Annotated in this window: 82 protein-coding genes and 5 tRNA genes; 43 read left to right on the top strand and 44 right to left on the bottom strand. The window is 48.5% G+C overall.

What is annotated here, in order from left to right:
- From HYW32_01115 to HYW32_01085, 7 genes are all read right to left on the bottom strand, one after another.
- The coding region (locus HYW32_01115; protein MBI2589620.1) for a hypothetical protein at nt 1-344 on the bottom strand (344 nt) is incomplete at its 3' end.
- Nucleotides 345-587: 243 nt separating this feature from the next.
- Nucleotides 588-1,139: a PH domain-containing protein gene (locus HYW32_01110; GenBank protein MBI2589619.1), complete on the bottom strand. Its 552-nt coding sequence runs from the start codon at nt 1,137-1,139 to the stop codon at nt 588-590.
- A gap of 120 nt (nt 1,140-1,259) precedes the next feature.
- Nucleotides 1,260-2,309, bottom strand: coding sequence for an undecaprenyl/decaprenyl-phosphate alpha-N-acetylglucosaminyl 1-phosphate transferase (locus HYW32_01105; GenBank protein ID MBI2589618.1), 1,050 nt, complete (start codon nt 2,307-2,309; stop codon nt 1,260-1,262).
- Nucleotides 2,310-2,427: 118 nt separating this feature from the next.
- Entirely contained in the window at nt 2,428-2,904 is a 477-nt protein-coding gene (ndk, locus tag HYW32_01100) for a nucleoside-diphosphate kinase (protein MBI2589617.1), read from the bottom strand.
- A gap of 94 nt (nt 2,905-2,998) precedes the next feature.
- Entirely contained in the window at nt 2,999-4,273 is a 1,275-nt protein-coding gene (locus HYW32_01095; protein ID MBI2589616.1) for an insulinase family protein, read from the bottom strand.
- 1 nt (nt 4,274) lies between these two features.
- Nucleotides 4,275-4,871 (bottom strand): VTT domain-containing protein, encoded by a 597-nt coding sequence (locus HYW32_01090; protein ID MBI2589615.1) that lies wholly within the window; start codon nt 4,869-4,871, stop codon nt 4,275-4,277.
- Nucleotides 4,872-4,947: 76 nt separating this feature from the next.
- The gene (locus HYW32_01085; GenBank protein ID MBI2589614.1) at nt 4,948-5,562 is read right to left on the bottom strand and encodes a phosphatase PAP2 family protein; all 615 of its coding nucleotides are present in this window, start codon (nt 5,560-5,562) and stop codon (nt 4,948-4,950) included.
- 32 nt (nt 5,563-5,594) lie between these two features.
- On the opposite strand from HYW32_01085, the gene HYW32_01080 reads away from it, so the two are divergent.
- The 13 genes from HYW32_01080 (at nt 5,595) to HYW32_01020 (ending at nt 13,243) form a co-directional block, all read left to right on the top strand.
- Entirely contained in the window at nt 5,595-6,485 is an 891-nt protein-coding gene (locus tag HYW32_01080) for a tyrosine-type recombinase/integrase (protein ID MBI2589613.1), read from the top strand.
- Nucleotides 6,486-6,522: 37 nt separating this feature from the next.
- Complete coding sequence (locus HYW32_01075; GenBank protein ID MBI2589612.1) at nt 6,523-6,942, top strand: hypothetical protein; 420 nt, start codon at nt 6,523-6,525, stop codon at nt 6,940-6,942.
- A 50-nt stretch (nt 6,943-6,992) separates the two neighbouring features.
- Entirely contained in the window at nt 6,993-7,247 is a 255-nt protein-coding gene (locus HYW32_01070) for a hypothetical protein (protein MBI2589611.1), read from the top strand.
- A 3-nt stretch (nt 7,248-7,250) separates the two neighbouring features.
- Nucleotides 7,251-7,550, top strand: a complete 300-nt coding sequence (locus tag HYW32_01065) for a hypothetical protein (protein MBI2589610.1) — start codon at nt 7,251-7,253, stop codon at nt 7,548-7,550.
- Between the two features lie 94 nt (nt 7,551-7,644).
- The gene (gene ychF, locus HYW32_01060; GenBank protein ID MBI2589609.1) at nt 7,645-8,748 is read left to right on the top strand and encodes a redox-regulated ATPase YchF; all 1,104 of its coding nucleotides are present in this window, start codon (nt 7,645-7,647) and stop codon (nt 8,746-8,748) included.
- A gap of 83 nt (nt 8,749-8,831) precedes the next feature.
- Nucleotides 8,832-9,284: a 30S ribosomal protein S6 gene (rpsF, locus tag HYW32_01055; protein ID MBI2589608.1), complete on the top strand. Its 453-nt coding sequence runs from the start codon at nt 8,832-8,834 to the stop codon at nt 9,282-9,284.
- Between the two features lie 9 nt (nt 9,285-9,293).
- Nucleotides 9,294-9,758 carry a single-stranded DNA-binding protein gene (locus HYW32_01050; protein ID MBI2589607.1) on the top strand — a complete coding sequence of 155 codons (465 nt, stop codon included), beginning with the start codon at nt 9,294-9,296 and terminating at the stop codon, nt 9,756-9,758.
- A 9-nt stretch (nt 9,759-9,767) separates the two neighbouring features.
- Complete coding sequence (locus HYW32_01045; GenBank protein ID MBI2589606.1) at nt 9,768-9,983, top strand: 30S ribosomal protein S18; 216 nt, start codon at nt 9,768-9,770, stop codon at nt 9,981-9,983.
- 37 nt (nt 9,984-10,020) lie between these two features.
- Nucleotides 10,021-10,584 (top strand): elongation factor P, encoded by a 564-nt coding sequence (gene efp / locus HYW32_01040; GenBank protein ID MBI2589605.1) that lies wholly within the window; start codon nt 10,021-10,023, stop codon nt 10,582-10,584.
- 20 nt (nt 10,585-10,604) lie between these two features.
- Nucleotides 10,605-11,126 (top strand): PRC-barrel domain-containing protein, encoded by a 522-nt coding sequence (locus tag HYW32_01035; protein MBI2589604.1) that lies wholly within the window; start codon nt 10,605-10,607, stop codon nt 11,124-11,126.
- Nucleotides 11,123-11,791 (top strand): ABC transporter ATP-binding protein, encoded by a 669-nt coding sequence (locus HYW32_01030; protein ID MBI2589603.1) that lies wholly within the window; start codon nt 11,123-11,125, stop codon nt 11,789-11,791. The genes HYW32_01035 and HYW32_01030 overlap by 4 nt, the downstream gene beginning before the upstream one ends.
- Complete coding sequence (locus tag HYW32_01025; GenBank protein ID MBI2589602.1) at nt 11,788-13,002, top strand: ABC transporter permease; 1,215 nt, start codon at nt 11,788-11,790, stop codon at nt 13,000-13,002. The genes HYW32_01030 and HYW32_01025 overlap by 4 nt, the downstream gene beginning before the upstream one ends.
- Nucleotides 12,995-13,243, top strand: coding sequence for a hypothetical protein (locus HYW32_01020; GenBank protein MBI2589601.1), 249 nt, complete (start codon nt 12,995-12,997; stop codon nt 13,241-13,243). The genes HYW32_01025 and HYW32_01020 overlap by 8 nt, the downstream gene beginning before the upstream one ends.
- A gap of 91 nt (nt 13,244-13,334) precedes the next feature.
- On the opposite strand, the gene groL is transcribed toward HYW32_01020, so the two are convergent.
- The 4 genes from groL to HYW32_01000 form a co-directional block, all read right to left on the bottom strand.
- On the bottom strand, nt 13,335-14,957 hold the full coding sequence (groL, locus tag HYW32_01015) for a chaperonin GroEL (GenBank protein ID MBI2589600.1): 1,623 nt from the start codon (nt 14,955-14,957) through the stop codon (nt 13,335-13,337).
- A gap of 9 nt (nt 14,958-14,966) precedes the next feature.
- Complete coding sequence (locus HYW32_01010; protein ID MBI2589599.1) at nt 14,967-15,263, bottom strand: co-chaperone GroES; 297 nt, start codon at nt 15,261-15,263, stop codon at nt 14,967-14,969.
- 139 nt (nt 15,264-15,402) lie between these two features.
- Nucleotides 15,403-16,587 (bottom strand): glycosyltransferase family 4 protein, encoded by a 1,185-nt coding sequence (locus HYW32_01005; protein ID MBI2589598.1) that lies wholly within the window; start codon nt 16,585-16,587, stop codon nt 15,403-15,405.
- A complete protein-coding gene (locus HYW32_01000; GenBank protein MBI2589597.1) occupies nt 16,557-17,492 on the bottom strand; it encodes a hypothetical protein in 936 nt (311 codons plus the stop codon). Before HYW32_01000 ends, HYW32_01005 begins: the two co-directional genes overlap by 31 nt.
- A 60-nt stretch (nt 17,493-17,552) precedes the next feature.
- Here HYW32_01000 and trpS point away from each other — a divergent pair, with 60 nt between their 5' ends.
- The gene (gene trpS / locus HYW32_00995; GenBank protein ID MBI2589596.1) at nt 17,553-18,545 is read left to right on the top strand and encodes a tryptophan--tRNA ligase; all 993 of its coding nucleotides are present in this window, start codon (nt 17,553-17,555) and stop codon (nt 18,543-18,545) included.
- Here trpS and HYW32_00990 read toward each other — a convergent pair.
- Nucleotides 18,532-19,881 (bottom strand): phosphomannomutase/phosphoglucomutase, encoded by a 1,350-nt coding sequence (locus tag HYW32_00990; protein MBI2589595.1) that lies wholly within the window; start codon nt 19,879-19,881, stop codon nt 18,532-18,534. The genes trpS and HYW32_00990 overlap by 14 nt on opposite strands.
- A gap of 243 nt (nt 19,882-20,124) precedes the next feature.
- On the opposite strand from HYW32_00990, the gene HYW32_00985 reads away from it, so the two are divergent.
- The gene (locus HYW32_00985; protein ID MBI2589594.1) at nt 20,125-21,801 is read left to right on the top strand and encodes a CTP synthase; all 1,677 of its coding nucleotides are present in this window, start codon (nt 20,125-20,127) and stop codon (nt 21,799-21,801) included.
- On the opposite strand, the gene HYW32_00980 is transcribed toward HYW32_00985, so the two are convergent.
- From HYW32_00980 to HYW32_00960, 5 genes are all read right to left on the bottom strand, one after another.
- Nucleotides 21,761-23,623, bottom strand: a complete 1,863-nt coding sequence (locus tag HYW32_00980; protein ID MBI2589593.1) for a VanW family protein — start codon at nt 23,621-23,623, stop codon at nt 21,761-21,763. The genes HYW32_00985 and HYW32_00980 overlap by 41 nt on opposite strands.
- On the bottom strand, nt 23,613-23,867 hold the full coding sequence (locus HYW32_00975) for a DUF3006 domain-containing protein (GenBank protein ID MBI2589592.1): 255 nt from the start codon (nt 23,865-23,867) through the stop codon (nt 23,613-23,615). Before HYW32_00975 ends, HYW32_00980 begins: the two co-directional genes overlap by 11 nt.
- Nucleotides 23,868-23,871: 4 nt before the next feature.
- Nucleotides 23,872-26,043, bottom strand: coding sequence for a sodium-translocating pyrophosphatase (locus tag HYW32_00970; GenBank protein ID MBI2589591.1), 2,172 nt, complete (start codon nt 26,041-26,043; stop codon nt 23,872-23,874).
- Between the two features lie 53 nt (nt 26,044-26,096).
- Nucleotides 26,097-27,077 carry a hypothetical protein gene (locus HYW32_00965; protein ID MBI2589590.1) on the bottom strand — a complete coding sequence of 327 codons (981 nt, stop codon included), beginning with the start codon at nt 27,075-27,077 and terminating at the stop codon, nt 26,097-26,099.
- 11 nt (nt 27,078-27,088) lie between these two features.
- Nucleotides 27,089-27,164, bottom strand: a tRNA-Ile gene (locus HYW32_00960).
- Between the two features lie 68 nt (nt 27,165-27,232).
- Here HYW32_00960 and HYW32_00955 point away from each other — a divergent pair.
- From HYW32_00955 to HYW32_00895, 13 genes are all read left to right on the top strand, one after another.
- Nucleotides 27,233-27,307: transfer RNA gene (locus tag HYW32_00955), tRNA-Glu, on the top strand.
- 92 nt (nt 27,308-27,399) lie between these two features.
- Nucleotides 27,400-27,975 (top strand): hypothetical protein, encoded by a 576-nt coding sequence (locus HYW32_00950; protein MBI2589589.1) that lies wholly within the window; start codon nt 27,400-27,402, stop codon nt 27,973-27,975.
- Between the two features lie 134 nt (nt 27,976-28,109).
- Entirely contained in the window at nt 28,110-30,605 is a 2,496-nt protein-coding gene (locus tag HYW32_00945) for a fibronectin type III domain-containing protein (protein MBI2589588.1), read from the top strand.
- Between the two features lie 34 nt (nt 30,606-30,639).
- On the top strand, nt 30,640-31,068 hold the full coding sequence (locus HYW32_00940) for a septum formation initiator family protein (protein ID MBI2589587.1): 429 nt from the start codon (nt 30,640-30,642) through the stop codon (nt 31,066-31,068).
- 44 nt (nt 31,069-31,112) lie between these two features.
- Nucleotides 31,113-31,186 (top strand) — tRNA-Met (locus tag HYW32_00935).
- Between the two features lie 18 nt (nt 31,187-31,204).
- Nucleotides 31,205-31,279 (top strand) — tRNA-Met (locus tag HYW32_00930).
- A gap of 3 nt (nt 31,280-31,282) precedes the next feature.
- Nucleotides 31,283-33,076, top strand: coding sequence for an ATP-dependent zinc metalloprotease FtsH (hflB, locus tag HYW32_00925; protein ID MBI2589586.1), 1,794 nt, complete (start codon nt 31,283-31,285; stop codon nt 33,074-33,076).
- 19 nt (nt 33,077-33,095) lie between these two features.
- Nucleotides 33,096-33,170: transfer RNA gene (locus tag HYW32_00920), tRNA-Gln, on the top strand.
- A 91-nt stretch (nt 33,171-33,261) separates the two neighbouring features.
- Complete coding sequence (locus tag HYW32_00915) at nt 33,262-34,137, top strand: right-handed parallel beta-helix repeat-containing protein (GenBank protein MBI2589585.1); 876 nt, start codon at nt 33,262-33,264, stop codon at nt 34,135-34,137.
- Nucleotides 34,138-34,143: 6 nt separating this feature from the next.
- Nucleotides 34,144-35,826 carry a PQQ-like beta-propeller repeat protein gene (locus HYW32_00910; protein ID MBI2589584.1) on the top strand — a complete coding sequence of 561 codons (1,683 nt, stop codon included), beginning with the start codon at nt 34,144-34,146 and terminating at the stop codon, nt 35,824-35,826.
- Nucleotides 35,827-36,675 carry a hypothetical protein gene (locus HYW32_00905; GenBank protein MBI2589583.1) on the top strand — a complete coding sequence of 283 codons (849 nt, stop codon included), beginning with the start codon at nt 35,827-35,829 and terminating at the stop codon, nt 36,673-36,675.
- Nucleotides 36,676-36,770: 95 nt separating this feature from the next.
- Nucleotides 36,771-37,334 carry a macro domain-containing protein gene (locus tag HYW32_00900; protein MBI2589582.1) on the top strand — a complete coding sequence of 188 codons (564 nt, stop codon included), beginning with the start codon at nt 36,771-36,773 and terminating at the stop codon, nt 37,332-37,334.
- Nucleotides 37,318-38,802, top strand: coding sequence for a DUF2779 domain-containing protein (locus HYW32_00895; protein MBI2589581.1), 1,485 nt, complete (start codon nt 37,318-37,320; stop codon nt 38,800-38,802). The genes HYW32_00900 and HYW32_00895 overlap by 17 nt, the downstream gene beginning before the upstream one ends.
- A 19-nt stretch (nt 38,803-38,821) precedes the next feature.
- Here HYW32_00895 and HYW32_00890 read toward each other — a convergent pair whose 3' ends face one another.
- Genes HYW32_00890 through HYW32_00875 form a run of 4 tightly spaced genes read right to left on the bottom strand, consistent with a single transcriptional unit; the run spans nt 38,822 to nt 45,003 of the window.
- A complete protein-coding gene (locus HYW32_00890) occupies nt 38,822-39,511 on the bottom strand; it encodes a VIT1/CCC1 transporter family protein (GenBank protein MBI2589580.1) in 690 nt (229 codons plus the stop codon).
- A gap of 17 nt (nt 39,512-39,528) precedes the next feature.
- Nucleotides 39,529-40,479, bottom strand: coding sequence for a hypothetical protein (locus HYW32_00885; GenBank protein ID MBI2589579.1), 951 nt, complete (start codon nt 40,477-40,479; stop codon nt 39,529-39,531).
- A gap of 23 nt (nt 40,480-40,502) precedes the next feature.
- A complete protein-coding gene (locus HYW32_00880) occupies nt 40,503-41,099 on the bottom strand; it encodes a sortase (protein MBI2589578.1) in 597 nt (198 codons plus the stop codon).
- Nucleotides 41,086-45,003, bottom strand: coding sequence for a hypothetical protein (locus HYW32_00875; GenBank protein MBI2589577.1), 3,918 nt, complete (start codon nt 45,001-45,003; stop codon nt 41,086-41,088). The genes HYW32_00880 and HYW32_00875 overlap by 14 nt, the downstream gene beginning before the upstream one ends.
- Before the next feature lie 580 nt (nt 45,004-45,583).
- On the opposite strand from HYW32_00875, the gene HYW32_00870 reads away from it, so the two are divergent.
- The 8 genes from HYW32_00870 to HYW32_00835 all read left to right on the top strand — a co-directional run bounded on the left by HYW32_00870 (nt 45,584) and on the right by HYW32_00835 (nt 51,419).
- Nucleotides 45,584-46,558 (top strand): class I mannose-6-phosphate isomerase, encoded by a 975-nt coding sequence (locus HYW32_00870; protein MBI2589576.1) that lies wholly within the window; start codon nt 45,584-45,586, stop codon nt 46,556-46,558.
- Nucleotides 46,559-46,661: 103 nt separating this feature from the next.
- Nucleotides 46,662-46,823 carry a hypothetical protein gene (locus HYW32_00865; GenBank protein ID MBI2589575.1) on the top strand — a complete coding sequence of 54 codons (162 nt, stop codon included), beginning with the start codon at nt 46,662-46,664 and terminating at the stop codon, nt 46,821-46,823.
- Nucleotides 46,824-46,841: 18 nt separating this feature from the next.
- A complete protein-coding gene (locus HYW32_00860; GenBank protein MBI2589574.1) occupies nt 46,842-47,525 on the top strand; it encodes a TIGR00730 family Rossman fold protein in 684 nt (227 codons plus the stop codon).
- Between the two features lie 4 nt (nt 47,526-47,529).
- Nucleotides 47,530-48,423: a hypothetical protein gene (locus HYW32_00855; GenBank protein MBI2589573.1), complete on the top strand. Its 894-nt coding sequence runs from the start codon at nt 47,530-47,532 to the stop codon at nt 48,421-48,423.
- Between the two features lie 79 nt (nt 48,424-48,502).
- On the top strand, nt 48,503-49,057 hold the full coding sequence (locus tag HYW32_00850) for a hypothetical protein (GenBank protein MBI2589572.1): 555 nt from the start codon (nt 48,503-48,505) through the stop codon (nt 49,055-49,057).
- A gap of 68 nt (nt 49,058-49,125) precedes the next feature.
- The gene (locus tag HYW32_00845) at nt 49,126-50,361 is read left to right on the top strand and encodes a cysteine desulfurase (protein MBI2589571.1); all 1,236 of its coding nucleotides are present in this window, start codon (nt 49,126-49,128) and stop codon (nt 50,359-50,361) included.
- A gap of 28 nt (nt 50,362-50,389) precedes the next feature.
- Nucleotides 50,390-50,650 (top strand): ferredoxin, encoded by a 261-nt coding sequence (locus tag HYW32_00840; GenBank protein ID MBI2589570.1) that lies wholly within the window; start codon nt 50,390-50,392, stop codon nt 50,648-50,650.
- Nucleotides 50,610-51,419, top strand: a complete 810-nt coding sequence (locus HYW32_00835; GenBank protein MBI2589569.1) for a C39 family peptidase — start codon at nt 50,610-50,612, stop codon at nt 51,417-51,419. Before HYW32_00840 ends, HYW32_00835 begins: the two co-directional genes overlap by 41 nt.
- A 1-nt stretch (nt 51,420) precedes the next feature.
- Here HYW32_00835 and HYW32_00830 read toward each other — a convergent pair whose 3' ends face one another.
- Genes HYW32_00830 through glmS form a run of 9 tightly spaced genes read right to left on the bottom strand, consistent with a single transcriptional unit; the run spans nt 51,421 to nt 60,395 of the window.
- A complete protein-coding gene (locus HYW32_00830; GenBank protein MBI2589568.1) occupies nt 51,421-52,386 on the bottom strand; it encodes a D-glycerate dehydrogenase in 966 nt (321 codons plus the stop codon).
- Entirely contained in the window at nt 52,383-53,381 is a 999-nt protein-coding gene (locus tag HYW32_00825; GenBank protein ID MBI2589567.1) for a carbohydrate kinase family protein, read from the bottom strand. The genes HYW32_00830 and HYW32_00825 overlap by 4 nt, the downstream gene beginning before the upstream one ends.
- A gap of 5 nt (nt 53,382-53,386) precedes the next feature.
- Nucleotides 53,387-54,274 carry a class II fructose-bisphosphate aldolase gene (locus HYW32_00820; protein ID MBI2589566.1) on the bottom strand — a complete coding sequence of 296 codons (888 nt, stop codon included), beginning with the start codon at nt 54,272-54,274 and terminating at the stop codon, nt 53,387-53,389.
- Nucleotides 54,274-55,263, bottom strand: a complete 990-nt coding sequence (locus HYW32_00815) for a transketolase family protein (protein ID MBI2589565.1) — start codon at nt 55,261-55,263, stop codon at nt 54,274-54,276. The genes HYW32_00820 and HYW32_00815 overlap by 1 nt, the downstream gene beginning before the upstream one ends.
- A complete protein-coding gene (locus HYW32_00810; protein MBI2589564.1) occupies nt 55,232-56,059 on the bottom strand; it encodes a transketolase in 828 nt (275 codons plus the stop codon). The genes HYW32_00815 and HYW32_00810 overlap by 32 nt, the downstream gene beginning before the upstream one ends.
- Nucleotides 56,060-56,075: 16 nt before the next feature.
- Nucleotides 56,076-56,711, bottom strand: a complete 636-nt coding sequence (locus HYW32_00805) for a hypothetical protein (protein MBI2589563.1) — start codon at nt 56,709-56,711, stop codon at nt 56,076-56,078.
- A complete protein-coding gene (locus HYW32_00800) occupies nt 56,708-57,184 on the bottom strand; it encodes an RpiB/LacA/LacB family sugar-phosphate isomerase (protein ID MBI2589562.1) in 477 nt (158 codons plus the stop codon). Before HYW32_00800 ends, HYW32_00805 begins: the two co-directional genes overlap by 4 nt.
- Nucleotides 57,185-57,219: 35 nt before the next feature.
- The gene (locus HYW32_00795; protein ID MBI2589561.1) at nt 57,220-58,569 is read right to left on the bottom strand and encodes an MBL fold metallo-hydrolase; all 1,350 of its coding nucleotides are present in this window, start codon (nt 58,567-58,569) and stop codon (nt 57,220-57,222) included.
- Between the two features lie 41 nt (nt 58,570-58,610).
- On the bottom strand, nt 58,611-60,395 hold the full coding sequence (glmS, locus tag HYW32_00790; GenBank protein ID MBI2589560.1) for a glutamine--fructose-6-phosphate transaminase (isomerizing): 1,785 nt from the start codon (nt 60,393-60,395) through the stop codon (nt 58,611-58,613).
- A gap of 53 nt (nt 60,396-60,448) precedes the next feature.
- Between glmS and HYW32_00785 the strand changes: the two genes are divergently transcribed.
- A complete protein-coding gene (locus HYW32_00785) occupies nt 60,449-61,579 on the top strand; it encodes a YibE/F family protein (GenBank protein ID MBI2589559.1) in 1,131 nt (376 codons plus the stop codon).
- 4 nt (nt 61,580-61,583) lie between these two features.
- Here HYW32_00785 and HYW32_00780 read toward each other — a convergent pair whose 3' ends face one another.
- Genes HYW32_00780 through HYW32_00770 form a run of 3 tightly spaced genes read right to left on the bottom strand, consistent with a single transcriptional unit; the run spans nt 61,584 to nt 63,971 of the window.
- Nucleotides 61,584-62,075 (bottom strand): DoxX family membrane protein, encoded by a 492-nt coding sequence (locus HYW32_00780; GenBank protein ID MBI2589558.1) that lies wholly within the window; start codon nt 62,073-62,075, stop codon nt 61,584-61,586.
- Between the two features lie 16 nt (nt 62,076-62,091).
- A complete protein-coding gene (locus HYW32_00775; GenBank protein MBI2589557.1) occupies nt 62,092-62,835 on the bottom strand; it encodes an SIMPL domain-containing protein in 744 nt (247 codons plus the stop codon).
- Nucleotides 62,832-63,971, bottom strand: a complete 1,140-nt coding sequence (locus tag HYW32_00770; GenBank protein ID MBI2589556.1) for a hypothetical protein — start codon at nt 63,969-63,971, stop codon at nt 62,832-62,834. Before HYW32_00770 ends, HYW32_00775 begins: the two co-directional genes overlap by 4 nt.
- 48 nt (nt 63,972-64,019) lie before the next feature.
- On the opposite strand from HYW32_00770, the gene HYW32_00765 reads away from it, so the two are divergent.
- The gene (locus HYW32_00765) at nt 64,020-64,457 is read left to right on the top strand and encodes a hypothetical protein (GenBank protein MBI2589555.1); all 438 of its coding nucleotides are present in this window, start codon (nt 64,020-64,022) and stop codon (nt 64,455-64,457) included.
- A gap of 481 nt (nt 64,458-64,938) precedes the next feature.
- On the opposite strand, the gene HYW32_00760 is transcribed toward HYW32_00765, so the two are convergent.
- Complete coding sequence (locus HYW32_00760) at nt 64,939-66,201, bottom strand: DEAD/DEAH box helicase (GenBank protein MBI2589554.1); 1,263 nt, start codon at nt 66,199-66,201, stop codon at nt 64,939-64,941.
- 172 nt (nt 66,202-66,373) lie between these two features.
- Nucleotides 66,374-66,619, bottom strand: a complete 246-nt coding sequence (locus HYW32_00755) for a DUF167 domain-containing protein (GenBank protein ID MBI2589553.1) — start codon at nt 66,617-66,619, stop codon at nt 66,374-66,376.
- A gap of 55 nt (nt 66,620-66,674) precedes the next feature.
- On the opposite strand from HYW32_00755, the gene HYW32_00750 reads away from it, so the two are divergent.
- On the top strand, nt 66,675-67,157 hold the full coding sequence (locus HYW32_00750) for a hypothetical protein (protein MBI2589552.1): 483 nt from the start codon (nt 66,675-66,677) through the stop codon (nt 67,155-67,157).
- Nucleotides 67,158-67,168: 11 nt separating this feature from the next.
- On the opposite strand, the gene HYW32_00745 is transcribed toward HYW32_00750, so the two are convergent.
- A complete protein-coding gene (locus tag HYW32_00745) occupies nt 67,169-70,759 on the bottom strand; it encodes a carboxypeptidase regulatory-like domain-containing protein (GenBank protein MBI2589551.1) in 3,591 nt (1,196 codons plus the stop codon).
- Between the two features lie 121 nt (nt 70,760-70,880).
- Here HYW32_00745 and HYW32_00740 point away from each other — a divergent pair, with 121 nt between their 5' ends.
- Genes HYW32_00740 through HYW32_00730 form a run of 3 tightly spaced genes read left to right on the top strand, consistent with a single transcriptional unit; the run spans nt 70,881 to nt 75,282 of the window.
- Nucleotides 70,881-71,282 (top strand): hypothetical protein, encoded by a 402-nt coding sequence (locus HYW32_00740; GenBank protein ID MBI2589550.1) that lies wholly within the window; start codon nt 70,881-70,883, stop codon nt 71,280-71,282.
- Between the two features lie 5 nt (nt 71,283-71,287).
- Nucleotides 71,288-74,662, top strand: coding sequence for a tandem-95 repeat protein (locus tag HYW32_00735; GenBank protein ID MBI2589549.1), 3,375 nt, complete (start codon nt 71,288-71,290; stop codon nt 74,660-74,662).
- A 14-nt stretch (nt 74,663-74,676) separates the two neighbouring features.
- The gene (locus HYW32_00730) at nt 74,677-75,282 is read left to right on the top strand and encodes a phosphatase PAP2 family protein (GenBank protein MBI2589548.1); all 606 of its coding nucleotides are present in this window, start codon (nt 74,677-74,679) and stop codon (nt 75,280-75,282) included.
- Nucleotides 75,283-75,440: 158 nt separating this feature from the next.
- Here the strand turns inward: HYW32_00730 and HYW32_00725 are convergent, their stop codons facing one another.
- From HYW32_00725 to HYW32_00715, 3 genes are all read right to left on the bottom strand, one after another.
- On the bottom strand, nt 75,441-75,608 hold the full coding sequence (locus tag HYW32_00725; GenBank protein ID MBI2589547.1) for a hypothetical protein: 168 nt from the start codon (nt 75,606-75,608) through the stop codon (nt 75,441-75,443).
- 431 nt (nt 75,609-76,039) lie between these two features.
- Nucleotides 76,040-77,548, bottom strand: a complete 1,509-nt coding sequence (locus HYW32_00720) for a hypothetical protein (protein MBI2589546.1) — start codon at nt 77,546-77,548, stop codon at nt 76,040-76,042.
- A complete protein-coding gene (locus tag HYW32_00715) occupies nt 77,548-77,814 on the bottom strand; it encodes a hypothetical protein (protein ID MBI2589545.1) in 267 nt (88 codons plus the stop codon). The genes HYW32_00720 and HYW32_00715 overlap by 1 nt, the downstream gene beginning before the upstream one ends.
- Nucleotides 77,815-77,909: 95 nt before the next feature.
- Between HYW32_00715 and HYW32_00710 the strand changes: the two genes are divergently transcribed.
- Nucleotides 77,910-78,749 carry an alpha/beta hydrolase gene (locus HYW32_00710; protein ID MBI2589544.1) on the top strand — a complete coding sequence of 280 codons (840 nt, stop codon included), beginning with the start codon at nt 77,910-77,912 and terminating at the stop codon, nt 78,747-78,749.
- Here the strand turns inward: HYW32_00710 and typA are convergent.
- The 5 genes from typA to HYW32_00685 form a co-directional block, all read right to left on the bottom strand.
- On the bottom strand, nt 78,738-80,582 hold the full coding sequence (gene typA, locus HYW32_00705) for a translational GTPase TypA (GenBank protein MBI2589543.1): 1,845 nt from the start codon (nt 80,580-80,582) through the stop codon (nt 78,738-78,740). The two genes, HYW32_00710 and typA, sit on opposite strands and share 12 nt — an antisense overlap.
- 207 nt (nt 80,583-80,789) lie before the next feature.
- Nucleotides 80,790-81,020, bottom strand: a complete 231-nt coding sequence (locus HYW32_00700; protein MBI2589542.1) for a nicotinamide mononucleotide transporter — start codon at nt 81,018-81,020, stop codon at nt 80,790-80,792.
- A 22-nt stretch (nt 81,021-81,042) separates the two neighbouring features.
- Entirely contained in the window at nt 81,043-81,420 is a 378-nt protein-coding gene (locus HYW32_00695; protein ID MBI2589541.1) for a hypothetical protein, read from the bottom strand.
- Between the two features lie 190 nt (nt 81,421-81,610).
- Nucleotides 81,611-82,303: a nucleotidyl transferase AbiEii/AbiGii toxin family protein gene (locus tag HYW32_00690; protein ID MBI2589540.1), complete on the bottom strand. Its 693-nt coding sequence runs from the start codon at nt 82,301-82,303 to the stop codon at nt 81,611-81,613.
- Nucleotides 82,261-82,467, bottom strand: coding sequence for a hypothetical protein (locus HYW32_00685; GenBank protein MBI2589539.1), 207 nt, complete (start codon nt 82,465-82,467; stop codon nt 82,261-82,263). The genes HYW32_00690 and HYW32_00685 overlap by 43 nt, the downstream gene beginning before the upstream one ends.
- Nucleotides 82,468-82,631: the final 164 nt, after the last annotated feature.

The following is an 82,631-nucleotide window of genomic DNA, read 5'->3' as shown; positions in this document are numbered from 1 at the left end:
TAAAGGGCTTTGGTGTTACTGTCATTGGCATAGTTTCTAACCTTCAGTCGGGATGCCGAACCGGTGACTTCTAAAAGATCAGAGCTTGAGAGGGTGTAGTCGCCGGCGGTGGCGAAGGTCCAGTTGTTGGTGGCGGCGAAGACTGTGCCAGAAGAGATGCTACTTAAAACTAATGAGAAAATCAGGGCTAGGTGCAAACCAAGAGCCGCCCAGTGAATTTGGCGATGATGCGGGTGGTGATGCCACTGGTGATAGCTTGAAAAACGCTCAAGGAGATGCTTGTGAGCCCGCCTAACAAAACCACGATCACCAGCTGTGACACAGTAACTGTGAGTACATTCCACGCTTTACCCCTCCTCTACCCCGCAATGGATAGTGATGCTCTAAGGGTGTTGTTCTTCAAGCTGATGCTTGTTCGAGCGAGGTCAGTGACCGAGCCGAGAACTACCCATCATCCATTACACATTACTCCTCACTGACCGTGAGCGAGCATAGATTTAGTATATCGCATAAGCTCCGAGAAACTGTGGATTACTTACACCTCCCATCTTACACCTACAAGGTGTTCGGTGGGAGGTGTAAGTTTGTTATCCCAATTGTCGCTTAGGTGGTTTCTTTTTGATTTGAGTTGAGGTTATTAAGGGATTGTCTTTGCGAAGTTTAGCTGCGGTGCGAAGCACGGCCTGATGAACTGCTTGCGGATCGGTCACACCCACCATATCAATTTCCGTGAACGAAGCTGTTTGGATTTCAACGTTTCCATAATTTAAGAGGGTTGGGAAAATACCTCTAACTTCAAAGGTAACATCTTGGAGATTTTCAAGCGGCACCTCGGCAACAGTCCGATGAAAGAGTTGCTTTTGATCGATATCGATCAAGCGCTGGTTGGTAAGAATGTAGATATCGTTCCACCATTCATACCATGTCAGCCAGACAAGAGCTGGAATAAATATCAACCAGATGGCGATCAGAATCGAGGTCACGAGGCTAGCGCCAAAAACCGCAAAGGCAACGACTGGAATTAGGGTGCCGGCCAACGTCAGAAATGCCTGACGTGCCATTGTCCAGGGATGACGACGCCACATAAAAAGCACCTCTTCACCATCTCGCTGACCGTCGAATAAGTACTTTCCCTCCATAAAAATTTACAACCCAAAAGCCGGAAGAGCCGTGAGTAGAACCATGGTCAAAATTGTCACAACAACAAAAATCCATAAACCCAATTTGCGTAAAGTTCTTTTCATGGATTAAGCATATTCCTAATGATTTTGTTTTGCTTTAATTACAAGTAGCATACCAAGGATTACGAGCCCTGCAACTAGCCAACCCAGAGCGACAACTTTGCCTTCCGTGCCGGTATTAAGAGCGATTAAGCCAAAGAGAGCGGCGATCGAATAAAGCATCAGTGTGGCAGTGCGCGGATGAAAACCGGCATCAAGAAAACGATGGTGGAGATGTTTGCGATCTCCTTGCATGAGCGGCTGGCCGGTAAGAAGGCGACGCAGAACCACCCAGACAGCATCAAAAATTGGAATTCCGAGCACGAGCGCCGCGGTTGCTAGTTTCGCGCCCGAGATAATGGCAAAAATGCCCACCATATAACCTAAAAACATCGAACCAGTGTCGCCAAGAAAAATCGAGGCTGGGTTCCAGTTGAAGGGTAGAAAACCCAAAGTAGCGCCAGCGAGAATGATCGCCAGAAGAGCGGTTGCGGGTTGATCGACAAACGGCTCCAGGGCAAGGAAAGCAATGGCAAGGCTCGCGATAATGGAGAGACCCGAAGTCAAGCCATCCAAGCCATCGAACCAATTCATCACATTGATCATTGCCAGAAGCCAAAGCGGGACGATAAGATATGTCCAGTTGCCAAGGAGAATATCGGGGCCACCGAATGGATGACTCACCCACCAAATTTTTACGCCAAAGAGAACTACTGTGAGAGTTGCGATCATTTGAAAGAGAAGTTTAACACGCGGCGGCAGATCGTATTTGTCATCAACCACACCCAGTGCAACGAGAATCAAAGCGCCCGCGAGCACTCCAAAAAGATTTGCATCAAGACCGAGAATGGCCATGTCGACGAAATGAAGCTGGCTTGGATTGGTTATGAGTATATAAACTACGACCGTGAAAAAACTGCCGATGATCGCCAAACCACCGAGTTTAGGTGTGGTGCGAACATGAATATGTCGCCCGCCGGGTTTGGCAATTGCGCCCCAAATAAGAGCAAGCTTCCTAACTAATGGGGTGAGGCTAAGCGAAACTAAAACGGCGGCAAAGAAGGGAATCAAAAGTTGCGAGATGTTCATCGTCAATTATTTGTCAACATTTCGGGCGTGGCGTGAGGCTGTTGATGCAGATTGAACGCGAGCTGACTTGCGTAAAGAAAATTGTTTGGGCAATTTCTTACACTTAATCATAGATGCGTTAATTTCGTTCATCTTCGGCGTAAACCATCGGCCAATCAGCGCGTTGATAGTCGTCAAAAAGTTCACGGTCGTCGAAAAAACGTTTTACTTCCTGGTTCGCAATCTCAATACTCTCTGAAGCATGAATAACATTCTGTTGATGCGACAGAGCAAAATCACCTCTAATCGTGCCGGGAAACGCATCTGTGCCTTTAGTCGGGCCTGTCATTGCCCGAACAACATTCACACCATCCTTACCTTCTAAAACCATCGCCAGCGCCGGCGCTGAAGTCATGAAGGCAATCAGCTTGGAGAAAAAGGGCTTGTCTTTGTGATGGGCGTAATGTTCCTCAAGGAGTTCGACTGGGAGTTTGAGAAACTTCATCCCAATTAGCTTCAAGCCGCGGCGCTCAAAACGATGCAAAATCTCGCCGATAATCCCCCGCTGAACACCATCGGGTTTAATGATTACGACCGTTCGTTCAGTTGTATTCATAGTGCCTTTCTGATTGGGGCTTCCTTACTCTTCCTTTTACATGTAATCGCGAGCGAAGTGTGACGATCAATGAAATAGTAAGCGGTAAATTGCTTCACGTAAAGACTCGCTCAAGGATTGGCAGGAAATCTGATTCCTCAAATGGACCAATCGCTGCCAGGTTTAGTCGACTCGAGACAAAGAGCTCTTCCGCGAGTTCTTGCACTTGCTTTGTCGTCACGGCTTCAATTTTAGCGATTAACTCTTCAGGCTGAAATTGCTGACGATAATAAAGTTCTTGTTGCGCTAGAAAAGCCGAAATTTCAGACGACGACTCAAGTTCGAGCGCGAGTTTGCCCTTAAAATGCTCCTGAGCCTTTTTAAGTTCAGCAGGCAAAATGGGCTTGCGACGCAAGAGATCGAGTTCATTCAAAATCACTTTGATCGCCTCTTGCGCATGCGAGTTGCGCACCCCGGTTGCAATGACGAGATTACCGGTGTCGTGATAAGTATCAACACTTGAGCGCACATAGTAGGCCAAGCCCCTTTTTTCACGCACCTCATTGAAAAGCCGCGAACTCATCGAGCCACCCAGAATTGTGTTTAAGATTGCCAGAATTGGCAAACGCTCATCGGTTTCTTTAATGGCCGGCAGGGCGAGCGCAAGATGAGTTTGATCGGTCTGGCGGTTTTCGACTCGCACTTGTGGTGCGCTACTTATTATACGAACGTGATCAAATTGTTTTATGCGTTTGCCCTGTTTTTGCGCAAATAAATTTTGAATTTCTTTTTGCCAGTCATAAGTGGCGGGATTACCGGCGACTGCCAAAATAAGATTATCAGGCGTGTAAAAATCTTTTTGGTAATCTACGAACGTAGTATGTGTAAAGCTGGTGACAGTTTCTTTGCTACCAGCGATATTTCGTCCCAGCGGCGTGTCGCCATACAACAAGGATTTTAGGACATCCCAGACATGACGTTGAGGTAGATCGCGATACATATTTATCTCCTCAATGATAACACCCTTTTCACGCTCAATATCCGCTTCGGCATAACAAGGGTGATAAAACATCTGGTGGAGCACATCAAGCGCAAGCAAAAAATGTTCAGCCGCCGCTTGCACATAAAAACCCGTATACTCTTCTGACGTATAGGCATTAAAGGCCGCACCGATACCGTCGAGTGTTTCAGCTAGCGCCTGTGGGCTTGGATATTTTTCCGTGCCTTTAAATAAAATATGCTCCAAAAAATGCGAGATGCCGTTTTGAGTCGGGTTTTCAAAACGCGAACCAGCGCCAACTAGAAAGAGCAGAGTCATCGCCTTCGTTTCATGTTGGGGCGCTGTTAAAATTCTTATACCATTCACGAACGTAGAACGTGTAAAATTCATGTCAGCCTTTCTTGCGACGTCTCATATATTCTACGATTGGTGGCAGAATAGAAACTAAGATAATAGTTGCGATAATTGGCAAAAGCAATTGATCCACATTCGGTATGATACTCCCTAAAAAATAGCCCAAAAACGGCACGCCAACTGCCCAGAGCGCTCCGCCAATAAGATTATACAAGATGAAAGTTTGATAACCCATCTCGCTGATCCCTGCCACGATCGGGGCAAATGTTCGAATGAAAGGTATAAATCTGGCCAGCACGATCGTCCGACCGCCGTACTTAGCATAGAACTCACGAGCGCGAATTAAATGCTCCTGCTTAAACCAGCGACTATTGGCGCGCTTAAAAAGCGCTGGGCCGATGTTTTTGCCAAAGGCGTAGCCGACGCTATCGCCAATCACTGCCGCCACAAAACTGCCGACGATCAAGAGGCTAAGATTTAAATAACCTTGCGAGGCTAAAAAACCAGCTGTAAAAAGCAAGCTATCACCGGGTAGGAAAAAACCTATCAATAAGCCCGATTCGGCAAAAACGATCCCAAAAACACCCAGGAGTCCGACTGTTTTAATGAGTTCAGTAAGTTCAAAATCAAACATTTGAGTCCTCGCGATATTCGGGATCGCCACAGTTGCGCCCTCGCGATGACATGAAGATGCACAATAACTTCATCGTTTAGAGCCCTAAATTATTTATTAAGCGTGTAACGGGTGCGGCAAAGTAATGTCTGAATTGAACCCTAAATTTCCAGAGCAAAAACGCGCTTGCGATGCCGAGGAGCGTCCCCGCTAGAATATCGCTAAACCAATGAGTGCCCGTGATAATCCTAGCAGAAGAGATCAAAAGGCTAACCAGTAAAAGCGCGTGACCGACGCGACGCCAACCAAGAAGATAGGCGTAAGCAGTGAGCGCAAATAGGAAGGCCGCATGATCAGAAGGAAAAGATTCATCGGGGCGATGAAAAAAAACTTCCTTGACGCCATTGCCAGCCGAGATGGGGCGCTCTCTAAAGTAAAATGCCTTAATAATCCGGCTCAAAATCTGCCAGGCGAGCAGTCCGGCGGCTGTGAACTCAACGAGTCGAATGCGATCTGTCAGCCAATTTTGAGAGCGGGCGCTAAAACGAAGCCAAAACCACGCGCCAAGGAGCAGAAGCGGCGTAAGGTAAATAAACCATTCAGCTATCACGCGCAAAACAAGATCGAGGGCCGACGAAATGCCAACCAAACTATTGACGTTTTTAAGTAAAGATCGGTCGAGTTGGTCGACCGCAAGTAAAAAATTCAACATATATGAGTATGGTACATGCTATAATACCCGCGATGCAACTTTCTCAAGCAATTCGACGTTTTTTAGAAGATTGCGAACTCGCACAAGGCCTAGCACCGCGAACAATTGAAAACTATGAGCACTATTTAGGCCGTTTTCTAGACTTCACACATAACATAAATGTCGGCGCACTCACCGACGAGCATGTTCGAACCTATCGGCTAAAATTAAACGAACGTGAATTGAGTCGCGCGACACAGAATTACCACCTCGTTGCCCTAAGAGCGCTCTTGGGTTGGCTGGCAAAACAAAATATCCGAACTCTTTCAAGCGAAAGAATTGACCTACCGGGCGCCGAAACGATTGAAGTAAATTTTTTGGACAGAGAGCATCTCGCCAAACTCTTAGCCGCGCCTAATCTTCGCGTCCAAAAAGGAAAGAGAGACCAAGCGATTCTGGAGACGCTCTTTTCAACCGGTTTGCGTGTGGCCGAACTCGTGCGGCTCGACCGCCAAGAAGTGGAAAATAGGGAAGAGGTGAGTGTGGTGGGGAAGGGCAGAAAACGCCGAGTCGTCTTTCTCTCTCCTGGCGCTCAAAGCGCCATTAAAACATATGTCGCCGCGCGAACAGATGATGATCCGGCGCTTTTTGTAAGGATCAAGCGGAACGGAGAAAGCGGGGGGCGACTCACTCCAAGAACTATCCAGCGTTTAATTCAAGGCTACGCGGCCCAAGCCGGTTTGGCTGAACACGTTACTCCGCATACATTGCGCCATTCTTTCGGAACAGATTTACTCCGATCCGGGGCTGATTTGAGATCAGTCCAGGCGCTACTGGGTCATTCCTCGGTGGCCACAACTCAGCGGTACACTCATCTCACCGATCAGCATCTCCACGAGGTCCACAAAGCTTTCCATGGTCGGAAAAGGATAAACAGTAAGTAAGAAACTCTTGAAAAAGTAATGTAAAAGCCTTAATGCATTGACCCGTGCGGAAGTTTGGACTACTCTGCCTGATTGCTCGGCCTATATTGAGTTGAGTAAAGAAGAGGAGGTTTTTACAATTCATACGTCCAAAGAATGCCAAGATAAAATTGAACGGCTGATGGAAACGCTCATCCGCGAGCCGGGTTCGATCCGGGAGAGCGCTTATCAAGCCGGTCGGATCGAGGGCGCGGTGATGTTACTCTTCGAGCGCGCCGAAGAACAAGAGTTACCAGCTCTGCGCCGTTGGATCGGGAAGGTGCGGAGTCCGATCGGCCGCTGTTCGCAGTGGACTTTCCGAGCGCTTTTTGAGGCGCTTGGAGAGTTCTATCAACAACATAACGAGAAAAAACCGAGACCGAAAAAGAAGGGGATGATGGAAAAATGGAGGAATCTAATAAGAGGCGTTCTGACCTAAGTCTCGCAAAGGAACGGAAGCGCGAACTCGTATTCGCCTCCTTCCACGCCATGATCAACCGGATAATAACCGGGCAAGGCGCGGGCGAGTACGAGATGAGAAATGCAATAAATGAGTTATTGCTACTTTCGGTCGACGCGCCACATGGCAGTGATCGAGAAAAGGTCATTCGAACACACATCACCGAGGCGCTCGAGGCGCTCGATCAGTCAAGCTACCGCGAGCAAAATCGCGCTCTGCTCCGCGAGCTCGATCTTCTCTACGCCTACCTCAACCAAGGCGGACTATGCGAAGGAAGGCGGTAAAAAGTGAGCGATGAAGATTTTCGCAATCTCATCGACTCCATTCACACAAAGTGTTGGGAGTTGAGCGAACCCGATATCTGCGCCCATGATAAAATCGGCGCAGTCGTCAAGGATGTGGAAGGCAAGCTCAAGGCTTTCTTTCGCATCCGGCGCGAGCTTGCAAGACTGCAACGCGCCAAATTGCTTGGGATGCTCGAGATTTCGATCGAACTTCTCAATCAAAGGCCAGGTAGGCGGGGCGAAAACATCGAAAGGCTAAAAACCTCGATGATCGCCCTGCGAGCCAACTTGCGCTCCGCCTAATCACACACCCGGCAAGAGCTCCTCAATGGAGCCGCCGGGCTTTTCTTTTACCAGACCCTTTCTATTCAGGAGAGGATGCAGTACAATTTCGCCCATGTCACTCACGATTGGGATTGTTGGACCCCCTAACGTTGGTAAATCAACGCTTTTTAACGCGCTCACGAAAAAACAGAACGCGCAAGCAAGTAATTTTCCTTTTACCACGATCAATCCAAACATCGGGATTGTGGATTTGCCCGATAATCGACTCCAAAAACTTGCCGAGCTTGTTCAGCCAACGCGAATTGTGCCAGCAACGGTGACTTTTGTGGACATTGCCGGACTCGTTGCCGGCGCTCATCAAGGCGAAGGTTTGGGCAATAAATTTCTGGCCAATATCCGCGACGTTGATGCGATTGCTCTCGTGGTGCGGGATTTTACCGATCCAGACGTTGTGCATGTGACAGGTGTCGTCGACCCGCTTGAAGACATTCACATTCTTCAAACCGAATTGGCGCTCAAAGATTTGGAGACTCTTGAACACGCTCTCGCGAATCTGGAAGGGAAGATTAAAGCTCGTGATCCTGAAGCGACTACTTTGCAATCTCTCCTCAAGCGAATCAAAACCGAAGTCGAGCAGGGCAGGGGAGTCCGTTCGATCCCTCTTTCGCAAGCAGAAAGTGCACGCCTCAAATCATTTCGACTTTTAACTGCCAAAGCTATGCTGTGTGTGCTCAATGTGTCAGAAACAAAACTTGACAAAACAGGGGAGCGAATCAAGGAATTGATTGAGGCCGAGCCGAGCTTATTTGCCAGCACACCATTGGTTCCAATCTCGGCCAAGATCGAAGCCGAACTCTCAACGCTGAACGAAAACGAACAGATTGAATATCTAGCCAGTCTCGGCTTCAAGGAACGAGGCTTGGATCGCCTAATCCGTGAGGCCTTTGCCCTGCTCGGCTTAATCACCTACTTTACGGCCGGACCGAAAGAAGTGCGAGCCTGGACAATCCAGCGAGACGCAACCGCGCCTCAAGCGGCTGGGGTGATTCATACTGATTTCGAACGCGGTTTCATCAAAGCCGAGGTGATTAGTTGTGCCGACTTTCTCACCTACCACGGCAAGGATGGCGCCCAAAGCGCCGGTAAATTGCGACAAGAGGGCCGAGACTATGTGGTTGCCGATGGCGATGTCATTGAGTTTAGATTCAATGTCTAAAAATTATTGAGCGCCAACTCTTTACCCATAGCGATTAGTTTGTTACACTCCACTCCTGAAAGAACAGAAAAAGGAAAATTAGCATGCATCAATATGAAATTACGGTTATCACTCGCGACGAGACCAATGCAGGTGTCGCGAATCTGATTCAAGAATTGAAAGGCCATATCACTGCCGAGCGCGCTCTGGGTCGCCGACAATTCACCTACCCAATGCACAAAGAAACCGCCGGTTATTACACCGCCTTACGCTTTACTCTCGAGCCTGATCAACTCGAAATCCTCGACCGTCGCCTGCGTCTTATGAATGAACTTCTCCGGTATTTAATCGTGACCGCGCCAGCAACCTCGATGATTACAGCCGACTTGAAGATCGAAGGTTTGCAGGAAGCAAAGGATTTGGAACAACCCGAGCAAGCAACTGCCAAAACTCCGACTCCAGAAAGCGAAGCCAACACGCGCGAGCGTGAACAAAAGCTCCAAGAACAACTTGATAAACTCCTCGCCAACGATCAAGACCAAATAAAAGCTCAATAAGGAGGAAGGATGGCCGATTTTAATCAAGCAATCGTTCTCGGAAACCTGACGCGCGATCCAGAACTGCGTTCAACAACATCGGGTCAGTCCGTGGCGAGTTTTAGCGTAGCGACTAATCGCCGCTGGACAAGCAAAGATGGCCAACAACAAGAAGAAGCGGAGTTTCATAATATTGTTGCCTGGGCCAAGCTTGCTGAAATTTGTAGCCAAATTTTGCACAAAGGGCGCAAAGTCTTAGTGGTCGGCCGACTCCGCACTCGCTCCTGGGAAGGACAAGACGGTGTGAAGCGTTTCACAACTGAAATCATTGCCGATCAGATCAGCGCGCTTGGCCCGAGCAGTCGCGGTAGCGAGGAAAGCGAGCCATCGGGTGGGGTTAAGCTTGAAATGCCTAAACCGAATAAAAAGGGCAGTCCTCAAACCGCACCGGTCACTGCCCCAGATGAAATCAACCTCGACGATATTCCATTTTAGAAAGGAATTATGCCTCGAATTTCCCAGCGCAGTTGCGCATTTTGCAAAAAGAAAATTGACTGGATCGATTACAAAGATGCTGGCCTTCTGCGCCGTTATTTGGGCACTTGGAGTAAACTCAAATCAGCTAAAGACACCAGCACTTGCGCTCGCCATCAGCGGCGGTTAGCGGAGGCAGTTAAACGTGCCCGCTACCTAGCAATTTTGCCCTACACAACGCGGTAAGTTGCCAATAGCGAGTCGCTGGATTAAAGGAACAATTATGCTTGGAATTACCGACCTTAAGGTAGGGACATTTTTCGAACTTGATAGGGCGCCGCATCAGGTAATCGCGGCCGAACACTCGAAAATGGGGCGAGGCGGGGCGGTCCTCCGCACTAAAGTGCGTAATTTGAAAACTGGCGCAATTTATGAACGCACCTTCCGGGGCGGTGAATCATTTGAGGAGTCCGACATCGCTCGTCGCAAAGGCCAATTTCTTTACAATAATCCAACCAGCGCGACTTTTATGGAAAGCGATACCTTTGCGCAGTATACACTCGCCGAGGAGCGAATAGGAGCAGATATTAATTATCTAGTTGATGGCTTGGAAGTGGATTTAATACTTTATAATAATCAAATTCTTGCAATCCAACTTCCGGCTAAAGTTGAACTTTCGATTAGCTACACCGAACCAGGGTTTAAGGGAGACACTCAATCAGCGGCCATGAAGCCAGCAACTCTTGAAACCGGTCTCATAATTCAAGTGCCGCTCTTTATTAAAAGCGGCGACAAGGTACGGATCAATACGGCGACCGGGCAGTATGTAGAACGCGTAAATGAGTAGTTATCTGGTAAAATACCAATATGCTTTTGCAACTTGGCATGCTCAAACAATTGCCAGTCGCGGCGCTTGATGAAGAAGCGCGAGTTGGGACAGTCCTCGATGTAGTTTTACATCCCGACACAGGTGAGTTGATTGGTTTTTGGATTCAACCAATGGGTTGGTTGAGCCGCAAGAAAGCTCTTTCAAGTCGCGATGTAGTCAGTTATGAGGCGCAAGCAATCATCATTAATAGCCACGATTCACTCCTCTCCCCAGATGAAATTCAACCTTTCAAATCCGCCACCCGGCGCCGCGAACGCTGGCTGGGTAAACGCGTGGAAAGCGAAGAGCACGAATACATCGGCCGAGTTTCAGATTTGGTAATTGAAACTGATCTTGAAATGCTAGCTAAAATTCACGTCAATCAACTTTTCGGCCCGGAACGAATTATCGCACGAGAACAAATTGTTAAGGTGACACCTAAAATTATTGTCGTGCGGGACAGCACCCGACGCGCGACAGTGGCCGAGAGCTTTTTACTCAAAGAGCAGGCAACGGCATGATTCCTCCGATTATACGTTTCACGAACGTGAGTAAAATGTATGGCAAGGGTGAAGGCGCAACGAAAGCCCTCATCCAAGCTTCTTTTTCGATTGAACCAGGAAGTTTCACTGCAATTATTGGGCCATCTGGTTCTGGCAAAAGCACGATTCTCAATATTCTTGGCCTGCTCGATCGACCAAGCGATGGCGCCTATAAATTGGATGGCAAACGAGTCGATGACCTCACTCATGATTTAAGACGAGCTCAAATGCGACGCGAGTTAATCGGGTTCGTATTCCAACAATTCCATTTACTCCCCAAGTCTACGGCGCTTGAAAACGTTATGATGCCAGGCGTATACACCCACCTCCGGGATCGCAAACCGAAAGCGCAGGCCCTACTGAAATTAGTCGGCCTTGGTCAACGTCTGCATCACCGGCCAAATCAGCTTTCGGGCGGGGAGCAACAGCGAGTGGCGATCGCCCGCGCGCTCATTAACGATCCAAAAATCATTCTGGCCGATGAGCCAACGGGCAATTTAGATTCCGTGACTGGCGGGTCAATCTTGAGTCTGCTTCGTGAACTTAATCACGACGGTAAAACTTTGATTGTAGTTACGCATGATCCCGCAATTGCCGCTCAAGCAGATACTAAAATCCAAGTTAAAGACGGAATAATCATATGATTTGGGATGCATTCAAACTGGCAATCGCATCGATCTGGCAACACAAATTGCGGACATTTCTCACGATCGTAGGAGTAATAATCGGCATCTCGTCGGTGATTACATTTCTCGCTCTAGGCGAAGGCTTGCGCCGCGACGTTAATTCAGAAATTTCGACACTTGGTTCGAATCTGATCGCAATTCTTCCCGGCGAATTTGATCCTTCAAACGGCGGAGGATTTAGCACTAATTTAATTTCCGGCGACATTCTCAAACTAGAGGATGTCGCAACGCTTGATGAACTTGCTGACGTCAAGGCAATTTCGCCCTATATGTTAGTTGGGGGAGTTCTGCGCCGTGATCAAACGACCGCGCCTCAAGCGCTCTTGCTCGGCACCAATTCCGCAATTACCACAACTATGTCGAGCCTTGAGATCGATCGCGGTCGGATATTTTCTGATGACGAAGATCGGTTAGCTAAACGCGTGATTGTGCTTGGCCCTGGCATTAAAAAAACGCTTTTTGGCGATGCTGAAGCCCTTGGCGAATCAGTGCAGATCGGTAAAGAAACTTTTGAAGTAGTCGGCATTACAAAGGTGCCCGACTCTGCGAGCGTCCTTGGAGGATCAGACTATTCCAGCATCGTTTTGATTCCTATTCACACGGCCGGTGAGATTGCCGGCGGCGTGAAAGTGATGCGGATTATTTTGACGCTTGATTCAGATGTCGATGCCAAAAACTACGTTAAAATCATTCAAACTCGTTTGGAAGAAAATCATGCGCCGGAAGACTTTACAGTGCTAACGCAAGATGATCTCATCGGCACGGTGAATACTATTCTCGATCTCCTGACTGCGGCGGTCGCGGCGATTGCAAGCATCTCGCTTGTCGTGGCGGGTGTAGGTATTATGAATATCATGCTTGTTTCAGTAGCTGAACGCACGCGAGAAATTGGTTTGCGCAAAGCCGTCGGCGCGACCACGAGCGCGATCTTGTGGCAATTTCTGATTGAATCCATAGTGCTTTCCGTTTTTGGCGCGCTTTTAGCGGTTGGTATCGCCTGGATTGGAACCCAACTTACAATTAAATACTCGGCCTTAACACCGATCATCACGCCCGATGCGATCTTGCTTGCCGTTGGCGTGGGCATTACCGTCGGACTGATCTTTGGCATTGCGCCCGCTTATCGAGCCGCGCGCCTAGACCCAATTGCCGCGTTGCGCCATGACTGATACGAAGATTGAGAAACAGTTTGAGGAGATTCAGACTACGCTTCGCAAAATGTCCAGGCGTGAAAATTCCTGGCGGCTAATTATTTGGCGAGGCATCTTATTCGGAATCGGCTCAACGCTTGGAGCCGTAATTATTCTTTACAGTCTACTGATTATTCTTCAAAAACTTGAGGTTTTGCCGGGCGTTGGAACAATCTTCCAACGCATCACACCCCTGATCGAACAGAGTCTCAAGCGTTAACGATAGGAAAATATGACTTATCCCGAGTATAAAGAGAGCAAATGGCATGAAAAAGCGCCTCATCGAGGCGCTTTTTCAGTCTTGGTAAAACTTACATGCCCATGCCGGCGTCAGGCATCGGTGGCATCTCTTTCTTCTCTTCAGGTTTTTCGGCCACAGCCACTTCAGTTGTCAGAACAAGGCCAGCAATTGACGCGGCATTTTCCAAGGCAAAACGCGTTACCTTGAGCGGATCGATAATGCCCTCTTTAATCATATCCACATACTCACCGCTCACCGCATTGTACCCCATCCCCGCTTCGCGACGCTTCACTTCTTCAATCACCACCGAGCCATCAACGCCAGCATTCTTAGCGATTTGGCGCATTGGTTCTTCGAGCGCGCGACGGAGAATTTTCTGCGCCACCTGCTCCTCGTCGTCAATAATCTTGAGTTTGTCAAGGTCGGGAATACTATCAACGTAAGCAACACCGCCGCCTGGCACTATCCCCTCTTCAACCGCCGCCTTCGTGGCATTGACCGCATCTTCGATCCGAAGCTTCTTTTCATTGAGCTCAACTTCGGTCGCCGCGCCAATTTTTACCACCCCAATCCCGCCAGCGAGCTTTGCTAAACGCTCTTCGAGTTTTTCACGATCGTAATCGGATTTTGTCTTCTCAATCTCCTTGCGAATTTGACTTACGCGATCCTTGATCGCGACTGTGTCGCCCTTGCCATCAACAATCGTCGTCTTTTCTTTATCGGCTATGATCTTGCGGGCGCGACCAAGTTGCTCGAGAGTTAGGTCTTCGAGTTTCATGCCTGTTTCTTCAGAAATGACGGTGCCGCCAGTTAGAATTGCAATATCGGCGAGCATTGCCTTGCGTCGATCGCCAAAACCGGGCGCCTTGACAGCCAAGGTTTGAAAAACGCCTCTTAATTTATTAACCACCAAAGTTGCCAACGCCTCGCCATCAACATCTTCGGCAACGATCACAAGTTGCTTGCGACCAGTTTGGCTCAAACGCTCAAGCGCCGGCAGAATTTCATTAATGGCCGAGATTTTCTTATCAGTGATTAAGATATACGGATCTTCATAAACCGCTTCCATACGACCAGCATCCGTCATCATGTACTGGCTGATATAGCCGTTATCAAATTGCATGCCCTCGACAACTTCTTTTTCAAGACCAAGAGTGTTGCTTTCCTCAACGGTAATAACGCCATCTTTGCCGACCATGTCCATCACTTCGGCAATCAGTTCACCAATCTCGCGATCGCCGGCCGAGATCGAGGCGACTTGAGCAATTTCTTCTTTGCCTGAAACAACTTTTTTGCGTTTTTTAAGCGACTCTATCACTGCCTGGACACTCTTTTCTAAACCACGACGAATCGCCATGGGATTCGCTCCAGCCGCAACGTTTTTTGTGCCTTCATTGATGATAATCTGCGCGAGAATGGTTGCTGTCGTTGTGCCGTCACCTGCGACATCATTCGTTTTTTCGGCAACTTTGCGCACGAGTTGAGCGCCCATGTTCTCAAAATGGTCCTCAAGCTCGATCTGTTTGGCGATTGTCACGCCATCATTGGCAATATCAGGCGCGCCGAAACCTTTATCGTACGCCACATTTCGACCCTTGGGTCCGAGAGTAACCTTAACCACGTCGGCGAGTTTGTTGATGCCCTGTTGGAGCTTCGCTCGAGCGTCCTGTGCGAAAAGAATTTGTTTAGACATGGGTGCTCCTTACTTTTTTGTCACGCGCGCCAAAATATCATCGGCGCCAACGATTTTGTATTCTTCGCCCTCATATTTAATTTCATCTCCTCCATATTGCGGGATTAAAACGACATCGCTTTCTTTAACGTCGAGCTCAATGCGCTTGCCGTCTTTGTCGCGTTTGCCCGGTCCGACAGCAACAACGGTGGCCTGCTGGGATTTATCTTTGGCGGTATCAGGAATAATGATTCCACTGTGCGTCGTCTCCTCGGCCGGGAGGAGTTTAAGGAGAACGCGATCTCCAAGTGGTTGGATTGCAAACATCTTTGCCTCCGCTAACTTATTGATATTTAACATTAAATTGACCCCCTCGGAGTCGTATTTTAAGGCGGGACGGGAGGTAAGGGGGAACCCTCTTCCGCCACCGCCAGATTTTTACTTTACTCCGTAGACGAGAAGTTTGTCAAGCTTGTAAAAGTTCCCGATAAAGTTCGAGATATTGAGGCAAAACTTTATCGGGATGATACTTCAAACTAACGGCGAGAGCACGTTTGCCGAGCGAAACGCGTTCTCTGTATGCCTGACGGATTACTCGGGCAAGATCATGTGGATCACCACGATCAAATAAGCGGCCGGTTGAGCCATCGATGATAAGCTCTTTAGGACCAGCGTAGTTGGGCGCAACGACTGCTCGACCGCAACTCATTGCTTCGAGAAGTGAGCGACTCGAGGCTTCAGGTGCGCGCGAGGGTAGAACGACTACGTCCGCGCGCTGATACCAACTTCCGATTTCAGCATGCGCAATAGCCTCATGAAAAGTGACTCGATCGGCAATCTTGAGTGCGTGAGTCAAATTTTGCCAGCGCGCTTGGTCGCCGCGACCAACAAACTCAAGCAAAAATTCAGGCAATTCGGCTAAGGCTTTTAAAATGAGATCGGTGCCTTTATCAAAGGCTAGGCGACCAACTACTAGAATGGTTGGCGCGGTTGTGTGCGGCAGTTTGCACGTTGGTTTGAGCGGATGTAAAAGATCGGGAACGACAACAGCGCGCGGAACTCCGACAAATGTTTTAATAAACTCCGAAACAGTGGTAATCGCTTGATACGAATCGAGAAGATTTTTGCGATAGGGCCTAACCGTTGCGCTCCAGTACCGCGCGATTCGCGCCCAGCGAGCGACACCTTTCTTTCCTTGCACCGTCAAACAGTGATGGCGTAAATTTTGAAGATTGCAACCTGGACAAATCCGGCCGTCAACCCAGAGTCGATTGATTGTGCCGCAGACTGCCGAAATGTCTTGCAGAGTAGTGACTTTTTTAGGATGACTCGCTTCCGCCACCACGGCGCGCGAGAGCACATCGAAAGAATGCACAAGCGTTGAATGACCAATTAAGCGTTGAATTTTTTGAGCGGTTCGACGCGCCCACCACGGTTCATAAATTAAACTTGGACGTGGCCGCAGAGCGGGTACGCTGATAATTCGATATGGTGGCTTGCGCGGTAAAACTGCGGCGCCCGTGAGCATGACTACGTCCCAACCTTCGCGAGTTAGAAGTTCGGCCAAAAACGCCGCATTTAACTCTGCGCCGCCAACAACATTCGGCGGGAAATGGGCGCTTACAAGGCTAATTCTTCGACTGTTTTCCATCGACGTTCAAACTGTTCCTGATACTCTGCCCGACGATCCGGGACATGAAAACGCAAAAGATGCGGCTTGACAACAACTAGACCCTGTTTGCCAATTCGAGCTTGATAGTTCTTTAGGCGATATCTCTGCTTGTAAGCCATCAAGGCGCCTAAGCGTTGACCAAGCGATGTTTGGTACCAACGTTCCCATACCGAAGGCTGACGATCCCGCGCTTCACTTGACTGAATAAGAAAATCATCACGCGGCTTGAACTGTGGAAACACTCCTCGGATCCACATATTTTTATTCATTAAACGAGCATAGGTTGAATCGCGATCGATGAGCGGCGCCAGGCGCGCAAACCAAAATTCAAAGTAGATATCTTGAGGTTTTTGGCGCCAATCCATCGCATCGAGTTGAAGCGTATCTACCATTACATCGACGGCAACCTTGCGCCGTTTGGGCGGGCGGGTATTGCGACGACGCCAAAAAGTCAAAAGCAGATTGATATGATCGCGCGCAACCGCAATTTTACCAGGCTCGGTCACCACTAAAAGGTCAATGTCTGAATTATGATGCGCATTCCAAAAAGCAAGCGAATTAATCGCCGCAATCATTTTTATAAATGGAACGGTCGTGAACTTTTTGACGAGTTGCACTGCGTCTTCATATAATTCGCGTGAAATACGCTCGCGCAGAATACCATTTTCAGCGAGTCCCGGCCGGTCGCTTAAATGCAAAAAACCGCGTCGAGACATGAGCAGACCGCGTTCAATCAACCCCTCAACTACGTCGTCAAAACGTTTGCGAGTGAGCGAGGTGCGATAGGTCAATAAATAAACAATCTCCGGCCGAAGCGGACGATCAAAAAGATCGAAAAAAATGAGTGGAACAAGAATCGCTTTCTCGGCATTCGAGAGAGGCATTGCGTGGTTGATTATAGCACTCGCTTATTGATAGGCTAGAGGCAAAAGTAAGGTGGTGTTATGAAAATTTTGTCTGGAATCCAGCCGTCGGGTTGCCTGCATCTTGGAAACTATTTGGGAGCGATCAAGCAACAGATTGAACTTCAGGCTCAAGGTGAACAAGTAACATATTTTATCGCCGACTTGCATGCGCTCACCGTCTTACAGGAACCCAAAAAACTTGCCAACCAAATTTTATCTGTCGCGGCAATGTACCTTGCGCTTGGTCTTGACCCAGCTCGCTCAACACTCTTCTTGCAAAGTTCCCGCCCAGAACACTGCGAGCTTCAGTGGATTCTATTGACACTGACAAATCTTGGCGAACTTGAGCGGATGACCCAGTTTAAGGAAAAAGGACGAGGCATCGATCGCGCGCGCGTCAATGTTGGACTTTTTGCCTACCCGACTTTGATGGCGGCCGACATTTTACTTTACCAAACTGAAGAAGTGCCCGTTGGCGAAGACCAGGTTCAACACATCGAACTCACACGCGATCTTGCCAAGCGCTTCAATAGTCGTTTCGGTGAAACGTTTACCCTGCCAAAACCGCGCCTCATCGATGAGACAAAACGAATTCTCGGTCTTGATGATCCAGCGAATAAAATGAGCAAGTCGGCAATATCTACCTATAATTACATCGCACTGACCGACACTGCCGATACCGTTCGGCAGAAAATCAGAAAAGCTGTCACCGATTCCGGCAATGAGATTGAATTTTCAGATGATAAACAGGCGCTCAAAAACCTACTCACGATTTTCGCTGGCGTTACCGACCGAACAATCGAAACGATTGTCGCTGAATACACTGGCAAAGGCTATGCCGAGTTTAAGGAGAGTCTGGCAAATGAAATCAATAAGTTTCTGGCACCGGTCCAAGCGAGATACGACAAATTAATTGCCGACGAACAGTATCTTGCGCAAATTCTTAAAGATGGCACCGAGCGAGTGCAACCAGTCGCCGCACAAACTCTTAAAACGGTCAAAGAACAAATCGGTCTAATTACGCTCGAATAATTGCGAGCAGTTCGTCACGCTTTTGCTCCATCACTTTCTTCGAATTCGCCTCAACATTGAGCCGCAGAAGTGGTTCAGTGTTTGAAGAGCGCAAATTAAAGCGCCAGTCAGGGTACTCAACTGAAACCCCGTCGATATGCTCAACTTTGCCACCAACATACTTGGTCTCGATTGATTTTAGAATCATTTGAATATCAGTGACTGTGCTGTTGATCTCCCCGGAGACAAAGTACTTGGCAAGGTAGGGATCATAAATTTCTGAAAGCTTCTTCCTGCTTGAGGCCATTAGCTCAAGAATGCGGAAAAGCGGCAACATGCCATTATCTCGATTATACGTCTCGGGAAAATAATAATGCGCGCTCATCTCGCCTGCAAAAATTGCGCCTTCAGCCTGCATGCGCTTGGCGATAATGGTCATACCAGCCCGCGAGATAATTGGCAGACCGCCATTTGCCAGAATCGCCTGGGTTGAAGCCCAAATCAGCCTTGGGTCAATAATCACTTTGCCACCCGGATGCTTCTTGAGTTGTTCAACCGCAAGTACAGCTGTCGTGAAATAGCCCTCAAGGAACCGTCCTGTCTCATCGATGAGAAAACATCTATCACCGTCTGCATCCCATGAAACACCAAGATTGGCGGCCGAGGTCTGCACAAGTTCAACGCTTGCGTGACGATTCTCCGGAATCAGCGGATTAGGGTGCCCACCGGGCAGAGGAAAAGTACCATCCGGTTCGAAATAGATTTTCTTAACTTTGATTGGGAGTTTGCCAAGCTCGATGATCCGCTCTAAAACAATTCCTTGATAGCCATGGTTGGGATTAACAGCAAGTGTGAGCGGGGTCAATTTGCCGACATCGATTAACGAAAGAAGCCAGCGACAATAATCATCGAGAATGTCTTGTTCCTTAATCATACCTTTGCGATCACTCTCGACTCGACATCCGGCTAGGGCAAGATTTTTAATCTCATCTAGACCCGATTCCTTCGAAATCGGTTCGGCGCCTTGTCGAGCCATGTTTAAACCGTTCCACTCTCGAGCGTTATGTGAGGCAGATAAAGTGACTCCGCCCTCGACGGGTAAATTAGCGACCGCCCAATAGAACATATCTGTCGAGACCAAACCCGCATCGACAACATCCACTCCAGCTTCGATAAAACTCCGAATGGCCGCTTGCTGAAGCTGGGGTCCATGTTCACGCACATCGCGACTGACAACAACTTTTTTAGGCTTTACAACTTTAATATACGCCTGAATAATTTGATAAACACCCTCTTCGTCGAGTTGATCTGGATAGATGCCGCGAATATCGTAAGCCTTGAAAATGCTTTCAGCCATATTCATATCGTCTCCTTATGGATAAGACTTCCTCACTTTTCTCTTTAAATGTCAGCGCGAGACTGACAGAAGTGAAAAAATCCTTAACTCAACAACTCCCTTAGCTTATCCTAACCACGCACTTAATTGTGCACAAGATTGCTTGTATTTTTACCTCCGTTCGATACTTTAAAAAGGGCACTTGAAAACTCCCAGAGCTTGGTGCCATTTTTTATTAGAATCAGTCACAAAGGGGAAAAGTTGATGAACTCAAGAAAATATATCTTCATTTCGGGCGGAGTAATTTCCGGCCTCGGCAAAGGGGTGACCGCCGCTTCGATCGGGCGTTTGTTGGAATCGACCGGTTTTAGCGTGACAGCGATTAAAGTCGATATGTATTTAAATCTTGATGCCGGCACCATCCGCCCTCAAGAGCATGGCGAGGTCTTTGTAACCGATGATGGATTAGAATCCGATCAGGATTTGGGCAATTACGAACGTTTCATGAACGTCAATTTGGGACGCGCGAATTACATTACAACTGGCCAAGTCTATCAGGAGGTTCTGCGCCGCGAACGCGCCTTTGAATATCAGGGTGAAGATGTGGAGGCGATTCCGCATGTGACTGATGAGATCATCCATAGGATTAAAGAGGCAGGCCGAGTCCAGCGGGCTGAAATTGTGATTATCGAGTTTGGCGGCACAGTCGGCGAATATCAAAATGCTCTATTTTTCGAAGCGTCTAGAATTATGAAGTTTAAAACCCCGGCCGATATTCTACAAGTGCATGTTGCCTACTTACCGATTCCTGTCTCGCTTGGCGAGATGAAATCAAAACCCGTTCAACAATCAGTTAAGCTCCTAAACTCAATGGGCATCCAGCCGGATATGATTGTTGGCCGAGCCGATGCGCCAATCGATAAACGACGACGGGAACGCCTCGCGCTCTTTTGCAATGTCCGCCCCGAAGATGTGATCTCGAATCCAAATGTTGACTCAATTTATGAAGTCCCCTTGATCCTTGAGGCTCAAAGAGTAGGGGAGATCATCCTGGAAAAACTCGGCCTAAAACCGAGACGGCACAACCTTAAAGACTGGCGCAAGTTAGTTGCGTCGATCCAGCGCGTCAAACGCGAAATTAAAATTGCGGTGGTTGGGAAGTATTTCGGCACGGGTGACTATACACTCTCCGATTCCTACATTTCGGTGATTGAGGCGGTTAAGCATGGTGGTTGGACCCAAGGCATTAAGCCAAATATGACTTGGATTGACGCTGAACGATATGAAACAAATCCCAAACTCGTTCAGGAATTAAATACTTACGCCGGTGTGATCGTGCCGGGCGGTTTTGGAAGTCGAGGAGTGGAAGGCATTATCACAGCGATTAAATTTGCTCGCGAGCAAAAAATTCCTTATCTCGGACTCTGCTACGGCATGCAACTCGCAACCGTTGAGTTCGCTCGCCACGTGGCTCATCTCATTGGCGCTCACACAACTGAAATTAAAAAACGACCGACTCATCCAGTGATCCACATTATACCGGAACAGGAGAAAAAACTTTTAAAGTTTGAATATGGCGGCACAATGCGCTTGGGTGCCTACCCAGCTAAACTTAAAAAAGACACCCGCGCGGAAAAAATTTACGGTAGGGGACGGGTGAGCGAGCGTCATCGACATCGATATGAACTTAACAACGAATATCGAGAAATTTTGGAATCTGCCGGCCTGGTAATTTCCGGCGCCTCACCTGACGGTCGTTTGGCTGAAATTATTGAGCTCCCGGGGGAGCGCCATCCGTTTTTCATCGGCACGCAATTTCATCCAGAATTTCAATCCCGTCCACTCTCCCCTCACCCGCTTTTTACGGCCTTTGTAACGGCGGCAAAAAAACGACAGTTAGTTAGTTTGACGGCTGATCAGTTGGCTGATCCGGCCCTTTGAGAAAACGCGCCGGCAGAGCCTTGTAACTGGAAGTAAAAGTTTGACTGTTGATCACTTCTCCATTGCGCATCACGGTATACGTGGCCGTGGTGCGAGCGCCTTCATGCGGTTTTTCAATTTGCTTGACCTCGCCAGGCGCCAAACTGCTCGAAGTTTCATAAACATCAGCTGGTGGTGGTGTCCGCGACAAAGTTTGGGGACCATCAATCTTGGCGGTGCGGCCGTCGGAAGTGCCATAGAGTTCGAAAGTCAGCTCTTTATCGGTGACATAACCTTGAACCAGAATCCAACCGGGTGTGTCATTTAAAAATTTGAGATCGGGTTTGGGCAGATAAACCGTTGCATCAAGCCCAGGTCCGACATTCCGCTCATAATAACTAACCCGGTATGAATGAGCCTTCCGCTCCGTCACCTTCAAGCCAGCGTCTAGAATCGCCCGAAAAAGGGTTGTTGAGACCTGACATAATCCACCGCCATATTCCGGGATTGTCCGATTCTCTTTGATGACGAGCTCCGGCAAATAACCCGTCGAGGCGTCGACGGCGCCCAGTGCTTTAACAGTTGAAAACTCCTCACCTGGTTTAACAAGAATGCCGCTTAAAAACTTGGTGCCATTTGCCAAATTATGCACTCGATTATTTGGTGAGCCGGAAAAATCGGTTGTGCCTTTGCCAATCAGCTCCTTAATCCCTAAATCATCAACTGTGCTCGAATTAACAATTGGCTTCGTCAGTTTAACAGGCAGGGTGAGTGTTTCCGCCTTGGCGTCAGCGCGCGTTCGAGCATTGCGATAGCGCACTTCGAGAAGTTGAATAATTTCGGCCGACGCCTTCTCCAAATCTAACGCTTTGCCATCTTTGCTTGTTTGAAAAACGCTCGCACGGCCATCTTTAATTGTCAGGCGCGCATCAACAGGGTCTTGATTAATTTCAGTGGCAATAGTTTTAAGATAGCCTTGAATTTTCTCCTGATCGAAACCGACCATCACCGTGCTGTTGGTTTCAAAAAATCCTTCAACTGTCGGCGTTTGGTTTGATTCTTTGCTGATCGCGAGCCACTCGCTTAACTGTTCCGGCGAGACTTTATAGTTTTTGCCTTCGGCGACTAAAGTCAGTGGTTGAGTCGCAACCCGCTCGATCATTGGCAAAAGCGCCTTGACTTGATCAGCCGTGACAGTTGGAGTTGAAGGCCGAAGTTCGTAAACAGCGGTTTGAAGCGGGGTCAAGGTTTTAAGACTCGCGATGATTTCAGCGCGCAGACGATCCTGATCGAAGCGCTGACCACTCATTTCCGGCACCACGTTCACCTCGCCATCAATATAAGCAATCGTGGCATTCTGTTCTGGCTCATCAAATTTAGTACTTTGGAGCTCAAGAAAATCATTGAGATTTTCCTCATTATAAGTCAAACGAAGCTCAAGAGTATTGGGTTCAATTAAACCGCCAACTTGAATAAGCAGATTTTCCCAAAGTGAACCAGTGCGCCCCAAGCCATAGGCTAGCGTTGCGCTTTCCAGCGCATCGTAATTGACCGAGAGCTCATCGAGCGCCAAAGAAAGAGCTTCATTCTCAATCGCAAATTTCAAAGACGTCTTTTGGTATTCCTGAACGGCGCGAGTAATACTTGTCTCGGCTTCGACAAGCGATTCGGCGCCCACACTGACTGGCCCGACATAGGTATTTGGAAAAATGCTATCGGCGTAAGCAATCGTATAGAAACCATAGATTCCGCCTGCAAAAACAAGAACGCCTAGTAAGGCGCTTATCCCTCCAACAATCCAGCGCCGGAGTGTGCGACGCGAAATTGAATTTTTATCGACCATTCAAAATTTCCTCAAGAACTTGACGCGCTAGGGTCTCACGATGTTGGGTAGCCTGAAGATCAGTCAGCATATCAAACACAATCACGTCGCCCTCGCGGCAACCAGTTGGCAAGAGACGTTTTGGCAAAACCAATTCTTGACCAGCAAGCGGGCCGAGAAGATCAGCGTCATCAAAGAGTAAAACTCCTTTATGGCCCTCAAATCGGTCGACGACGGCACGCAGTTGAATTGGCGCTTGAGCCATGTCCTCACTTCACTGCGGATACTTCCACAACTGGCCTAGAGCGCGCAAGACGCAAGCCAATTGCCAATAATATAATAGCAGTTAGCGCGATAGCTGGCTTGACCCAACTGGGAAGCTCAATTGCCACGACCAGAGGAATAATCAGCAAGGCAACAAGATTGACAACTTTAATAAGCGGGTTAAGCGCTGGGCCGGCGGTATCTTTGTATGGATCGCCGACGGTATCACCCGTCACCGCGGCTTTATGCGCTTCAGACCCCTTGCCACCAAAATTTCCCTCTTCGATATATTTTTTAGCGTTATCCCAAGCGCCGCCACCAGCTGTCATTGAGAGAGCTAAAAAGAGGCCGGTAATAATTGTTCCAACCAACATAGCGCCCAAAACGATTGGGCCGTTCGCGGGGCCAAAGAAGACACCGACGAGAATCGGAGCCAAAATTGGCAAGAGCGCTGGCAAGATCATCTGGCGCAAGGCGCTTTTTGTCACGATATCGACTGCTTGGGAGTAATCGGGTTTCTCGGTACCCTTCATGATACCTTTAAAGGTGCGAAACTGACGGCGGACCTCCTCCACGACCGCGCCAGCCGCTTTACCGACCGCCTCCATCGAGAGAGCGGCAAAAATAAATGGCAGAAGGCCACCGATAAAGAGCCCAACGATCACGAACGGATTAGCCAGATCAAAACTGTAAGCCGCACCCAAACCGCCCTCGCTCCCCGCTTTGGAAAGTTCAAGGACGTAACTGACAAAGAGCACCAGCGAGGCTAATCCAGCCGAAGCAATCGCATAACCCTTGGTGACGGCTTTAGTGGTGTTGCCCACCGCATCGAGAGGATCGGTGACATCGCGAACTTTTTTAGGTAGACTGCTCATTTCAGCAATGCCGCCAGCGTTGTCGGTAATTGGACCGTAGGCATCAATTGCCACGATTAAACCCGTCATTGACAGCATCGCAAACGCTGCGATTGCCACACCGGTAATATTGGCCAGGGAATAAGCGGCGAGTAAACCCGCGCAAATCACTGCAACCGGCAGAGCAGTGCTTTTCATCGAGATTGCGAGTCCTTGGATCACATTAGTGCCATGGCCAGTAGTTGAGGCTTGGGCGATCGAACGCACAGGGCCAAAGCCCGTGCCGGTATAATATTCAGTAATCCAGACCATCAGCGCGGTGATCGCGAGACCGATCAAGCTTGAGTAGTAGATATTATTGATTGGAATAATACTCGCAATCGGAGAACCATTTAAAAGCGAGGTGGTGATAAAATAGAAAGCGATGGCAGCGATGAGCGCCGAAACCGCCAGCCCTTGATACATTGCCGCCATAATGCGTGGCGACTTACCGCCGCTTGGCAAACGCACAAACCAGGTACCAATAACCGAAGAGAGAACTGCGGCGCCGCCTAACGCAAGCGGATAGACAACCAACCGAGTTGACTCACCGAGAAAATCGTCAAAAGCTTGAGCGAGGAGCATCGCGGCAATGGTTGTGACGGCATAAGTTTCAAACAAGTCAGCGGCCATTCCAGCACAATCACCAACGTTATCACCCACATTGTCAGCAATCACAGCTGGATTGCGCGGATCATCTTCTGGAATACCAGCCTCAACTTTACCAACAAGATCAGCGCCGACATCCGCGGCTTTGGTAAAAATTCCGCCGCCGAGGCGGGCAAAAACTGAAATTAACGAGCCACCAAAACCAAGCCCGATCAAGGCATTAACATCTTTGGTCAGTGCATAAAAACCGGCGACTGCCAGCAGGCCAAGACCAGCAACAAGCAAGCCCGTCACAGCGCCGCCTTGAAAAGCAATTGCAAGAGCTGACCGAAGTCCAGTTTTAGCGGCTTCAGCGACACGCACATTTGCTTGGGTTGAAATCATCATGCCAATAAAACCAGTTATGCCGGAAAAAACCGCACCAACAATGAAACCGGCGGCCGTAATCCAGTTGAGTCCGAAGCCGATTGCAAGCGCTAAAATTAAGGCAACGAGTGTGATGGTTTTATACTGACGAGCAAGATACGCCTTAGCGCCTTGACGAATCGCATACGAAATCTCAACCATTTTACCGGTACCCATGGGACGTTTTGTTATCCAACGAGATAAAAATAAGCCGTAGATGACCGATAAAATTGCGCTCCCGAGCGCAAAATAGAGTGCCGCCTGTTCCATGGAGTCTCCTTGTCTCAAACTAATGAGTTTCTGACCATACTAATTTCTTTCTGTTATTTCAAGAGAGTCAGAGGATAAGTAAGGGCGCCGCTTAAACGTTCTCGTTTGAGCCAAATCTGGGCCGCCGCCGGCTCGACTATGATCCGGGCAACGGTATGCCGATTCGTCAAACTGATTTCAGCTCCGTTTGAGGTATCTGCCATCAGGCCAAAGAGGCTCATCGGCGTCATCTGCGCGCGCACTAATTTAGAGGCCATTCGATAACGGTTACGCGAACTCTCGCCCAAATTGGCTTCATCAGCTTTAAGATGAGAAAGATGATGATTGGTGTGGACGAAAGGTAGCGTAGGGCGCGTCACTGAAACAGACTTTGAGTTGTATTCAATGTTCCAAACTTCTTGCTTGGCGTTGACGATATTGATGCTGTAACCAGCGCCGCGAGGCAAAACGTCAAGTTTCGCAAGCGCGCGTTCTGGGTCGTTCGTTTCTGAAAAAAATCGGGCGATCGCATTTCTGGGCACCCCGACTTGTAAAGCCTTTGAGGAGAGCGAATTAATCGCGATCACGAAACCATGGGAGTTAACTGTGACTGAATTACCGCCTAAAGTATTGTAATAATAAAGCTCAAAAAGTGTTAGCGCCTCAATCGTTTTTTGCACAACACAAATTTGGTCTTCCGAAATTTCGTTTTCATCTTCATTATGCGCCAAGAGGAAGCCGTCGTCTGTAATTACAGTTGTGCAGTGCTCAGTAAGCCGATCTTCTACCTCATCCTCTAGACTCAACGTGAAGAGATCGAGAAAATCAACGTGCGCACCTTTTGCGTAAGCCTGCAATTCCTCTGAATACTCTGGAAAGTATTGTGTCTGGAAGACAAGAAATTTTTGAGCGCGAACACGCTTGGCCGACCAGTTCTTGTGCCGACGAGCACGCTGAATTCCCGTCCGAGCCTGGGCAGTAAAAACCTTACCCATCTGGAAGCCCAGATCGGCATTGTCATGCGCAGTAAAGGTAAAAAAATTTTTGTGAAACATAAAAAGAATTTTGGTAGGCCCGACAGGATTCGAACCTGTGACCGGTCGGATATAAGCCGACTGCTCTAACCACTAAGCTACGGGCCTCTGCGCGGCACAAAGTATACAATATAATTGAATGCGTCGTCCATGCTTGATAAACTACTTCGGTTTAGGGCCTCATCGTCTAGTGGTTAGGACATCACCCTCTCACGGTGGGAACGGGGGTTCGACTCCCCCTGGGGTCACCACAGAGTAGTTTTTACTATTTAATACACAAACAATTGACGTCTAACAGATAGTGTGCTATACTGCCTTTAACAGTAAGGTCAGGCAAGATCGGATGAATTTTGCCATGACCTATCACAACCTACCTCTCAAAAACGTTCGCCTGCCATATCTGATTAGCCTGACAGCCGGAATAATTTTTGCTCTTATTCTTTTATTCAGTTACAACGTTACTTTTTCTCGCACAGTCGGTCAAATTCACGGTGCCACTCTACCGGTGATTTTGGAGGATGAAAAAGTAATTTTGACTAAAACAAACACCGAAAGACTCTTAACTGGCTTACCAGACTTAAAATGGAACTCTAATCTGCAAGCGGCGGCACAAGCCAAGGCGCGCGACATGTTCTCGGGACAGTATTTTGAACATATCAGCCCAGTTGGCGTCACTCCTTGGAGTTTTATCGAGGCAAGCCACTACCAGTACCAAATGGCTGGCGAGAATTTAGCGGCCGGCTTTTTGGATCAAAAACAAGTTGTGCCAGCGTGGATGGAAAGCGACACTCACCGAGCAAACATTTTGAGTGCCGATTTTCAAGATATTGGCGTCGCTGTGGTTAAAGGCACACTTGAAGGCAAGGAAACTGTTCTAGTTGTCCAAATGTTCGGCACTTCTGCTACGAACGTGAAATGAGTTTTCTAAATTTAAACTCGTAAAAAACATTTTCTGTACGAACGCAAAATGTATAATGAATTTTCCACTTGACATGCCTCCTCGACCCTGGCTACGTAAGAAGTAGCCATTTCAACTACGAACGAGGAGGAAATATGTGGAAGATTTGGGTCGCGCGTTGTTTGCTTGTGACTTTATGCGTGCAGTTTTTGCCACCGAATTTTGCTTTGGCCACGGAGCCAGGCGCTGAAAATCGGCTCGTCATCAATGAAGTTTCACCGACGCATGACTGGGTTGAAATTTTTAATCCATCAACGGCGCCAATCAATCTTTCGAGTTGGAGTATTAGCTCGTCGAGCTCTTCACTCCTGCTCGGAAATGATAATTTGAATGCTGGGAGTTATTTGGCAGTTGAGTTACCTGAATCCCTTGAGCGCAGTGAAGATTGGGTCAAGCTAAATCAAGCGGATATTACTGTTGAAACACTCGCGTGGGGTGATTCACTGGCTGCGACCATACCTGCTCCATCTTTGAGTGACTCAATCGCCCGGACCATCGATGGCACCGGTCGTTGGGTTTCGAATGTCGATGAGACCGAAGCGGCAACAAACGCAACCGCAATAATTGAGGCGCCAAACACTTTAGCGAGTTTAATTGTCGCCGCCACCGATCAGACACCTGAAAACGTAATCACTAGCGCCAATGTGAACGAGGTCACCTTGCTCGGCGCATTTGAAGGAAGCGCCAGCTTGAACGCGTCTATTGTCGACAGTTTGGGCAATCTAACCCCTCTCGCCTCGACTCGCGATGAGCAGATTGCAAGCGCCACTCTTGCAAAAATCGATGCTCAAACCCTTGTCGACGGCGCGATCACACTCCAGGGCTATACTGAACATGCCGGAATTATGAGCGCGTGGACGCAATTCAGCGCCATCAAGCAAACTATGAGCATTCTGGCTTCGAATCAGTCCGCTATTATCGCCACCGAAACAAACCCAGCCAATACAGTGAATCGCGCGAATGAAACTGCGGTTGTCATCGAGGTTCCACTGGCTGATCCAAGTTTAGTGAGAACCATTGAAGTTGCGCTCGCTGATAATGAGCGAGAAGTGACAGCCACTGGTTTGCCTGGAGCAACTTTAACGCTCGATGCGCATTTACTTGCCGATGGTCCACTTACATTAAGCGCTTGGGTTTGGGATCAATTCGGAAACCGATCCAGTCAAGCTACCCGGACAGAGGTTATCAAAGATACGGTTGTGCCGAATCCACCCCAGCAGACGCAAGCCGCGACTCACCGCGGCATGGTACTACTGACCTGGTTGCCTTCCGAATCAAGTGACGTGGCAAGTTACCGGATTTACCATCATTCAAATGGTGAAGATACACTTCTCACGACCGTTGATTCTTTGACGATGGCTTACACGACCGACATCTTTGCTAACGGTGAGCACAAATTTATTGTCCGCTCACTCGACGAGGCGCTCAATGAAGATAGCCAAGGTGACCAGATAGATGTTGAGATTAATGACAGTGCTTTGACCGAACAGACGGTAACAAGCGCAAATCGATTGGCAAACTTTCTTGTTCCTTCGCAACTGCTTCTCATCGCCGCTCCCAGTGTAACTGAAGCAATTTTGGGCGTGCACGATCACGATGCGATGAATCCAACTGGCGTTGAATTACCAATAGGCAAAATTCGCGTTGGTCGAATTGCAACTTTAAGCTCAAGTGATTCGAGCGCTTTACCACTTGAAATTCGTCTTTTCTACACTCAAGCCGATCTCACTGCCGCCGGCATTACAACCGAAACGCAACTGGAAGGCATCCGTTTCTATAATGAGACGGAAAAACGTTGGGATCTCTATGCAAGCACTGGTGTCAACGCAACCGATATTACATTAGAAGGTGTGAATTACGCGGGCTTTCTTTATGCGCGTGCCGAAACTTTGGACAACGTTACTGGTTCAGCCGATATTGCGGCGCCTGCCTTGCCAACATTTACACGTGTTGAGCAGAGCGATGGACAGGCGATGCTGAACTGGAATGCGGTGCCGGAGGCAATTGGTTACAATCTGCGTTATCGCGCTTCGAATCAAACCGAATACACCACCCTCTTTCTCTCGGGCGGCGACTTTACCCAGCTGACGCTCAAAGGCTTACTCAACGACATGACTTATGAAATTGGCCTCGCCAGCCTTGATGCGGTGAGAAACTCAAGCGCCTACACAACAGTCACTGTCACTCCTAGAAAACCTCAACCGATCGCCGACTTTGTAGTTGCAACTACAACCAGCGCGCCAACTGCCACGCCAACACCCCAACCAGCAAAACTTTCTGCCACGCCAACTCCGACGACGGCGCCAGCCGAAACTGAAGAACCTGCGCCAATCGGTGGCCAAGCTGAAGGCGAAAAACCGACTGATGACTCGGGCCAAATTAAAGGCGGCACGGATGAAAAAAAGGTTTCGGACACAACCCGAACCTGGGTGACTCTTCTTATTATTATCATCGCCGCGGCCGCCGGCTTTGGCGGCTATTATGGCTACCAATGGTGGATTTCAAAACCTGAAACAAATGCCGCCGACTCGACCCCTCCTCCTTCGGAACCCAAAAAAAACAGACGGAATGACCGCGGCGGCCGTTGGTAAACTTTAACCAGCTAAAAGCTGTATAATAGTTGGGATGGCGCGAATTCAAGCTCGTCTAGGTTTGATTGTGATCAGAACACTAGCAGTGCTTATGTTAAGTTATGTATTTATTAACCTTGGCCGAGCAATCCAAAAAAACTACTCCATCAGTGAACAGATTCGTCAACTTAAAGAGGATATTGAAACCTTGGAGTATCGGCTTGCATATTTAAAAAATCAGATTTTTTACTATCAAAGCACGGCGTATCGTGAGTTGGAAGCGCGCCGCCGATTGGGTCTAAAACGACCCGGTGAAACTGTTGTTTTAATTGCCAAAAACCGCGACAATCAATCACAAACGACTGAATTCCCGGTAGTTGCCAAAGATACACAAACAGATACAGCTAAAGGGTTTTTTGATAAAGCAAGTTCAAATGCCCAAACATGGATTAACTGGCTTCTTCACCGCCGGAGCAAATCCTGAAGCTTGCCGCTCCTCATCAACGCTGATATAATGCGCCTTGCCGATGCGGGGTAGTGTAGTAGCAACATGGAGGTCTCATAAGCCTCAGTCCCAGGTGCAAATCCTGGCCCCGCGCCCAAATTAAAAAGCTCTGCTTGGCTCTGTAGCTCAGCGGTAGAGCAACGGCATCATAAGCCGTGGGTCGGAGGTTCGAATCCTCCCGGAGCCACCAAATATGAATCCTCAACTAAATCGCTCGATTTTTACGCTCATTTTTTTAGCCCTGGCTGGTCTGGTGCTTTTTGGGTTGATTCGAAATGACAGTTCCACGCCCAAAGAATCAACGATTTCAGAAATTGCCCAACTTGTTAAAGAAAACCAAATCCGTCAAGTAACTGTCGACAATGAAGAGGTGATCGCCGAGCTGGCAGATGGAACCAAACTACGCACTTTTAAGGAAGCTGGCGTTAGCTTAACTGACTACGGCATCACGCCTGAAAAAGTTTCAATTAAAATCGAAAATCCCGCCAGCGGCGCGCTTCTGGGTTCGCTGATTTCTCTGTTTTTGCCCTTTATTTTTGTTGGGCTCTTGCTCTGGTTCATCTTGCGCCAAGCTCAAGCTGGCAGTATGCGCGCCCTTTCGTTTGGTAAATCTCAAGCGCGGTTATTTGTAGGCAAAAAGAAAATTACCTTTAAAGACGTGGCGGGAGCGCGTGAAGCCAAGCAGGAACTGATCGAGGTTGTTGACTTTCTCAAAAATCCAAAAAAGTATGCCGAGATCGGCGCCGAGATCCCTAAAGGCGTTCTGCTTGTTGGGCCTCCTGGTGTCGGTAAAACTCTTCTCGCCAAAGCCGTGGCCGGCGAGGCTAAGGTGCCATTCTTCTCGCTTTCAGCTTCTGAATTTGTGGAAATGTTTGTTGGCGTGGGGGCGTCGCGCGTGCGTGATCTATTTTCAAAAGCCAAGCGGAATGCGCCAGCCGTGATCTTCATCGATGAACTCGATGCGATTGGTCGTCAGCGCGGCACGGGGCTTGGAGGCAGTCATGATGAACGCGAACAAACTCTCAATCAAATCTTGGTGGAGATGGATGGTTTTGAAACTGATGCGCGCGTCATTGTAATCGCGGCCACTAATCGACCCGATGTTCTCGACCCAGCGCTCTTGCGACCGGGTCGCTTTGATCGACGCGTCATCATGGAGCTCCCTGACCGAGAAGAACGTAAAGAAATTCTTAAACTCCACATGAATAACAAGCCGATTGCTAAAGATATAAACTTAGAGCATATCGCCGGCGCCACCCCAGGCGCCTCGGGCGCCGACCTTAAAAATATCGTCAATGAAGCGGCTATTTTGGCGGCGCGCGATAGTCTTAAGGAAGTGAATCAGCAGACTTTTAATCACGCGATCGAGAAAGTGCTGATCGGGCCAGAGCGTAAAAGCAAACTCATGAACGAACAAGAAAAACAGGTTGCCGCCTACCATGAAGTGGGACACGCGCTTGTCGGCCATTTACTGCCCAATACCGATCCAATCCATAAAATCTCGCTCGTTTCGCGCGGATCAGCCCTTGGTTATACCTGGAGCTTGCCCGAGGAAGATCGACGACTGGTCACAAAGAGCAAGTTTGAAGATGAGATCGCTTCTCTTTTAGGCGGGCGCGAGGCTGAACGATTGATCTTTAATGAAACAACGACAGGCGCTGAAAATGATTTGAAAAAAGCGACTAAAATCGCCCGCGATATGGTACGCGTTTATGGCATGAGCGAAGCTTTGGGACCAATCCAGTTTGGCCATCGCGACGAATTAGTTTTTCTGGGTCGAGATTTCCGCGACGAACACAATTACTCTGAAACGATCGCCGCCCAACTTGATTCTGAAGTGCGCCGAATTATTCTCGAGGCCGAGCAAAAAACTCGCACCCTTCTCACCAAACATAAGGCAACGCTCAAAAAAATTGCTGAAAAACTTCTAAAGCAAGAAACTATCGAACGCGAAGAATTTGCCCGGCTCATGGCTAGTGTCGCGTAAGGTAAACTTGATTCATTCTTCCGGGGTCGTCTAGCGGCAGGACGCCACGCTCTGGACGTGGAAATCGTAGGTTCGAATCCTACCCCCGGAGCCAAGAAATTAGATACGAACTCATTTTTTGAAGATGAGAAGGTTCGCTCGCCCAGCCCCGCCATTGGCGGGGCGAATCATGCTAAACTAATTTTATGAACTGGAAAAAAATATCATATATTTTGCTGATAATTATAGTTTTTATTATTATCTTCACCACCTACAAATTTTTTTCAACAACCCAAACATCCAATGCTTCTATAAGCGGGTGGTTTATCGGCAATCAGGTTTGGAGTGATAACATTTTCGTTACCGGGGATATTGTAATTCTAGGGGACCTGACTGTTTTACCTGGAACGACGATTAAATTTTCTGTTGGGGATGATCGCCATTGGGGGGACGAAATACCGCCAGATGGTTTTAACGACAAAGACCCAACACGACTCAAAGCGTATTCAACCACTCACTCTAGTCTTTTTATTTTAAAAAAAATCATCGCCAAAGGTGAACAAGCGAAACCCATTGTCTTCACATCTGCGGAAAAAAAACCAAATTTAGCTGATTGGGAGGCGATAATCTTTCAAGGCGATGAGAGTATCGTAGACAATGTTACTGTTGAATATACTCGCAACGGAATTAACCCGACTGGAAAACAGCCAAATAGCGTTATCCAAAATACTATATCTCGACACGCTCTGTGGGGAGCGATATCGTCGGCTAACTCAAATATCAAAATAATTAAAAATTATTTATCTGACGCGGGACACGAGGGGATTGATCTTAAGTTCAACAGCGATCAAGAAGTTTCAGGCAATATGATAGATGATTGCCATACCGGCATAGCGTCTATTGCTGGATCGCAAATTATCAAAAATAACATCATCACAAATTGTGGCGATGGTGTTTATGTCGATCCTAAATCAAGTGCGCAACCAATTGATAATATTTTTACGCCCGCTCCAGAGAAGAGCCAGCGTGTCTGGAAATATGGCAACTATGAAATTCCGATTTTTGGCTATCCGGAACTTTAGCAGATAATGAAAATTAAAAAGTCACTCGCCATTCTCGGATTATTTGTCGCTCTTTTTATTCAAACAGAAACGTCTCTTGCTACTATCTCTGGTCTTGCCGATTCATCTTGGCCAGTGTTCCACGGTGATCGAAAGTTAACTGGACAATCTAAGTACGATACCTCAAAAACTAATGGCACTATCAAATGGGAATTCAAAGCCGAAGGGCAGATAGAAACATCTCCTGTTATTGACGCAAAAGGTGTGATTTATTTCGCCGATCACCGATGTTATCTCTATGCGATCAATCAAGATGGGAGTTTAAAGTGGAAATTCAAAGGCGGCGAGCCAGTGCGTTCTATCGAATGGGGTGGCGAAAGCTGTGCTCAAGGTTCTCCAACAATAGGTAATGATGGAACAATTTATTTTTTGCCGATGAGTGGCAATTTTTATGCTATAACATCTGACGGAAGTGAAAAATGGAAATATCCTGTTTTTACTTTTAAAAATGCCTGGCCAACTCCAGCCATTGGACTTGATAGAACGATCTATGTGGGTAGCGAACTCTATCCGCCAACTGAAACCGGCAGACCGCAAGAGAGACCTTCTTATTTTTATGCATTTAATCCAGATGGAAGCCTAAAGTGGAGCTGGGACCCAGGCGGCTCTTCGTGGGTCAATGGAACACCAGCTATTGCCGATGACGGTACTATCTTAGTTTCAGCGAACGATTGCGCAGATAACAATTGTGCCAATATGCTCTTCGCAATAACTACTAACAAAGAAATTAAATGGAAATTCAATCCTCCGGAAGGCGTTCAAGAGGGTTCTCCAATGATCGGGCCTGACGGGACGATATATTTTCTCGCCAAGGGCGCTAAGGATCCACGAAAAGCTTTTGCTTATGCTCTAACTTCCGATGGAGAGCAAAAATGGCGAACGCCTTTTGAAAACGGACTAAGCATTACTCCGGCACTTTCAAATGACTCTAAGCTCTTTTTCGGTGACTGGGGAGGAATTTTTTACGGATACGATACAAGCGGCAAGGAGCTTTGGCGCTCACAAACTCCAAATCAATATGAGGCTCTAAGCTCATCACCGGCACTCGGTTCCGACGGCACAATATATTTTGGAACTTTAGCAAATTACTTCTACGCCTATTCTCCAGATGGAAAAGAAAAGTGGAAAATACCTGTCTCAAGCGGAGTTGACTCATCGCCGGCAATCGGCTCTGACGGTACGATTTATTTTACATCGATCGCCGGGAGTCTTTATGCAATCGGTTCTGGCCAGGGACCAGCCGTACAAAACTCATTCGCTACACAAGGTCAGTCAACAAAAAATTCAAATTCAAATTTACTACTCACCCTAATCGCCGTCGGTACGCTTTTGGTAATTTTTGTCGCCATCATCTTAGCGATCCACAAAGCAAACAAAATGATTATTGTTGCTTTAGTGATCTGTTCAGTATTCTTGATAATACTTATTTGGTCTGTTTTTAATAAAAATAGTAAAAATGATTCTGCAAGCGCCCCCGCTTCGAGTGCTAACCCTTGTCCTCGTCGTGTCTATGGCGATGCAGGAAGTTACTATGGAATTTTCGGCATGGATCAGAGAAATATCATTCAAACTGAATTAGATCAATACCGGAAGAACTGTAAGGATACTATTTGGCCGGAAGATACTCAAAGTGGGTATCGGGGAGATTAAATGGAAGAAAATTTGCAATCAAAAAAATCACCTCACTCATGGCTTAAGTGGATTTTGCTCATAAGCGTCGCCTTGCTTGCTGTTTTTGTGGCTATAAATACCATTGATGGGAAGCAAAGTCGAGATAATCCTCAAACAAACATAACGGATGACAGTTCTGCGCAAGACAGTCAAAACGCAAGCAAATACTGGGTCCAGAGCGCGGATGGTTGGCAATCAGTCGGCACTCCGATAGCTTGCCCCGAGCCATTGGCGTTCTCTTCGATCACCGAGCTTGACGAGGCAACTTCGGTGCTCTATCCGGGCCAGATGCGCTCGGTCGGCTATGAGCCAACAGCTGGTTTTCGTTTCGATAGATCACCTAATGAAGCAATCTCCATTACGGCGCCGATGAATGGAGAAATCGTTCAGGCCGCTCGATTTCTAGTTGGCGAGGAGACACAATATGTTTTTGACGTTTTATCGCCCTGCGGAATTCTAAATCGTTTTGATCATTTGCTTGAAATTCCTTTCAAACTGCAAGCTATGATCGATAAACTCCCAGAGCCAAAAGAAAATGATTCACGCTCAACGCCTATCTCACCGCCGATTAAGATATTTCAAGGTGAAACCATCGCAACCGCGGTTGGAATGCGCAAAAATAATAACACGTTCATTTCGTGGACAGCTTACGACTTGAGGCAAAAAAATAAGATCTCTAGCAATTCAACTTGGGCGGCCGAACATCCGGGTTTGTATCACTACGTAATCTGCCCGTTTCCCTATATGCCAAGTGAAGATCAAGCGCGGATCAAAACACTGCCGGCCGCTGATTCCATGAGTGGTAGCAAAAGCGACTTTTGTGATTAAGGTCTGGCCGCACGGTAGTTTCAATGTGCAAACAGCGTCCAGTAGTCCTATCGCTCCCCCTATTTAATCCTGAAAAAACGAGCTACAATCTTACCATGACCACTCGGGTGACTTTCGTTGAAGGCAATATTGCAAAACAAGTAGTTGATGCGATCGTTAACGCGGCGAACCCACATTTGCGGCCCGGTTCAGGCGTTTCGGGCGCCATTCATCGGGCAATTGGACCAGAACTTTGGACCGAATGTCAGAAGCTTGGTCACTGCGAGACTGGCCAAGCCGTTGTGACACGGGGGCACACACTGTCAGTCCGTTTCGTGATTCATACAGTGGCTCCAGTTTATAGTCACCATGCAGGCCAAGAGGCTGAACTCCTCGCGCACTGTTACCGATCATGCTTGATTCTTGCGGCAGAGCGTCAGGTACGCAGTATCGCCTTCCCATCACTTGGCACCGGAACTTACGGTTACCCCGCCGCCGAAGCGACAACGATTGCTATTGCAACTGTAGTCGAGTGGATTAAGCAGTATCCGGATCAGTTCAGTGAAATCCGGTTTGTCGCTTTTACGCCCAAACAACTGGCCGAGTACCAATTAGCGTGGCATCAAAACGTGCCGAACGGTTCATATGAAAGCGATAACAAGAATGATGCAACTTTCTAAATCCGACTACATGATGTTTCTCAAGCACCCGGCGTGGCTGTGGCTTAAAAAACACAATCCGGAAAAATTGCCTCCTATCGACGCCAACGTTCAGGCAATTTTCGATGCCGGCCATGCGTTCGAGGCCTATGCGGAGGCGCGGTTTCCGGAGGGTGTAAAACTCGGTTTTAATGGGTTCACTGAATATCGGGCGCTCACGGCTCGCACGCAATCGACTTTAAACGATAACGCTAAAACTATCTTCCAAGGGCGCGTCGAAGCGGATGAGCTAACCTGCATCTTCGATATTCTCGATCGAACCGGCAAAAATACGTTCGATCTCTATGAAGTCAAATCGAGTACAAAAGATAAGCCGGAACACATCGATGATCTGGCATTCCAAAAGATAGTGCTCGAGCGTGCTGGACTGGCTATCGAGAAAATCTCGGTAATTGTTGTGAACAATACCTACACCCTTCATGGCAATATCGAGGCGAAAGCGATCACGCAAATTATTGAACTCACCGAAAAGGTAACTGCCAAACTCGCCGAAACAGAACAAAAAATCAAGCAGGCTCTGACAGTCATGAAATCATCTGAACGGCCAGACATTTCGCCTCGTCATGCCCAACAACAATATCTTAAAGAGTGGCTCGAGATTTTTTATACCCTGAAACTCAACACCGACGCGTATAATATCTATCAGATCAATCCACCGAACAACGACCTAATTGGTGAACTTGAGGATCAGGGTATCGAACTCATCAAGCATATTCCGGATCGTTTTGAATTCGACAATGCCAAACACCGCCGCCAAGTGGAACTGACGAGACTTGAGAAGCCAGTCATCCAGCTCGAGCAGATTCGGACATTTCTTAAGTCATTCCAATTCCCACTCTACTTCTTTGACTATGAAACAATTGGCGGCATCATCCCGCCGATGAACGAGATGCGCCCGTTTCAGCAACTCCCCATGGAGTATTCTCTTCACATCCTACGCGAACCCGATGGCGAGCTTGAGCACCGAGAATTTCTTCACTTCGATACCACGAATCCCGGTCCGCCTCTTGTGACACAGCTGCGAGAGGATTTCGGCGAAATTGGTACCATTCTCGTCTGGAATGAAAAATTCGAAAAGCAATGCAACTTAGATCTTGGTGAGATGTTTCCGGAACACCGGGCGTTTATGAAATCACTCAATACCCGAATTATCGACCTTATGCTACCGTTCTCGGCGCACTGGTATGAAGACTACCGTTTTTTTGGAAGTGCAAGTATCAAAAAAATCTTACCGGTACTTGTGCCGAAGTTGAGCTATGCGACACTCAATATCCAAGAAGGGCAAACGGCGCAACGGCTTTGGATGGAAACTGTGCTCAATGGCAAATACGCAGATCGGCGCGAACAGATTAAGAAAGACCTCCTGCACTACTGTGAACTCGACACGCTCGCGATGGTTCGGATTTACGAGCAACTTTTAGAACTATAAATAAACGAATTGAAGAGTTTTAGGCAATCGAGCCAAGGAGAGCGCCGACAGCGTAGGCAACTCCGGCGGCAAGGGCGCCAACAGCAAGCATCTCAAGCCCGGACATAAACCAATCTTGTCGGGTAACCCTGGTACGGAGCGCGCCGAGCACAAAAAGCGTCAAAGTCGTGACAAGAATGGAAGTCAAAAAAGCATTCGGTAACGCCAGAATAAAGGGCAAAAGAGGCAAAGAGCCAACTAAAATGAACGCAAGAAAGATCGCTCCAGCGTTCTTATACGGTTGACCATCTTCAGCGGGCAATCGAAATCGACCGCGAGCGAGCGCCTCGACCCAGGCTCGGCGATGGCTACTCACGATCCGTGTTAATTCAGTTAACACAGAATCCCGAAATCCTTGCGAATAATAATACTCCGAGAGCGCTTTTTTGGCCTCGCTGGGAGTCTTAAGGATAGCCTTTTCTAAATCAGCTCGCTCACTTTGCACAAAATCAAGCTCGGAACGACTCCCTAAATAATCGCCGGCCGCCATTGAAAAACCGTCAGCAAAAAGATTTGCAAAGCCGAGAATGAGAACGACCGAAATAGGCAGATCGGCGCCAGCCACGCCCGCAACGATCGCGAAAGTTGTAATTAAACCGTCATTCGCACCAAAAACCAAGTCTTTAATGTAGCGCCCCTGCTGAAAATGGAATGAATTTTGGGATTCCATACGAAGGGGAAGGCTGACTACTTGAGAGTAGCGCGATAAATGCCTTTTTCGTGTTGGCCATAGTACATCATCCAGGCGCTCCCAATCTTGGCAAGTGTCGGGTCGCCAGGTGGATTCGGTGAATACATCACTTTTTGATCGACATTTGGTCCACGATAGATGAGTTCAGGTGAGCCAAAAGTATTTGAGTAAGCGCTTTCGTAAATACCCTTGTATCCCCAAAAATAAAGCCCGAGCGAACCATCATCGCGATTGATCCATTCAGGTCCATCAGCCCAGCCCTCAAAAACGTTCGTGCGCGTATCAAGCGCAAAGCCCTTCTTCTCCCATTCAAGACCGTCGGCTGAAGTTGCGATAAGTAAAACACCTTGAGTTTTATTCGGTACTTGTGAATTATATGAGGAGTTAATTGTGCCCCGATAAACCATAAGATACGTGCCATCGGAAACGAGAATCGTGGTCGAGGCGCCGACACTTTCAAGCGCTAAACCGAGTGTATTCACTGCATCGACTCGCGTGCCCGCTTCATCAGTCCACTTGAGGCCATCGGTCGAGATTGCGCTCTTAATAACGCCGCTATTCTGAAAGTACATCCGCCAGGTGTTGTCGGGTAGTTTCATAACATCCGGAAAAGTTGACAGCGTGCGTCGCACGCCAGCTTCCGGTGTCCAAGTAATGCCATCGGCTGAAAGCGCTGAATAAACCTCGAGTTGATTGCCGGACACTTCTGGTTCAATGGCATAGTACATGCGAAATCGTCCATCGCCTAAATCCACAACATCGGCATCAGCGTATTTGCCAGCGACCGCTACTTCCTGCTCAACCCATAAATCTTCATTTTCTGAAACTTGAGAAGTAATTGAATCTTGTGTTTCAGGCTGTGCCTGGGGTAAAACGCGTAAAATCAACCAACCAGTTCCGACAATAAGTAAAATAACCACAAGGCCAATAATAATTACTCGACCCATATTGCCCTTTCAATAGTGGAATATTAACTCTTAACTCGTTCAGCCTGAACCACCCAACGTTTTTCGATTGTGCCAGGCGGCCAACAAGTCATCAAGGTTACAATTTCTTGATCAGTTTGATCAAGAATAGAAAAATCATTTGCTTCTACGACCTCGCTCCGAAACACTTTGTAGTTCAAAACTTCGTCGTTGTGTTTGACTATAAAGGTTTCATCTTTAATTAATTTATTGAGTTCTCTGAAAACTTCGTTGTAATCGCCTTTATCGCCTTTTAAGTAGGCGGAATGGCCGAAAATAAAACTGTTGCCGGCTTGCCCAGGCTTGGGTGTGCCGGCATAGTGAGCTACGCCATGTGTAAGCGCCGCCAAATAAGCCTTCTCGTCGGTGCCGGGCACATCTTCAACAATTGGAACGTCCAATTTTAGTTCTTCGATCACGAGGGAGTAACTCTCGCTCTTGGGTGGCACCTCAAGAGCGGTCTCTTCGGCAACTACCTCTTGGACTGGGGTGACGGGACGGGCGCTCTTAGCCTGAACACCCGCAACCGCGCCACCAATTACAATTAGGAGTAAGAGAAGACTTGCTACCCTGGGCAGGGCAGGGACATTAGGCCGACGCATACTGCTTGTGCGCAATACCTGCACCTACGCCTGCCAGGGCGGCAAGGAATGCTGCCACGACCATGAGTAAGCCGTTATTCGATGTCTCAACTGGCCCAGTGAGTGGCAAGGTCGTAGCGCTGGGTGTCGCTGAAACCTGCGTCGTGTTCGCCGATTCATTGCCAGTCGCATCAACTGACCGCGCTACATAATAGTATTTTGTGCCATTTGTCAGACTACTATCCTCATAACGTGTTGTGCTGGAGGCAGTTGTTGAACCAATTTTACTCCCAACTGTGCCAGACGTCGTTGAGCGGTAAATATTAATATGGTTGAAATCAGAATCGCTCGGGTTAGTCCAGGTAAGCGCAACTTTACCGCTTGTCCCAAGGTCAGCGGCGGCGACATTTGTCGGCGCTGATGGTGCAGTTGTATCGGTCGCGGCCACAATTGCGAAGTCGGTAAAGTGGTTAGTTGAAAACGTTACTTTATCGGAGGCTTTGTCAACTGCGCTCGAAATAACTGGTTCCCAAATTCCGCTATCTTCATTAAAAGAGCGAACTTCCAAATTATCTTCTTTCACGCCGGTTGGAAGTTTGTTCGCATCGTATTTAATCGACCCGGATACCTGACCGGAGAGAGAGGTAATTGCATTGCCGCTTGAGTCAGTCGCGTCGACGCTCATGCCGACAATTGGCTCCAAAGCCTTGGTTGGCACAAGCTCTTTATCGAGCGGAGTGACCGATAGAAGTGGATCACTACTCGAACTACTTGAATCGCTACTCTCATCACTACTCGAACTACTTGAACTCAAGGCGCCAGCCGGAATATTCAAAGCAATTTTCTCATCGCCACCCTTCGAGAGGCTGACCGTGCTCGGCGAACTACTACTAATTTCCTGCACAACCGGAGCGGGTAAGACGCCGGTATCCGTTTCTGTTTTGAAGACCATGCTTTCGGTTTCGTTTTTATCGATAATCACTTTTTGAATGGCGCTACCCTCAACCTTGCCATTATCTTCTGGGCTATCTTTGCCGGCCTTAATGTTGTATGTCCCGGCCGGCAGATCAATCGTCACTTTGCCATCGCTACCCGCCGTTGACGAGAAATTAATCGTACCTTCATCATTAAAAATCTGCACCTCGGCGCCGCCAAGATCGTTACTGTCTTTATTATTGACCTCAACAGTCGCCTTGGCATCAGCCTTTTGCAGACTTAGGTTAATATTTTCTTTCGTCTCACGCGCCTTAATGTCAACGGTCACATTCTGCGTGACAAATAAACCTTCCTTGCGCGCATTCACAATCATGCTGTACTTATTCGCCGCCACATCAATTTCGTAGCTACCATCATCTTCGGTTACATCAGAGAAACCAAAGTCGATTCCCTCTTCTTCTGGGCCCGGACCAGGTCCGCCTGGGCCTTCGCCGATCAGTTCAGCCAAACCAGGATCAGCGGTAATTGTAACGCCTTTAATTGCTGTTCCATTTTGATCTTTGACTGTGCCCTTAATCTTGGCATCAACTTTTGCCAAGGTAACGTGTTGAGTTAAAGTCTCACCGTCATTGCCCTCAAGTTCAACAGGGCTAATGTTAGGAATATAGCCACCCTCTTGCACCATACCTGGATCGCCAGCGGCAACACCGATCCTGAATTTCGTATCAGGCACAAACTTTGCCGTATATGTGCCATCGGCTGGGTTGTATTTGCCATCGCTGAAGCCACTCTCGCCAAAGAGACCGATCATAATGCCGAGCGAACCGTCTTTAACGACCGCGTTATTATTTGAAGCATCCCGAACTTCACCAGTGACTGTCACTGTCTTGGTTGCCGCTAAAAGATCGGCTGTGGCGCCGTTATCGCCGACCGTGACAGTTTTCGCAATTCCCATATAGTTAGAATCCGGTGGGAAAAAAGTGTTAAAAGTAAAGTCGCCTTTAGTAGTGTAGATTGTGCCGCTTCCACCGGATGTCGAGCCACCAAAACCACCGCCCTTGCCAGTAAAACCACTGCCCAATGGCCGGGCATTAACAAAGGCCCCTTCTGAAACTGCGTTATTATTTTTGTCTACCGTCCGCACCGTTACGCTTTTATCTGCCAGATCGAAGTTAAGCGTTACGGTATCGCCGGCTTTGGCGCGTTGAGGCGCTGTAACTGGGAAGAGACGAGAAGTTTCTTGATCAAAACCACCTGCGGAGCCACCACCCGGGCCTTCTTGGGCGTAAGCCGCGGCAATGTTAAACATCTGGAGCCAACCGAATTCTTCGCCATCACCTTCACCGCCCTCGCGTTTGCCAGGGCCACCTTTGCCACCCGGAATGCCCATCACCCGACCTTCAAAGCCAGCCGGGACCTTAATCTGCGCTGTTCCAGTTGAATCAGTAAAGCTCATAAATGGCGGGCCCGGTCGTTTAATTTGAAAGGTCATGACTGGCATATTGGCAATGCCCTCGTTTTTACCGCCATCAATCCGTTTGGCGTTAACGGTAATGGTTTTATCGAGCGCAACCATTTTAATTGTGCCGAGATTGTTTGCGCCTGGATCGATCTTAAACTGTGTATCTGGTGGCATAGCAACCGATGCGCCTGGATCAAAGTAATTTAACTCCCATGTGCCGGTGCCAGATTTGGCCTTAAATGAAAAATTGCCGTCTTGCTGGACCATGATTGGGATCATAGTGTGAGTGCGGAAATTCATTGCGCCCATGCCGCCCATATTAACCCCGCTACCATTCGGTTTTTCAAGTTTGCCGGTTACCGTTGCATCGGCTCGATCGACGAGAACGTCACCCATTGCAATTGTTTCAGCAACTGATGCGGCCTGGACAAAACTGACCTGGCGCGGCGCGCGTGGGAAAAAATCATTTCCCGTTTGTGATTGATTACCTGGACCGCCCGGACCGCCGAAAAAGTTCGGCATGACATTAATATAGTAGTTGCCGCCGCCAACTCGCAAGGTAAATTCACCACTTGAGTTTGTTGGGCTAGAAGCAAAGCCGCCTGGGCCATTTGAAAAAGCATTGACGTTGGCATTGGCCACCACGGCGCCAGTATCTGAATATTTCACAACGCCAGTAATGACTTTGCTTGATTTTTGGAGAGAGATATTTTGTGTCACTGTGCCGGAGGCTGGGACAGTGACTTGAATTTGCTCAAAACGCAGATATTGCGAGATCGAGGAGGCGTTACTGCTATTTGGATCCATTGCGTAACTCATTTCAAGCATGTAATTGCCAGCTGGCACACCATAAAAGCCATAAGTGCCGTTCGTGGCAGTTGTTGCTTGCCAAAACCCGTTTTCACCGTGAATTTCAAGCGGGAAATTGGCGACGGGAGCGCTGGTCGAAGCTTCAGTTACCGTTCCCTGGACATTTTGCGTACCGATCGCGATCACGCCATTACTGTCTGGCCCTTGGCGACCGTCGAGCGGAGTAAAGGAATCTTTTGTATAAGTATTAGTTCGCAACGCACCGCCACGACTTGGGTTAGTGACACCGCTAAATTTAAGCGTGATCTCACCAGCCGGAATTGCCGTTGTCCCTTTATTGTGAATCGAAATACTCATCCCGCCCTTGCCCTCGGACCAAAAATTGATTTCCTGCCCCGCAAACCCCTCTGTGCTACCACTTGCAAGTGTGCTACTTGTGAATTGCGGCGGCTCCATTCCGGGCTGGACGCTGAGCCAAATTTCAGCTCCACCGGTATTGATTGGGATCGCGGTTTCGGTCGTGAACGTATGGGTATACGTCACATTCGTGGCGGACGCTGTAGTATCTGAAAGAGTCCACGTTGGACTTGTGATATCGCCGGCTCTGGCGGTGTCGATCTCAAATAACGTCGTCACGTTATTTGGACCAACAGTGAGGACCGCAATGGCCACGACCAGTGTGATCGGCGCCAGTACACTCCAGAAACGTTTGAACATTCCCCCTCCTCTATGAAAGCTTATATTGATAAAAGTTTGCACCCATTTAGGCACAAATGTCAGTTTAACATAGCTTGAGACTTGCCACTGTGGAAAAAGTGTGTAGTATTCGTGTTCGTGGGAACGGTCCGCCGTTCTCAATTTAGATAAAAGGGAGGAAAAATCTTGATCAGAAAGAAGGTTGTGTCGAACCAGATCGAGAGGAAACAACACGAAACTCTCGATCAGGTTCGTCTTCATACCGTGGCGGAACTTTCCAAGGAGGAGATAAATGAATTTTTCTCATTTTTTTGTGGAAACTCCTCTGGGAAAGAGGTCCCCACGAACGGACCCGGCTTCGGGTGGGGCAAGCGCCGCGACGATCGTATCCGGCGCGCCCGAAAGGAGCCGCGACTGTCGCGTTGGCACACGCGGCAGTAAACTCATCCACCTCGAACCCTTTCTGCGCATGCCGAAAGGGTTCGAGGAAATAGTTCGGGAGCTGGCCAACGGCTCCAAGAACTAAAGTTTCTCACAGGACCAGGCTACAATAATTCCCCCTCGGTAGTCTGGTCCTTTTTCTTGCTATAATTATTGAAAGATGCGATCACTTTATCCCCTCACTTTTCGACTCGAGAATATGACGCAAGCCTACCTCTGGGGTGGGCAAAAACTTCGTGCTTTCGGCAAGCCTCACGCAAGCGGTCAGCCATTGGCCGAGGTTTGGGAAGTTAGCGACCGACCCGAAGATGACCGAGTCAGCATTGTTGCAAGCGGTCCACTCGCCGGAAAAAATCTTCACGAGCTTATGGAAGAGTATGGCGAAGCGCTCTTGGGCAAGGTCGCTCCGGTGAATGGCAAATTCCCATTGCTGATTAAACTCCTTGACGCCGAGGCACGGCTCTCGCTTCAAGTTCACCCGCCTGAAGAATCAACAGCGGATGGAGCCAGCGAGCCAAAAACTGAATGTTGGCTGATGCTTGATGGGACAAATTCAAATGCTCACATTCTTGCCGGTCTCAAGAAAAACGTGACTCAATCTCAATTTGAAACCGCGCTTAAACAAGGCACGCTCGAGCCTTTACTCCATCATCTGGCCGTCAAGCCAGGCGATTGTATGTTTTTACCATCCGGCCGCTTGCACGTCATCGACGCAGGCTGTCTCCTTCTAGAAGTTCAGCAAAACTCCAACACCACCTACCGCGTTTTCGATTGGAATCGCCTTGATCCACGCACACATAAACCGCGCGAGCTCCATGTCAGGCAGGCGCTCCGATCAATTGATTTTAGCGACACCGAACCCCAGCTCCAGGCACCGTTAAAAAATGAAAATCAAGAAATTCTGGTTGATTGCCCTTACTTCACGCTTGAACGCTGGCGCCTGGAGGGCGAACGTCAACATCATCCCAGGGACAGTTTTGAGATTCTTATGTCGCTAACTCAAAAAATTAAACTAAAAAGCAAGTCAGGCGTTCTAGAACTTGCCCCGCTCTCCTTTGTTCTAATCCCTGCCTCTCTCCCCAGATATTCTTTGCAAGCGCCAGCCGCCGCCTATGTTCGCATCTTTATAAGTTAGAGCATGCTATAGTTGAAGATCGTTGAAAAGAAAAGTTTCGTGCACGCGAAGTGAATAGTCTTTCAACGATTTAATGTTATTATCTAACTCTTAAAGGAGGTTTATGTTTTCACAGTGGTACGCCGTTTTGATTGGTTTACTGCTTTTTGTGATTGGGATTCTCCTCTTCGGAAATTACACTGTGGAGGGCATAATGTACGCTTGGCTCTATTTTGTAATCGGCCTCTTGGGCTTGATTATCGGTCTCGTGGAAAAACACAAATAGCGAAGGGTGCGAGGGGCGATGCAACCACTTTCGATTCCGGTTCATGAGCATAACGGTTTTGACTATGCTCACGATCCAAATTGGCGAATCTTTCGAATCATGGCCGAGTTTGTTGATGGCTTTGACTTCCTCGCCGAATTCAAAAAAAGCGCTTCGTTTTTTGGTTCGGCTCGCACTAAGCCGAACGATCCCTACTACTTTCAAGCACGCGATCTCGCTTCTCGACTAGGCGGTGCCGGTTTTGCTGTAATTACCGGCGGAGGACCTGGGATTATGGAGGCCGCCAACCAAGGCGCCAAAGCCGCGGGCATGCCATCGGCCGGTCTTAATATTGAACTTTTTACCGAACAGCGAGTGAATCCTTATGTGACGAAAGCCGTCGGTTTTGAGTACTTTTTCACCCGCAAGGTCATGCTCTCTTTCGCTTCCCAAATTTACATTTTTTTTCCTGGAGGTTTTGGCACGCTCGACGAAATGTTTGAAATGGTGACTTTGATTCAAACCAAAAAAATTGAAGATCATATCCCTGTTATTCTTTTTGGAGTTGCATATTGGCAACCACTTGTAAGCTGGATTGAAAATCAGGTGTATAAAAAATTTCAAAATATCGATGAGAAGGATTTGAAAATTATAACTGTTACAGACGATATTGACCAAATCGTAGAAACTGCCAAACGCAGTCAGCCACGTTCCAATCGGTAAATGTATGCGCACTTATGTTCAAGATTCTTGCGTTGGTTTATCTACTCCTTTAATTCATGAACGTTCATTTCTCCTTCCTGGCAATGGGCTAGCGCTGATTTTTTTCTGGGCATCTTCGTGCGGATATTCAATTAAACTGATCCCCATTTTAAATGCGCTCTGGGACACATATCACGAACGTGGATTGCATATCCTTGGCATTCATTCGCCCGAATTCAAATTTGAGAAAGCTCCTTCTTATCTTGACAGTTTGAGTCAAAATTTAAATATACATTGGCCGAACGTGAATGATCTAACCAATGATTTCAATAATCGGTACGGAAATTTATATACACCTCGAATCCTGCTTGCAATGCCAAATAAAAAAATCTTTTATGATCAGATTGGCCTGGGAGAACTTAAGGAGCTTGAGAACACATTGCGACGAGCTCTGAATATCAAAAGCGCGGCGCGATATGCTTTTAACGATCGTGAAATGTATAACCTGACCCACCCTCATTACCCGACTTCATATCCTATTCATTTTAATCACGAATGTCTAATGTATAGTAATGTGTCCCTCAACGGCGAGTGGCAGACAACGGCTGACTCAACCGTCCATGCTCGCGACAATCAAGCGGGTGAAGACTATCTCTCGCTCTCTACTCCGGCGCAAGCTATTAATTTTCTCATGGAACAGCCTCAAGGCAATAGATTAATTCTCACTTTGAACGGCAAACCGGTGCCGGAGGCATTTCACGGCCGTGATGTGACTAATCAATCTAATCAAACCAATGTCTACGTTCACAAACCAAGATTTTATGAATTGATAAGGGCTCCAAAATACTTTTCTGGGTACGAACTAAAACTTTTCCCCACAGAAAAAAATTTCAAAATCTACACCGTGGCTTTTAGCTAATTTCAGGATGAAAATTTGACTCTGCGAAATCTCTCTTGCTAATCTACGGCCAATGACTTCAAAGGGGAGAAAGGTCCGAATGCGCAACGCCCTCACTGGAGTTCTCTTTATTTGGTTGCTTGGTATCAACTCGCCGACAAATGCCGCGAACGCTGGGGCGAGCGCTCTGGCTCAAGCCGGTTTCGCAAAAGCAAGCGCGGAAACGCAGGCGACAGATACTACTACTCGCGCGGTTGCCGAAGCGCAAACCAACCCCGAATCCAACGTGCAAGTTAAAGTGAAAACTTCAACTCAAGCTGGTTCTCAAAACACAACCTTGCCAATCAATACCGCTTCGACTAAAACTCCCACGCTTCCTCCTCGATCAACACAAACGCAATCAACGACCTCTCAAGTTGAACAAAAAACCGATACCCAAGCGACGGTCACGCCTCCTGTCCCAATCATGCCAACGGTAATCGCTCAAGCGATCGCCGACGAGCCAGTTGTGCGCGAGCTTCAAGCCCAAACGAAGAGTGTTCAGCGTTCGATGAAAACGCTCGTCGTTTTGATGATTCTAAACACGCTTTTGCTGATTGTTATTCTAACTATCCAGATGCGCCTTTTGCACCCCAGTAATCATCAACGATTCTAAGGCTTGGTTCATCCTTGAGCTAGAATTTAGTCTGCTGTTATGCTAATTTTATCTGTTTTGGAATCAAGATGAATTATTCTTCGCGAGTTTATGCTGACTTTGCCGCCGCGGCGCCAATGTGGCCGCGAGTTCAGCATGCCTGGCAAGGAGCCTGCAAAAACTTTGGCAATCCGAGCAGTCTGCACCAGTTTGGTCGCGAGAGCAAAGAATTACTGAATCTAGCTCGGCAAAAGATTGCCCGCCTTCTCGAGTGTCATCCGCATGAGCTGATTTTCACTTCAGGCGCTACCGAAAGCACCAATCTGGCTCTCCTCGGCATTATTCGCGCTCAATTGCGAAAACCGCATGTCATTACACTCGCCATTGAACATCCAGCCGTTTTGGCGCCCCTTCAGCATGAAGCCAAAGCAAAACGTATCACGCTGACAATTTTACCCGTCACAACGCATGGGCAAGTTAAGCTCGCAACTTTGAAGTCTGCTCTCAAGCCGACAACGCGCCTAGTCTCGATTATGGCGGCTAACAATGAAATCGGTACACTCCAACCGATCCGCCAAGTTGCCGGCGTCCTCAAAACTTACCAGAAACAAACCGGCCAAAAAATTTGGTTGCATACCGATGCCAGCCAATTTGCCGCCTGGCATCAATTCACTGTCGATCAACTCGGCATCGATCTGCTAACTCTCTCGGGCCCTAAAATTGGCGCGGGCAGTGGCATCGGACTTCTATATCATAAACACGAAACACCGCTTGAACCGCTTTTTTACGGCGGCGGACAACAAACTGGCCTCCGAAGCGGCACCGAGAATGTGATGGGTGCGATTCGCATCCAAATTGCGCTCCAAGAAACTTGGCAACGCCTGCCAAAAATCAAAAAAAAGATTCGAATATACCGAGATAAAATAGCCGATGAACTCGTAAATTTTTTCCCAAACTCAATCCGCAACGATCAGCCCGAGGGTTTGCCGAATTTATTGAGCCTCACTTTCCCCAGCCTCGATGCGGAGCAAATTGTTTATCTGCTTGACCAAGCAGGTATCGCCGTTTCAACTGGATCAGCTTGCTCTCAAACTGATCCTAAACATGCCGGGATGAATTTGCGCACCATCGGTCGCGAGTATGATGATATTTATTCGACGATTCGAATTAGTCTAGGCTGGACAACGACTCAACGAGATACTCAAAAAATAATCCACGCGTTCAAAATCGCCTTGCAAGTCAGTCAAGCGCAGAGTGGCCTGACTCGACGCGTGACACGCACAGGTAAAATTATCGCCCGTAACTATGCATTCAGTGCGCAATGAGTCCATCCACGTGCTAAGATAACCACTTATGGCGCTTCCACCACTCATACTCCCAAACGGCAAACGCATCGCGCGAATCGAGGTTGATCGCAACCTCTGTATCGGCGCCGCAAGCTGTGTCGCGATCGCGCCTGGCACCTTTGAACTTGACGATGAAAACATTGCCATTATCCACGACCCAATCAGCGATGACGCCGAAACGATTCTCTTGGCGGCTCAATCCTGCCCGGTCGATGCAATTCGTTTGTATGATGAAACAGGCAATCAAATCTGGCCAGAAACTCCATAGTCGAATCCTCTTACTCATACTTGTAACGGCGCTTGGTTTGTGGCTTGGGCCTGGACAAAGACGTATTGCAATCAAGCAATACGAGCAAACTGCCGCGAGTATCCAATTGCCTGAAGTTACTCCGGCTAATAGCCAACCGGTAAACCAAAAGCCTGCGCCCGAATCGAACGCTCCTAATTCAGAACCAGACTCTCTTCCCGCTCAAGTCAATCTTAACGTCCCCTTTACCTCACAAGCGCCCGAGGGTGTCTGGGATACACGCCACGAAGAATACTGTGAAGAAGCCTCGACACTGATGGTTGGACGTTTTTTTCGTGGCGAAAGCATCGTCGGACCAAAAGACGCTGAAGCGGCAATGCGAGAGCTTGAAAGCTGGGAAGTAAAAAATCTTGGCTACTCTGCAAGCACAACAGCCGCGGAAACCGCCCAATTATTGGAAGCTGTTTACGCTGTCGGGGTTAAGCTCGAGAATAATGTTTCTAGTGAAGCGCTCAAGCGCGCGCTGGCAAACAATAAACTGGTCATCGTTCCGGCCGCGGGTCAAGAACTCGGCAATCCATACTTCAAGCAACCCGGGCCACGGTATCACATGCTCGTCGTTAAAGGTTACACGAACACCGGTTATTTTATTACAAATGATCCAGGCACTAAACGCGGCGCAAATTTTTTGTATAAAGAAAAAATTCTTTTAGATGCAATTGGCGATTATAATAACAACAATCCCGCAGAAGGGGCGAAAGTAGCCTTAATCGTAAGCAATAGGCCGTAATTCAGGATTCACTTTTGATCGGATTCAAAGGCGGTCGACCGGCGAGGACCTCGATGATATTGCGAGCGGCAATTTCCGCCATCGCTTGCCGAGCTTCGTTAGTTGCCGAGGCAATGTGCGGCGTTAAAACCACATTCGGCAACTTTTCTAAACCGTGATAGAGTTTGGGTTCATGCTCGAACACATCCAAACCCGCGCCAAAAATTTTACGTTCGTGCAATGAATGGTAGAGTGCTTGTTCATCAACCACCGGCCCGCGCGCCGTATTGATAAGAATTGCCGTTGGCTTCATTTTACTCAATTCACGTTCGCCGATTAAATGTTGTGTCTCATCCGTGAGCGGAACGTGAAGTGTGACTATATCGGATTTGCGCAGAAGCACATCAAGCTCATGGTATTCGGCATTTAATTTCATTTCAAGTTCATCACTCCGCCCAGAATCGTGGTAAAGAATTTGCATATTGAGACCGCGATGAGCGGCCTCGGCGACCCAAGTGCCAATTCGACCTAGGCCAATAATCCCCAAGGTTTTGCCCCAAAGTGATTGACCCAAAAAGCCCAGCGGCAACCAGTGAGTATACTGACCGGTGCGCATAAACGCGTCGCTTTCCACAACGCGCCGCGCCACTGCAAACATAAGTGCGAGTGTATGTTCGGCTACGGCTTCAGTTAGTACGCCTGGGGTGTTTGTTATAACTACGCCATGCTTATTCGCTTCACGAATGTCGATGTTATCAAAACCAACGGCGTAGTTGGCGACAATTTTCAAACTTGAACCAGCGGCCTCAAAAAATTCAGCGTCAACCTTTTCGGTGAGCAGTGTCAGCGCCGCATTAGCGCCATGAATTCGCTTTAAGAGTTCTGCGCGCGGAATAATTTTATCATGAGTATAAACCTCAACTGTGCCGATGCGCCTCAAGAGCGCCAGTCCTTCTTCTGGAATTCTGCGAGTGACAACAATTCTCATGCCTTCCTTTCAATTTCTTTCGCCACGAACTGCGGGTAACGGAGACATAACTCTTCAAGTTGCTTGCGCTTGAGAATGCCTTTTTGCGGGCCGAATTCCTGAATCACGCCCTCGGCATTAAATGTACCCCAGCGAAGCGCTTCGGGAATCGTTGCGCCTTCTAAGAGCGCGACACCAAAAGCCGAGGCGAAAGCATCGCCCGCGCCTGTTGCTTCAATCCGCGGAATTTCAGGCCGAATGCCCATAGACCAACTTGTCTCGCCATCGGTCGCGTAGGAGCCGTTCGTGCCATCAGTAACGACAGCGATCTTGGCGCCTAAACGTTTCAAGGCACGCAGTAACTCCAAAGGCTTGCCGGCGCGATGATGAGTGTAGGCTTGCGCTTCCTCTTTATTCATGATTATGCAGTTCACCAGCGCCAAGAGTGGTTGCGCGCGCTCGGCGCCCAGGCGAAGCTGATACGTGCCTGGTTGGTAAACTAAACGCGCTCCGGTGCGTTCTACATAGCGAATCACCGCCGGGAAAAGCGTCTCGGCGCCCGGCCCCATACTTGTGAAGTAGACGATGCGCGCCGACGGCAAATTTTTAGGCAAAACATAGCGCCGTGGAGCATGATAGACAAGAATTGTCCGCTCTCCATTGACGGTGATCACGGTCGAACGATTACTCTCGGCGCCAGGCACTTTTTCCATCCACGCGGTCGTAATTCCCTCACGCTGAAGGGTCTGGATTTCCTCATCGGCAATCTCATCATCGCCAAGAAGCGTCCAGAGCGCCACGGTGCCATCAAGGCGCGCCGCTGTCACCGCCACATTCGCCGCATTCCCAGCAACCATAGCGTGAAGTTCTGAAACTGGAATTTTACCAGCGTAATCGAGACACATTTTGCAATCTTCGCGGTTCAATCGACAGCGAACCGAGACTTCCTCTGGCGCGAGTGAAAGAATCGTATCGTACTGCGTGTCACCAATTGAGAGAAAATCGACAGAATTCATAGTCTTCATGCAATTATCCTTTTAATCCAGGTTCGTTTCGCCTTGCCCGTGCTCCCAAAGAGGGTGATTTTTTTCTCAACAATTGCTTGAACTGCCTTAATCACCGGCGGGAGATATTTGTAGGCCGCCATTTCCTTGGGCGCCTTGACGGCTTTCTGAAGCGCCGTCAAAAACGCAATCCGCAACTCGCTGTTAACGTTGACCTTTGTGATACCCGCTTTAATCGCGGCCCGTATATCTGCTTCGGATATACCAGAACCGCCATGCAATGAAAGGAAGCAGGGTACTTGAGTGTGAATTTTTGCAAGTCGTTCAAGATCGAGCCTGGGCGGCGTGGCGTAGACCCCATGCACATTGCCGATCGAGACGGCGAGTGTATCGATATTGGTAACTCGCACAAACTCGTGTGCCTGTTCTGGATCTGTAAAATGCGCACTGTCTTGAGCTGTTTTGGCTGATTCTTTATGCAAGGTTGAGGAACCAGTGATATGATCGATCTCGCCCTCAATAAGTTTTTTATGACGATGAACAACGCGGACAAGCTGTTGAGTGCGCTTTAGGTTTTCAGCAAATTCAAGTTCGCCACCATCGAAATGAATCAAATCATAGCCCACTGCGAGCGCCTCGGTGATTACTTCTTCAGTTATAGCGTGATCGAGGTTGAGAAAGACCTGCACGCCATAGCGCTCGCGATAGGCCGAAACCAAATCGGCTAACGCCTTTGCACCAATATACTCGGTTTCACCGGGCGATGATTCAATTAACACCGGCGCCTCAAGCCGCGCCGCGGCCTGACAGATCGCCTGAATAGTTTCAAGATTGGCAACATTAAAAGCGCCGATTGCCCAACCTTCATGCCTGGCTTGATTAAAAAGCTGAACCGCACTCGCCATCATGCCTCCTTGCGCTTAAGGGCGCGCACTGCCGCCGCTGTAATATCACGCGCTTTCAGATGAAAATGCTCCAACAAAATCTCTGGCGGACCGGATTCGCCATAGCGATCACGCACACCAACTCTTTCGATCGGCACTGGCGCGTATTGAGTCGCTAATTCAGCAATCGCGCCACCCAAGCCGCCAGCCATCTGATGCTCCTCAACCGTAACCACAGCGCCAGTTTCTTGGAAAGCGGCAAGCAGAGTTGCTTCATCTAAGGGTTTAATCGTATGACAATTAATCACCCGAGCAGAAATTTTTTTAAGAGCGAGCTCTTCGGCGGCGATAAGCGTTTCATATACAAGCGGGCCGCAGGCAACCAAGCTCACGTCTGTGCCCAATTTATAAACTTGCGCTTGGCCAATCTTGAACGGCGTTGATTCGGTGGTGAGTACAGGCGTTGGTTCGCGCGCCAAGCGCAGATACACCGGGCCTGGATGATCGAGAGTCGCGAGTGTGGCTTTCCGCGCCTCAATATGATCACAGGGCACAAGCACAGTCATATTCGGCAGCACTCGCATAAGCGCAATATCTTCAAGCGCTTGATGAGTCGCACCGTCAGGACCGACCGAGATTCCCGCGTGTGAACCAATAATCTTCACAGGCTGGTTGTTGTAGCAAATGGTGGTGCGAATTTGTTCCCAGTTTCGGCCCGGCGAAAAACTTGCGTAGCTGGTCATAAAAGGAATTTTTCCGGCCGCGGCTAAGCCTGAAGCCACCGTTGCCAAGTTCTGCTCGGCAACCCCAATCTCCACAAATCGCTTGGGGAAAGCCTTGGCAAACAGCTCTGTTCGCGTTGATTCAGTTAGATCGGCACACAATGCGACTACACTAGGATTTTGCCTGCCAGCTAACAGCAAACCGTCGCCGTAACCATCCCGAATTGGCACTCGTTCTAGACTACTCATGTTCCCCTCAAATTTTACCTTGCAAGGTGCGGAGCTCATGGAGGGCTTTTTGGGCTTCGATTTTATTTGGCGACTTGCCATGCCACTCAAATCTCTGCTCCATAAAACTCACACCCTTGCCCGGAATCGTATGCGCAAGAATCAGCGTTGGTTGCTCAAAAGTTGAACGCGCCTGATTAACTGAATCGATAATCGCCTTGATATTATGCCCATCGGTTTCCAAGACTTGCCAACCGAAGGCGCGGTATTTTTCCGCGAGTGGCTCAAGCGGCATAACATCTTCTGTAAAACCATCGATTTGAATATTATTCCGATCCAAAATTGCCGTCAGATTCGAGAATTTTTCCTTGCCAGCAAACATTACTGCCTCCCAGGTGTTGCCAGCGTCGTGCTCACCGTCAGACATCAAACAATAAACTCGCCAGCGAGCGGCGTCCATCCGACCGGCAAGCGCCATTCCGGCGGCCTGCGAGAGACCCGAGCCAAGCGGCCCCGAGGTAGTTTCAATTCCCGGCAAAGTTCCGCGATGCGGATGTCCTTGAAGTCGTGTGCCAAAAGCGCGTAAGGTGAACAGTTCTTTTTTTGGGAAATAACCCGCATGGGCAAGAGTGGCGTAGAGCACCGGACAGATATGACCGTTTGAAAGCACGACTCGATCGCGCTCCGACCAAGTTGGCTGTTTTGGCTTATGATGGAGTGAATTGAAATAAAGTGCGGTAAAAACATCGGCCATCCCAAGCGGGCCGGCCGAGTGACCAGAACCGGCTCTGACAAGCATCTTAATAATGTCTTGCCGAATTGCGTTCGCTTGCTTCTCAAGCTCACAAATCGTCACACCCCTCCTCTTGCGCTTAACTTGCGGCAACCAAACGACTCAAAACGCGCCACTCTTCAGCTGGATCGCGCGCGCGCGTTAGAGCGCTTCCCACCACAATATAATCGGGCCGATAACGTAGGACTGACTCAATTGTAGCACTACTCACCCCACCATCGACTGCCAGCATTAGATCAGACTTCAGGCAACGGAGCTGGCTCAACTTAGGCAACATTGCCGGTAAAAAATGTTGGCCTTGAGCACCCGGGATAACAGTCATAATTTGAATCAAATCGACTTGGGGTAAAAATTGCTCCAACGCGCGCACCGGCGTGCTCGGGTTAACAACCAAACCAGTTAAAACAGGTGAACTTGCTAACTTCTCAATGGCTGCTGGCGCCCCGCCGGCCTCTGCCTGGACGGCAATGATTTTTGTCGGTAAAGCTAAGCATTCATCGATGAATTCCAAAGGTTTTTCCACCATCAAATGCCAAAAGATTTCTGCCTTAGATGTTTGTGGAAAATCACGCGGGGACGGAGTGAGACTGGGTACAAACTGACCATCAGCGACATCATAGCTCAAGAGTGAGCTCAAATTTCGCACTTGGTCGAATTGGAGTGCCAATTCCGCTGATGTCTTTGCTAAAATCGCTGGCACAAGCGTCGGAGTCATAAACGCGGGCGGTTAGTTTCGTATTTTTTAACTAATGCCAGGCGTCGCAGGTGTCGGATTTCCGGATTCGGCTGGGCTTTAAGCCAAGTCGTAACAATCTCTTGAATCTGTGCCCAAGATAAAAATCGAGCTGGCAGACATAGAATGTTGGCATGATCGTCTGTGCGGGTTGAGGCGGCCATCAAAGGCGAAAAGGCCGAAACGGCGCGACTGCCGACAACTTTGTTGGCGGCAAGGCACACGCCCTGACCGTTGCCACAGATCAAAATTCCAAGAGCGGCGGGCGCATTCGCAACCTGTTCAGCGACTCGAAACGCATACTCTGGGTAGTCGTCGTCGGGAGTTAAAGTTTCTGGACCCAAATCGATAATCTGGCTAAGGCCTAAATCTTGTTCATGTTCACGCAAAAGCTGGATAAGTTTTTGTTTATACTCAAAACCCGCATGATCTGAACCTAAATAGATATTTTGCATACCAAAACTATGACCTATCAACTCTGAATTATCAATTACAAAGTGATATGTTCGCCAAAACGGGGAATGTGGGTCTGCCAGTTGAGTTCTTTTGAGACCGCCTGCTCGAGCGCGACCAACCCTTCCCGATCGCCGTGAGTAAAGAAAATCTGACGCACGGGCGTTTTAACGCTTGTGAGCCAATCCATGAGTTGTTTATGGTCGGCATGAGCTGAAAATGCGCCGCAAGCAATCACTTCTGCTTTGACCGCAACTGGTTCATGAAAAAGATCAACGGTCTTCACGCCATCTAGAATTCGGCGCCCGAGCGTGCCCTTAACTTGATAGCCGGCAATTAAAATCGTTGTCTGCGGACTGCCGAGATACTCTTTTAGATGATAGCGAATCCGCCCACCCGTCATCATTCCCGAACCGGCAATAATCATTTTGGGCGGTGGAGTCTTATTGATCCGCTTTGACTGTTCAACCGTCTCCGTGAATTGTAAGCCGGGCAATTCGAAAAAATCCTTGCCGGTATGAATAATTTCCTTTGCTTCGTTGTCGTAATACTCGGGAAAATGACCAAAAACTTCAGTCGTTTTGATAGCTAGAGGGGAATCGAGAAAAATTGGCAGGGCTTTAATATTGTGGTTCGTGAGTAAATCGTGAAGTTCATAGAGCAACTCTTGGCTTCGTTCGAGCGCAAAAGCTGGGATCAAAAGCACTCCACCCTTGGCAATCGAGTGATCAATTGCGGTTTTTAAAATGACCCGACGATCTTCAATCGATTCATGCGTGCGGCCGCCATAGGTTGACTCACAAATCACGTAATCCGCCTCGTCCACTCGGTTCGGGTCTTTAATAATCGGCGCTCCTTTATTGCCAATATCGCCTGAAAAAAGCAACTTCTTGCCTCCTGCCCACACTTCCACCGAAGCTGAACCAAGAATATGACCCGCATCGACTAAACGCGCCTCGATCCCGGGCGCGATCTCGATTTTAGTTTCATAGTCAAGAGTTTTGAACTGGCGGAGCGCGCGATAGACGTCTTGTTCATGATATAGCGGCTCATCGCCAAACTTAAGCTCTTCGTGACTCATGATCTTAGCCGCGTCGAGCATAATAAGTTCGGCGAGTTCCATGGTGGCCGGCGTGCACCAAATATGACCTCGGTAGCCATCTTTGACGAGTTTCGCCACCCGCCCAACGTGATCAAGATGAGCGTGAGTCAAAATAAAAGAATCAACTATATTAGGATTAAAAAGAAAAGGCGCGGCATTTTTAAGCTCTTGCTCTTTGCCCCCCTGAAATGCGCCGCAATCCACCATTAGAGAGGCGTTTTTTGCTTCAAGCAAGTAGTTACTGCCGGTTACCTCACCCGCCGCTCCATAGAACGAAAGCTTCATGTTGTCAGCATAACAGAGTTGATGGAAAAAAACTTTGGGGGTTATTTCACCGTCACCGATTTGGCGAGGTTGCGCGGTTTATCCGGATCAAGGCCGCGAGCAAGGGCTAATTCGTAGGCAAGGAGTTGCGCCGGGATGGCGCCCAAAATCGGCATCGCTTCGGGTAGATCGGTAACCGGCAACCAATTGCTAAAAATTTCATTAGGTCGAGGCGCAATCCCGATAATCTGGGCACCGCGCGATTTTAGTTCCATTGCGTTGGCGAGAATCTCCGCCTCGGCATGATCGCGGCTCGCAAAAACAAGCACCGGCGTGCCTGCTTCGATCAAGGCAATCGAGCCGTGTTTAAGCTCGCCGCCGGCAAAACCCTCGGCATGCAGATAACTGACCTCTTTAATTTTTAGGGCCGCTTCCAGAGCGGTTGGGTAATTGAGCGACCGGCCGACCGTGTAAAGATGCTCTCGAGCCTTGAGGGTGCGCGCCAGAGCTTGGAGTTGGCTGGCCATCGTTCCTTCAGCCAACTGGGCGTCGAGCTCGTCGGCCGCGCGCTCAAGCAAGTTCCGGCCGGCGCGGTATTGATCGGCCAAAGTATAGGCCAGCAAGGTTAAAAGCGCGACCTGGCTGGTAAAACTTTTGGTGGCCAAAACACACAGTTCCGGGCCAGCCAAGGTCAAGAGGCTTTGATCGGCTTCGCGCATCAAAGTTGAACCTTGCACATTGACGATCGCCGCCACCTTGACGTCGCGCCGTTTGGCCGCCCGGACCGCTTCGAGTGTATCCGCCGTCTCGCCGCTTTGTGAAATCGGCACCAACAGCGTTTTGGGCGTTAAAAACTCCTCATAACAAGGAAATTCGGAGGCAACGGCAAGATTGACATGCCGTTTAGCCAGATGAGAGAAAAGATAAAGCCCGGTCAAACCGGCATGATAGGCCGAACCGCAACCGACCAAGAAAACGCCATAAGCCTGATGGATCAATTTGGCAAAACGCTCAAGTTCGCGGCGCGGTTGCCCGAGCGCTCGGCGGAGCGTTGCCGGTTGCTCAAAAATTTCCTTGTGCATAAAGTCCGGATGCTCGCCGCGTTCAGCTTGAGCGGCGTCCCAACTAATTTGTACTTCCGACCGAGTGACGATTTTGTTGGTGGTCAGATTTCTAATCACCGGCCGGCCCCCATTAAGGACGACCAGATCGTTCTCTTCCAAAAAAATCACCCACCGAGTGGCGGCCAAAAAGGCGGGCACATCCGAGGCCAAGTAGGCTTGATCTAAACCCAAGCCAATCACCAGCGGCGAGCCGCGTCGCGCGCCGACCAACTCCCGTCCGCCGACCTCAAAAACGGCGATTGCAAAGCTGCCCTGAATTTTACCGAGCGCCAGCCGCACCGCCTCGGCCAAGGTTTTAGTGTCAGGCCGGGCGGCTTCAATCAGATGAGCTAAAACTTCGGTGTCAGTTTCCGATTGGAAGCGATGACCAACAGCTTTAAGTTCGTCGCGCAATTCTTGATAGTTTTCGATAATGCCGTTGTGCACCAAAACGATCCGACCGTCACAGGAGCGATGCGGATGAGCATTAGCGACCGTCCGGCCGCCGTGAGTCGCCCAGCGGGTGTGGCCGAGGGCCAGCTTGGCCCGTTCAGCCGCTAACTGCTTGAGCCGAGCGCCACTCTCTTCCAACTTGCCGATCTCCCGCTCGAGCGTTAAACCGGTTCGCTTGGAAAAAGCGACTCCCCAAGAATCATAGCCGCGATACTCAAGCCGTTTGAGACCGTCAATCACCAGTTGAGGCGCGTTCTGCTTCCGGCCAACCACGCCAATAATGCCGCACATAGCGGTAGTCTATCACCCTTTACGCATTCCGCATTACCATCTACGTTAGCAATATGTGGCGCGGAATTTTTTTAGTTATTTTAATATTTTTTCCTCTAAGCAATTCATTTGTCCAGGCTCAAGATGCACCCATACTTGAACCAAATCCGGCCTTTGAAGCTGGCTTGCCGCCTGATACCTATGCTCGCGCCCAAGTGCTCGAGGTGCTGGAAGAAGGTGAGCAAGATCTGGGTGATTTTTCTCAACTCTTTCAGCGCCTTCAAGTTCGGATTTTATCCGGTGAAGAACAAGGCAAAGAAGTCGAAGTCGATCATGGCGGCCAATACACAATTCAACCTGCGCAGATGGTCGAGGCAAACGATTCAATTATTCTAGCAAAAAGCACAAAGATCGATGGCTCAACCTATTATTACATCGCTGATCGACTACGCCTCGGCAGTCTCTTCTGGCTCGCGGCGATGTTCCTTGGTCTTGTCCTTTTAGTAAGCGGCTGGCGTGGCGGAACGGCGCTTATCGGTCTCTTGGTTAGTATTTTGATCCTTATCTTCGGAATTCTGCCAGCGATTATTCGGGGCTATAACCCGCTTCTTGTTTCTCTGATCGGCAGTATTTTGATTGCCTTATTAACACTTTATCTTGCTCATGGCTTTCGCCTCCAGACCACTGTTTCGGTGGTCGGCACAATTTTAACGCTCGGCGTTGCAACAAGTCTGGCGATGCTTTTTGCCGCGCTCGCGCATCTTACCGGCATGGGGAGCGAGGAGTCTTTTTATCTTCAGATCGGCGCCTTTGCGGATTTGAATTTTCGCGGCCTGCTTCTTGGTGGAATCTTAATCGGCACACTGGGGGTGCTGGATGACGTTGCCACGGCTCAAGCCGCACTGGTTTTTGAGCTCAAAAATGCGAACACCAACCTTTCGCCACAAGAACTTTATCGGCGGGGTTTGCGTGTTGGGCGCGAACATGTTGCATCGCTCGTTAATACCCTTGCCCTAGCCTATGTGGGCGCCTCATTTCCGATGTTTCTTATGGCGATAGTTCAGCGACCACTCCCGCTTTGGGTCGCGATAAATAGTGAGTTTCTCTTTGAAGAGATTCTGCGAACGCTCATTGGCAGTAGTGCGCTTATCCTAGCTGTGCCAATCACAACCGCCCTCGCGGCAATTGCCATAAGTCGCAAATAAGTTGTCACTCCAAAATCGGAAATTTGCGAACTAACTCTGTTCTCTGCCAGAAAGCGCCAAAACCGAGAACACGTCCAGCATCCTCAACGGCCAAACCCCAAAGCAAAATAATGTAAATGATGTGATCATCGAGAAAAGGATGATTTTTTGGTGGCATAAATCCGGCGATATACATAAGCGCCAACATCAGTGCGCCACTATAACAAGCCAAGCGCAGACCAATTCCAAAAATCAGAGCCAGACCAACTCCGAATAGACCAAGCATAAAGAGCCAATCGACAAACGAGTTACCAGCTAACATTTGGAAAATGAACGCAAATGGCCCCTTTGTGGCATACAGGAGAAATGATTCAGTTGGCGAGTTGCCAATAATCCACGCCTTGGCAGGTTCAGTGCTAAAGCCAAGGCCAAAAAGTTTGTCAACAAAAGCCCAAAAGAAAATTAAACCAAGAGAGATTCTTGCAACTCCAAGCCAATAACGCGGTTTCTGTGCCATATTCCCTCCTTAGTAGTTATTTTAAGGCAAAGGTAACGCTGATCGTATAGGTAAGATCCTGTTCACCGATTAAAAGTTCCGGACTCGCCGAAGCGTTGGAGTCAAGATTAGCTGTTCCCACGCCTTCGGGCGCACCCATGAGTGGCACCGGACCTCCCCATGAGGGTTCGGAAATGGTAATAACCTTGCCGAGCCTTGCGCCAATCGCGGCTACCGAGTCCTCGGCTCGCTCTCGAGCATCGGCGAGCGCTAATTTACGCGCCTCGTCTTCGAGCGCCTTACGCGTTTTCGTACTAAAAGTACTCTGCGGAGTAATTGCGTAGAGAACCGGAGTCGTGGCCAAATAGTCGAGTACCGATTGAGCAAGTGTGAGATCGTTAAGCGTAGCAGTGATGCTATAGAGCGCATGATATTCATTAGGCGCATCGGCATTAGGCTCGAAGGCATAGACTCGATCGTTGTTTGTTGTTACCGAGGTCGTCATCTGATCGTCCACGACACCAAGTTCACGGAGTTTCGCCAAAATCTCATTCCCTACTACCGTCACCTCACGGACCGCCGTTTTAGAATCTTCCGAGACTTTTTCGTAGACAGGTGAAAAAACAAACTCATCCGGGGCACGCGAAACCGTGGCTTCACCATTCGTGGTAATTTGGCGCGTATCCGCCTCATCCTTCCAGGGCCGCCAAACAGCCAACATGCCGACAATCACGAGTATAAGCGCGAGAATAAAAACCTTAAGATTAAGTTTCAAGATCATACATCTCCTTTCTGCTTTAAAGCAATCTCAACCTGACCGAGATCGAATACACTTACAGTATCATCTCCTTGATTAGCAGTCACGCCGAGACCTCGCTCAAGATCAAGTTTGATTGCAGACGGACATTTGCCAACCGAAATGATCCCCAGTGATTTAAGTGTTTTAGCTTCAGCAACCCCAATGGCATTGCTTCGTGGCAGGGTCGCATAGAGTAAGCCAGCTTCATCATCAACTTGCATTCCGCTTGCTGGCACTGCGTTTTCAGTAAAACGAATCTTGCCAGCTAAACTTTCACTGTTAGCATCAATCGCCGTGATCGCGCTTGTCTCCTGCGTATCGACAACGAAAATTCGACGAAGTTTGCTGGAGAATGTGATGCCGCTACTATCTTTAATCTCAAGCGGCCGAAAGCTAGTCGAGACATTGCCGGTATCGGTATCGACGATTGCGATCGTCCCATCCTTCGCGCTCACCATGTAAGCCACGCCTCGATCAGGGTCAAGGGCGATCCCCCGTGGCTGATCGGGCGTTTCATGCGTTCCAAACAACGCTTTTTTATTCACGTCGACTACTGACATATTTTTAGAGTGGTCATCTTTCGTATTGGAAATAAGTAACACGCCCTTTTCAGCATTGAGCGCCAAGTCAAAGGGCTGACCACCGACTGGAATTGTTTTAGATTTTTCACCGGTATCCAGAGCGTGAAAAGCGATCTTGCCCGTGCGCGATCCAGCCACATAGACTGAATCGCGTCCTGAATCAACTTGAATGCCAAGAGCGCCAGCTTCTGTTTTAGTATTAGCGACTTCTTTGCCCTGAACTGGATCGACGATGCTTAAAGTATTCTTGCCATAACGCGCCTCATCTCCTTCGCAACCATTTAACATGGTGTCATGATTACTGACGTAGAAATAACCAGTTTTCGAATCGAGATCAAGACCAGCTGGATACGCTCCTGTAAGCGCCACTGTGCGTATCTCGACGCCCTCAAGCTGGGGAGCATTCAGCGAGGGGGTAGAAATTTGAGTTGGAATTGTGGTTATGGGAGATGCTTGTTGTGATCGAACTTTAAATATGGACCAACCGCCAGCGCTTACAATAAGTATTCCACACATTGCCAACCAAAATTTACGCACATTCCCTCCTCTGTGAATTTATTATATTATAGCGCAAAAGGAGGAAGAATGACTGTTCCAAGCACACAAGTTCCTGAAGAAATCAAAAATAACAATACACCGCTTGGTTCGCTTGATGAGATCAAGGATGCAATTTTCGAGGCCAATAATGATCAGCGTGTCGACGAGGTGCCTGTTTACCAAGACGTACTTGAGTTGGTATCAATCCAGCAAGAACAACCTGAATACATGCATTCCGAGCCGGCTATTAATCGCTATCCATTACTAACACGTCAGCTTGCTGAAGCGCTTCTTCGGGAAGTAAACAAAAATATTGAAGGTCAGATGCACACAACGATTGTGCTTGACGAAGCAAAGAGATTGCTCCATAAAGGCGATTTTGCTCTCCAACTTCGCAACCAACCACGGCCAGAACCTAAATTAAAACCGCAACCGAAGGATGATGCCCAACGCTCGAAACCCTGGACTATTCCGGACGCGGCCTAGGTCTTTATTAAATGGTAGCGCGAGGCTTTGGTCGTGGCGATCCTATCCTCTCGCCATTTGTATTCTTGTTCGACAAGTTATTAACTAAACAACCAACGCCAATGTGTAAACAATGATTTGGGGCACTTGGCAAAATTAGGGGATTAAGTGTGTCGTGGACGGTCGTGTACGCTGGTAAGAAAGGAGACTGGCTAGTAGAGTATTATGCATTTGCGGGATGAATTGTGCGTCCACAGGAGGCTTAAGTTACAGACGTGTCGTAAATTCACAGAATAACTCTTGAAGGGATAATTCCCCCTTTTTTTGATATTAAGCCACAGTTTTCCCGAGCTGTTCAACTAGGGCAGACTTTGCGGTTGTAACATCGAGTTTATAGCTGGCGAGATTATAAATCGCTTCTCTACCAACACCGTATTCACTTTCAACCCACGTCGCGTAATCCTGACCATCGCCTGATCACTCGGCTCGACCGAAAAAAAGTTTAGCGTTGGTGGGCGCTTCCGGCAGATCGGCCCGGCACGAAAGTGAGAGCGGTGCCGCGCTGACCGGCTCGGCCGGTTCGACCGATTCGGTGGATATAGTCAGTGTAGGTCATCGGCTGATCATAGTTAATAACATGGCTGACGTTGGGAATGTCGAGGCCGCGCGCGGCCACATCGGTGGCAACCAACGCCATTACCCGGCCCGACTTGAAAGCCTGAAGGGCGCGAGTGCGCTGGGCTTGGGATTTGTTGCCATGAATCGCCTCGGCCGTCACGCCACCCGCGGCGAGCGCGTGCGCCAACCGTTGGGCATTGCGTTTGGTTTGGCTGAAGACCAGCGCCTTTTCCACCTCGGCTTGCGCCAGAAGCGTTTGGAGTAGGCCCAACTTCTCGTCTTCTTGGGCATATTCGATAATATCTTGCTCAACTGCCTGGCAAGTGGCGCCGGTTTTCACCGAGACTTGAGCCGGATTGGTGAGCAATCCGCCCAAGAGTTGTCCAACGGCCGCGGTCATGGTGGCGCTCATGCAAAAAGTCTGGCGCTCCGTCGGAACCTGATCCAGAATGTAGCGAATATCGCGGATGAAACCCATATCGAGCATCCGATCAACCTCATCAAGCACCAAAAATCGAACGTTGTGGAGATCGAGTAGGCGGCGATCCAAAAAATCTTTTAAGCGGCCGGGCGTGCCAATCACTAACTGCGGCCGGCGAACCAGAGCGGCGCGTTGCCGGCCGAGGCTCATGCCGCCCACACAGACTGCCGAATAGAGCGGCAAGCCTTTGGCCAGCGCTCGAAACTCATCGTCAATCTGCATCGCCAATTCCCGGGTGGGCGCCAACACCAGCACGGTGCCCGCTGACGGTTTGACAGTTAAAAGCTGCAGGATTGGCAAAAGAAAGGCGGCGGTTTTGCCGGTGCCGGTGTTAGCCAGCCCGACTGTGTCGCGGCCGGCCAGTGCCAACGGAATCACTTGATCTTGAATCGGCGTCGGGCAATCAAACCCGCGGCCGGCCAAGTTGCGAGCCAAGATCGGATGAAGCTTAAAATCGACAAACCGATGCGTGGGCGTAAATACCGCTGCCTGCATCGGCGCAACGGCCTTGTTGACAAACTTGCTCGGGTGAATAAATTGACCGGTAAACTTCCGACGGTTGCCCAAACGAGGCCGATCGCCTCGAAAAGACGAGCCGGCGGCACGGGGCGTTGAATTACTTCGTCCAAAACGTGATCGCGCGCGCGATCGATCGCGAAATCTCATGAATACCTTTCACATCTACCTAGGGATGAACAACGATAGTAGATAATCTAGCTCGGCATTCATCGCGTGCGACGGTCGCACGATCGTAGAAGCAATGACTATAGCAGAACAGTCGCTTCTTGTCCACCCTCACGCCAGTTCAGTGTATTTTTTGTGGTTGCCTTTCGATTTTTCAGCTGGATAATGGATGCTTATCGACATTCACTATCTCGACAACTTTTGTCCGCGCGCTCTGTCCCGCCAAAATTCTGACGGCAAATTTTGGCACCTTAAAATGATGAGCTAATAGCTCGATTAGCGCTCTATTAGCCTGACCTTTCTCTGGCAACGCGGTCACAGCCACACGATAGGAACCATCGGGCAACTCTTCAACACTATTCGCCCGCGACCCGGGCTTCACCCGCACGGTTAATTTCATTAGATGTGTTCCTCAATAGCTTTCTCTCACAAAAGGGCTTAAAATAATAATCACTATGACGATCTCTGGCCACATTGCGGTTACCGGACTCACGCTTGCGTTCGTTCCTGAACCAAGTGCGATTATAGCCGCTAATCTCTTAATTCATCCTCTGCTTGACATGATTCCGCACGCCGAATGGTACAGCTTTCCTAAGCGAGAAGAATGGTGGAAGATGGGTGGCGTTACTTCAGTCGATATTCTGACAAGTATCTGGCTTGTTGATTATTTTTTACGAATCTTTACAACCCTGTCGCCATTCTTAATCTTTGGCGCAATTCTTGCCGGGCTTTGGCTCGACATTCTCCACCCCTTCTTGGATAAATTTTACCGCCCACTTTGGCGTTTTCACATCTACTGTCACACGATCCCAACTTGGTTCGGCGATAAAGCAGTTGACTGGTCCAAAACGATTTCCGGCAAAACGCCTGTTTTAATAAAACTTGCGTTTCAAATCGGTCTTGTTCTTATAGCTTATCTCATTTTGAACCAGAAATAACTATATAAGGCTTAGAGCGGGTTGCCCGTCGCTGGCAGGGTGACACTCGCCGTTGGCGTTGCGGAGGCTTGGCTTGTTGTCGTGCCAGTTGCTTGACTGGAAGTTGAGCTTGATGGGTTTGAGATGTTCCCAGAAGCATCTAGGGCATAAAGAGTGTAGTAGTATTTTGTGCCATTCGTTAATCCGCTATCCTCATAACTTGTGCCTGTCGCGCCACTTTTGATCAAAGTGCCGGTTTGACCACTCGCTGTTGAGCGATAGATGTTAATTGAGGCAAAATCAGCATCGGTTGGATTGGTCCAGGAGAGGAGAATATCTCCGTCAGTGCCTTTATCGCCGGCCGAAACATTAGTCGGTGGAGCAGGTGGGGTGGTGTCGGAAGCAGTTACGAGTGCAAAAGCTGTAAAGTGATCAGTTTGGCAAGACACAGTATCTTGATCCTTATTCACGGTGCAGTTACTTAACTCTTTCCAGGTGCCGACCGTTGTGTCGTAGTAACCTACAATTAATTCTTCCTCATCCTGAACATTGGCATCCTCAAGCCAATCTTCATCATATTTTGTTTCCAGTGTAATGTTACCGCTAAAATTAGTGATCTCGGTGCCATTCTGATCTATGGCATTGTATTCATAGCCATAAGAAACTGGCTTGGCATCAGCCTCTTCGGCGAGCTCAACCGTCGGTTCAGCCGTCAAAGTGACCGTTCCTGAAGTAGCGATGGTGTTGGCTGGGATCGTGAGCGCCGTGCCGTCATCAAGCGAGATTGCCTGTTGCTTAGTTGGATCGAAAGTAATCGATTGAGTATCAGGAAGTGTAAATGATTGTTTTTCGAGATCCAAATCAACACTGCCTTGTTTAGTGCTTGAAAGATCAATAACCTTTTCCGGCGATTTATAAATATCAGCGCCATCTTTTCTAATCGCTTTCACATGCCACTTGGTTCCACTTGAGACCGAAAGGCCATAGATACCGATAAGTGAACTGTTGGCTTCGGAGTAGCCGCCATCTTCCGCCCAAGCTGTGACAAACGCATCGGTGCCACTGCCACCTTGTCGCACATTACCTTGGATGGAGGCGTCGGCATCGCGGAAAGTTAGATCAACCGTTGCCGGAGTGCTAGCGTCTACGGTGACCTTGACACGTTTCGGGTTAATCACACCTGAACCAGACCACATGTAGCCACCCACCCAGTAAGTGCCAGCGGGTACCTTCATCTCGTAGTCGCCATTCTGATTTGTGCTCGCTCCATTTGAATAATAATAGGAATCTGCTTTGGTTTTTTCATTTGGATCACGAGTATCAGCCGCGATCCAGGCCCAAGCCATTGCGTCGCCATTGCTTTTAGTCGCTCGGCCGCGAATCGTTGAATCGGCCTTTTTGAGTGTAATGTCGTAGGTTTTGGTTTCACCAGCGGTCAGTGTCAATTCAACATCTTGGCCACTTCCCGACGAGTAACCCAGTGACTGATTGACCCACCAACCCAAGCGCCACGTACCCGCTGAAACTTTAATTGAATAGGTTCCAGCATTCGTGTCGAAACTGGCATTCTGCCAAGAACCGTGGTTGCCCTTGGTGGCATAGATATTCATCCAGGTATTGGTGACTTTGGCGCCATCTTCATCATAAACCGTGCCCTGGAGCGTAACATCGTTTCGCACCAAGGATAGATCGAGTGATTGAGTTTCGTTGTCGCCAGCAAAAGTTACCCGTTTTGAATCTCCCGCGCTATAGTCGCTCCCCCAAGTGCTTAAGGAAACTTCCCACGTGCCACTTGGTAATTTCAAAGTAAATGTGCCACTTGAGACTGTGGCGCCAATGCCGCTATATTCTTGACTGCCGTCATTCGCATTTACCCAACCTGAAAGCGAGGTGACAACATTGCCGTCGGCATCTAGAATGCGCCCACTAACCGTGTTCGTGGCGCGCTGAAAAGTAAAGTTCTGCGTTGCCACAACGCCAGATGTGACTGTAACAACGACTGGTTTACCATCTGTAACTAAATCTTGTGTGCTACCTGAACTCCAAGAAGGCCATGACGACACTTTCCATGTCCCCGGCGTCACAAGGAGTGAGTAGCTACCATCGCTCCCGCTGGTCGCATTTGCCCATTCATACGATCCGCCAGCGCCCGAGTCTTTCCAGGCATTCACGCTCGCGCCCGAAATCGCATTCCCTGAACTATCTGTAACCGTGCCTTGAATTCGATCAGTTTTTTGCGTAAGCGTTATCGTGCCGAGCGCCTTGGTTTCACTGGCCCCAACCGAGAATTTATCAACACTTGGGAAAGAGTAAGTATTATCCGAAACCCAGCCACTCACAGTGTAAGTGCCTGGCACAACTAAAACAGAAAATGAACCATTGGCATCGATCGAGGGGCTAAACCAGCAATTATCGGTATTTTGCAAGCTCATACTCGCCCCATACTGCGAGATTGCTGTGCCATCTGGTTTGACGATCGTGCCGGTTATCGTCGCCGAAAGCGTTGTGGCGGTGTAAGTGATCGATTTAGACTCGGTTGTGGTGTCGGTGGCAAAAGAGACCGTCTGATAGTTGTTACTGCCGCAAATTGTCCAGTCGGCAGTTGAATCGTTATTTGAAACTCCAACTTGCCATGTCCCACCAGTCACCGTAAAGGTGAAGTTGCCACTGCTGTCTGTGCGGGCGCTCGCATAGCCATATCCGCCACCAAAACTACTCCCATAAGAGGAGGCCCAGACATTGGCATTGTTCACCCCCGTGCCATCGCTTTTGACAACGCGACCGCTAATTGTTTTTGTGGCGCTGGCAAAACTCATGTTTTGCGTTGTAACACCGCTAGCGGCGATTGTGATTGTCGCAGGTGTGGGCGAGGTATAAACCGTGGAAGAGCTACTCGTGCCCGAGGCAATTGTCGGAGCCGAAACGCGCAAAGTGTAGGTTCCGGCTGGCACACTGCCGATGCCGTATTTGCCATCCTTATCAGTGTAACCATTATAATAGACCGAATAATTTGAGTTATTCAAATTATAGTAGGCATAAGCGACACCGGCGCCAGTTGAGCCATTTGTAACCGTGCCTGTAAGGTTAGTTGTGTTGCCAATTTCAAAATACGCACTATTGTAATCGCCGCCCCAGTCGGAATCACCATCAATTTCAGACCACCATTGAGAGGTATAGATTTTAGCAAAATAGTATCCCGAAATTTGAGGATTGCGAACATTTGCCAAAGTTACACTCACCGTTGAACCAGCGGCAATCTCTTCAGAAGATTGCAGGGTAATTGATGACCAACCTTGACTATAGTGCGAGATCGTGCTCGGGCTTGAAACTGTCGCATTCGTGAAGATGCCGCTTGAACCACTTGCCCCGGTTGATTGATTATTCTCGACTCCCTGAATACTTACACTGAAACGGCCGCCATTTGTAGAAGCCGGAATCGCGTTTTGCACTGTGAAGGAGATTGTCCAGTTACCCGTGGCGCCAACACTCGTATCGGCTACGCTCACACCGATATTGCTAATCGTGCCATAACCCTGGGCGGTTTGAGGATTTAACCCAACTCCAAGCACAAAAAGCGTGCTCAAAAAGACGGTTAAACCGAATAGAATCCCTCTCTTCTTCATACCTTCCCCTTTCAAGTATTTTTAGAGCTAAGTTGAAATAATTTTAACACATTCTTTTTAACTGCCTGTGGAAAACTAGAGAAGAGAGTTGATGTAAAATGAGTCTTAATAAGGAGGAGAGATGGAATTGTCGCCAGAACGCACACATGCAAATATTTGGTTAATGTTAATTGGAGGAGGAATCTTAATTGGAGGAGTAGTATATCTTTTTATCAGTCCCATGAGTCCGCTGCGATCCTCGGCCTCACAACTTAATGGCAGTGAAGAACCGGCCTCATTTTTAACCCGGGACGGCACCGTGAGCGAGGTGAATGAAAACTCAATTGTCGTAACCGAAAATGAAACGGGTTCATTCACTGCTAAGCTGACTGAAGAAACAGTGATACGAAATCTGAATGCCGATGGATTGTTTGAGATTGCAGATCGAACCCAGCTCTCCAAAGACGATCTTGTATCGGTCTACTATGCTCAAGAGCCGGAAGGTATACGCGTTGAATCAGTCGATATTCTCGAGAATAAGTAGGGCAGATGTTGTCTCGACAGTTGCTTTTTGTTGCATTTGGCTTAGTTGCCCTAGGTACAGCCACCCTGCTATCTCAAGTTCAAGCTCAATCGGTTTCAAATTCAGTGCCGACTTGCGCGCCAATTGTCAAAGGAGTCTTCGCTACCTCGCGGACCGACATCGATGGCGATGGCGTGCAAGAATATCGAACATACTCATCCAGTTATAAGGGTAAAATTAAACAGGATCCTCTCTTAGCGATTGAGGGAATGAAAATTAGTTCACCCGGTACCTGGACGGATGATAAGGGCAATTCATTAGATTTAACGGTTAGTATCGCGCGCGACTTGCCACCCATTACCGACAATATGCAGTGCGGCGGTTATATGACAACAGGCGGCGAGTCGGTGACTTCGCCTGACATTTTGACCATACCGACGACCTCGGTTTCTCTTTCACATATGCAAAAAATTTGCGCGCCGCCAGCTGGTTGCGGTTACAATTACGCTCTGACTGGAAGTGTACCCGTTGAAGTTCACCAAGCGCCAACCTCAAACAACTCTGGGGGGAATGGAGGGAGTGGTAATTTACCAGCGCCGCCGACTCTTTCGGTTGCAACTTCGTGCGCAAACAACAAAGCGCAAAATGTTTTGAGCTGGAACGCGTCTGCCAACTCGCCAGGTTATCGAATCTATCGTTATGGCGGAGGGGGGACAAATCCGTATGCCCGGACCGACACCGAAAGCGTAACCAGTTATACCGATAGTAATTTAGCCAGTAATATTGTTTTTTCTTATGAGATTTGGACTAATCATCCTGGCGTCACGCCCACGATTAGCAATCGAGTTGAAGTCAAAACGAATAATTGCGCGCCCACTCCAAGCGGCGGAAGCAGTGGAGGTGGTGGCGGAGGCGGTTCGGGCACGGCATCAGCATATAATGTTGCAATTAAAGCCGAAAATATCTGCCAAGGAAATTCTTCGGTGAATCGAATTAGCTGGTCAAATGTTCGTTATGCTCTAAGCTATGACATCTATCAAAATGGAAAGTTAATTTGGACCGCAAATGAGGACGGCAAGGCAAATAAACAATTAATCACGAACCCAGCTATTCCGGGATCAACATTTAATTATCAAGTTTTTGCAAAATCAGCGCCGACGAGCGTAATTGCTCAAAGCTTGACTGCAACGGTTACAGCGACCAGTTGTGGCAGTAAGCCGGATAATTTCACTCTCACAGCCAGTGGGGTATGTACCGGATCAAAACCTGAAATGCGTTTAAGCTGGACACGCGCGAATAACGCTGATCGCTATCTTATCCAACGCAATGACATGCTCATTGCCACGCTTGATAAGGCAACTACTCTTTATACGGATCGTCCGGATCTGTCAGCAGGGACGAGTTTGGAATATGTAGTTAAAGCCGTGAACACCAATGGTGTATTTTCAACAAATGTTGTCGAGGCGCAAGCGCCTAGCTGTACTGCGACCAACTCAATTTCACTTGGCGCGGTGAATACGTATTGTTCAACTGCCCAACCAACTAACATGCTTAATTGGCGAGGCCTGGGAGATTTCAAAAATTATCGTGTCTTAAGAGCTGGGCAGGAACTTGCTACGGTGCAAGCAACTAGCAATAAAACCCACACCTACCTTGATACTAAAGCAAGTATTGACACAATATATGAATATCAAATTATTGGCGACAATGAGACTCAAAGTAACACCCGCAGTATTATGACCAGTAATTGCAACCAAAAACTTGATGCTTTTACTCTCGTTGGCGTCATGACTTGTGCCTTAAATGATAATCCACGAATTTTAAATCAAAGTTCAAGATACGTGCCAGTGATGGCAAAATTAAGCTGGAATGGTTCAAAAGATGCCCAATCCTATCGCATTCGGCGCGATAATCTAACTCTCGCCACGATGGACGCTTCTCAACAACTTTATTTGGACAAAACCGTCAGCCCGAATGTGAGCTACAAATACAGCGTTCAAGCCATCAATAAAATTGGAGCCCGCGAGAGTAATGCGATCACGCTCAACACCAAGGATTGTGATTCAATCAATCGATCACCGTCTGCCGAAGACGATACCGCAACTACCACTTCTACTTCACCAGTTGAGATTAAAGTGCTTAACAACGATAAGGATCCTGAAGGCAAATTGGTCACTCAATCTGTTGCCCTAACAACACCGCCCGTAAACGGAAAAGCCGAGGTGCAGGAAAACGGGAATATCCGCTATACGCCCGAGAATGACTTCGCGGGCACAGATAAATTTGAGTATCAAGTTTGCGATGCTGAAAAACTTTGCGACCCCGCAACAGTTGCCGTCACGGTCACTCCAGCCACAACTCAAATTCGTGAGCCCGGTGCCTTTAGTCTTTCTGTCAGACAGGGAGCCTGTGGTAGTCTAAATAATGTTTTAGAGTGGAGCCGCTCCGAACGCGCCACAGGGTATATCGTGCTTCGCGATGGGCAAATAATCGGCAATACCGCAGATCTTCAATTCGGGGATAACGTAGCCGCAAGCGGTAAGGGGTTGGAGTATAAATATTCTGTAAGAGCAACAAATAAAGATGGCTCAACCTTAAGCAATGAAAAACAAAGTCGCCCATCATTGGACGAGTGCGTGAATCCTGATCGGTACCGAGATATAAAAACGCCAATCGGCAAGACGCCAATCATAAATGACGATGCAGTGTCGATGAATCAAAATAATTTTATTGTGATCGACGTTCTAGGTAACGACATTGATCCGGATGGCAAAATTGATCCAACTTGCACTCAAATTGTAACAAAGCCGAAAAACGGCGGCCTTGAAGTGAATTCGGCCAATGGTCAGATCGTCTATACGCCAACAAAGGATTTTAAAGGCACCGACTCATTCGGCTACGAAGCCTGCGATACCCAGGGTCTCAAGGACGACGCAACGGTCACAATCACAGTCGCCTCCCTAGCGCCGTCAACACCAGCTATAACGCCGCCAGTCACGAGTACAACAAACAGTAAAAAGCCGCCAATTGCCAATGACGATCAAGCAACCACCACTCAAGGCAAGAGTGTCGAAATCAATGTTCTCGCTAATGACATTGCCACTCAAGGCACCCTAAATGCAAGTTGTGTGGCCATTAGTAAGCAAGCTGTAAAAGGAAACTTAAAAGTTGAGAGTAAAACTGGCCGGATTACTTACACTCCGACGAGTGCGTTTTCTGGCACGGATTACTTTGAGTATCGAGTCTGTGATTCGGCTGGCTTAATTGATACTGCCAAGGTTTCAATAACAGTTAGCGCCGCTCCCCAAACACAAAGCTGGCGCGACCTCTCATTCTTGTCAAATCTCACTAACTTCTGGGGTTGGCTAACGAGCTATTTCTCGACAAGCTATAAAAATTGAAGGTAAAAAGGTAAATGCGTGGGATCAAATTCAATCAGCCTTTGTTCTATATCCCAATTCTCTTACTTGCGAGCGCAGGGATATTAAATTTCGCAAGCAGTGCATTTATTGCGACTTATTTTCCTTACCGCCAACCGCTAGATGATCTCCTATTCATCCTCCTGCCCTACGTGTCGTGGACACAATACTGGACAGATCTTGCCAATCTCTTTGGCATTGCGCTAATTTTTTTCTATATGCTTAGAGGGCGTGTTAATAAACTACCGTTTTACATTACAATTTTCACTGTTGGGTACTTGATGCGAGCGCTAATCACGCCGCTGACACCGCTTGGCGGACCACTTGGGAATGGCGCGAGTTATGGTCTGACAACTATTGAGCAAAATGGTCAATTCCCGTCTGGGCACGTGATGATACTCATGATTGCCTACCTACTCGTGGATGGAAAATCTGAACCAGTAATTAAGTTCTTATTACTTGCAAGTTTACTCATTGAAATTGTTACCCTGCTTCTTTCAAACGGACACTATTCCATCGACGTCATCGGTGGCTTGCTGGTTGGCTATGTAGCCTATCATGAGACAAAAAAATATGAGCCTCAACTCATTTTACGTTCGTAGATTTTTTGTTTTAAGCTAGTTTATACATTTCACGATCGTTAATCTAATAATAGATTATGAGCCGATCCAGCATATTTGACGATTTGCTCATATTAGCATTACCTAAACAACGTCATTACTGACGCATTTTTAGACTACAGCGTGAGCAAAATTACTGGCTACTTCTGCATCCAATCGATTAGGAGCGCTACCACCATCACGCCAACGCCAATCCAAACATTTGCCAAGCTTGCGATCAGCGCGGCAAGCAGTAATCCGAGTCCGAGTCCAAAAAGACTATGTGTCAGAGTATGGGCGCTAAAACACTCCTTAACTTTTTCGTCCATTTTTCTCACTCCCTTTCGAAAACTAAAACTAACTTTTGAAATTTTCAGCTCTCCTATTTATTGATGTATTTCCCAAGCGCCATGATACCCATGACTAATAATACAATAACTAGGATATACGTTACCCAAGAGAAAAGCATCATACTACTTCCACCCGTTCCAGACATCATGCTATAGTCCATCATTTTATCTCCTTAGAATAATATTAACATGCGCATTTGCTTTCTGCATTTTTGCAACCCCCACATTTAGGCATGCAATGGGCATCAGCATGTGGATGGTCATGCAACGGTTTTCCGCTTGAGTCCTTGCCATGTTTATCATCGTGCGCATCTGCCTCTGCGTCGCAAACATCGCATTTGTATCCTTGGGTTTCGTGTTTATTGCATATCTTGCACATCATTGGTAGATATCACCTCCTATCGATATTTTCATCTTTGACTTGACGTTTCTTCTAAGTCTTTTTTTTCAACAGGAGGGCTGATCTGCAAAGGCGGCGACACGCTATTATTGCTTTCAAGGGTATCCGGGATAAGCGGTGGGGCTGACATCGCAGGTGATTGGAGTGGAACTTGCGCCTGACCATTGAAACATTCACGTTCAATTTGTTGTTGCTGTTCAGGCGTTGGCGGCTGATTGCCGACAATCCGGTCAACGCACTCATTTTTTGGCCTACTCACTTGTGGAATAAACTCGCCAGGTGGTGGTTTATTCGGTTGTTCCTGGGTATTCGGGTGATCCTGACCGCCAAAACATTCCCGACCAACCAATTGTTTCTGTTCCTCTGTTGGCTCCTTATCAGCCGACCCCATAATTCGTTCGACGCAGGCTCGTTTGTCAGGCGGTAAATTGACGCCTGGTTCGGTTTTTTGAATATTCGGGCCTTTAGACCCATTATCTTCAAAACATTTCTGGCCAAGCTCCCGCTTTTGCTCTTCACTCGGTTCTTTACTCTTGAAATCTCCGCCCAGCACCCCTTCAACGCATTTTCGTTTATCATCCGAGAGTTCCGGCCCATCGGGGATACGATTTTTCCCATCCTGCCCTCCAGGCCGAAAGCCGTGTTTGTTAAAACAACCTTCGACTTTCTGTTTTTGTTCGTCAATTAAAAACTCCGGACCCTTCTTAAGATCATCCAGTTGATTGCCGAAAGCGCCTTCGAGACACGACTGAACCTCGGCAGGCAACTGGTTATCGGGCCCATCCGGCCCGCCTGGTTTACCTTGGCCACCAAAACATTCCTTACCGATCCGCTGTTTTTGCTCTTCCGTCGGTTCGGACTGAACATTGTCAAAGCTCTGCCCCATAATCTTTTCAACGCAGGCTTTTTTGTCGGCGGAGAGTTCTGGGCGATCATGGCCGGGCGATTTAGGCGGGCCAAAATTCTTAAAACATTTGGCGCCTTCAATCTTTTTACGAAGTTCCGAATCTTCGGCCAGCGGCTGACCTTGAAACATTGCGGTTGCCGCGGTTTGCCCAACTGTTTCGATAATACAGGTCTTCACGTCCACCGGCAGTTCGGGTGGCTTATTACCCGCCACATTCTTGCCAAAGCAGTCGCGAGTTTTGGCGCGAAAAGTCTTTGCCTGCTCTTTACTTTTGGTGCCAATAAATTCGTCTTTAAAGTTTTCACCAAGCTTTTCTTTGAGACATTTCTCTGTGCCCGGAGCAAAGTTGAGATCTTCTGGCTTCACCTGGTTTGGATCTTGCTTGGGACCAAACTCTTCAAAACAGGGTTCTCCCTTTTCGAACTCGTCTTCTGTAGGCTCGCGATCGCCAGAAGAAATCTCGACGTAAGCCGAACCAAGCTTTTCTTTGAGACATTGAACCAGTTCGGCGCTAAATCTGGGTGGCTTGGGCGCGCTTTGAGCATTGACTTGGCTTGATCCAAATACAGACAGAACTGTCAAACTTAAAGCTAAAAATTTGATCAAATGCATTATTTTTCCTCGTAACACTTAAGCGCTAGGAAGTTATCCTCCGTTGTGGCAAGGCTCGAGTTGGCCGAGATTGCGGCGTATTTATCGTCGCCCCAGACTTCTGTAAGACACTCCTCGAGTGATTGTGCCGTAGCCGTCACACTACTCGATGGAGTGGCAGATGTTGATGTAATTGATCTTCCCGAAACTATCTGGTAGACCCAGCCACCGCCAAATCCAGCAACCAACGACAAGATCACAACTAATACCCCGCCAATTTTACTCATATCCCTCCTTTGTATGGAATTAGTGTAGCAGATTCTTCCAAATATATACTGAACACTAGACTAGCATGTCAGTAATTCTGCCATATAATAACCGCATGCAAAAAAAGGTTGTGGGTAAAGACTCTGTCTCAATCAACTACGACTTGCACCCAAAATGGAGCAAGGTAGACCATTGGCTGATATTCGTGCATGGAGCTGGTGGCGATCTGAATGCCTGGCATTCTGAACGAGAGTTTTTCCACCAGCGTGGGCTTTCAACACTCGCCCTCGATCTCCGGGGGCACGGCTTGTCGGATCGACCCGCCGAGTGTGTCGATTATACCCTCGACCGCTTCGCGACTGACATTCAAACGATTGTCGAGGCAGAAGCAATTAAAAAATTTGTTCTCATCGGCCATTCATTCGGCGGAATGGTTATTTTAACCTATCACCACCTCTTCTCGCGTCTAGCCCAGAGTTATGTGCTCATCGACACCAGCGCTAAGCCACCAGCCGCCATATCCTTAGCCGCTCATCACCCTTTCTTAATCCACTTGTACAATCATCTTACGAACCAGAACGCTGACGAATGTCATTTCTCGCATGTGCCGGTAGGTAAATTCGTTGGCACCGCTGACTGGGATCCTACCCGTATCTATTCCGACATCATTCATACCACATTGCGCTCCTGGCTAAACACATATGAGGCGATGGGAAATTTCGATGCCACCCGAATTCTGCCTACGATTCACCAGCCAACACTCGTTCTGCACGGCGCTGACGATTCAGTGATCTCACCCAAAGTTGGCAAGGAGTTGCACGAGCACACACCGCGATCAACGTTTACCCTAATCCCCAATGCTAATCACATCAGCGTCCTGAACAATCCAGACGAGATTGAAACTGCGATGGCAGAATTCTTGCACACCCGTTGTCACTATGCATTAAAGAAATAATGTAGAAGCTTTTGATCGGTTTCTGGCCCGGGCTTGTTTCGTTAGCAAGCGTTTACGTAAACGCAAATTCTTTGGCGTGGCTTCGAGCAGCTCATCATCTTCAAGAAAATCGAGGCAGTCTTCTAGGCTAAAGCGCTTCGGCGGCGTGAGGATAATCGCCTCGTCTGAACCAGCCGCCCGGATATTAGTCTGTTTCTTCTCCTTGGTGACGTTGACCTCAAGGTCGTTTTCGCGAGCGTGAAGCCCCACAATCATTCCTTCATAGACTTGGGTGCCTGGTGCAATAAACAACTCGCCCCTGGCTTGAGCCGCATTCAGCCCGTAGGCCACCACCTTGCCGGTTGCCGAGGCGATGAGGACGCCGTTGCGAAGCCGAGGAATAACGGCGCCGATTGGCGCTAAGCGCAGGAAGTTTGTATTCATGATCCCGGTGCCGCGCGAAAGGGTCAGGAGCTGGCTGCGGAACCCGAGTAGGCCTCGAGTGGTAATTTCAAATAAAAGTTGAGTCGAGCCGTCGGCATTCTCATGTTGACTCATCAGGATACCGCGGCGCCTGGTCACCTCGGCGGTCACCGACCCCGCGTACTTGCTCGAGACATTGATCATTAGCTCTTCAAGCGGCTCCAGCAACTGGCCCCCCACAGCTTTGGTAATGACTTGCGGTTTTCCCACCTGAAGCTCATAGCCCTCGCGACATAAGGTTTCAATCAAGACCGAGAGATGGAGCTCGCCTCGTCCAGCCAGAATAAATTCGCCCGTTGCTGACTCTTCAAGCCGGATCGCGACGTTTGTTTCCAGTTCGCGCTTGATTCGTTCCAGAATTTGTCGGCTGGTAACGAACTTGCCTTCTCGGCCAGCAAAGGGCGAGGTATTAGGGCTCACGCTCATCTTCAGAGTCGGCTCTTCCACCTCAATGCGAGGCAGTCCGTCCATTTGATTGGGATCGGTGATGGTATCGCCGATGCCGGCGTTATTAAGGCCGGTGAGGGCGACGATATTGCCGGCGCCTGCTTCAGGGACTTCAAGCCGTTTCAATCCGGCCGTAATGAGCACTTTGTCCACCCGTACCGGACTACTGGGACCGGCTTGGCCAACCAGGACGACTGATTGGCCAGGTCTGACGCTGCCGCGACGAATGCGGCCGATCGTATATTTACCCTGATAGCTATCCCAATCAAGCGCCGCAACCAGCAGTTGGAATGGACCATCGGTAATAGTTGGCGCTGGGATGTGATCGACAATTCCTTGAAAAAGCGGAGTGAGATCGGCTGGCGCAGTCGGATTGGCGGGGAGCGTATTCCAGGCCTTGCCTTCACGACCGTTAGTATAATAAACGGGAAAATGGAGCTGGTGCTCGTTGGCCGCCAGGTCTAAAAAGAGATCCTCGGTCAGTGTGAGCACTTCGGCGGGGCGAGCGTCTGGTTTATCGATTTTATTGATGACCACGATTGGGGTCAGGCCGAGAGCGAGCGCTTTTTTCAAGACGAACTTTGTTTGCGGCATCGGGCCCTCTTTGGCATCAATAATTAGCAAGACGCCATCAACGAGATTGAGCGTCCGCTCGACCTCGCCGCCGAAATCGGCGTGACCCGGGGTGTCGACAATGTTGATCGTGTAATCATTCCAGGTGACGGCGGTCTGTTTGGCTAGAATAGTGATGCCGCGCTCACGTTCTTGATCGTTCGAGTCCAGAATGAGTTCTTGGCTCATCTCCGCCTCGTTGTCGCGAAACGTTTTGGTTTGCTTTAAAAGCGCGTCGACAAGCGTGGTTTTACCGTGGTCGACGTGGGCGATGATGGCAATATTGCGGATGCGGGATAGAGGGCGAGTCATTGGAATCATTGTGAATTCCTTGCAATAAACCAAGTGAGCTTACAGGAGAACCCACTCTGATTCAAGGAGGAGGACTATTGGATCGTCGCCCAATAGTCTTATTTGTCATCTCGACCAAGCGAAGCGCGCGGATAGATCTTGAGCTAAACCTTGCATGTCAGATTGAGAAGACCATGGGTTTGCAGGCAGGTCTTTAGTCGCGGGTGCCTATTTTATTTTTTCCTTATAAAACCATTGGTAAACACCATAGGACCAAGAAGCGGCGTAGGCAAAGCTAACGAAAAAGATGCCCCACTGCTCATTGATAAAGGCCGTGTAAATCCAAAATGGTTGTGTCAACAAGCCAAATACAAACCCCCATTTGTTTTTGCGGGCTACCAGCACAATCGAACTGATGCCAAAACCAAAAATTGCGAGTTGGGCGATGGTTTCAAGCATAAAATTGAATTTTGGAGTAGATTTAATTACTTGTGGGCGATTTTAATCGCTTAGAATTTTTTTTAAAAAACACTTGAGCTAAAAAGAAGGCGAGCGGCGTGATGAGAGCGAGTTCAAGAATCGGACCATAATTGGCGCCAAGGAGAGTGGGGATGCCAGGCTTATACTGCCACAGATCGAGCGAAGTTGCCACGATCTCACTTGACCAGCCCCAAACGAGACCTAAAAGTCCCACTCGCCAGTAATCTTGAGGTGTCGCCCGCACTAGCCAGCGCCAATCCTGTTTCTGTAAGCTTAAGAAGCTATAGGCAATGAGCCCAAAGAACGTGTCGCCAACCGGCCCGAGCCAACAGAGGGCGCCGCCGTTCCACAGAAACTCATAACCGACAAAAATTCCCATCTGCAGATTTTCCCAGATGAAATTTAAAAGAAACTGGAACCCAAGAGCGAGAATCATGTATTTTGAAGCTAGCTGATCAAAGTAAACCTGTCAATTGATGTTTGCCGGTGCGATAGATCAGTTTCGGTCTTTCGTCTCTAATTATTGCAAAGGCTTGATGTAGATTCACGAATTAGTGTTACCCACTTACTTAACCTCTACCTTGGTCGGTGTCTGAAATTGTAAAAACGTCGTCTTGGAGTTGCCGGGCTTGTTCCCGAAGAAAGGCTTTTAGTTTTACTTGGGTCAATGGCCGAACTAATGTCGGCCAGTCGGATAGATCGGGGCTAACCAGACGACTTCCAAGCTGAATCGGATCTATGTGCCAGTCAAACTTGATGCGCGCCAGGGCCATCAGATCGTGCAACTGATATCGGTATGTCTCAACAAGAAAAAAGAGATCAACATAGTCGCGGCCTCGTGGTTTCTGATTAATGGTAAAGAGTTTGTTAACCGCGATATCTTTAGGGCTATCAAGGTTGACGCCGAATCGTTGTTGGGTCGCCGTCTCAAGACGTGGAAAAGGGTAGCTGGTAAATTCAGTCTTTAAAACCGCGCCATTAGACAAGCGAAGGAAGACGAGATTACGATTGAAAGTTGTCTGGATGTCAAACTCATCGTAGCCAAGATTGGATTTCACACGACGCAGGAACACGGTGATTGCTTCAAGGTCAACAAGCCCCGCTTCTGTGAAGAGGTCGATATCGTCGGAAATGCGGTGGTGGAGATACTCGGCCGCTAAAACCGTGCCACCAGTCCAGTAGAACTGGCGAGTTAGTTCCGGCTCCTTGCCAACAGCGGTTAGGAAGGCAATTTGCGTTGCCGTGAGATCTGTGGTGGCCATAAAAGTATCCTTAAAAAAGCGCGGCGGGCTGGATCGAGCTCGAGTGAGCGCCAATGTCGACGCACTAGCGCTCTGTCAAGTTTTGTGCGATTCAGTCCAAAATTGATCGCTTGTTCGAGCGCTTGCTTGGGTGTCCGCTTAATGGTGCGCGACCAATCGTACATGTTTTTATATTATACCTGATACTCCTACATTCGCATTGTCAATGCAACACTTGCGGTTTGTAAGCATTGAGTAAAGACTTCTTTCGGGGTGGCGTAGTTGAGGCATTTTCGGGGTCGATCATTAAGCTCGGCGACAATGTCTTGCAGCTCCTCATCGGGAACTG

This window comes from Candidatus Berkelbacteria bacterium, assembly GCA_016187225.1.
Taxonomy (GTDB): domain Bacteria; phylum Patescibacteriota; class UBA1384; order JACPKC01; family JACPKC01; genus JACPKC01.
This window is presented reverse-complemented; position numbering and strand designations above follow the sequence as displayed.

What these genes read in the sequence shown, in the direction of transcription:
- ychF (MBI2589609.1), top strand. Translation starts at nt 7,645, where the DNA reads ATGTCACTCACGATTGGGATTGTTGGACCCCCTAACGTTGGTAAATCA.
- HYW32_00805 (MBI2589563.1), bottom strand. Translation starts at nt 56,711, where the DNA reads ATGACTCCGACGCTTGTGCCAGCGATTTTAGCAAAGACATCAGCGGAA.
- HYW32_00870 (MBI2589576.1), top strand. Translation starts at nt 45,584, where the DNA reads ATGCGATCACTTTATCCCCTCACTTTTCGACTCGAGAATATGACGCAA.
- HYW32_00785 (MBI2589559.1), top strand. Translation starts at nt 60,449, where the DNA reads ATGTGGCGCGGAATTTTTTTAGTTATTTTAATATTTTTTCCTCTAAGC.
- hflB (MBI2589586.1), top strand. Translation starts at nt 31,283, where the DNA reads ATGAATCCTCAACTAAATCGCTCGATTTTTACGCTCATTTTTTTAGCC.
- HYW32_01045 (MBI2589606.1), top strand. Translation starts at nt 9,768, where the DNA reads ATGCCTCGAATTTCCCAGCGCAGTTGCGCATTTTGCAAAAAGAAAATT.
- efp (MBI2589605.1), top strand. Translation starts at nt 10,021, where the DNA reads ATGCTTGGAATTACCGACCTTAAGGTAGGGACATTTTTCGAACTTGAT.
- HYW32_00840 (MBI2589570.1), top strand. Translation starts at nt 50,390, where the DNA reads ATGGCGCTTCCACCACTCATACTCCCAAACGGCAAACGCATCGCGCGA.
- HYW32_00720 (MBI2589546.1), bottom strand. Translation starts at nt 77,548, where the DNA reads ATGCATTTGATCAAATTTTTAGCTTTAAGTTTGACAGTTCTGTCTGTA.
- HYW32_00690 (MBI2589540.1), bottom strand. Translation starts at nt 82,303, where the DNA reads ATGGCCACCACAGATCTCACGGCAACGCAAATTGCCTTCCTAACCGCT.
- HYW32_00890 (MBI2589580.1), bottom strand. Translation starts at nt 39,511, where the DNA reads ATGGAATCCCAAAATTCATTCCATTTTCAGCAGGGGCGCTACATTAAA.
- HYW32_00780 (MBI2589558.1), bottom strand. Translation starts at nt 62,075, where the DNA reads ATGGCACAGAAACCGCGTTATTGGCTTGGAGTTGCAAGAATCTCTCTT.
- HYW32_01030 (MBI2589603.1), top strand. Translation starts at nt 11,123, where the DNA reads ATGATTCCTCCGATTATACGTTTCACGAACGTGAGTAAAATGTATGGC.
- trpS (MBI2589596.1), top strand. Translation starts at nt 17,553, where the DNA reads ATGAAAATTTTGTCTGGAATCCAGCCGTCGGGTTGCCTGCATCTTGGA.
- HYW32_00740 (MBI2589550.1), top strand. Translation starts at nt 70,881, where the DNA reads ATGGAATTGTCGCCAGAACGCACACATGCAAATATTTGGTTAATGTTA.
- HYW32_00835 (MBI2589569.1), top strand. Translation starts at nt 50,610, where the DNA reads ATGATGAAACAGGCAATCAAATCTGGCCAGAAACTCCATAGTCGAATC.
- HYW32_01020 (MBI2589601.1), top strand. Translation starts at nt 12,995, where the DNA reads ATGACTGATACGAAGATTGAGAAACAGTTTGAGGAGATTCAGACTACG.
- HYW32_01010 (MBI2589599.1), bottom strand. Translation starts at nt 15,263, where the DNA reads ATGTTTGCAATCCAACCACTTGGAGATCGCGTTCTCCTTAAACTCCTC.
- HYW32_01090 (MBI2589615.1), bottom strand. Translation starts at nt 4,871, where the DNA reads ATGTTTGATTTTGAACTTACTGAACTCATTAAAACAGTCGGACTCCTG.
- ndk (MBI2589617.1), bottom strand. Translation starts at nt 2,904, where the DNA reads ATGAATACAACTGAACGAACGGTCGTAATCATTAAACCCGATGGTGTT.
- glmS (MBI2589560.1), bottom strand. Translation starts at nt 60,395, where the DNA reads ATGTGCGGCATTATTGGCGTGGTTGGCCGGAAGCAGAACGCGCCTCAA.
- HYW32_00875 (MBI2589577.1), bottom strand. Translation starts at nt 45,003, where the DNA reads ATGTTCAAACGTTTCTGGAGTGTACTGGCGCCGATCACACTGGTCGTG.
- HYW32_00950 (MBI2589589.1), top strand. Translation starts at nt 27,400, where the DNA reads ATGAATTTTGCCATGACCTATCACAACCTACCTCTCAAAAACGTTCGC.
- HYW32_01080 (MBI2589613.1), top strand. Translation starts at nt 5,595, where the DNA reads ATGCAACTTTCTCAAGCAATTCGACGTTTTTTAGAAGATTGCGAACTC.
- HYW32_00945 (MBI2589588.1), top strand. Translation starts at nt 28,110, where the DNA reads ATGTGGAAGATTTGGGTCGCGCGTTGTTTGCTTGTGACTTTATGCGTG.
- HYW32_01110 (MBI2589619.1), bottom strand. Translation starts at nt 1,139, where the DNA reads ATGGAGGGAAAGTACTTATTCGACGGTCAGCGAGATGGTGAAGAGGTG.
- HYW32_01005 (MBI2589598.1), bottom strand. Translation starts at nt 16,587, where the DNA reads ATGGAAAACAGTCGAAGAATTAGCCTTGTAAGCGCCCATTTCCCGCCG.
- HYW32_00725 (MBI2589547.1), bottom strand. Translation starts at nt 75,608, where the DNA reads ATGGACGAAAAAGTTAAGGAGTGTTTTAGCGCCCATACTCTGACACAT.
- HYW32_00880 (MBI2589578.1), bottom strand. Translation starts at nt 41,099, where the DNA reads ATGCGTCGGCCTAATGTCCCTGCCCTGCCCAGGGTAGCAAGTCTTCTC.
- HYW32_00760 (MBI2589554.1), bottom strand. Translation starts at nt 66,201, where the DNA reads ATGAGATTTCGCGATCGATCGCGCGCGCGATCACGTTTTGGACGAAGT.
- typA (MBI2589543.1), bottom strand. Translation starts at nt 80,582, where the DNA reads ATGACTCGCCCTCTATCCCGCATCCGCAATATTGCCATCATCGCCCAC.
- HYW32_00710 (MBI2589544.1), top strand. Translation starts at nt 77,910, where the DNA reads ATGCAAAAAAAGGTTGTGGGTAAAGACTCTGTCTCAATCAACTACGAC.
- groL (MBI2589600.1), bottom strand. Translation starts at nt 14,957, where the DNA reads ATGTCTAAACAAATTCTTTTCGCACAGGACGCTCGAGCGAAGCTCCAA.
- HYW32_00905 (MBI2589583.1), top strand. Translation starts at nt 35,827, where the DNA reads ATGGAAGAAAATTTGCAATCAAAAAAATCACCTCACTCATGGCTTAAG.
- HYW32_00910 (MBI2589584.1), top strand. Translation starts at nt 34,144, where the DNA reads ATGAAAATTAAAAAGTCACTCGCCATTCTCGGATTATTTGTCGCTCTT.
- HYW32_00765 (MBI2589555.1), top strand. Translation starts at nt 64,020, where the DNA reads ATGACTGTTCCAAGCACACAAGTTCCTGAAGAAATCAAAAATAACAAT.
- HYW32_00685 (MBI2589539.1), bottom strand. Translation starts at nt 82,467, where the DNA reads ATGTACGATTGGTCGCGCACCATTAAGCGGACACCCAAGCAAGCGCTC.
- HYW32_01085 (MBI2589614.1), bottom strand. Translation starts at nt 5,562, where the DNA reads ATGTTGAATTTTTTACTTGCGGTCGACCAACTCGACCGATCTTTACTT.
- HYW32_00855 (MBI2589573.1), top strand. Translation starts at nt 47,530, where the DNA reads ATGCGCACTTATGTTCAAGATTCTTGCGTTGGTTTATCTACTCCTTTA.
- HYW32_00695 (MBI2589541.1), bottom strand. Translation starts at nt 81,420, where the DNA reads ATGGGAATTTTTGTCGGTTATGAGTTTCTGTGGAACGGCGGCGCCCTC.
- HYW32_00885 (MBI2589579.1), bottom strand. Translation starts at nt 40,479, where the DNA reads ATGGGTCGAGTAATTATTATTGGCCTTGTGGTTATTTTACTTATTGTC.
- HYW32_00940 (MBI2589587.1), top strand. Translation starts at nt 30,640, where the DNA reads ATGGCGCGAATTCAAGCTCGTCTAGGTTTGATTGTGATCAGAACACTA.
- HYW32_00990 (MBI2589595.1), bottom strand. Translation starts at nt 19,881, where the DNA reads ATGGCTGAAAGCATTTTCAAGGCTTACGATATTCGCGGCATCTATCCA.
- HYW32_00895 (MBI2589581.1), top strand. Translation starts at nt 37,318, where the DNA reads ATGATGCAACTTTCTAAATCCGACTACATGATGTTTCTCAAGCACCCG.
- HYW32_00800 (MBI2589562.1), bottom strand. Translation starts at nt 57,184, where the DNA reads ATGCAAAATATCTATTTAGGTTCAGATCATGCGGGTTTTGAGTATAAA.
- HYW32_00735 (MBI2589549.1), top strand. Translation starts at nt 71,288, where the DNA reads ATGTTGTCTCGACAGTTGCTTTTTGTTGCATTTGGCTTAGTTGCCCTA.
- HYW32_00755 (MBI2589553.1), bottom strand. Translation starts at nt 66,619, where the DNA reads ATGAAATTAACCGTGCGGGTGAAGCCCGGGTCGCGGGCGAATAGTGTT.
- HYW32_00745 (MBI2589551.1), bottom strand. Translation starts at nt 70,759, where the DNA reads ATGAAGAAGAGAGGGATTCTATTCGGTTTAACCGTCTTTTTGAGCACG.
- HYW32_01035 (MBI2589604.1), top strand. Translation starts at nt 10,605, where the DNA reads ATGCTTTTGCAACTTGGCATGCTCAAACAATTGCCAGTCGCGGCGCTT.
- HYW32_00750 (MBI2589552.1), top strand. Translation starts at nt 66,675, where the DNA reads ATGACGATCTCTGGCCACATTGCGGTTACCGGACTCACGCTTGCGTTC.
- HYW32_00795 (MBI2589561.1), bottom strand. Translation starts at nt 58,569, where the DNA reads ATGAAGCTTTCGTTCTATGGAGCGGCGGGTGAGGTAACCGGCAGTAAC.
- HYW32_00980 (MBI2589593.1), bottom strand. Translation starts at nt 23,623, where the DNA reads ATGGTCGATAAAAATTCAATTTCGCGTCGCACACTCCGGCGCTGGATT.
- HYW32_00985 (MBI2589594.1), top strand. Translation starts at nt 20,125, where the DNA reads ATGAACTCAAGAAAATATATCTTCATTTCGGGCGGAGTAATTTCCGGC.
- HYW32_01000 (MBI2589597.1), bottom strand. Translation starts at nt 17,492, where the DNA reads ATGCCTCTCTCGAATGCCGAGAAAGCGATTCTTGTTCCACTCATTTTT.
- HYW32_00700 (MBI2589542.1), bottom strand. Translation starts at nt 81,020, where the DNA reads ATGCTTGAAACCATCGCCCAACTCGCAATTTTTGGTTTTGGCATCAGT.
- HYW32_01095 (MBI2589616.1), bottom strand. Translation starts at nt 4,273, where the DNA reads ATGAATTTTACACGTTCTACGTTCGTGAATGGTATAAGAATTTTAACA.
- HYW32_00975 (MBI2589592.1), bottom strand. Translation starts at nt 23,867, where the DNA reads ATGGCTCAAGCGCCAATTCAACTGCGTGCCGTCGTCGACCGATTTGAG.
- HYW32_01070 (MBI2589611.1), top strand. Translation starts at nt 6,993, where the DNA reads ATGATCAACCGGATAATAACCGGGCAAGGCGCGGGCGAGTACGAGATG.
- HYW32_00845 (MBI2589571.1), top strand. Translation starts at nt 49,126, where the DNA reads ATGAATTATTCTTCGCGAGTTTATGCTGACTTTGCCGCCGCGGCGCCA.
- HYW32_00970 (MBI2589591.1), bottom strand. Translation starts at nt 26,043, where the DNA reads ATGGAACAGGCGGCACTCTATTTTGCGCTCGGGAGCGCAATTTTATCG.
- HYW32_01105 (MBI2589618.1), bottom strand. Translation starts at nt 2,309, where the DNA reads ATGAACATCTCGCAACTTTTGATTCCCTTCTTTGCCGCCGTTTTAGTT.
- HYW32_00775 (MBI2589557.1), bottom strand. Translation starts at nt 62,835, where the DNA reads ATGATCTTGAAACTTAATCTTAAGGTTTTTATTCTCGCGCTTATACTC.
- HYW32_00850 (MBI2589572.1), top strand. Translation starts at nt 48,503, where the DNA reads ATGCGCAACGCCCTCACTGGAGTTCTCTTTATTTGGTTGCTTGGTATC.
- HYW32_00715 (MBI2589545.1), bottom strand. Translation starts at nt 77,814, where the DNA reads ATGAGTAAAATTGGCGGGGTATTAGTTGTGATCTTGTCGTTGGTTGCT.
- HYW32_00820 (MBI2589566.1), bottom strand. Translation starts at nt 54,274, where the DNA reads ATGGCGAGTGCGGTTCAGCTTTTTAATCAAGCCAGGCATGAAGGTTGG.
- rpsF (MBI2589608.1), top strand. Translation starts at nt 8,832, where the DNA reads ATGCATCAATATGAAATTACGGTTATCACTCGCGACGAGACCAATGCA.
- HYW32_00730 (MBI2589548.1), top strand. Translation starts at nt 74,677, where the DNA reads ATGCGTGGGATCAAATTCAATCAGCCTTTGTTCTATATCCCAATTCTC.
- HYW32_00965 (MBI2589590.1), bottom strand. Translation starts at nt 27,077, where the DNA reads ATGTTTCACAAAAATTTTTTTACCTTTACTGCGCATGACAATGCCGAT.
- HYW32_00825 (MBI2589567.1), bottom strand. Translation starts at nt 53,381, where the DNA reads ATGAATTCTGTCGATTTTCTCTCAATTGGTGACACGCAGTACGATACG.
- HYW32_00915 (MBI2589585.1), top strand. Translation starts at nt 33,262, where the DNA reads ATGAACTGGAAAAAAATATCATATATTTTGCTGATAATTATAGTTTTT.
- HYW32_00860 (MBI2589574.1), top strand. Translation starts at nt 46,842, where the DNA reads ATGCAACCACTTTCGATTCCGGTTCATGAGCATAACGGTTTTGACTAT.
- HYW32_00815 (MBI2589565.1), bottom strand. Translation starts at nt 55,263, where the DNA reads ATGAGCTCCGCACCTTGCAAGGTAAAATTTGAGGGGAACATGAGTAGT.
- HYW32_00900 (MBI2589582.1), top strand. Translation starts at nt 36,771, where the DNA reads ATGACCACTCGGGTGACTTTCGTTGAAGGCAATATTGCAAAACAAGTA.
- HYW32_00830 (MBI2589568.1), bottom strand. Translation starts at nt 52,386, where the DNA reads ATGAGAATTGTTGTCACTCGCAGAATTCCAGAAGAAGGACTGGCGCTC.
- HYW32_01025 (MBI2589602.1), top strand. Translation starts at nt 11,788, where the DNA reads ATGATTTGGGATGCATTCAAACTGGCAATCGCATCGATCTGGCAACAC.
- HYW32_01050 (MBI2589607.1), top strand. Translation starts at nt 9,294, where the DNA reads ATGGCCGATTTTAATCAAGCAATCGTTCTCGGAAACCTGACGCGCGAT.
- HYW32_00865 (MBI2589575.1), top strand. Translation starts at nt 46,662, where the DNA reads ATGTTTTCACAGTGGTACGCCGTTTTGATTGGTTTACTGCTTTTTGTG.